Annotated in this window: 108 protein-coding genes and 1 pseudogene (1 of these 109 cut by a window edge); 56 read left to right on the top strand and 53 right to left on the bottom strand. The window is 73.1% G+C overall.

The window, feature by feature from the left end:
• Positions 1-1134: MFS transporter (locus tag ACH01S_RS21155; RefSeq protein ID WP_083980948.1), on the top strand; the 1134-nt coding region annotated here is incomplete at its 5' end.
• Between the two features lie 19 nt (positions 1135-1153).
• Here the strand turns inward: ACH01S_RS21155 and ACH01S_RS21150 are convergent.
• Positions 1154-2551, bottom strand: coding sequence for an amidase family protein (locus ACH01S_RS21150; protein WP_169809321.1), 1398 nt, complete (start codon positions 2549-2551; stop codon positions 1154-1156).
• A 174-nt stretch (positions 2552-2725) separates the two neighbouring features.
• On the opposite strand from ACH01S_RS21150, the gene ACH01S_RS21145 reads away from it, so the two are divergent.
• Positions 2726-3649, top strand: coding sequence for a LysR family transcriptional regulator (locus ACH01S_RS21145; protein WP_067893837.1), 924 nt, complete (start codon positions 2726-2728; stop codon positions 3647-3649).
• A 9-nt stretch (positions 3650-3658) separates the two neighbouring features.
• Here ACH01S_RS21145 and ACH01S_RS21140 read toward each other — a convergent pair whose 3' ends face one another.
• On the bottom strand, positions 3659-4429 hold the full coding sequence (locus ACH01S_RS21140) for a phosphotransferase (RefSeq protein WP_067893834.1): 771 nt from the start codon (positions 4427-4429) through the stop codon (positions 3659-3661).
• A 184-nt stretch (positions 4430-4613) separates the two neighbouring features.
• Here ACH01S_RS21140 and ACH01S_RS21135 point away from each other — a divergent pair, with 184 nt between their 5' ends.
• Both ACH01S_RS21135 and ACH01S_RS21130 read left to right on the top strand, forming a co-directional pair.
• Positions 4614-5255 carry a DUF4360 domain-containing protein gene (locus tag ACH01S_RS21135; RefSeq protein WP_067893832.1) on the top strand — a complete coding sequence of 214 codons (642 nt, stop codon included), beginning with the start codon at positions 4614-4616 and terminating at the stop codon, positions 5253-5255.
• A gap of 32 nt (positions 5256-5287) precedes the next feature.
• A complete protein-coding gene (locus ACH01S_RS21130; protein WP_067893831.1) occupies positions 5288-5926 on the top strand; it encodes a DUF4360 domain-containing protein in 639 nt (212 codons plus the stop codon).
• A 20-nt stretch (positions 5927-5946) separates the two neighbouring features.
• Here the strand turns inward: ACH01S_RS21130 and ACH01S_RS21125 are convergent, their stop codons facing one another.
• Positions 5947-9375, bottom strand: a complete 3429-nt coding sequence (locus tag ACH01S_RS21125; protein ID WP_067893828.1) for a serine protease — start codon at positions 9373-9375, stop codon at positions 5947-5949.
• 42 nt (positions 9376-9417) lie between these two features.
• Here ACH01S_RS21125 and ACH01S_RS44525 point away from each other — a divergent pair, with 42 nt between their 5' ends.
• The 3 genes from ACH01S_RS44525 to ligA all read left to right on the top strand — a co-directional run bounded on the left by ACH01S_RS44525 (position 9418) and on the right by ligA (position 12522).
• Positions 9418-9738 (top strand): CU044_2847 family protein, encoded by a 321-nt coding sequence (locus ACH01S_RS44525; RefSeq protein WP_067893826.1) that lies wholly within the window; start codon positions 9418-9420, stop codon positions 9736-9738.
• Between the two features lie 72 nt (positions 9739-9810).
• Positions 9811-10461, top strand: a complete 651-nt coding sequence (locus ACH01S_RS21115) for a GNAT family N-acetyltransferase (protein WP_067893824.1) — start codon at positions 9811-9813, stop codon at positions 10459-10461.
• Between the two features lie 69 nt (positions 10462-10530).
• Positions 10531-12522, top strand: coding sequence for an NAD-dependent DNA ligase LigA (gene ligA, locus ACH01S_RS21110; RefSeq protein WP_067893822.1), 1992 nt, complete (start codon positions 10531-10533; stop codon positions 12520-12522).
• Positions 12523-12531: 9 nt separating this feature from the next.
• Here ligA and ACH01S_RS21105 read toward each other — a convergent pair whose 3' ends face one another.
• Both ACH01S_RS21105 and ACH01S_RS21100 read right to left on the bottom strand, forming a co-directional pair.
• On the bottom strand, positions 12532-13626 hold the full coding sequence (locus tag ACH01S_RS21105) for a polysaccharide pyruvyl transferase family protein (RefSeq protein ID WP_255220305.1): 1095 nt from the start codon (positions 13624-13626) through the stop codon (positions 12532-12534).
• A 48-nt stretch (positions 13627-13674) separates the two neighbouring features.
• Positions 13675-14487, bottom strand: coding sequence for an NAD(P)H-binding protein (locus tag ACH01S_RS21100; RefSeq protein WP_067893819.1), 813 nt, complete (start codon positions 14485-14487; stop codon positions 13675-13677).
• An 81-nt stretch (positions 14488-14568) separates the two neighbouring features.
• Between ACH01S_RS21100 and ACH01S_RS21095 the strand changes: the two genes are divergently transcribed.
• Together ACH01S_RS21095 and ACH01S_RS21090 are read left to right on the top strand one after the other, a co-directional pair.
• Entirely contained in the window at positions 14569-15078 is a 510-nt protein-coding gene (locus tag ACH01S_RS21095) for a TetR/AcrR family transcriptional regulator (protein WP_067893817.1), read from the top strand.
• 94 nt (positions 15079-15172) lie between these two features.
• Positions 15173-15979 carry an ArsR/SmtB family transcription factor gene (locus ACH01S_RS21090; RefSeq protein WP_218010334.1) on the top strand — a complete coding sequence of 269 codons (807 nt, stop codon included), beginning with the start codon at positions 15173-15175 and terminating at the stop codon, positions 15977-15979.
• A 121-nt stretch (positions 15980-16100) separates the two neighbouring features.
• Here ACH01S_RS21090 and ACH01S_RS21085 read toward each other — a convergent pair whose 3' ends face one another.
• Positions 16101-16640, bottom strand: a complete 540-nt coding sequence (locus ACH01S_RS21085; protein WP_067893813.1) for a dihydrofolate reductase family protein — start codon at positions 16638-16640, stop codon at positions 16101-16103.
• A 231-nt stretch (positions 16641-16871) separates the two neighbouring features.
• Between ACH01S_RS21085 and ACH01S_RS21080 the strand changes: the two are divergent.
• Together ACH01S_RS21080 and ACH01S_RS21075 are read left to right on the top strand one after the other, a co-directional pair.
• A pseudogene (locus ACH01S_RS21080) lies at positions 16872-18356 on the top strand (SDR family oxidoreductase); the annotation flags it as partial.
• Positions 18357-18978: 622 nt separating this feature from the next.
• Complete coding sequence (locus ACH01S_RS21075) at positions 18979-19461, top strand: MSMEG_6728 family protein (protein WP_067893811.1); 483 nt, start codon at positions 18979-18981, stop codon at positions 19459-19461.
• Between the two features lie 13 nt (positions 19462-19474).
• On the opposite strand, the gene ACH01S_RS21070 is transcribed toward ACH01S_RS21075, so the two are convergent.
• A complete protein-coding gene (locus ACH01S_RS21070; protein WP_067893809.1) occupies positions 19475-19915 on the bottom strand; it encodes a DUF6098 family protein in 441 nt (146 codons plus the stop codon).
• Positions 19916-20137: 222 nt separating this feature from the next.
• On the opposite strand from ACH01S_RS21070, the gene ACH01S_RS21065 reads away from it, so the two are divergent.
• Positions 20138-22159 (top strand): DUF1990 family protein, encoded by a 2022-nt coding sequence (locus ACH01S_RS21065; RefSeq protein WP_067893807.1) that lies wholly within the window; start codon positions 20138-20140, stop codon positions 22157-22159.
• 34 nt (positions 22160-22193) lie between these two features.
• Here ACH01S_RS21065 and ACH01S_RS44520 read toward each other — a convergent pair whose 3' ends face one another.
• The 4 genes from ACH01S_RS44520 to ACH01S_RS21045 form a co-directional block, all read right to left on the bottom strand.
• The gene (locus ACH01S_RS44520) at positions 22194-22808 is read right to left on the bottom strand and encodes a TMEM175 family protein (RefSeq protein WP_067893872.1); all 615 of its coding nucleotides are present in this window, start codon (positions 22806-22808) and stop codon (positions 22194-22196) included.
• 77 nt (positions 22809-22885) lie between these two features.
• Positions 22886-24022: a hypothetical protein gene (locus ACH01S_RS44515; RefSeq protein WP_067893805.1), complete on the bottom strand. Its 1137-nt coding sequence runs from the start codon at positions 24020-24022 to the stop codon at positions 22886-22888.
• A complete protein-coding gene (locus ACH01S_RS21050) occupies positions 24019-24555 on the bottom strand; it encodes an RNA polymerase sigma factor (protein WP_067893803.1) in 537 nt (178 codons plus the stop codon). Before ACH01S_RS21050 ends, ACH01S_RS44515 begins: the two co-directional genes overlap by 4 nt.
• Positions 24556-24619: 64 nt before the next feature.
• Positions 24620-26122: a glycosyltransferase family 39 protein gene (locus tag ACH01S_RS21045; protein ID WP_169809320.1), complete on the bottom strand. Its 1503-nt coding sequence runs from the start codon at positions 26120-26122 to the stop codon at positions 24620-24622.
• A gap of 177 nt (positions 26123-26299) precedes the next feature.
• Here ACH01S_RS21045 and ACH01S_RS21040 point away from each other — a divergent pair, with 177 nt between their 5' ends.
• Positions 26300-26686: a hypothetical protein gene (locus tag ACH01S_RS21040; RefSeq protein ID WP_067893799.1), complete on the top strand. Its 387-nt coding sequence runs from the start codon at positions 26300-26302 to the stop codon at positions 26684-26686.
• A 6-nt stretch (positions 26687-26692) separates the two neighbouring features.
• On the opposite strand, the gene ACH01S_RS21035 is transcribed toward ACH01S_RS21040, so the two are convergent.
• On the bottom strand, positions 26693-27313 hold the full coding sequence (locus ACH01S_RS21035; protein WP_067893797.1) for a helix-turn-helix domain-containing protein: 621 nt from the start codon (positions 27311-27313) through the stop codon (positions 26693-26695).
• Positions 27314-27405: 92 nt separating this feature from the next.
• Between ACH01S_RS21035 and ACH01S_RS21030 the strand changes: the two genes are divergently transcribed.
• The 6 genes from ACH01S_RS21030 (at position 27406) to ACH01S_RS21005 (ending at position 32044) form a co-directional block, all read left to right on the top strand.
• On the top strand, positions 27406-28365 hold the full coding sequence (locus ACH01S_RS21030; protein ID WP_067893795.1) for an NAD(P)/FAD-dependent oxidoreductase: 960 nt from the start codon (positions 27406-27408) through the stop codon (positions 28363-28365).
• Positions 28362-29579: an MFS transporter gene (locus ACH01S_RS21025; protein ID WP_067893793.1), complete on the top strand. Its 1218-nt coding sequence runs from the start codon at positions 28362-28364 to the stop codon at positions 29577-29579. The genes ACH01S_RS21030 and ACH01S_RS21025 overlap by 4 nt, the downstream gene beginning before the upstream one ends.
• Before the next feature lie 134 nt (positions 29580-29713).
• Positions 29714-30307 (top strand): COG4315 family predicted lipoprotein, encoded by a 594-nt coding sequence (locus ACH01S_RS21020; RefSeq protein WP_218010333.1) that lies wholly within the window; start codon positions 29714-29716, stop codon positions 30305-30307.
• Position 30308: 1 nt separating this feature from the next.
• Positions 30309-30821 (top strand): COG4315 family predicted lipoprotein, encoded by a 513-nt coding sequence (locus ACH01S_RS21015; RefSeq protein ID WP_067893790.1) that lies wholly within the window; start codon positions 30309-30311, stop codon positions 30819-30821.
• Between the two features lie 5 nt (positions 30822-30826).
• Positions 30827-31297 (top strand): hypothetical protein, encoded by a 471-nt coding sequence (locus tag ACH01S_RS21010; protein ID WP_148344061.1) that lies wholly within the window; start codon positions 30827-30829, stop codon positions 31295-31297.
• 42 nt (positions 31298-31339) lie between these two features.
• Entirely contained in the window at positions 31340-32044 is a 705-nt protein-coding gene (locus tag ACH01S_RS21005; protein ID WP_148344062.1) for a hypothetical protein, read from the top strand.
• Positions 32045-32108: 64 nt separating this feature from the next.
• On the opposite strand, the gene ACH01S_RS21000 is transcribed toward ACH01S_RS21005, so the two are convergent.
• The 3 genes from ACH01S_RS21000 to ACH01S_RS20990 form a co-directional block, all read right to left on the bottom strand.
• A complete protein-coding gene (locus ACH01S_RS21000; RefSeq protein WP_067893784.1) occupies positions 32109-33899 on the bottom strand; it encodes an AfsR/SARP family transcriptional regulator in 1791 nt (596 codons plus the stop codon).
• A gap of 104 nt (positions 33900-34003) precedes the next feature.
• Positions 34004-34387: a rhodanese-like domain-containing protein gene (locus ACH01S_RS20995; RefSeq protein WP_067893782.1), complete on the bottom strand. Its 384-nt coding sequence runs from the start codon at positions 34385-34387 to the stop codon at positions 34004-34006.
• A 56-nt stretch (positions 34388-34443) separates the two neighbouring features.
• Positions 34444-34878, bottom strand: coding sequence for a hypothetical protein (locus tag ACH01S_RS20990; RefSeq protein WP_148344063.1), 435 nt, complete (start codon positions 34876-34878; stop codon positions 34444-34446).
• A 308-nt stretch (positions 34879-35186) separates the two neighbouring features.
• Between ACH01S_RS20990 and ACH01S_RS20985 the strand changes: the two genes are divergently transcribed.
• The gene (locus tag ACH01S_RS20985; protein WP_067893779.1) at positions 35187-36002 is read left to right on the top strand and encodes an MBL fold metallo-hydrolase; all 816 of its coding nucleotides are present in this window, start codon (positions 35187-35189) and stop codon (positions 36000-36002) included.
• A 131-nt stretch (positions 36003-36133) separates the two neighbouring features.
• Positions 36134-37414, top strand: coding sequence for a hypothetical protein (locus ACH01S_RS20980; protein WP_067893777.1), 1281 nt, complete (start codon positions 36134-36136; stop codon positions 37412-37414).
• 239 nt (positions 37415-37653) lie between these two features.
• Here the strand turns inward: ACH01S_RS20980 and ACH01S_RS20975 are convergent, their stop codons facing one another.
• Entirely contained in the window at positions 37654-38196 is a 543-nt protein-coding gene (locus tag ACH01S_RS20975; protein ID WP_067893868.1) for a cupin domain-containing protein, read from the bottom strand.
• 78 nt (positions 38197-38274) lie between these two features.
• On the opposite strand from ACH01S_RS20975, the gene ACH01S_RS20970 reads away from it, so the two are divergent.
• Both ACH01S_RS20970 and ACH01S_RS20965 read left to right on the top strand, forming a co-directional pair.
• The gene (locus ACH01S_RS20970) at positions 38275-38775 is read left to right on the top strand and encodes a MarR family winged helix-turn-helix transcriptional regulator (protein ID WP_067893775.1); all 501 of its coding nucleotides are present in this window, start codon (positions 38275-38277) and stop codon (positions 38773-38775) included.
• 102 nt (positions 38776-38877) lie between these two features.
• Positions 38878-39336, top strand: coding sequence for a VOC family protein (locus ACH01S_RS20965; protein ID WP_067893773.1), 459 nt, complete (start codon positions 38878-38880; stop codon positions 39334-39336).
• A gap of 34 nt (positions 39337-39370) precedes the next feature.
• On the opposite strand, the gene ACH01S_RS20960 is transcribed toward ACH01S_RS20965, so the two are convergent.
• The 6 genes from ACH01S_RS20960 to ACH01S_RS20935 form a co-directional block, all read right to left on the bottom strand.
• Positions 39371-40012, bottom strand: a complete 642-nt coding sequence (locus ACH01S_RS20960; protein ID WP_067893771.1) for a carbonic anhydrase — start codon at positions 40010-40012, stop codon at positions 39371-39373.
• Positions 40013-40077: 65 nt separating this feature from the next.
• Positions 40078-41208: an ABC transporter ATP-binding protein gene (locus ACH01S_RS20955; protein WP_067893770.1), complete on the bottom strand. Its 1131-nt coding sequence runs from the start codon at positions 41206-41208 to the stop codon at positions 40078-40080.
• 18 nt (positions 41209-41226) lie between these two features.
• Positions 41227-42999 (bottom strand): ABC transporter permease, encoded by a 1773-nt coding sequence (locus ACH01S_RS20950; RefSeq protein ID WP_067893768.1) that lies wholly within the window; start codon positions 42997-42999, stop codon positions 41227-41229.
• A 62-nt stretch (positions 43000-43061) separates the two neighbouring features.
• Positions 43062-44144: an ABC transporter substrate-binding protein gene (locus ACH01S_RS20945; RefSeq protein ID WP_067893765.1), complete on the bottom strand. Its 1083-nt coding sequence runs from the start codon at positions 44142-44144 to the stop codon at positions 43062-43064.
• A gap of 180 nt (positions 44145-44324) precedes the next feature.
• Positions 44325-45608 (bottom strand): M24 family metallopeptidase, encoded by a 1284-nt coding sequence (locus ACH01S_RS20940; protein WP_067893764.1) that lies wholly within the window; start codon positions 45606-45608, stop codon positions 44325-44327.
• Positions 45609-45983: 375 nt separating this feature from the next.
• Entirely contained in the window at positions 45984-46607 is a 624-nt protein-coding gene (locus ACH01S_RS20935) for a MarR family winged helix-turn-helix transcriptional regulator (RefSeq protein ID WP_083980930.1), read from the bottom strand.
• Between the two features lie 296 nt (positions 46608-46903).
• On the opposite strand from ACH01S_RS20935, the gene ACH01S_RS20930 reads away from it, so the two are divergent.
• The 20 genes from ACH01S_RS20930 (at position 46904) to ACH01S_RS20835 (ending at position 68491) form a co-directional block, all read left to right on the top strand.
• Complete coding sequence (locus ACH01S_RS20930; protein ID WP_067893761.1) at positions 46904-47836, top strand: VOC family protein; 933 nt, start codon at positions 46904-46906, stop codon at positions 47834-47836.
• Complete coding sequence (locus ACH01S_RS20925) at positions 47833-48642, top strand: aspartate dehydrogenase domain-containing protein (RefSeq protein ID WP_067893759.1); 810 nt, start codon at positions 47833-47835, stop codon at positions 48640-48642. Before ACH01S_RS20930 ends, ACH01S_RS20925 begins: the two co-directional genes overlap by 4 nt.
• On the top strand, positions 48643-49473 hold the full coding sequence (locus tag ACH01S_RS20920) for an alpha/beta fold hydrolase (RefSeq protein ID WP_067893757.1): 831 nt from the start codon (positions 48643-48645) through the stop codon (positions 49471-49473). It begins immediately after the preceding gene.
• Positions 49470-49976: a cupin domain-containing protein gene (locus ACH01S_RS20915; RefSeq protein WP_067893755.1), complete on the top strand. Its 507-nt coding sequence runs from the start codon at positions 49470-49472 to the stop codon at positions 49974-49976. The genes ACH01S_RS20920 and ACH01S_RS20915 overlap by 4 nt, the downstream gene beginning before the upstream one ends.
• An 8-nt stretch (positions 49977-49984) precedes the next feature.
• The gene (locus tag ACH01S_RS20910) at positions 49985-50773 is read left to right on the top strand and encodes an SDR family oxidoreductase (RefSeq protein ID WP_067893754.1); all 789 of its coding nucleotides are present in this window, start codon (positions 49985-49987) and stop codon (positions 50771-50773) included.
• A 36-nt stretch (positions 50774-50809) separates the two neighbouring features.
• Positions 50810-52453 (top strand): thiamine pyrophosphate-binding protein, encoded by a 1644-nt coding sequence (locus ACH01S_RS20905; protein WP_067893752.1) that lies wholly within the window; start codon positions 50810-50812, stop codon positions 52451-52453.
• A complete protein-coding gene (locus ACH01S_RS20900) occupies positions 52450-53952 on the top strand; it encodes an aldehyde dehydrogenase family protein (RefSeq protein ID WP_067893750.1) in 1503 nt (500 codons plus the stop codon). The genes ACH01S_RS20905 and ACH01S_RS20900 overlap by 4 nt, the downstream gene beginning before the upstream one ends.
• A gap of 16 nt (positions 53953-53968) precedes the next feature.
• A complete protein-coding gene (locus ACH01S_RS20895) occupies positions 53969-55099 on the top strand; it encodes an FAD-dependent monooxygenase (protein WP_067893748.1) in 1131 nt (376 codons plus the stop codon).
• 210 nt (positions 55100-55309) lie between these two features.
• A complete protein-coding gene (locus ACH01S_RS20890) occupies positions 55310-55975 on the top strand; it encodes a GntR family transcriptional regulator (protein ID WP_169809319.1) in 666 nt (221 codons plus the stop codon).
• Between the two features lie 401 nt (positions 55976-56376).
• On the top strand, positions 56377-57966 hold the full coding sequence (locus ACH01S_RS20885) for an ABC transporter substrate-binding protein (protein WP_067893745.1): 1590 nt from the start codon (positions 56377-56379) through the stop codon (positions 57964-57966).
• 4 nt (positions 57967-57970) lie between these two features.
• Entirely contained in the window at positions 57971-58927 is a 957-nt protein-coding gene (locus ACH01S_RS20880) for an ABC transporter permease (RefSeq protein ID WP_067893744.1), read from the top strand.
• On the top strand, positions 58924-59847 hold the full coding sequence (locus ACH01S_RS20875; protein WP_083980927.1) for an ABC transporter permease: 924 nt from the start codon (positions 58924-58926) through the stop codon (positions 59845-59847). The genes ACH01S_RS20880 and ACH01S_RS20875 overlap by 4 nt, the downstream gene beginning before the upstream one ends.
• Complete coding sequence (locus ACH01S_RS20870) at positions 59844-61472, top strand: ABC transporter ATP-binding protein (protein WP_067893741.1); 1629 nt, start codon at positions 59844-59846, stop codon at positions 61470-61472. The genes ACH01S_RS20875 and ACH01S_RS20870 overlap by 4 nt, the downstream gene beginning before the upstream one ends.
• Positions 61469-62293 (top strand): alpha/beta fold hydrolase, encoded by an 825-nt coding sequence (locus ACH01S_RS20865; RefSeq protein ID WP_067893738.1) that lies wholly within the window; start codon positions 61469-61471, stop codon positions 62291-62293. The genes ACH01S_RS20870 and ACH01S_RS20865 overlap by 4 nt, the downstream gene beginning before the upstream one ends.
• Positions 62290-63057: a VOC family protein gene (locus ACH01S_RS20860; protein ID WP_067893736.1), complete on the top strand. Its 768-nt coding sequence runs from the start codon at positions 62290-62292 to the stop codon at positions 63055-63057. Before ACH01S_RS20865 ends, ACH01S_RS20860 begins: the two co-directional genes overlap by 4 nt.
• A complete protein-coding gene (locus tag ACH01S_RS20855; RefSeq protein ID WP_067893734.1) occupies positions 63054-64469 on the top strand; it encodes an amidase in 1416 nt (471 codons plus the stop codon). The genes ACH01S_RS20860 and ACH01S_RS20855 overlap by 4 nt, the downstream gene beginning before the upstream one ends.
• Before the next feature lie 29 nt (positions 64470-64498).
• Complete coding sequence (locus ACH01S_RS20850) at positions 64499-65431, top strand: NAD(P)-dependent oxidoreductase (RefSeq protein ID WP_067893732.1); 933 nt, start codon at positions 64499-64501, stop codon at positions 65429-65431.
• Complete coding sequence (locus ACH01S_RS20845; protein ID WP_067893730.1) at positions 65428-66207, top strand: SDR family NAD(P)-dependent oxidoreductase; 780 nt, start codon at positions 65428-65430, stop codon at positions 66205-66207. The genes ACH01S_RS20850 and ACH01S_RS20845 overlap by 4 nt, the downstream gene beginning before the upstream one ends.
• 41 nt (positions 66208-66248) lie before the next feature.
• Positions 66249-67535 carry an amidohydrolase family protein gene (locus ACH01S_RS20840; protein ID WP_067893729.1) on the top strand — a complete coding sequence of 429 codons (1287 nt, stop codon included), beginning with the start codon at positions 66249-66251 and terminating at the stop codon, positions 67533-67535.
• Between the two features lie 32 nt (positions 67536-67567).
• On the top strand, positions 67568-68491 hold the full coding sequence (locus tag ACH01S_RS20835) for a 2-hydroxyacid dehydrogenase (protein WP_083980923.1): 924 nt from the start codon (positions 67568-67570) through the stop codon (positions 68489-68491).
• Between the two features lie 121 nt (positions 68492-68612).
• On the opposite strand, the gene ACH01S_RS20830 is transcribed toward ACH01S_RS20835, so the two are convergent.
• Positions 68613-69806, bottom strand: coding sequence for a hypothetical protein (locus ACH01S_RS20830; RefSeq protein WP_148344065.1), 1194 nt, complete (start codon positions 69804-69806; stop codon positions 68613-68615).
• 252 nt (positions 69807-70058) lie between these two features.
• On the opposite strand from ACH01S_RS20830, the gene ACH01S_RS20825 reads away from it, so the two are divergent.
• Complete coding sequence (locus tag ACH01S_RS20825; protein ID WP_067893725.1) at positions 70059-70946, top strand: ETX/MTX2 family pore-forming toxin; 888 nt, start codon at positions 70059-70061, stop codon at positions 70944-70946.
• A 70-nt stretch (positions 70947-71016) separates the two neighbouring features.
• On the opposite strand, the gene ACH01S_RS20820 is transcribed toward ACH01S_RS20825, so the two are convergent.
• The 12 genes from ACH01S_RS20820 to ACH01S_RS20765 form a co-directional block, all read right to left on the bottom strand.
• Positions 71017-72162 carry a thiolase family protein gene (locus ACH01S_RS20820; RefSeq protein ID WP_067893723.1) on the bottom strand — a complete coding sequence of 382 codons (1146 nt, stop codon included), beginning with the start codon at positions 72160-72162 and terminating at the stop codon, positions 71017-71019.
• 59 nt (positions 72163-72221) lie between these two features.
• On the bottom strand, positions 72222-73163 hold the full coding sequence (locus ACH01S_RS20815) for a cyclase family protein (RefSeq protein ID WP_067893721.1): 942 nt from the start codon (positions 73161-73163) through the stop codon (positions 72222-72224).
• Positions 73164-73243: 80 nt separating this feature from the next.
• Entirely contained in the window at positions 73244-74854 is a 1611-nt protein-coding gene (locus tag ACH01S_RS20810) for an amidase (protein ID WP_218010332.1), read from the bottom strand.
• Positions 74855-74897: 43 nt separating this feature from the next.
• On the bottom strand, positions 74898-76082 hold the full coding sequence (locus tag ACH01S_RS20805) for an acyl-CoA dehydrogenase family protein (protein WP_067893719.1): 1185 nt from the start codon (positions 76080-76082) through the stop codon (positions 74898-74900).
• Positions 76083-76103: 21 nt separating this feature from the next.
• Positions 76104-76418, bottom strand: coding sequence for a DUF7508 domain-containing protein (locus ACH01S_RS20800; RefSeq protein WP_067893717.1), 315 nt, complete (start codon positions 76416-76418; stop codon positions 76104-76106).
• Positions 76419-76426: 8 nt separating this feature from the next.
• The gene (locus ACH01S_RS20795; protein ID WP_083980921.1) at positions 76427-78214 is read right to left on the bottom strand and encodes an acyclic terpene utilization AtuA family protein; all 1788 of its coding nucleotides are present in this window, start codon (positions 78212-78214) and stop codon (positions 76427-76429) included.
• A gap of 23 nt (positions 78215-78237) precedes the next feature.
• Complete coding sequence (locus ACH01S_RS20790) at positions 78238-78705, bottom strand: hotdog family protein (protein WP_218010331.1); 468 nt, start codon at positions 78703-78705, stop codon at positions 78238-78240.
• Positions 78702-79205: an FAS1-like dehydratase domain-containing protein gene (locus ACH01S_RS20785; RefSeq protein WP_083980920.1), complete on the bottom strand. Its 504-nt coding sequence runs from the start codon at positions 79203-79205 to the stop codon at positions 78702-78704. The genes ACH01S_RS20790 and ACH01S_RS20785 overlap by 4 nt, the downstream gene beginning before the upstream one ends.
• 9 nt (positions 79206-79214) lie before the next feature.
• On the bottom strand, positions 79215-80411 hold the full coding sequence (locus ACH01S_RS20780) for a CaiB/BaiF CoA transferase family protein (RefSeq protein WP_067893713.1): 1197 nt from the start codon (positions 80409-80411) through the stop codon (positions 79215-79217).
• A 146-nt stretch (positions 80412-80557) separates the two neighbouring features.
• A complete protein-coding gene (locus tag ACH01S_RS20775) occupies positions 80558-81088 on the bottom strand; it encodes a nuclear transport factor 2 family protein (protein ID WP_067893711.1) in 531 nt (176 codons plus the stop codon).
• Complete coding sequence (locus ACH01S_RS20770; RefSeq protein WP_067893709.1) at positions 81085-81720, bottom strand: nitroreductase family protein; 636 nt, start codon at positions 81718-81720, stop codon at positions 81085-81087. Before ACH01S_RS20770 ends, ACH01S_RS20775 begins: the two co-directional genes overlap by 4 nt.
• Positions 81720-82550, bottom strand: coding sequence for an enoyl-CoA hydratase/isomerase family protein (locus tag ACH01S_RS20765; RefSeq protein WP_067893707.1), 831 nt, complete (start codon positions 82548-82550; stop codon positions 81720-81722). The genes ACH01S_RS20770 and ACH01S_RS20765 overlap by 1 nt, the downstream gene beginning before the upstream one ends.
• A 153-nt stretch (positions 82551-82703) precedes the next feature.
• On the opposite strand from ACH01S_RS20765, the gene ACH01S_RS20760 reads away from it, so the two are divergent.
• The 4 genes from ACH01S_RS20760 to ACH01S_RS20745 are packed head-to-tail and all read left to right on the top strand — an operon-like array spanning position 82704 to position 86531.
• Positions 82704-83486, top strand: a complete 783-nt coding sequence (locus ACH01S_RS20760; RefSeq protein ID WP_067893705.1) for an enoyl-CoA hydratase/isomerase family protein — start codon at positions 82704-82706, stop codon at positions 83484-83486.
• Between the two features lie 17 nt (positions 83487-83503).
• Complete coding sequence (locus ACH01S_RS20755; RefSeq protein ID WP_067893703.1) at positions 83504-84295, top strand: enoyl-CoA hydratase/isomerase family protein; 792 nt, start codon at positions 83504-83506, stop codon at positions 84293-84295.
• Positions 84296-84318: 23 nt separating this feature from the next.
• Positions 84319-85458: an acyl-CoA dehydrogenase family protein gene (locus ACH01S_RS20750; protein WP_067893701.1), complete on the top strand. Its 1140-nt coding sequence runs from the start codon at positions 84319-84321 to the stop codon at positions 85456-85458.
• Positions 85455-86531, top strand: a complete 1077-nt coding sequence (locus ACH01S_RS20745) for an acyl-CoA dehydrogenase family protein (RefSeq protein WP_148344066.1) — start codon at positions 85455-85457, stop codon at positions 86529-86531. The genes ACH01S_RS20750 and ACH01S_RS20745 overlap by 4 nt, the downstream gene beginning before the upstream one ends.
• Before the next feature lie 22 nt (positions 86532-86553).
• Here the strand turns inward: ACH01S_RS20745 and ACH01S_RS20740 are convergent, their stop codons facing one another.
• From ACH01S_RS20740 to ACH01S_RS20725, 4 genes are all read right to left on the bottom strand, one after another.
• The gene (locus tag ACH01S_RS20740) at positions 86554-87663 is read right to left on the bottom strand and encodes an ABC transporter permease (RefSeq protein WP_067893699.1); all 1110 of its coding nucleotides are present in this window, start codon (positions 87661-87663) and stop codon (positions 86554-86556) included.
• The gene (locus tag ACH01S_RS20735) at positions 87660-89201 is read right to left on the bottom strand and encodes a sugar ABC transporter ATP-binding protein (RefSeq protein WP_067893698.1); all 1542 of its coding nucleotides are present in this window, start codon (positions 89199-89201) and stop codon (positions 87660-87662) included. The genes ACH01S_RS20740 and ACH01S_RS20735 overlap by 4 nt, the downstream gene beginning before the upstream one ends.
• A complete protein-coding gene (locus ACH01S_RS20730) occupies positions 89198-90334 on the bottom strand; it encodes a sugar ABC transporter substrate-binding protein (RefSeq protein WP_067893696.1) in 1137 nt (378 codons plus the stop codon). Before ACH01S_RS20730 ends, ACH01S_RS20735 begins: the two co-directional genes overlap by 4 nt.
• 279 nt (positions 90335-90613) lie before the next feature.
• On the bottom strand, positions 90614-91492 hold the full coding sequence (locus tag ACH01S_RS20725; RefSeq protein WP_083980917.1) for an acyl-CoA thioesterase: 879 nt from the start codon (positions 91490-91492) through the stop codon (positions 90614-90616).
• Positions 91493-91643: 151 nt separating this feature from the next.
• On the opposite strand from ACH01S_RS20725, the gene ACH01S_RS20720 reads away from it, so the two are divergent.
• Positions 91644-92294, top strand: coding sequence for a TetR/AcrR family transcriptional regulator (locus tag ACH01S_RS20720; RefSeq protein ID WP_067893693.1), 651 nt, complete (start codon positions 91644-91646; stop codon positions 92292-92294).
• A gap of 45 nt (positions 92295-92339) precedes the next feature.
• Here the strand turns inward: ACH01S_RS20720 and ACH01S_RS20715 are convergent, their stop codons facing one another.
• The 14 genes from ACH01S_RS20715 to ACH01S_RS20650 all read right to left on the bottom strand — a co-directional run bounded on the left by ACH01S_RS20715 (position 92340) and on the right by ACH01S_RS20650 (position 106243).
• A complete protein-coding gene (locus ACH01S_RS20715; RefSeq protein ID WP_067893688.1) occupies positions 92340-93485 on the bottom strand; it encodes an acyl-CoA dehydrogenase family protein in 1146 nt (381 codons plus the stop codon).
• A gap of 13 nt (positions 93486-93498) precedes the next feature.
• Positions 93499-94512 (bottom strand): acyl-CoA dehydrogenase family protein, encoded by a 1014-nt coding sequence (locus ACH01S_RS20710; RefSeq protein ID WP_067893686.1) that lies wholly within the window; start codon positions 94510-94512, stop codon positions 93499-93501.
• A gap of 48 nt (positions 94513-94560) precedes the next feature.
• The gene (locus ACH01S_RS20705) at positions 94561-95358 is read right to left on the bottom strand and encodes an SDR family NAD(P)-dependent oxidoreductase (RefSeq protein WP_246236408.1); all 798 of its coding nucleotides are present in this window, start codon (positions 95356-95358) and stop codon (positions 94561-94563) included.
• Between the two features lie 24 nt (positions 95359-95382).
• Positions 95383-95859, bottom strand: a complete 477-nt coding sequence (locus ACH01S_RS20700; RefSeq protein WP_067893683.1) for a MaoC family dehydratase — start codon at positions 95857-95859, stop codon at positions 95383-95385.
• Positions 95860-95921: 62 nt separating this feature from the next.
• Positions 95922-97070 (bottom strand): acyl-CoA dehydrogenase family protein, encoded by a 1149-nt coding sequence (locus ACH01S_RS20695; protein ID WP_067893681.1) that lies wholly within the window; start codon positions 97068-97070, stop codon positions 95922-95924.
• Complete coding sequence (locus ACH01S_RS20690) at positions 97070-98296, bottom strand: acetyl-CoA C-acyltransferase (RefSeq protein ID WP_067893680.1); 1227 nt, start codon at positions 98294-98296, stop codon at positions 97070-97072. The genes ACH01S_RS20695 and ACH01S_RS20690 overlap by 1 nt, the downstream gene beginning before the upstream one ends.
• A gap of 70 nt (positions 98297-98366) precedes the next feature.
• Positions 98367-99107, bottom strand: a complete 741-nt coding sequence (locus ACH01S_RS20685; RefSeq protein ID WP_067893677.1) for an SDR family NAD(P)-dependent oxidoreductase — start codon at positions 99105-99107, stop codon at positions 98367-98369.
• Positions 99104-100270 (bottom strand): acyl-CoA dehydrogenase family protein, encoded by a 1167-nt coding sequence (locus tag ACH01S_RS20680; RefSeq protein WP_067893675.1) that lies wholly within the window; start codon positions 100268-100270, stop codon positions 99104-99106. Before ACH01S_RS20680 ends, ACH01S_RS20685 begins: the two co-directional genes overlap by 4 nt.
• The gene (locus ACH01S_RS20675) at positions 100267-101055 is read right to left on the bottom strand and encodes an enoyl-CoA hydratase family protein (protein WP_246236409.1); all 789 of its coding nucleotides are present in this window, start codon (positions 101053-101055) and stop codon (positions 100267-100269) included. The genes ACH01S_RS20680 and ACH01S_RS20675 overlap by 4 nt, the downstream gene beginning before the upstream one ends.
• Before the next feature lie 52 nt (positions 101056-101107).
• Positions 101108-102286, bottom strand: a complete 1179-nt coding sequence (locus tag ACH01S_RS20670) for an acyl-CoA dehydrogenase family protein (RefSeq protein ID WP_067893673.1) — start codon at positions 102284-102286, stop codon at positions 101108-101110.
• Positions 102287-102316: 30 nt separating this feature from the next.
• The gene (locus tag ACH01S_RS20665) at positions 102317-103102 is read right to left on the bottom strand and encodes an SDR family NAD(P)-dependent oxidoreductase (protein WP_246236410.1); all 786 of its coding nucleotides are present in this window, start codon (positions 103100-103102) and stop codon (positions 102317-102319) included.
• Positions 103080-103829, bottom strand: coding sequence for an enoyl-CoA hydratase/isomerase family protein (locus tag ACH01S_RS20660; protein ID WP_067893667.1), 750 nt, complete (start codon positions 103827-103829; stop codon positions 103080-103082). The genes ACH01S_RS20665 and ACH01S_RS20660 overlap by 23 nt, the downstream gene beginning before the upstream one ends.
• Entirely contained in the window at positions 103816-104589 is a 774-nt protein-coding gene (locus ACH01S_RS20655; protein WP_067893666.1) for an enoyl-CoA hydratase/isomerase family protein, read from the bottom strand. Before ACH01S_RS20655 ends, ACH01S_RS20660 begins: the two co-directional genes overlap by 14 nt.
• Complete coding sequence (locus ACH01S_RS20650; RefSeq protein ID WP_246236541.1) at positions 104579-106243, bottom strand: AMP-binding protein; 1665 nt, start codon at positions 106241-106243, stop codon at positions 104579-104581. The genes ACH01S_RS20655 and ACH01S_RS20650 overlap by 11 nt, the downstream gene beginning before the upstream one ends.
• A gap of 130 nt (positions 106244-106373) precedes the next feature.
• On the opposite strand from ACH01S_RS20650, the gene ACH01S_RS20645 reads away from it, so the two are divergent.
• From ACH01S_RS20645 to ACH01S_RS20615, 7 genes are all read left to right on the top strand, one after another.
• Positions 106374-107156, top strand: coding sequence for an IclR family transcriptional regulator (locus tag ACH01S_RS20645; RefSeq protein WP_083980915.1), 783 nt, complete (start codon positions 106374-106376; stop codon positions 107154-107156).
• Between the two features lie 103 nt (positions 107157-107259).
• Positions 107260-108282, top strand: a complete 1023-nt coding sequence (locus ACH01S_RS20640) for an alpha/beta hydrolase (RefSeq protein ID WP_067893664.1) — start codon at positions 107260-107262, stop codon at positions 108280-108282.
• Positions 108275-109099 (top strand): ABC transporter ATP-binding protein, encoded by an 825-nt coding sequence (locus ACH01S_RS20635; RefSeq protein WP_246236411.1) that lies wholly within the window; start codon positions 108275-108277, stop codon positions 109097-109099. The genes ACH01S_RS20640 and ACH01S_RS20635 overlap by 8 nt, the downstream gene beginning before the upstream one ends.
• Positions 109096-109959, top strand: coding sequence for an ABC transporter permease (locus tag ACH01S_RS20630; RefSeq protein ID WP_218010330.1), 864 nt, complete (start codon positions 109096-109098; stop codon positions 109957-109959). Before ACH01S_RS20635 ends, ACH01S_RS20630 begins: the two co-directional genes overlap by 4 nt.
• Before the next feature lie 61 nt (positions 109960-110020).
• Positions 110021-111058, top strand: a complete 1038-nt coding sequence (locus ACH01S_RS20625; RefSeq protein WP_067893660.1) for an ABC transporter substrate-binding protein — start codon at positions 110021-110023, stop codon at positions 111056-111058.
• On the top strand, positions 111043-111495 hold the full coding sequence (locus ACH01S_RS20620) for a RidA family protein (protein ID WP_067893657.1): 453 nt from the start codon (positions 111043-111045) through the stop codon (positions 111493-111495). The genes ACH01S_RS20625 and ACH01S_RS20620 overlap by 16 nt, the downstream gene beginning before the upstream one ends.
• A 1-nt stretch (position 111496) precedes the next feature.
• On the top strand, positions 111497-112008 hold the 5' portion of the coding sequence (locus ACH01S_RS20615; RefSeq protein ID WP_067893656.1) for a PhzF family phenazine biosynthesis protein. 304 nt of this gene lie beyond the right edge of the window; the window shows 512 of its 816 coding nt (coding positions 1-512); its start codon is at positions 111497-111499; the stop codon falls past the right edge of the window.

Here is a 112008-nt window from a genome sequence, read left to right as displayed (position 1 = left end):
CTGGTGCCGGGGAGCCTGGCGCTGATCGACGCCGGGATCCGCGAGGAGGACCGCGGCCGCGCGGTCGGCCTCTGGGCGGGCATGTCCGGGGTGACCTCGGCGCTCGGACCGTTCATCGGGGGCTGGCTGGTGGACGCCGTCTCCTGGCGCTGGGTGTTCTTCATCAACGTGCCGCTCGCGGGCGTCGCCCTCGCCATGACGCGGCACCTCGCCGAGAGCCGCGACCCGACCAGCCGCGAGCGCGGCCGGTTCGACGCCGTCGGCGCGGCCCTCGTGACGCTCGGCCTGGCCGGGGTGATCTACGCGCTGATCGAGGGGCCGAGCCGCGGCTGGCGTCCGGCGACGGTCGGCGCGGCCGTCCTCGGGATCGCGGCGCTGGTGGCGTTCCCGCTGGTCGAGGCGCGGGTGGCGGCGCCGCTGCTGCCGCCGGGGCTGTTCCGCTCCCGGCAGTTCACCGGCGCCAACCTCACCACCCTCGCGGTGTACGCGGCGATGGGCGGGGCGCTGTTCCTGCTCGCGCTGCAACTCCAGCAGAGCCTCGGCTACTCGGCGCTGGAGGCCGGGCTCGCGACCCTGCCGACCACCGTGATCATGCTGCTGGCGTCCCCGCGGATGGGCGCGCTGGCGCAGCGGACCGGCCCCCGGCTCCCGATGACGGCCGGTCCGCTGGTGGCCGGGGCGGGGCTCGCGCTGATGGCGCGCATCGTGCCCGGCGCGGGCTACCCCGCGGCGGTGCTCCCGGCGGTGGTGGTGTTCGGGATCGGGCTGTCGATCACGGTGGCGCCGCTGACCACGACGGTGCTCGCGTCCGTGGCCGAGCGGCACGTCGGGGTCGCCTCCGGCGTCAACAACGCGATCTCCCGGATGGCCGGGCTGCTCGCGGTCGCGGTCCTGCCGCTCGCCGCCGGGCTCGACGCGGGGGCGGGGCAGCCCCTCGGGCCCGGCTTCCCCCGCGCCATGTACATCGCCGCCGGGGTCGCCGTCCTCGGCGGGCTCATCGCGCTCGCCACGGTGCGGACGGCCGCGCCCGTCGAGGCCCACCCGCTGCCGGGCGTCAACCACGCGTGCCAGCACCCGTGCACGCGCACGTCCGAGCGTCCCGCCACCGCGGGCGCCGCCGACGGCTCGCGTTGAGGCGTGCGGCTCGCCCCCCTCAGAGGGGCGGACGGGGCAGCGGCGGCAGCGCCCGCTCGACGGCCTCGCCGATGGCGAGCAGCCGGGCGTCGGACGCGGCGGGCCCGACGAGCTCCAGCCCGACCGGCAGGCCGTCGCGCGACAGCCCGGACGGGACCGACAGGCAGGGAAGCCCCGCGTTGCTCGGCGGGTCCGTATTGCGGACGTAGGTGAGGAACGTATCGACTTCGGCGCCGTTCAGGTCGACGGTGCGGTCCTCCCCGGCGGGCCGGTGCGGGCGCGCGGTCAGCGGCGTCGTCGGCACGACGATCGCGCTGACGTCGTGACCCGCGAAATAGCCCGCGTAGGCCGCCTGAAGCGCCGGACGATGCACGACGAGCGCCTTCCGGTACGCGGCGGGCGGCACCAAATCCTCCAGGACGGATTCGAGCGCTTCCCGAACCTGCGGAATGGCGATCCGGCGGACCAGTTCCCGCAGCGTCACCGGCGCGTCGTGCCGATATAGATAGGCGGACAATTCACGTCCGGCCTCGTAGAGCACCACGGTGGAGCCGACCAGGTCGTTGAGCGGCGCCACGTCGGGGACGTCGCGCTCGACGAGCACGGCGCCCCGGGCGGCGAGCGCGGACAGCGCGCTCTCGGTCACGGCGGCGACGTCCGGGTCGAGGTCGTCGTAGAAGTGGCCGCGCGGGACCCCGAGCCGCAGCCCGGCCAGCTCGGCGGTGCCGGGATCGGCGCCGGTCGGCGCGCAGATCCCGTCGATGAGGCGGACGTCGGCCACCGACCGGGCGAGCGGCCCGGCCGTGTCGCGGGTGGACGAGAGCGGCACGACCCCCCGCCCGTCGTAGCGTCCGTGGGTCGGCCGGAAGCCGACGCACCCGCACAGCGCGGCCGGGACGCGGCAGGACCCGCCCGTGTCGCCGCCGAGCGCGGCCGGGACCAGCCCCGCGGCGACGCCCGCGGCGGTGCCGCCGCTGCTCCCGCCCGGGATGCGGTCCTCGGCGTAGGGGTTGCGGACGGTGCCGAACGCCGGGCTGTTCCCCGTCATCCCGAGCGACAGCTCGCCCGGCGCCTGCTTTCCCATCAGCGTGCCGCCCGCGTCGAGGAGCCGCCGCGCGACCGGCGCGTCCCGTCCCGGCCGCCATCCGCGCAGGGCCGGTGTGGCGGCCGTCGTCGGAAGGTCCGCCGTGTCGATGACGTCCTTGAGCGCGAACGGCAGGCCGTGGAGCGGCCCGGCGCGGCGCGTTTCCAGCGACCGCCGAACGAGGTCCGGATCGTGCGAGACATAGGTGTTCAGCCGCGCGAGCCGCGCGGTGCGCTCGATCAGCGCCTCGACGTACTCGGGGAGTTTCAACTCGCCCGCGCGGAGCCGCCGGACGGCTTCGACGGCGGACAGCCAGTGCGGTTCCTCCGACACCGGGCTCACCTGGCGCCGGAGCCGAATACCGCGATCTCCGTCACGACGTGTTCCTTTCCGCGTCCAACTGCAAGGACATCGTGACTCCTCTTGGGGATGGGCGGCCTGTCTCCAACGCTAGGAGTGAGTGATGATTAAGGTCAGTGCATCTTTGCTAGGGCTACTTTTACTCACGTGCACTTGGACCTGAACCTGCTGGTCGCGCTGGACGCGCTGCTGGAGGAGAACAGCGTCGCGGGCGCGGCCGAGCGGCTGAACCTGTCCGCCCCGGCCGTCAGCCGGACGCTCGGCCGGATCCGGCGCGTTACCGGCGACCAGATCCTCGTGCGGGCCGGGCGCTCGATGATCCCGACGCCGTACGCGCTGGAGGTCCGCGGGGAGGTGCACGAGCTCGTCCAGCGGGCGCGCGGGGTCCTGCGCCCCGGCCACGGCCTCGACCTGGCCGGCCTCGACCGGGCGTTCTCGGTGCGGGGCCACGAGGCGCTCACGACGGCGATCGCACCCGCGCTGCTCGCGACCGTCCGGGCCGAGGCGCCCGGCGTCGCGATCCGGCTCCTCGCCGAGGCGGGCGGCGACACCGGTGAGCTGCGGCACGGCCGCGTCGACCTGGAGATCGGCTCCACCGAGCCGGACGCGCCGGAGATCAACCACGTGACGATCGGGCACGACCGGCTCGTCGCGGCGGCCCGTCCCGGCCACCCGTGCGCCGAGGGAGGGCTGACCGCGGCGCGGCTCGCCGCGGCCGACCACGTCATCGTGTCGCGGCGCGGACGGCTCCGGGACCCGGTCGACGTGTCCCTCGACGCGCTCGGTCTGCGCCGCCGCGTCGTCGCGTCGGTGCCGACGAGCACGGCCGCGCTGTACCTGGTCGCGGAGAGCGAGCTGGTCGTCGCGGTGCCCGAGCGCATGTGCCGCCCGCTGCTCGCCAGGCTCGGGCTCCGCACCCGGCCGCTGCCGTTCGCGCTGCCGCCCGTCCCGATCATCATGGCGTGGCACCAGCGCCACGACAACGACCGGCCGCACCTGTGGCTGCGCGACCGCGTCCGCGCGGCGCTCGCCTCTCACGAGTTTCACGAGCGGAACACGGGACGGACCTGAGGCCGCCTTTCAGCCGCGCCAGAATTCGGCGGGAAGCGTGTCGATCTCGGCGGCGGCCTTGTCGAGGTCGGCGGCGAACGGCAGCAGGTTCGGCTGCCCGGCCGCGGCCATGCGGCGGATGACGGCGGCCTGGCGGCGGGCCCGCCCGGTGACGGCGCCCGCGAAGGCGGCGCGGTCGCCGTCGTAGCCGTAGGCGTCCAGCAGGAGGTGCAGGCGCCGCGACCGGTCCTCGAACTCGGTGAACCCCTGAAAGGCCGCGACGTGCCGGGCCTGCAGCGGCACCCAGGTCAGCGCCAGGTGGGCCAGGTCGAATTCGCGGGAGGACGGCCCGGCGGTGTCCCAGTCGACGAATCCGACCAGGCCGCTTTCCTCGTCCCAGACCGCGTTGTAGGGCGACGCGTCGTGGTGGCCGATGACCAGTCCGGGCCGCCACGACTGCCCGGCGAGCCAGACCGCGCCGTCCGGCGGGACGAAACCGGCCGTGGTGTCGTGCAATCGGCGCATCCATTCCGCGGCCTGCCGCAATGCCCGGTCGGAATGGGGCCACGCGGGCCAGGGATGCCGTTCCCCGATGGTGTCTCCGTGCAGGAACGTCAGGACTTCGCGCCCCCGCTCGTCGAATCCAAGCACCCGGGGCGCGCCCGCGAATCCGGCGGCCTCCAAGTAGCGCAGGACGGCGTGCACGGCGGGCGTCCAGGGATTGGCCGGACGGTGCACCGTGTCACCGATCCGCACACCGCCGACATGCCTGCCGCCCGGCAACGGCCGTTCTTCGTCCATGGGGCCTCCCGACGCGCTCACGGACCCAGTGTGACCGACCGTTCTCACCACGACAACGGAATTACGCCCCGGCTCGCGCGGCGAAGTTGAATGTTGAAAAAGAAGCTCGACCAATCGATATTGACACATTCTTAACTGCAAAATTAATGTTACGGCAAGCTCCCCGCCCGAAAGGCTCCCGCCGATGAACCACACGGCGCTCGCGGCGCTTCGCGCCGCCGCCCTCGCCCTGCCCGCCCTGCCCGCCCTCGCGTCCGCGCCCCCGGCGGCCGCGGATCCGCCGCCCGGCGGCGCCACCGTCGAGATAGCGACCGTCAACGGCTCCGGCTGCCCGCGCGGGACCGCGGCCGTCGCCGTCTTCAACGACGGCGACGACTTCCGCGTCTCGATCACGACGGAGCCCGCGCGGGCCGAGGCGGGCGGCGCCTCGGCCCCGGCGGACTCCCGGAAACCGTGCCAGGTCAACCTGAAGGTCCACGTTCCCCAGGGATACACGTACGCGGTGCGGCAGACCGACTACAGCGGCGACGCGCACCTGGAGCCCGGGGCCTCGGCCACCCTGAGTTCGAGCGCCTACCTCCAGGGGACGACGCCGCCCAAGCCGGCGACCAGGACGCTCCGCGGCCCGTACTCCGGCCCCTGGCGTTTCGAGATCAGCGAGTCCGAGCCCGTCTTCAGCCCCTGCGGCGAGCAGCGCAACCAGAATTTCGGCGCCGAGTTGCGGGTCGACATGGGCGACTCCGACCCGGCCAAGACGAATTTCATCGAGACGGACGGCAAGACCGTCTACCACTTCGCCTGGAAACGCTGCCCGACCTCAATGTGACGACGAATTCCCGGATTGGAAGGCCCGTTTCAATGAAGCACAGCAAGGCGCTCGCGGCCGCTCTCGGCGCCGCCCTCGTCCTGCCCGCCCTGACCGCGACCGCCGCCGCGGCGGCGGGTCCGGCGCCGGACGACCTCGCTTTCGAGGTGGCGACCCTCACCGGCGGCGGTTGCCCGGCCGGGACGGTGAGCGTCGCCCTCACCAGGGACGACGGCCGCGACGACTTCCTCCTCACCGTGCGGTCCAGCGCCATGCGCGCCGAGGGCGGCGGCGACTCGCCCCAGACCGCTTCCAGGAAGAACTGCCAGATCAGTCTGAAATCCCACGTGCCCGAAGGAAAGACCTTCGCCGTCAGGCAGGTGGATTACAGCGGCGCCGCACACCTGGAGCCCGGCGCCACCGGCACCATGAAGGAGACCCACTACTTCCAGGGCATGCCGGCTAACAATGTCCAGACCAAGACGTTCAACGGCCCGTACTCGGGCGCTTGGGAACACCAGTACCACCTGATCGAGCTCCTCTTCAGGCCCTGCGGCGGGGACCGCAACTTCAACATCAATCAGGAAGTGCGGCTGGAGAAGGGCGGCTCCGATCCGTCCAAGACGAACTTCATGGGCATCGAGGGCACCGGCAAGACGGTCTACCACCTCGCCGTGAAGGACTGCCTATGACGCGCGGGGAACGGTGACCGTCAGCAGACCTTTCCCTTGTGGGCTCCGGCCGGGACGAGCTTCTTGAGGGCGGTCGACTCGGGCATGTTCCCGTAGAGGCGGCACAGGCGCGCCACCTCCCGCCCGGCGTCGGCCTCGGACCCCGCGGCGACGAGGTCCTTGGTCTGCCGCGTCATCGCCGCGAGCCGCGCCGACGCGGGGTTCCCCGGCGTGGGCAGCAGCAGGCCGATCTGGTCGCCGTCGATCAGCGCGTACCCGCCGCCGCCGAGCGGGAGGAGCGTCTGCCACGCGGTCGGGACGCTGAGCGGGGCGAGCCGCCGCCCGTCGGCGAGCGACCAGCGGGTGACGGGCAGGACGCTCGTCTCCCTGAGGAACTCGTCGGTCTCCTTGAGGGACGAGCCGGTCGGCGGGATGAGCCTCCACCACGTGTCGTGCAGGACGGTCCCGGTCGGGTCGAACGCGAGCGCGCCGACCGCCTCCGCGAGGCCCACGTCCCGGAGCCGGGTGATCATGCGGCCGGTGGTCATGTCCCAGAGGTCGAACAGCGTCACCTTGCCGACCTCCACGACCGCCGCGAGCCGCCGCCCGTCCGCGCTGGTGGCCAGCTTCGCGCTGGTCAGGGCGTCTTCGAGGACGCGCGTGCGGGGCGGGTCGTCCGGCGAGAGGAGGACCAGCCTGTTCCCGAGCGCCCGCTGGTCGCCGCCGCCCGCGCCGTCCGGGAACTCCAGGAAGTTGACGGCGAGCCCGGCCGGGGTGAGGCGGAACAGCGAGACCACGTCGCGGGGCGTGACCGGCAGCGGGGCGGACGGCAGCTCCTTCTTCTCGCGGACGTTCCAGCGCCGCAGCGTCAGCCGGTCCTTGGACGTGACGGCCGCCGCGAGCGTCCGTCCCGTCTGGTCCAGGGAGAGCTGCGTGGCCTCGCCGCCCTTCGGGAGGAGGACGGCCATCTTCGTCCCGCCGCGCGCCAGATCGGTGACGACCAGGCAGAACCTCTCGGTCGTGAACGCCTCCATGTCGGCCTTGACCACGCACCGGCCCGAACCGGAGTCCTTGATCGAGGCGAGGTAGGTCGCGGCGGCGTAGCGGCCGTCCGCGCTGACCGCGACCTCGCCCGCGATGGTGCCGCCCTCGTCGGGCAGGCGCGCCGGGGTCGCGCGCCCGTTCGCGATGTGCCAGGCGACGGCCTTGTTGTCGGGGGAACGGGTGACCAGCGTCCGCCCGTCGGTGCTGACCTTTCCGGAGAGGTCTCCCCCGGTCTGGCCCTGGCCCTTGAGGTTGACCCAGCCGGTCGAGGTGTCGGGGATTATCTGGGTGAGCTGGACGGTGCCGCTGTAAAGGCGGTGAACGGCCCTGCGGGTGTCGTCGTTGGCGCGCGTCCGGTAGGCGCGGAGCGTGAGGTGCGCGGCCCCGTACGGATCGGAGCCCCGCTGCTGCCTGGCGCGTTCGAGCAGGGTCTGCGCGGCGTTGTCGGTCAGGCCCCGGCTGACCGGAATCCAGATGATGAGAGCGGCGCCGGTCACCACCGCCATCGCCCCGGCGAGCCGCCGCCGGACCGTCCGGCGCCGCCGGACGCTCGCCCTGATGTAGGCGTGCTCGTCCGGGCCGATGTCGTCGGGGTGCCGCCGCGCCTGCCGCAGCGCGTCGGTGAGGTCAGCGCGGGAGAGCAGCCGCGACGGGGGCCGCCCGTGCCGCCGCCACAGCGCGACGCGCTGGCGCAGCGCCTCCTGCCAGAGCCGGAACTCGCGCGCCCGGCCGCCGATCTCGCCGAGCCGCCGCCAGTGCGTCACCAGCGCCTCGTGGACGAGTTCCGCGCTCTGCCCGTCCGCGGGCAGGACGACCAGCCGCGACACCGCCAGCCGCTGCGCGACGCGCCACTGCGCGGGGGCGAGCTGGTCGCGCGGCGCGGTCCGCCGGGTGATCTCCTGCCGGTCGGGGTCGGGCCTGATCAGCTGGATGAGGAGGCGTTCGGCGGCCCGCTGCTCGTCCGGGGTCAGCTCCCCCCACAGGCGTTCGGCGAACCGGTCGAGCCCCTTGCTCACCCCGCCGATCACCGCGTAGGCGTCGTGGGTGAGCAGGCCCCCGGACTGGAGGTCCCACAGTTGCGCCAGGGTGAACTGGAGCAGGGGGAGGCGCCCCGGCCCCACCCCGAGGTCGCGCAGCAGGGTGTCGACGAGGCCGGGCTCGTACTCGACGAGCGGCGTCCGCCGGATCGGCTCGGTGATCGCGGCGCGCAGGCCCGCCGAGGACAGCTCGCCCACGGTGATCGTCCGGTCCCCGGCGACGAACGCGGCGAGGTGCGGGTCGTGCAGGACCGGCGCGAGGTAGTCGGCGCGCAGCGTCAGCAGCAGCGCGAGCGGCGACCCGGGCCGGTCGGCGTAGGCCAGGGCCTTGGCGAAGGCGGCGCGCTCCTCCTCGGGCGCGGTCAGCACCTCCTCGAACTGGTCGACGGCGAGGACCAGGCGCTTCGCGTCCAGGTGGGCCAGCACGGTCGGCAGGAACTCCGGCATGCCGCCGCGTTCCAGGTGGGCGGCCGTCGCGTCGACCCGGTCGAGCCGTTCGGCCGGACGGTCCCGTCCGGGCAGGAGCGCCTGCGCGAGCGCGTGCAGCGGCGTCCGGCCCTGGCCCGGCCGGAACACGACGACCGCCGTGCCGCCGTCCGCGCGCAGCTTCGGCGCGACCCCCGCCTGGACGATGGACGACTTCCCGACGCCGGACGGCCCGGTGACCGCCACCACCGGCCGCTCGGCGACGAGCCTCGTGATGCGCTCGACCTCGTCGGCCCGGCCGAAGAACGAGGCGGCGTGCTCGGCGTCGAACGGCAGCAGCCCCCGGAACGGCGACGGCGGACGGACGGCCTCGCGCAGCTCCGGCCACGCCTCCAGCAGCGTCGCGGTGGGCACGACGTACCCGCTGCGCACGCGCGACCCGGTCCAGGCGGCGACCACCATGCCCACCACGTCGCCGCGCCCGATGTGCCAGACCGGGGTGCCGGAGAACCCGCCCTCGATGGCGAACTGGCTGCCGTCCTCGACGTCGACCTGGAGCCAGCCGTCCGCCTGCGGGCCGCGCAGCACCCCGACGCTCCAGACTCCCCGGTCCTTCCCGTCGGGGAAGCCGAGCATCGCCACGCGCTCGTCGAAGGCGGCCTTGTCGACCAGCGGCGCCACCCGCGTTTCGGGCGGCGCGGGCTGGACGAGTTCCAAGACCGCGACGTCCAACCGCGGATTCCAGACGGCGACCTCCGCCCGCAGCGGATCGTGTCCGAGGAACTCGACCCCGAAACGGCCCTCGGGTCTGCTCCGCGACTCGAACGCGAGCCCGGCGGCGCCGTTCACGACATGGGCGGCGGTGATCAGGAACCGGTCATTGACCGGGAATCCGGCGCCCACCGGCGTCCCGTCCGCGTCGAGGATTCTCGCGACGGAGCGCTTCGGCACGGTCGTCTGCACACGGGCCACGATAAATGCTCCGAATGGCGTACGCTGCGCCATGTGACCCCTCTGGAGATCCCCTTGGAAGACGGCGGCCGCCTGGTCGTCGAAGTCGGCCCGGCGGAACGCGAGGAGATCAGGCAGGTCGGCCGCGCGAGCCGGGTCGTGGAGCAGGCGGGCGCGACGCTGCAGGACGCGCTCGACGGAATCACCCCGGCGGTGGAAAGCATCGCCCGCAGGCTGCGCGCCGTCGAGGACCCGCCCGGCAGAGTGGAAATCACTTTCGGCATCAAGGTGTCCGGTCAGGCCGACTTGATGATCGCCAAGACGACGTCCGAGGCGCATTTCCAGGTGACCGCCGAATGGTCCGACCCGGCCTGATGTGGTCCGCGCCCTGATCGGACCGCCGGAAAATCGGATGTGCTCCGGTCGCGGGATCGCCAGTATGGGGAGATGCTCGTCGATCACTTCCCGCTGGTCGGGCTGCGGCTGCGGACGCCCCGGCTCGAACTGCGGCTGCCGTCGCCGGAGGAGCTCGGCGCGCTGGCCGAGGTGGCGCTGGAGGGCGTCCACGATCCGGAGACGATGCCGTTCCTCGTCCCGTGGACCGACCGTCCGGCCGCCGAGGTCGCGCGGGGCGTCGTCCAGCACCACTGGGCGACGCTCGGCGCGTGGACGCCCCAGGACTGGTACCTCGACCTGGCCGTCTTCCACCAGGGCGCCGTCGTCGGAATGCAGGGCGTGCGGGCCCGCGACCTGGCGATCACCCGCCGGGTGGGCACCGGGTCCTGGCTGGGCCGCCGCCACCAGGGGCAGGGCATCGGCACCGAGATGCGGGCCGCCGTGCTGGAGCTCGCCTTCACCGGGCTGGGCGCGGACGAGGCCGAGTCCAGCGCGTTCGCGCACAACGAGGCGTCCCACGGGGTGTCGCGCAAGCTCGGCTACGAGCTCAACGGCGTCGACCGCCACGCCGTCCGGGGCGCGCTGACCATCGACCACCGCATGCTCCTGACCCGCGCCGCCTGGGAGCGCCACCGGACCGTCCCCGTCACCATCGAGGGGCTCGACCCCTGCCGGGCCATGTTCGGGCTCGACACCGAGTGACGGTGAGCGACGCCGGGTGACGGCTGAGCGGGGGCGGACACTGTCGGTGGCGTCGCGTTTAATCGAGGCGTGGACGTTGGAAAGCGCATCGCGGAGCTGACCGCCGAGGTCAAGCGGCTGAACGACCTGTACTACGGCGCGGGCGACAGCCCCCTGCCCGACGCCGACTACGACGCGTTGAAGGACGAGCTGGCGGCCCTCGTCGCGGAGCATCCGGAGCTTGAGCCGTCCGACAGCCCGCTCGGCAGGGTCAACGCGCCCGCCGAGCTGACCGGCCCGACCGTGCGGCACGCGCGCCCGATGCTGTCGCTGGGGAAGGCGACGAGCGAGGAGCAGATCCGCGCTTTCTGCGACCGGTTCGGCGGGCAGGTCTTCCGCGTCTCGGAGAAGCTCGACGGGCTGTCGCTCAGCGTCGTCTACACCGGCGGGCGGCTCGACTACGTCGCCACGCGCGGCACCGGCGCGGTCGGCGAGCTGGTGACCGAGAAGGTCCGGCACGTGATCCCCGGCCTGCCGACCGGGATCGAGGAGCCCGGACGCGTCGAGGTCCGCGGCGAGGCCGTGATGCTGCGTTCGGTGTGGGCCGCCTACAACGAGGCCCACCCGGAGCGGACGCTGACCAACCCCCGGTCGGGCGCCGCCGGGACGCTGGTGCTGAAGGACCCCGAGGCGGCCGCCGCCGCCAAGCGGGTGCTGCGGTTCTTCGCGTTCGGCGCCGACCGCGACGGCGTCGCGATCGACGTCCCGGCCGGTTTCGAGCCGGTCGCCCAGTACGTGTGCGCGACCGGCGACGCGGTGCTCGACGCCATCCACGAGATCGGCGGCCGCCGCGACGGGCTGGACTACGACATCGACGGCGCGGTCGTCCGGCTGCACGAACCGGCCGCGTTCGACGCGGCGGGCTTCAACAGCGCCGAGCCGCGCGGGGCGATCGCGTTCAAGTACCCGCCGGAGGAGAAGCTGACGACGCTGCTGTCGGTCGAGTGGCCGGTCGGCAAGATCGGCCGCGTCCCGCCGCGGGCCAAGGTCGCGCCGGTGTTCGTCGGCGGCGTGACCGTGGAGAACGTCACCCTGCACAACCCGCGCCTGATCCGCGAGCGCGACCTGCGGATCGGCGACACGGTCGCGGTCGTGCGGCGCGGCGACGTGATCCCCTTCGCCGGACGCTCGCTGCCCGAGCGGCGCGACGGGACCGAGGTCGAGATCGTCCCGCCGACCCACTGCCCGTCGTGCGGCTCCGAGCTGGAGGTCCGCGGCACCGGCGAGGAGCGCTGGTGCCTGAACCTCCAGTGCCCCGCCCAGGCGACGCGCAGGCTGATGCACTGGGCCTCGCGGCAGGCCGCCGACATGGAGGGCGTCGGCGACGTCTGGATCGAGAAGCTCGCCGAGGACGGCGTGCTCCGCCGCCGCAGCGACTTCTACGACCTGACGGCCGAGCAGTTGCTCGGCTACGAGCGGATGGGCGAGGTCAGCGCGAAGAACATGGTCGACTCGATCGCGTCGTCCAAGGGGCTCGGGCTGCGCCGGGCGCTGATCGGGCTGGCGATCCCGATGGCGTCCGAGGGCACGGCGAAGCGGCTCTGCCTGGCCGGATACGAGCGCATTGAGGACGTCGCCGCCGCGACCGCCGACGACCTGGTCGCGATCCGCGACATCGGGCCGAAGGCCGCCGTGAGCATCGTGGCCTTCTTCGCCCGCCCCGAGGTCCGGGAGGAGATCGCGGCGCTGCGCGAACGCGGCGTGAACCTCGACGTCCTCGACGAGGACCGCCCCGTCGACGCGGCCGCCGCGGGCGACTCGCCGCTCAAGGGGAGGTCGGTGGTCATCACCGGCGCGTTCACCGACCCGCGCTCGGGCGCCAAGATCAGCCGTCCGGACGTCACCCGCCTGGTCGAGCGGGCCGCGGCCACGACCGCCTCGTCGGTCTCGTCCAACACCGACTACCTGCTGACCGGCGACAACGTCGGCGCGTCGAAGACCGCCAAGGCCGAGAAGCTCGGCGTGACGGTCGTCCCCCAGGACGAACTGTGGCGCTGGCTGGCCGAAGCCGGAATCGCCTGACGCCGCCGACTAGGAGTAGACCTTCGCCGCGATCGCGGCCTTGGCCTCCCGGAGGGAGCGCAGCACCGACGCGTCGAACCCGCCCCGGCCCGGCCGCTCCGGAACCCGCGGGAAGTCGGCCGGCGTCCAGCCGCTGCCGCGATCCACCAGCGAGCGGTGCTTGGCCGAGTAGTAGTCGGCGTTGACCGATACCGCGACCCCGGCCGCGCCCGCCGCCGCCGCGAGCAGATGGAAATGGAACCGGGTGGAGATCCAGACCTGTCCCGGACCGGCCGGAAGGCCGTGCTGCCACACCCCCGCGAACGGGTAGAACCGCACGTCGGGCAGGTCCGCCTCGATCAGTTCGAAGACCGACCGGTCCACTCCCGGGATTCCCTCGACGACGCCGACCTGGCCGCCCGTCACGCCCCACGCGCGCACGGTCTCCAGCACGAAGGACGCCAACGCGGCGCGGGGCATCTCCAGCAGGTCCGACTGCAGGCAGAGCATGACCTCGCGCAACGGCTCCCCCGGCCGCCGGTACAGGTGCGAGCCGAGCCCGAAGAACATGTCGTCCCCGGTCTCGGACCTTCCCGTCCCGACCAGGCGCGCGGACGGCTCGTCCCGCACGTCCACGATCTCGAACCGAGAGGCCAGCTCCCGCACCAGGACCGCCGCGTGGTCGGCCACGGGCCACAGCCCCTGCCCGGTCATCACCGCGCGCCCGCCGGACCTCTCCACCGCGCCCACCGCCGCGGCCAGCAGCCCGTAGTGCTTCGGCCAGACCCGGTTGACGTATCCGCCGCCGATGACGTGGACCACCCGCGCCTCGGCGGCCAACTGGATCCCGGCCGCCCACCGGCAGGCCATCGACGGGTTGTGCATCGCCTGCCGCACCCACCGGACGACCTCCCACGGCTCGTCCCCCGGCGCCTCCCAGCACAACCGCCAGAAGGTGTCGGTGAACCGCACCCGAGGATGCAGCCCGCCCAGCAGAACCTGGGCCGGACCGGGGCTGGGGCAGTCCAGCCAGACGTCCTCCTCCGGAGCCCGCTCCGCCAGGTACCGCAGCCACATGGCCGCTATGAGCTCGTCCCCATAATTGGGAAACCCGGTCGTCCCCACGAGATAAAACACAGCCCACCACCCTAAAGCGCCCGCCCTCTTGTCGGCTCAGGGTGCGTAGGTCTCGTGGAGGAACTGCCGGAGCGAGCGCGGGGGGCGGCCCAGGACGTCGGCGACGGTCGTGGTGGTGCTCGCCCAGCGTCCGTCCCCGATCTGCGACATCAGTTGGGCGAGGTCGCGGGCGGCGGGGGCGGGCATGCCGCGCTTCTCCAGGTGGACGGCGGCCTCCTCGACCGGCATGTCCACGTAGCGCACGGGGCGGCCGAGCGCGCGGGTGAGCTCGGCGGCGATCTCGTCGTGCGTGGGCGCGGCCGGGCCGGTGAGCTCGTAGCTGGCGTCGTCCCCGACCGGGCGCGTGAGCAGCGCGGCCGCGACCGCCGCGATGTCGCGCGCGTCGATGTAGCCGACCCGGCCCCGGCCGTAGGAACCGAAGATCCGCCCCTCCGTGTCGACGTCGCCCGCGAGGTTCTGCATGAAGCCGACGGGCGCGAGGATCGACCACGGAACTCCCGACGCCTTGAGGTGGTCGTCCACCTGGCCGTGCATGCCGAACCCGAGCAGGCTGCTCGACGTCACGCCGCGCACGGAGACGGTCACCACCTGCGCCGCCCCGGCCGCCGCCGCGTGATCGATGACGGCCTTGTGCGCGCGGACGAACCCCGGCCACAGCGCGCTGTTGAGGAAGAGCCGGTCGCCCGGCTCGATCGGGATGTCGCCCGGACGCTCCAGGTCGCCCACCACGTAGTCGCATCCCAGTTCCTCGCCCTGTTCCGGGCGCCGCACCAGGGCCCGCGCCGCGCCGCCGAGTTCCCCGATCAGCGCGCGGCCGATCGTGCCCGTCGCGCCCGTCACCAGAATCATCGCGCCCCCTCCTAAGCGGAATGTCACCTTCCACTTCTATATACTAAGCGGAATACCGTCGTCCACTTCAAGGGGAGCCCCATGCGCGCCGACGCCCGCCGCAATCGGGACAGGATCCTGGAGGCGGCGCGCGACGCCGTGGCCGAGCGCGGCGCGGACGCCCCGATGGAGCTGATCGCCCGCCGCGCGGGCGTCGGCGTCGGGACGCTCTACCGCCGCTTCCCCGACCGCGGGGTCCTGCTCGCCGCCCTGGCCGAGCAGTACGTCCACGAGCTCACCGACGCCCTCGACGCCGCCGCGGCCGCCGAGCCGGACGCCCTCGCGGCCGTCCGCGCGTTCGTCCTCCACAGCGTGGACAAGAGCCGCGGCGCCATCGCCGCCGCCCTCGCCGACACCTCCGCGCCGGAGGCGCGGCAGGCGCTGGTGCGCCGGCTCGACGACCTGGTCCGGCGGGCGCAGGCGGACGGCGCGATGCGTCCGGACGTCGGCACCGGCGACCTCATGGACCTGCTCACCGTGTTCGCCTGCCACCCGGGCGTCGTCCCGGAGCGCTTCCTCCCGCTCATCCTCGACGGGCTCGCCGCCACGTGACGCCGGAGGCCGCCAGGCCTCCCGATTCGACCGTTCCGACCAGCGGCGATGCCCCGCTTGACATTATGCAGGTAAATACCTGCATAATGCTGGGGTGAGCCTGGAAGTCACAGCGATGGACGCCGCCTTCAAGGCGCTGGCCGACCCGACCCGCCGCCTGCTGCTCGACCGGCTGCGGGAGCGCAACGGCCAGACCCTGGGCGAGTTGTGCGAACACCTGGAGATGGCGCGCCAGTCGGTGACGCAGCACCTCGACGTCCTGGTCGGCGCCGACCTCGTGACCGTGGTCCGGCGCGGACGGCTACGACTGCACTACCTCAACCCCGCGCCGATCCACGAGATCGAACAGCGCTGGATCTCGGAGTTCGACAGGCCGCGGCTGCAAGCGCTGAGCACCATCCGGAACCAAGCCGAGGAGTACGCCATGACCGAGACGACCGTCTCCGTGCCGACCTACGTCTATGTCACCTACATCCGTGCGAGCGCCGAGCAGGTGTGGCGCGCGCTGACGGACGCCGACCTGACCGCGCGCTACTGGGGACACGCCAACGTGTCCGACTGGCAGGAGGGCTCCTCCTGGGAGCACCGGCGCACCGACGGCTCGGAGGCCGTCGACGTCGTCGGCCGGGTGCTCACCGCCGAGCGCCCGTCCCGCCTCGTCATCACCTTCGAGGACGACCTCGACGCCGTGTCGCTGCGGGAGCCGTCCGTGGTCACGTTCCTCATCGAGGAGCACCAGGACATCGTCCGCCTGACCGTCACCCACGAGAACCTCCCCAACCAGGAGATGCTCAACGGGATCTCAAGCGGCTGGCCCGCCGTCCTCGCGAACCTCAAGTCCCTGCTCGAAACCGGCGACGTCCTCCCGCAGGCGCCGTGGGACATGTCCCCGAGCGCCTGACCCGGCACACACCCGAGGGATAGGACCCCGTAACCTCCTGGCGGGTCTGGCAGAAAGCGAACCGCCCGGCCATACGCGGCAGCTCCTGTCCCTTCTCCCGGCCCGCGCGACGGCCTGACCGTCAGGAACCGTCGACGGTATAGGTGGACTGGACGAGCCCGGTGCCGAGGACGCGGGTCGTGCGGTGGGTGAGGTGGACGTCCTCGTCCAGCGCGCCGGACAGCGGCAGGCCGCCGCCGAGCAGGACCGGCAGGGTGGTGACGGTCAGCTCGTCGAGCAGGCCCGCGCGCAGGAACGTCTCGACGACCCTGCCTCCGTCGACGCAGACGCGCCGGGCGCCGCTCTCCCCGAGAGCGCTCACCAGCGCGTCCAGCTCGCGGTACACGGTGACGCGGCGATCGGCGGCCTGGGCAAGCCGTGTGCTGAGCACCGCCACGCGCTTGCCCGCGAAAGGCCACGGCCCCAGCGTGGCCACCACCTCGTAGGTGCCGCGTCCCATGACGAAGGTGTCGACGTCGGCGACGAATTCGCGGTAGCTGTCGTCCCAGGCCCGCTCCGCGTGCTCGGCGACCCACTGGACGTCGCCGTCGGCACGGGCGGTGTACCCGTCCAGACTCGCCGCGACGAAGGCCGCCGCGCTGAACGAACGGTCACCGCCCATGCACGCCTCCGTTCCACCGGACCTCATCGAAGCACCTCGCACCCGACCTGATCCGCACAATTTATCGGTGATCGCTCCTGCCGGGTCCCCGTCGCGGCCCGAGCGGCCCCCGCCAATGGCACCGCGAGCGCGCTTGCGCAGGTAGACGCGGGGTACGTAGCGACCGGGCCACAGGGGGGACGATGATCGACACACCTCACCGGCGAGGCGCGGCGACCGCCGGGAAGTCCGATGGATGACCGCGGCGACGGGCGCCTGTTCCTGGTGACGGGGGCCAGCGGCTACATCGGCGGACGGCTGGTCCCCGAGCTGCTGCGCGCGGGGCACCGCGTCCGGTGCATGGCCCGCTCGGCGCGGCGGCTGCGCGACCAGCCGTGGGCCGGGGAGGTCGAGATCGCCGAGGCCGACGCGACGGATCCGGAGTCGACCCGCCGCGCCCTGGACGGCGTCGACGTCGCCTACTACCTGATCCACGCGATCGGCGGCGGGAGCGGATTCGCCGCGACCGACCGGCGCGCCGCGCGCACGTTCGCCGCCGCCGCCCGCGACGCCGGGGTGCGGCGGCTGGTCTACCTCGGCGGGATGGATCCGGCCGAGGAGCTGTCGCCGCACCTGTCGTCCCGCGCCGAGGTCGGCCGGATCATGCTGGACGCGGGCGTGCCCGCCGTCTGGCTGCGCGCCGCGGTGATCACCGGGTCGGGGTCGGCGTCGTTCGAGATGCTCCGCTACCTGACCGAGCGGCTCCCGGTGATGGTCACCCCGCGCTGGGTGCGCACGCGGCTCCAGCCGATCGCGATCCGGGACGTCCTGCACTACCTGGTCGCGGTCGCCGACCTGCCCGCCGACGTCAGCCGGGGCTTCGACATCGGCGGCCCGGACGTGCTCACCTACGCCGACATGATGCACCGCTACGCCGCCGTCGCCGGGCTGAGGCGGCGGCTCGTCATCCCGGTCCCGCCGCTGACCCCGGGCCTGTCGAGCCTGTGGGTCGGGGCCGTCACCCCGGTGCCGGGGAGCCTCGCCCGCCCGCTGGTGGAGTCGCTGCGCAACGAGATGGTCTGCCGCGAGCACGACATCGACCGGTACGTCCCGCCGCCGCCCGGCGGCGCGACCGGCTTCGAACGCGCGGTGTCGCTGGCGCTGCGCCGCGTCCGCGACGCCGACGTGGCCACGCGCTGGTCGTCGGCGAGCCTCCCCGGCGCCCCCAGCGACCCGCTGCCGACCGACCCGGACTGGGCGGGCGGCAGCCTGTACACCGACGAGCGGACCCGCCGGGTGGACGCCCCGGCCGACCGCCTGTGGACGGTCGTCGAGGGCGTCGGCGGCGACCGGGGCTGGTACTCCTTCCCGCTCGCCTGGCGCGTACGCGGCGTCGTGGACCGCCTGGTGGGAGGCGTCGGCCTGCGCCGGGGCCGCCGCGACCCGCACCGGCTGCGCATCGGCGAGGCCGTCGACTTCTGGCGCGTGGAGGAGATCGAACCGCCGCGGCTGCTGCGCCTGCGCGCCGAGATGCGGCTGCCCGGCCTCGCCTGGCTGGAACTGCGCGTCTCGGCGCGGGACGACGGCGGTTCCGACTACACCCAGCGGGCGCTGTTCCATCCCCGGGGACTGTCGGGCCACGCCTACTGGTGGGCGTTCAAGCCCTTCCACGACCGCGTCTTCGGCGGGATGTCCCGCGGCATCGCCTGGGCGGCCGAGCACGACCAGGCGGCCGGGGCCGTTTACCCGGCCCGCTCCGGGTATCGGCGGGGCATGAACGCGACCCGCTCACGGGAGCTCCTGGGCATCTACCTCAACGATCACCTCGCGGCGGCCGCCGGCGGCGTCGCGCTGGCCCGCAGGCTCGCGCGGGGGCACCGCGACCCGGGCCGGGCCGAGCGCCTCGGACGGCTGGCCGACGACGTGGCCGCCGACCGCGGGGCCCTCCTGGAGATCCTCACCTCGCTCGGGCTGCCGACCCGCCGGTACAAGAGCCTCGCCGTGGCGGCGGCCGAGAAGGCGGGACGCCTCAAGCTCAACGGCGGCCTGGTCCGCCGCTCGCCGCTCAGCGACGTGGTGGAGCTGGAGGCCATGACCCTCGCGGTCGAGGGGAAGCGCGCCGGATGGCGCACCCTCCTCGACGTCGCCGACCAGGAGCCCGCGCTCGACACCGAGCGGCTGCGGCTGCTCCAGGCGCGGGCGGACGACCAGCTCGCCGTCCTGGAGCGCCTGCGCGCCGACGCGCTCCGCGACGCGTTCCGCGAGCCGAGCGCCGCCGACCCCGCCGTCGCGTCGCCGGCGCCGTAGCGCCCGGGGTGGCGCGGCCGGGCGCCGGGACGGACGATCGGGGGTGTGAGCCGTGCAGACCTTCCTCCCGCACGCGGACTTCGCCGCCACGGCCCGCGTCCTCGACCAGCGCAGGCTCGGCAAGCAGCGCGTCGAGGCGCTGCAGATCCTGCGCGGGCTGATGGTCCCCGGCTACGGCTGGCGGAACCACCCCGCCGTGCGGATGTGGACCGGGTACGAGGAGGCGCTCGTCCGCTACGGGCTGGAGATCTGCCGCCGGTGGTCCGGGCTCGGGCACCGCGACACGTGCGCCGCGACCCTGACCCGCGAGCTGGCCGAGGCGTCGGGCCGGGAGCGGCCGCGCGACCAGGACCGGCTGGCCGACGCCGGTGAGCTGCCGCCCTGGCTGGGCGACCCGGCGCTGCACCGCAGCCACCGCTCCGCGCTGGTCCGGAAGGATCCCGCGTTCTACGGCCCGCTGTTCCCCGGCGTCCCCGCCGACCTCCCCTACGTCTGGCCCCGGTCGGACCGCGACCGCGCGCCCGACCCCACCTGACCGGCCCCGGGTTTCAGCCGCCGGGGCGGTCCAGCGGCCCCCATTCGACGTTCGGTTCGCGTTTCAGGAGTTCTTCGGCCTCGTCCAGGACCTGCTTGTCGATGAGCGCCACCAGGCGCGGACGGGCGATGACGGGTTCGTTGTCCGGCCCGCGCCCGGCCTCGTCGCCCGCCAGCACCCAGGGCCGCGCGCCCGGGGTGCGCGCCTTTTCCAGGTGGGAGTAGTCGTGCAGCCGCCGCGCCACCCACAGGACGGTCGAGCGGTCGCCCCACCACTCCTCCACGGCGAGGGGGTTGGCCGACAGGCCGGGCAGCTCGGCGCCGGTCAGGCCGTCCATGCTGTTCGGGTTGGACTGGTCGGCCTCGGGATCGGCCGACCAGCGCACGTACAGCGGCGAGCGGGCCTCCAGCAGTTCCGCCAGCCGCTCCAGCGACGTGATCACCTCTTGCGCCATGGAAGGGCCTGTTCCCACCAGCGTCCAGACGATTCAACCGCCGCCGACCGGCCCGGAGCCGCCCGGGATGTTGACGTTTGGCCCGGCCCGGATGGGTATGGCTGAGCCGGTCGCGTCCGGACGGGCGGGCGGAGCACACACGGCGAACATCGGGGGACATCGGGGGACGCTGTGCGGACACGATGGCGGCGGCGGGCGCGCGCGGCACGCTGGCCGGCGGGCATGGGCCTCGCCAGTTGGCGGTGGCTGCGGCGCTCCCGGCGGGTCTCGCGGCGCAGGCTCAGGTCGGGGGCGCTCCCGGCGGCCGACCGGTTCCCGCAGCACGACGGAGCCCGGACGCAGGGCGCGCGCCAGGGGGTCGGCCCCACCTTCCAGCGGCGCTACATCGTCCAGATCACCGGCAGCCCGCTGACCCCGGCGGAGCTGATCACCCGGCTCGGCGACGACCTCAACGCCGCGTCGCCGGTGGAGATCGCCGTCTTCGACAAGACGTCCGGCGGCTCCCGGCGGCTGCGGGTCGGGGACGAGTACATGGTGCACATGCCGGGGCCGTGGAACTGCCCCGTCCGGGTGGTGGCGCAGACGCCGGAGTCGTTCCGGTTCGCCACCCTGCGCGGCCACATGGAGGCCGGGGAGATCGAGTTCCGGGTGGCGGAGGGCCGCGACGGCGGCCTGGTCTTCATGATCGAGTCCTGGGCGCGCAGCGGCGACCGGCTGGCCGAACTCCTCTACGCCAAGGTGGGCATCGCGAAGGAGATGCAACTGCACATGTGGTCGCATTTCTGCATGCGGGCCGCCGAACTCTCGGGAGGCCGGATGGTCGGGGAGATCGAGGTCCAGACGGAGCGGAAAGAGGTCCCCGAGAGCGAGCGGCGGAGCGGGCCGGTCGCCCGCGCCGTCGAGGCGGCGTTCGCGCGGAGTTTCGCGCTGGCGGCGCGGCGGCTGCGGCACCGGCCCCTGCATCCGAAGGGGCTCGTGGCCGATGCCGTCCTGCGCCTGCACGGCACGTCCCAGATCTGGGGAGTGCCATTGCTGGACGATCAGACCGAGCTGCGCGGAAAGGCGCGGCTCTCCCGTGCGATCGGCCTGCCTCCCGCATTCCCGGACATCCTGGGATTGGCGCTGCGATGGGCCCAGCCGAGCGACGACCAGGACACCGCCGAACTGCTGCTGGCGACGACCGGGCGCACCATTCTCGGCCGCCGCCTGCTGCGCCCCATGAACCGATGGACTCCCGCGTTCTACGGCTCTCTGCTGGCCTACCGGGTCGGCGACCGCCGCGTCCTGCTGGGCGCGGTCGCTCGGGGACCGCGCCGGGCCCCGGCCGACCTCCCGACGCTCGCGCGGGCCCTGGACGACCGGCCGCTGCTCTTCGATCTGATGGTGGCCACCGAGTACGGCCCGTGGGAGCGGTTCGGCGAACTGCGGCTCACGGGACCGGCGCGCGGCGACGAGCGCGAGCCGATGCGTTTCAATCCCGCTTTGCACCCCGTCCCCGAACTGCACCCGGTGGGGCTTTTCCAGCAGGTGCGCGGACCGACTTATGCGGCCGTCCAGCGCGTCGCGCCCCCGCACGCGAGCCGCGGCTCCGTCCGCCAGAAGACTCCCACCCAGCGAATGCGGCGGCAGTACGCCGACCTGCATCGCCACCGCCTCAATTTCGACCCGCGGCGGCACGACATGGAACGGCCCGAGAAGGGCTGGCACGTCGACGACTACCGGCAGCAGTTGCCCCCGGAGCCGCCGGGTCCGCCGGTCCCCGGCGGAAGCTGGGAGATCGCCCGCCGCCTCGTCAGGAACTACGAATACGCCGACCCGGCCATCATCCGGCGGATCCTCCGTTCGGGCCCGCCCGAGCCCGGCCGGGACATGCTCCTCGAAGCGCGGTTCTACGGCCTGCGCTTCTACCTCGGGCTCCGGGTCGGCGGCGTCGTCGACACGACCATCGAGAAGGACGGGCGCCAGGCGAGGGTGTGGGGCTGGAACTACCAGACTCTGGACGGGCACCTCGAACGCGGCCAGATGAGCCAGGAGGTGCGCAAATGGCTCGACACGGGCGAGGTCGAATTCCACATCCACGTCTTCTCGCAGGCGGCGTCCACGTCCCACCCCGTCGTGCGTCTCGGCTTCCTCCTCTTCGGCCGATTCATGCAACTGAAGTTCTACAAACGCGCATGCCGCCGCATGAAGGCCCTAACGGTATCCGCACTCGCCGAGGAAGACCGACGTCCCCTACAGCGATAAGCCCTCTGGATCGCGCTGAACGAATCTCAGCGCGTCAGATACTTCCCGGCCGATATCGACGCCATGCCTTCTCAATAACTGAGGACAGGAAGAGCAAGAGCAGCGTCCAGTAGTTCAGACTCGGAATGGTCAGCGCGAGGACCAGCGCGAGGGTCAGCAGCCCGGCGGCGGTGACCGAGCCGGTGAGGTAGTCGGACGGCGGCGGCGACGTCTTCGACGCCAACTCCGGATTCGCCCGGACGACGAGCTCCAGCCCGGTCTGGAACGCGACGGCGAGAAGGACCGTGGCGATATAGAACCCCGCCGTGAAACGGTCGTCGCCGTAAACACCGACCATCTCCGTCGGGAACGGCAGCACGACGATGGTCAGCAGCCACCCGGCATTGCACATGATCAGCGGCTTGGACAGGCCCCGCACGTGCCGGAAGAAGTCATGGTGCGAGAACCACAGCCGCGTGATCACCGCGAAACTCAGCAGGAAACCGAAGATCTCCGGCTTGTGCTCGGTGACCACCTCGGTGGCGGTCTGCCCGCTCCGCGCCGCCTGGGGCACCACGTCCACCAGCGGCAGCACGAGCAACGTGACGGCGATCGCGACCACGGCGTCGGTGAAGAACACGAGCCGATCGGGATCCCTCGAACTGGCCACCACCCCAACTCTGCCACCCCCTCCAGCGTCGAGGGGTAAAACCCCCGGCAGCGCCCCGGAAGGTTTGGTGGGTGGGGTTACCAGGCTATTAGGCCCAGGTCGCTGCGGTGTAGGTCGGGGAGGCGGTGGAAGCGGCCGTCGTCCATGCGGAAGATGGCGCGGTCGTGGCGGGAGCTGATGAGGAGGTGCCGGCCGGTCGCGTCGAGGGTGGTCCGGAAGTCCACCGGCGCCGCGGGGGCGATCTGGCGGGCCGTCACGCGGGCGAGTTCGCGGAGGGGCGGCTTCCGGGCCCCGGGCTTGGGGGACTGGGGCAGTTCGACGACCGCGACGGACGCGAACCTGCCGCGGTCGCGGGTGGCCTCGTCTATGGCCGTGATGGTGCGGCCGTCCGCCGAGGGCCTGAAGGAGGACAGGTTGGCGACGGTCTTCAGGACGACGCGGGCGTGGAAGAGGCTCGTGTCGGTCGTGCGGGTGTCGAGGCGGCGTAGATAGAAGCCGTCGTACCCCGCCTGGGGGGTCTCTGGGGCGTTGGTGACGATGAAGAGGTCGCGGCCGTCCGGCGCCCATGCCGGGTACTGGACGTAGTCCATCGAGTCGGCGGTCTGCGGCGGCAGCCGCCATCCGCGGCTCGCGCCGGACGCGGCCTCGACGACCGTCAAGTCGTCGCCGGAGCAGCCGCCGGGGTCGTAGAAGACGATCGCGACACGGCTGCCGTCCGCCGTGGCGGCCAACTCGTCCACCTGCGAGTTGAACCGGGTGGGCAGGGTCGTCCGCTTCGCGACGGTGCCGTCGCGGCGCAGGGCCACCTTGTCGACGCGGGTGCGGCAGGGGGCGGTCTCGGCGGCGAGGAAGGCGGTGCGCCGGTCGGCCGAGAGGGCGAGCGCGACGTAGTGGCCGGTGCGGGCCGGGATGTCGTCGATCATGCGTCCGGTCCAGGAGTCGAAGACCCCGACGCCGCCCTTGCGGTGGGTCGCGAGGAAGAACGGGGGGCCGTCGTGCGGGCCGAGCGTCTCCGGGCCGCGCAGGACGCCGCGCAGGACGACGGTCACCGCCACGACCGTGACCACGGTGAGGACGGCGGCGACGGGCACGGTCCACCGGCCGGACGGCCGGCGGCGGCGGGCGGCGGGCAGCCGCAGGGGCGGCAGCGACTCGCGCGTCACCGCACGCGTCTCGGCGGCGGCGGCGTCCTTCAGCAGCCGTTCGACGTTCACGGGGTCTCTCCCAGCATGCGCTCAAGGGCGGTGCGCCCACGGGACGTGTTGGACCGGACGGCGCCCCGGCTCACCCGCATGATCCGCGCGGTCTCCTCCTCGGACAGGTCGAGGACGAACCGGAGCACCAGCGTCTCCCGCTGCCGGTGCGGCAGGCGGCGCAGCGCGTCGAGGACCTCCCTGCCCCGCTCCCGGTCCAGGACCCGGCTCTCCGCCGACGCGACGGGCGGGTCCTCCTGGACGCCGTGGGGGCGGCGGCCCCGGCGGCGCAGCACCGTCCGGCAGTTGTTGAGCACCGACGACCTCAGGTAGGTCAGGGCCTTGTCGGTGTCCTTCAGCCGCCCCCACCGCCGGTACAGGCCGAGGAAGGAGTCCTGGACGACGTCCTCGGCGGTCGGCCTGTCGCCGACCATCACCAGGGCCAGCCTGACCAGGTCCAGGGCGTGCGCTTCGTACAACCGCGTCACTTCCCGCTCGGGTGAGTGCGCCGCTAGGTCCGGGGGGCCGTCCCGGCGGAAGTTGAGGAGGCTCACGGGTAAGAGACGCGGCCGGGCCGTCCCTGTTGCACGGACGCCCGATCTTTTTCCGGCGGGTTCCCTACCGCTCGAACAGCGTCAGCGTGATGCCGCGGACGCGCCAGACCCGGGCCTGCCGGAAGTGCCGCTGGAGGGCGTCGACCTTCGCGCGGTCCTGCGGGACGAGCGACGGCATGCGCCAGGGCCCCTCCAGCAGCCAGACCCGGGCCGTCGCGCCGCCGGTCAGGCGGCGGCCGATCTCGGCCGGGGCGAACTCGGCGCCGCCGAAGTTGCCCGCCTCGGCGGGGGTCCGCGACAGCGCGACGTCGCGCAGCCCGCGGAACTCGTCCGGGTACGCCTCGGCGATCGACCGGCGGTCCTTGGTGAGGAACACGATCGCGTCCCCCGGCCGGGCCTCCCGCTCGACGATCTTCGCGGCCCCGCGCAGGTCGTCCCACCAGTTCTCCGGACGGCGCTGCTCGACGTGCAGCGGCGCCAGCAGGACGGCCGTCGCGACGAGCGGCACGACCCACGTCCGGTAGGGCAGCCGGACGAGCCCCGCCGCGGCCAGCAGCGCCATGGCCGGGAGGCTGCCGATCACATACCGGTACGTGTAGAAGGGATGGAACTGGGAGACCAGGAGCAGCACCGTCGCGGGAAGCAGCAGCCACGGCACGGCGAGGGCCCGCACTCCGATCGGGCCGCGCCGCCGCCCCGTGGCCAGGCCCACCGCCATCGCCGCGCCGAGCAGGTACGCCACGGACCGGGGGCCGGTGAACGTCTCGACCAGATATTTCACGTCGAGCCATCCGGGACGGGTGAGCCAGTCCAGGGCGTTGCGCTGGGTCACGGCCAGCGCGATCAGCGGGCTCACCGCGACGACCGCTCCCCCGGCGGCGGCGGACCACGGGCGCAGCATCGTCCTGGTGCGGCGCGCCAGCAGCAGGGTCGCGAGGTGGGCGGGGAGGATGAGCAGCGCGAACAGATGGACCAGCCCCAGCAGCGCGATGCCCGCGCCGTAGGCGGCGTACCGGCGCGGGGAGCCCCGTTCGGCCAGGTCCACGAACAGCACGGTCAGCCACACGGTGAGCGCCGCGACGATGGAGTAGGACCGTGCCTCGTGCGCGTAGTGGCTGGCGAACGGAGCCGCCGCGCAGAGCAGCCCCGCGATCAGCCCGGCGGACCCGGACATGATCCTGCGGCCGAGGACGGTGGCGCCCGCCGCCGTGGCCGCGAACGCCGCGATCGACGGAAGCCGCAGCGCGAACTCGCCCGCCCCGAAGACCTGCACGACGCCGTGCATGAACAGGTAGTAGGCGGCGTGGACGGCGTCGATGTGCCAGGCGCACCACAGGATGTCGGGGACCGAACGGCGGGCGATCTCGGACGTGATCGCCTCGTCCCGCCACAGCGGCAGCCGTCCGGCGCCCCAGAGGCCCATCGCCAGCGCCAGCAGGGCGGGTACCGCGGGCAGGAGCCAGGCCCGGCGGCGCTCTCGTCCCGCCTCACCTTGCCGACCCGCGTCTTCGGCGGGCGGGCGGGGGCGCTCGGCGGTGACCGGGCGTTCGCCCGGCAGAAGATCCACTCTTGGGTTCACGCTAAGAGACGCAACGAGCCCCCCGCCCTGTTGCATCACCCCGACCCCTATTTTCGATCAGGCGCGCCGCGTCGGGGCGTTGTACGGGTTCCCCCGGATACCCCTCCCATACTTCACTTGCTGTAATTGCATGGCAACTGAAAGCAACAATGGAGGGTTTGCGCGATGACCACCTTCGACTACCGCCGCTGGTCGGGGACGCGCGCCGCGGTCCTGGCGGCGTGCGCCGTCATCGGCACCGCCGCCATGGCGACGATCAGCGCGCCCGACGCCCCGGCGGGCAAGCGCGGCCGCCACGGCTGCGCCCACGGCCACGTGTGCGTCTACGCGGGTTCCGGATGGAACGAGGCCCGGCTCGCCGTTCCCGGCTCGTCCCGCGTGGTCGGTCTCAGGGCTTATCTCGGGAAACACCGCGTCTTCAACAACACCGACCGCGCGGCGGTGCGATTCTGCACCGGCCACGACGCTCAGGGCTGCGGCGCTCCGCTGGGCCCCGGCCGCTGGACCGACAGAGAGTTCACCCCGGTCGATTCACTCGTGATCCAGGGATAGGTCCGCTCAGCCGGACGGTTCCCGCCGGGGACGCGGCCTGGCGCGCACGTGCATGCGTTCGCCCTGCCGGCCGAACAGGCTGAGTATTTCCACGGCGCCTTCGCCGGTGGTGCCGAACCAGTGCGGCAGCCGGGTGTCGAACTCGGCGACCTCGCCCGCGTCCAGGAGCAGGTCGTGGTCGGCCAGCCGCAGCCGCAGCCGCCCCGACAGGACGTATATCCATTCGTAGCCCTCGTGCGTGCAAAGGTCGGGCTCGCACCGCTCGGGCGGCAGGACCATCTTGTAAGCCTGGATCGGGGCGGGCTGGCGGGTCAGCGGAAGCACCGTGTTGCCGTTCACCCGTTTCGGCGTCAGCCGGACGCGGGGGTCGCCGACCTCGGGCGCGCCCACCAGTTCGTCGAGCGGGACGCGGTGGGCCTGCGAAATGGGCAGCAGCAGTTCCAGGCTGGGACGCCGCTGCCCCGTCTCCAGCCGGGACAGGGTGCTCTTCGAGATCCCGGTGGCCTTGGCGAGGTCGGTCAACGTCATGTCGCGCCGAGTGCGCAGCCGCTTGAGGCGCGGGCCGACCGCCGCGAGCGCGTCGGCCAGCGCGGACGAGTGCTCCGTGCCTCCGTTTCCCGGTTCCATGCCTCCATTGCACCTCGGCCGTCCCGAAAACGGCAACAAGAGTTGCCGCGCCCGCAGGCGAACGGCGATGGTCTGCGGCGGAGGTGGTCGCGATGAGCGATGTGATCGCAAATACCGGATACGACGTCGTGGTGGTCGGTGCGGGCGCCGCCGGGCTGAACGCGGCGCTGGTCCTGTCCCGGGCGCGGCGCCGGGTGGCCGTGGTGGACGCGGGCGAGCCCCGCAACGCCCCCGCCGCGCACATGCACGGATTCCTGTCGCGGGACGGGATGCCGCCCGCCGCGCTGCTGGAGGTCGGCCGGGCCGAGGCCGCCGGGTACGGGACGGCGTTCATCGACGGCCGGGTGGACCACGTCGAGCGCGCCGGCCCGGGCTTCTCCGTGCGGCTGACCGGCGGCGCGGCACTGGACGCGCGGCGGCTGGTGGTGGCCACCGGCCTGCGGGACGAGCTGCCCGACATCCCCGGCCTGGCCGAGCGGTGGGGCAGGGACGTCCTGCACTGCCCGTACTGCCACGGCTACGAGGTCCGCGACCGGCCGCTGGGCGTGCTGGGCAGCTCGCCGGGCGCGGTGCACCAGGCGCTGCTGCTGCGGCAGTGGTCCGAGGACGTGGTGCTCTTCACCCACACCCTGGACCTGACCGCCGGCGACCGCGAACGCCTCACCGCCCGCGGCGTGCGGCTCATCGGCGGCCGGATCAAGCGCGTGACCCGCGACGGGGTGAGCGGGGTCGAGTTGGCCGACGGCCGGACGGTGCCGCGCGCGGCGGTGTTCGTGTTCCCGCGCATGGTGCCCAACGACGCCCTGCTGACCGCGCTGGGCTGCCGGACCGAGGACGGCTGGGTCGCGACCGACCGCACCGGCCGGACCAGCGTCCCGGGCGTGTGGGCGGCCGGGAACGTGGCCGATCCGCGCGCGCAGGTCGTCACCGCCGCCGGCATGGGAGCCGCCGCGGCCTTCGCCGTCAACGCCGACCTCCTGGACGAGGACGTCGACCGCGCCGTCCAGCGGCACCGCGACGCCGCCGCCCTGGCGGGAGGCGAGGGCCGGTGAGCGCCGACACCACGGCGCAGCGCCGGGCGGCCGCCGCGGCCTCCGGCCGGAGGCTGCCGCTCGGCGTCCACCTGCTGGCGTTCAGCCTGTTCGCGATGGGCAGCGCGGAGTTCCTGCTGGCCGGGGTGCTGCCGGAGATCGCCGCCGACCTGGACGTCAGCCTGTCCGCCGCCGGTGCGCTGATCTCGGCGTTCGCCGTGGGGGTCGTCGTCGGCGGGCCCGCCTTCGCCGTCCTGACGCTGCGCCGGCCGAGGCGGACCACGCTGGTGGCCGCGCAGGCCGCCTTCGCCGTCTCGGTCGCCGTCGGCCTGCTGACCGACAGCTACGCGGTGCTGCTGGCCACCCGGCTGGCCTGCGGCCTCGCCTACGCGGGGTTCTGGGCGGTCGCGGCGGTCACCGCGATCGCCCTCGTCACCCCCGACCGCACCGCACGCGCCTCCGGCGTCGTCGTCAGCGGGCTGAGCCTGGCGATGATCGCCGGAGGCCCGGCCGGGGCGATGCTCAGCCACTTCACCGGATGGCGCGGCGGATTCTGGGGCGTGGTCGCCCTGACCGCCCTCGGCGCGGTGCTGACCCTGCTCGCGGTACCGGACACGAGCGCGGACGGCGCGCCCAGCGTCCGACGCGAGCTGCGCACCCTCAAGCGTCCGCGGCTGTGGGTGGTCTACGCCGCCACCGTCCTGAGCACCGCCGCCTACATGATCACCTTCAACTACCTCGCGCCGTTCCTGACCGGCGTCACCGGCGTTCCCGGCGTGTGGGTCCCGGTGGTCCTCGCGCTGTTCGGCGTCGGGGCCTTCGTGGGCCTGTCGGTCGGCGGCCGGATCGCCGACCGGCGCCCCACCCGCGCGCTGCTGGCCGGGGCGCTCGGGACGGCGGGCGGGTCGGTGCTGCTCGCGCTGCTGGCCCGGCACGCCCTGGCCGTCGTCCCCCTGGTCCTGCTCCTCGGGATCGCCGGATTCGTGCTGAACCCCGCCATCTACGGACGGGTGTTCGCCATCGCGTCCGCCGCGCCGACCCTCGCCGGGGCCGCCACCGTCTCGGCGTTCCAGCTCGGCATCAGCCTCGTCCCGGCGCTCGCCGGAGCGGCCCTGACCGCCGGCGCCGCGATCACCTCGGTCTCCTGGATCGGCGCGGCCCTGGCGGCGTGCGTCGTCCCGGCCGTCCTGCTCGACCGGCGGTTGCGGCCGTCCCCGACCGCGCCGCCGCCGTGACGGCCGCCATCGCCGGGTAAAAGCCTTTCCTGGAATCGCGGGACCTGCTATCGGGCCGGTACCGGGGGTACTCGAGGTCGAGGCAAGTGACACACCGGCGGACCCGGCTCCGCGTTTCGGGGGGAGGGCAACACATGTCTCAGACGCAGATGGCCGACCCGGCTCACCGGCCGTGGCGGCGGCGGATCGCGAAGGTGCCGACGCTCGCCGCGGCGGCCGCGGCGGGGCTCGTGGTGGGGGTCGCCGGGTGCGGCGGCGACGGAGGCGGAGACTCCTCCGCCAACGACCAGGCGGTGACCACGACGACGGCGACGCCCCAGTCCCCGGCGCAGACGGGCGCCGCCACCGGGGAGACGATCAAGACGGCGACCGTGGGCAACCTGGGCCAGATCCTGGTCGACGGCGAGGGCCGGACGGTCTACCTGTTCGCGAAGGACTCGGGCACCACCTCGTCCTGCTCGGGGTCGTGCGCGGCGGTGTGGCCGCCCGTCACCACCTCGGGCAAGCCCGCCGCGGGCACGGGGGCGGACGCCACGAAGCTCGGCACCACCAAGCGGAGCGACGGCTCGACCCAGGTCACCTACAGCGGGCATCCCCTCTACTACTACGCGCCCGACGGCACCACGCCCGGCAGCGCCAAGGGCGAGGGCCTCAACCAGTTCGGCGCCAAGTGGTACACGCTGTCGGCGTCCGGGGCCACGGTCACGCCGAAGGGCGGCGGCTACTGACATGCGCGGTCGGCGGGCGGCCCGGCTCCGGGGCGCGCCGGTCGCCGTCCCGGTCGTCGCGGTCATGGTGGCCGCCGGCTGCGCGACGGCGACGAACTCGCTGCACCCGGGCCGGGCGGAGATCGGCACCGAGCGGGTGTCCTCGCTCGGGCAGATCCTCGTGGACGGCAAGGGCCGCACCCTCTACCTGTTCGTCGCCGACCTGCCGAACCAGTCGAGCTGCGACGGGGCGTGCGCCGCGATCTGGCCCCCGGCGACCTCCGCGGGCCCGCCGACGGCGCGCGGCGCCGCCCAGCAGTCGCAGCTCACCACGATCCCCCGCCCGGAGGGGCCGCGCCAGCTCGTCTACGGGGGCCATCCGCTGTACTACTACCAGGCCGACACCGGACGCGGCGACATCCGAGGGCAGGCCCTCACCCAGTTCGGCGCCGAATGGTACGCCGTGTCCCCGCAGGGCCAGCAGGCCGAGGGCGGTACGAGCGCGGGCCACGGCGCGCGGCGCCCGGGCAGGTGACGACGGTGCGTGATCTACTCCGCTACCTGGGCGCGCTGCTGCTGTTCGGCATCGGCGCGCTCCACCTCTACGAGTACTTCGCCGAGTACTACCGGGTCGTCCCGGTCATCGGCATCCTGTTCGCGATCAACTTCGCCGGGGCGGTGCTGCTGGGGCTCGCCCTGATCGCCCCGCTGGAGTCCCTGCCCGGCCTCCGCTCGATCCCGGTCGCGGGCCGCGCGCCGCACGCGCTCGTCGCGGCCGGGGCGATCGGGTTCGCGCTGGGCACGATCATCGGGCTGCTGATCACCGAGCACGGCACGCTGTTCGGGTTCCACGAGTACGGCTACCGGACGACGATCGCGCTCGCGCTCGGCCTGGAGTCGGGCGCCGCCGTCGTCCTGGCGGGCTTCCTGGCGCTCGAATCACGGCGCCCCCGCCGCGCGGCGCCCGAATCGCGCCCGGCGGGCTCGGTTGGACGGAGGCCGTCGGGGTAGGGCGCTGAATAGGACATTCGACTCAAATGGGGAGGTATGGCTATGACTGGGAGAGCGAGCTCCCCGCGCACCCCGATGTCCGGAGTGCTGAAGGCGCCGCGCAGCCGGGGGATGATCACTGGGCTGCTGCTGATGCTGCTGGCGCTGTGGGGCGGGTTCATACTGTTCGTCGGCCCCTACTTCTCCTTCGGGTTCGGGTCGACGGCGACCTGGAACTACACCAACGACCGCCTGGTGCTGTCCATCCTTCCGGCGATCGCCGTGGGGATCGGCGGGCTGATCCTGATGATCAGTGCCGCGCGTCCGATCGCCATGGTCGGCTCGTGGCTGGCCATCGCCGGCGGCCTGTGGTTCGTCGTGGGCACCACGATCGCCCCGCTGTGGGGCAACGGCGTCGGGCGGGCGCTCGGCGGCCAGACGCGCCAGATCGCCGAGCACCTGTCGATCTACCAGGGCCTCGGCGCCATCATCGTCCTGCTGGCGGCGATGGCACTCGGACGCTTCCTGGTGGTCGGCGTGCGGGAGGCACGGCGAGCGGAGGCGGGCCGCGCGGCGGCCACCGCGGGCGGCGCCGGAGCCGCGGAGCGCGGCGGCCGCGGGACCGCGGCTCCCGAAGCGGACCGCGCCGGCCGCGGGTCCACCGCCGCACCCGAATGGGAGCGGCGACCGGCCTCCGGCCGCGAGGGCGAGCGGCCCTCGGAGACCGGCGGACGGCAGTGGCACGCGGACATGCCGCGACGCCGCTGAACCGCAGCCCGCGATAGGACGTCGATAAGGCCGGGCATCCCGGGCCTCTTCCCGGGACGCCCGGTCAGAGCAGATCGGCGAGCACGGGATTGTCGATGTCGGCGGCGAGCTGCCGGGCCGCGGTGAGCGCGCCGCCGTCGCCGAGGCGGTGGCGGTGCAGATGGGCGCGCACCACGAACTCGCGCATGTCGCACCGGGCGGCGAGCGCGGCGAACGCCGCGACGAGCGGCCCGGCGCGGTCGGCGTCGCCGTCGTCCAGCGCGGCCGTGATCATGGCGTCGAGGACGTAGCCGTGGACCCACTGGTAGCGGTCCGGGATCCGGGCGCACCGGGCGGCGGCGTCCTCGAACCAGCCGGTGGCGGCGGCGCCGTCCCCGCGCTGGACGCTGAGCAGGCCGAGCCCGCGCGCGGCCATGCTCTGCCAGCACGGGTCGCCGAGCAGGCAGGCGAGGACCCAGGACTGCTCCAGCGCCTCGGCCGCGGTGTCGGCGTCGCCGCCGGCCAGGTCGAGTTCGGCGCGCAGGATCCGCGGCCAGGGCAGGAACGCCATCCAGCGCTGCTCGTGCACCAGTTCCAGTGAGCCGGTCAGCGCGGTGGCGGCCTCGGCGCGCTCGGCGCGCAGCAGGTGCGCGCGGGCCTGGATCGACAGCGACCACGCCCGCTGCCGGTGGTCCCCGCAGCGGCGCGCCCGCTCCACCGACTCCCGCAGGTGGCGCAGGGCGGCCGGGTAGTCGCCGCGGTCGGAGGCGTTCATGCCGCGGACGCCGAGGACGGCGCTGAGCTCCTCGTCCGTCTCCGCCAGCGCCTCGGCCCGCGCCAGCCACGCGTCGGCGGTCTTGCGGCGGCCCGCCTTCACCTCCAGGAAGCCCAGTTGCCGGTGGGCGGTCACGGCGGTGGCGCGGTCCCCCGTCCGCTCGGCGAGCTGGATGGCCTCGTGCAGCAGCAGCGCCCCCTCCTCGTCGCGGCCCGGGGTGGCGTGGGCGAGCGCGCCGCCCAGCACGGCCGCGGCGCGGGCCCGCAGCGCGACGTCCCCGGAGCGCGCCGCCTCCGCCACGGCGGCGCGGAGGCACTGCAACCCGGCGTCGACCACACCGGCTGCGATGGCGGCCCGGCCCGCCTCAAGCTGGCTGGACGCCGCCGCCCGCGCGCTCGGCATCGGTACGGGCGGCCGCGCGGGCTCCGCCGCCACCGCCTCCCGGAGCGCGGGGGAGGCCGCGACGCCCAGTTCCCGGCGCAGGATGTCCTCGCACACCTCGACCTGCCGGAGCGCCGCCGTCCGGTCGCCCGCCGCCGCGAGGCCGCGGACCAGGACCTCGTGGTTGCCCTCCTCGACCGGGTTGCGGGCCACGGCGCGCGACGCGTACTGGATCGCCTCGCGCGCGTGCCCCGCCGCCAGCAGCGCGACCGCCGCCTGATGCAGCCGCGCCTCGACCGCCGCCGACACGCGGTGCCGCTCCACCAGCAGCCACGATTCGAACTCCGGGCTGGCGGCCGGGTGGACGCCTTCGAGGAGCTCGCCGCCGAGGTCCAGCAGCGGGGCGGGGTCGTCGCTCGCGCCCTTGAGCAGGTGGAGGTCGACCCACGCCCCCGGCCCGAGGTCGGTCGCCACGGGGTCGCCACCGAACAGGCCGGGGGCGCCGAGCGCGCGGCGCAGCTCGGCGAGCGTCCAGCGCAGCGCCCCCAGCGGGTCGGCGGCGTCGCCGAACAGCAGCTCGGCCAGGCGCTGCCGGCGCGGCGGGCGCTCGGCCAGCAGCAGGTAGCCGAGCAGGGCCCACGCCTTACGGCCCCTGGGCGGCTTGAGCGGCCGCCCGTCCCGCTCGACGGACGGCGGCCCGAGCAACCGGATCCTCATCATGGCCCCACCCCATTGGGCGGCGCGCTGGCGCCGTCCCGAGGTTCACCAGTGTGTCCTGGTGCGCGGCGTCCCGGCCGCCCCGCGGCCATCCGGATCCGGCCACGTCAGGGGCGTGCCTCGACCGGGCGGCCGTCCTCCTTCCACGCCGCGAGCCCGCCGCCGAGATGCGCGACGTCGGTGTACCCGATCTCCCTGAGGCTCCGCGCGGCCAGCGCCGACCGGCCCCCGGACGCGCAGTACAGGATCGTCAGCGCCGCGGGGTCGAACTCGGGCCGATGGTAGGGGCAGGCCGGATCCGCCCAGAACTCCAGCATCCCGCGGGGCGCCAGCACCGCGCCCGCGATGGCGCCGTCGCGCCGCACCTCGTCCGGCTCGCGCAGGTCGACGACGACCGCGCCGCCCTCCAGCGCCTCGGCGACCTCGGCCGCCGACATGTCGCGGACCTCTCCCCTGGCGCTCGCCACCAGATCCTTGACGGTCTTCCTCATGCTTTCACCCGTTTCCTTTTCGAGCGGAGTTCACCCGGCGTGTTTCGCCGGAGGTGCTAGAACGGCCAGAAGTCGCCGTGCACCTCATTGGATTCGACGGTGTAGATGGACCCGTTCGGACGCACGAAACGGTTCTCCGTGTAGAGCTCGTCCCCGGTGGCGCGGTCCTCGTTGAGCAGGACCGTCCGGACCGTGTACGTCTCGTTGAGGAGGACCGGACTCCGCGAGTACTGGAAGTCGTCGCCGTCCGGCCAGTCGGCGCCCCACATGATGGACTGGACCATCCGGTCGCGCGCGTCGGCGGGCGCGCAGGTGTTGGTGACCCGGTTGTACTTCACGAATCGGTATTCGAAGGACGCCGAAATGCGCAGCGTGCACCGCGCCGTCGCGGCGTCCGCGGGCGCCGCCGACAGAGCGCCGATGGACGACGCCACCAGCGCGCCCAGCGCGAAGTGACGCGCGAACCGCCCCCGCAGAGTCTTCACTTTCATGTCCGCCTTCCGCACATGCTCGTCGAGAAGGCACACGTCCCCGGACTTCCCCCATCGGTGCGGACACGCCCCGGCCATCACGGCGGTACCTGGCGCTTCGTCCCCCGGTTGGTGCACCCCCGCGGCAGTCCCGACTGCCGCTGACATGAACGATGCAGCCCCACCGTGTGACCAAGCGTGTGACGCGGATGGAAGGCGGGCCGCCAGGTGGATTTCGCCGCTGAACGGGGAGGGGATCACCAGCACGTCCTGACACACCGTGCCCGGGAACCGGCCGAGGCCGCCGACGGAGCGGAAACGGGGTCATCATGCCTGACGACGCGATCACCCTCACCTTCATAGGGAACGCGACGACGATCATCCGGTACGGCGGGCTGACCCTGCTGACCGATCCGAACTTCCTGCGCCGGGGCCAGCGGGCCCACCTCGGCTACGGCATCACCAGCAGGCGGCTGAAGGACCCCGCCATCACCGTCGACGCCCTGCCCGCGCTCGACGGCGTCGTCCTGTCGCACCTGCACGACGACCACTGGGACCCGGTCGCCGAGCGGCACCTCGACCGCGGCCTGCCGATCCTCACCACGGGCGCGGCGGCCCGCGCGCTGCGCGAACGCGGGTTCCGCGCGACCGCGGGCCTGCCCACCTGGCGGACCGAGACCGTCGCCGGGGAAGGCCACGAGATCCGGATCACCGCGCTGCCCGGCCGCCACGGCCCCGGCCCGCTGCGCCACCTGCTGCCGCCGGTGATGGGTTCGCTCCTGGAGTTCGGCCCGACCGGCGGCGGCACCCGGTTCCGGCTCTACATCAGCGGCGACACGCTCATGTACGACGAACTCGCCGAGATCCGCCGCCGCTACCCCGACATCGACGCCGGGATCGTCCACCTGGGCGGCACGCGGCTTCTGGGGCTGCTCACCGTCACCATGGACGGCCGCCAGGGCGCGCGGTGGCTGGAGACCACCGGCTGCGCCACGGCGATCCCCGTCCACTACGACGACTACACCGTGATGAAGTCACCGCTCTCCGACTTCGAACGCGAGGTGACCCGGCGCGGCATGGGCACCCGCCTGCGCCACATCGACCGCGGCGGCACCCTCACCCTGACCCGCGCCACCACCCCATAGGCCCCCGCGAGACGGCGTAGTGAGGAGGGGGACGGATGACCGCACCGGCCGAGCAGGTGTAGGAAGGTACACCCGTGCTCGGGGGCTCAGACCCATCGAGTGCGGGCGCGGGCGGACCTAGCGTCGGCGGCATGTCGAAACTCACGGCTCGTACGCGCTCCCACCGCGTCCCGCTGGGCGGTGCCGGGATCGTTCTCACCGCGGTGTGCGCGACCGCGGTCGGCCTCGCCCTCAGCCCCTCGGACGGTCACAGGGCCGCCGCCGCCAACGCGGCGACCCCCCAGCGCGGCGGCGTGGTGTCGGTGACCAGGGTCGCGCACATGTCGCCCGCGCAGACCCGTGCCTACCTCACCTCGATCGACCCAGCGCTCGGATCTCCCCGTCCGCGAAACGGGGTGGACACCTACCGGGTCGTCTACCGGACGATCTCTCCCGGCGGCGCGCCCACGACCGCGAGCGGCGTGGTCTCCCTGCCGCTCGCCGCGACGAAGAAGGCACTGCGGCCGGTCAGCTTCGCCCACGGAACCCACGTGTCCAGGTACTACGCGGGCTCGGTCGCCGAGGACGGCCAGAGCCGCGCGGCCGCGATCTACTACGCGGCCGCCGGGTACGCCGGGGTCGCCCCCGACTACCTCGGACTGGGGCTCGGGCCGGGCCCGCATCCGTACATGGACGCGGGCTCCGAGGCGTCGGCGTCCCTGGACATGCTGCGCGCCGCGCGGTCGGTCGCGGCCGCCCGTGGCGGACGGTTCGACAGGCACGTCCTGGTGACCGGCTTCTCCCAGGGCGGTACGGCCGCGATGGCGCTGGGCCGCGAGTTGCAGCGCGGCGCGGACCCCTACCTCCGGCTCGGAGCGCTCGCCCCCGTCAGCGGCCCCTACGAGCTGCGGCACGCGCAGATCCCGGAATCACTCCGCGCCGGGTCCACGCTCGCGCCGAAGGCTTCGGTGCTGTACCTCGCCTACGCGACGGTGTCGTGGAACCGCCTGTACCACCTCTACGCGTCCCCGTCCGAGGCGTTCAAGGCCCCTTACGACAAGATCGTGGAAGGTCTCTTCGACGGCACCAAGGACCAGGACACCGAGATCATGCCGCGCCTGCCGGACACCCCCGGAGACCTGCTCACCCCCCGGTACCGGCGGTGGCTGCTCCATCCCTCGGGGGCGCTGCTGCGAGCCGTGCGGTCGTCCGACGGCACCTGCGACTGGGGACCGCGCGTCCCGACCCGCCTGTCGGCCGGGTCCGGAGACGAGCAGGTCGCCTTCTCCAACACGCTGAACTGCGCGGCGGCCCTGCGCTCACACGGCGCGAAGCCGCAGCTCGTCGACTACGGCCGCGACACGCGCCACATGGATTCGCTTTCCCGGGGCCTCCCCGACACCCTCCACTGGTTCCAACACCTCGAACGCTGACGCCGCCCCGAGTCGGTAATCGCGTGGTGGACGTCAGACGGGCACCTTCTTCGTTTCGAGGACGCGGAGGGCTTCGAGGAGGTGGCCGCGGAACACCGCTCGCGCAGACCTGGGCGACGTTGGCGTGTTGGCGGACGAGGGGCAGGCGTCGGCCCACTCCTGAGCCGGCGCGGCCCGGGTCGGTGCGGTCATGACCAGGTCTCCTCCCGGCGCTGGACGCTTCGGCGATACCCGGCGCACTACCCGCCCTCCGGGTGCCAGGGCTGGGCCGTCGGGCCCTTGGTCATGTCGGTGAAGTAGCTGTCGTGGTGGAGGAAGAAGGCGATCCGTTCCTCGTCGCTCATACCGGCGAGGTGGCCGACCCCTTCGAAATAGCCTTCGCGGGCCGCGCCGGGGGTGAACAGCATCAGGAAGTCGACCGGCTCGCCGGACTGGTTCCCGAAGGAGTGCAGGCCGCCCGGCGGGACGTGGAGGAAGTCGCCCGCTGACGCGTCGAACCATCGCCGGCCGTCATAGACCCGCAGGGTGCCGGAAACGATGTAGAACGATTCGGTCATCGTCTTGTGGAAGTGGGTGCTCGTGCCGGCCGCCTCGGGGCTCATGCGGACGCGGTAGAGGCCGAACTCTCCTCCGGTCGATGCCTTGGTGGCAAGATAGTCGGTCCGCCCGCCGGTGGGTGTGACGAGGTCGGGCGGGGTGTCGGCGGAGCGGAAACGCGCGCTGACCTCGCCGTGGTCTCGGTGATAGCGAGGGGGCGGGTAGTCGCTGTCCAGCCAGGACATCGTCATCTCCTTGTGTCCGGGTCGAGCATATCTCTTCCCGGTAAGATACTACTAAGCGACTGGCAAGAGAGGTGAGAGATGGGTGACGCCGTGGACGCGGCGATGGACGCCTGGCGCCGGGAGCGTCCCGACGTGGACGTCTGGCCCGTCGGAGTGATCGGCCGCATCCAACGGCTCGCCCGGCTGCTGGAGGCGGAGATCCAGGGCTTCTTCCGCCGCCACGGCCTCGACAACAGCGAGGCCGACGTCCTGACCACGCTCCGGCGCTCGGGCGACCCCTACGAACTGACCCCCGGCCAACTCGTCAAGGCGTCCATGGTCACCTCGGGCGCCATCACCAAGCGCATCGACCGCATGGTGGCCAAGGACCTCGTCGAGCGGGTCCCGGACGCCGTCGACCGCCGCACGGTGCGGATCCGGCTCACCGCCCACGGCCGCCGGACCATCGACGACCTGTTCGCCCTGCACGTCGCCAACGAGGCGCGCCTGCTCCAGGCCCTCGACCGCGACCAGGCGGACGGCCTCGCCGACGCGCTGCGCACCCTGCTGCAGTCGCTCGGCGACACGTCCCTCACCTGAAAAGAGCGGGCCCGCGGATGTCGAGAACGCGGCGGCGGCTCCGTCCCCGATACGACAGCGCCACCACGGGGGTGCGCGCCAAAGAGCAGAGGAGAGCCCACCATGACGATCCAGCGGATGGACAACGTCGGCATCGTCGTCGGCGACCTGGACGCCGCCGTCGCCTTCTTCGCCGAACTCGGCCTGGAACTGGAGGGCAAGGCGCAGATCGAAGGCCCCTGGGCGGACGGCACCGTCGGGCTGGACGGCGTCCGCTGCGACATCGCCATGATGCGCACCCCGGACGGCCACAGCCGCCTGGAACTGGCCCAGTACAAGAACCCCGCGGCGATCGACACCGGCCAACACGACCAGCCGCACAACACGCTGGGCATGCACCGCGTCATGTTCGCCGTCGACGACATCCGGGACACCCTCGCCCGCCTGCGCCCCCACGGCGCCGAACTCGTCGGTGACGTGGCCCGGTACGAGGACGCCTACCTGCTCTGCTACGTCCGCGGCCCCGAGGGGATCTTCATCGGACTCGCCGAGCAGCTCTCGGACACGCCGAGCCCAGCATGACGCGGGGCACCGGCGAACGTGCGAACTCCTGCTGTCAGTGGCTCTGGGGTACCGGTACGTCCAGGCCGCGAGCGGCGACGACGCGCGCGGTGCCGTCGTCGAGGCGGTAGCACAGGCCCACGGCCGCGGCCTGCCCGGCGGCGATCCGCTCGGTCAGCAGGCGTGATCGATCCAGCAGCAGGTCGACGGTGTACCGGATGTGCTCGGCCAGGATCTCCTCGGTCCGCACGCGTCCGGCGGCCCGTGCGGCCAGGACGCTGGGCGTCACCCGCTCGACGACGTCGCGCACGTACCCGGCCGGGGCCACCCCGTCCTCCAGCGCCGCGCACGCGGCGCCGACAGCGCCGCACCCTTCATGACCCAGCACCACGACCAGGGGGGACCCCAGCACGTCGATGCCGAACTCGATGCTGCCGATCACCTCGGGCCCCATCACATGGCCCGCGGTTCGCACCACGAACAGGTCGCCCAGCCCCCGGTCGAAGATGATCTCAGCGGCCAGACGGGAGTCCGAGCACCCGAACAGGACGGCGAACGGACGCTGGGACGCGGCGACCTCGGCACGCCGCGTGGCGTCCTGGTTCGGGTGCTGCGGAGCACCCGCGACGAACCGCTGGTTGCCCGCCAGCAGCAACTCGAAGGCTTCCCGGGGTGAAGTGGCGTGGATCTCGGTCATGACCGAAGCCTACGATTCCGGCTCCCGCGCCGATCCGGCGGACCGGCGGCTCGGTCTCCCGCGGCCTACCGGCCCGGCTCACCGGCCGTCCGGTCGGCGGCGCGGGCCGGGATGGCGATGAGGCGCTCGGCGGGCAGCCGCAACCGGACGGCGTCGTTCCCGAGGCGGTCGGGGGCGATCCGCGATCGGACGCTCAGCAGCCCGAGCGGAGTCTCCACCTGGTGGAGGAACAGCCCGCCGAGGTAGTGATGGGCGACGGCGCGGCCGTCCACCAGGTTGGCGTCGGGCCCTTCGTGCGCGGACCCGTCGGGGTGGATGACGATGTCGTCCGGCCGGATGCCGAGCGTCAGTTCCGTGCCGACCGCGTGGTCCCCGTGCTTCACCCGCAGCGCCGCGCCGGCGGCCGTGACCTCGATGCCCGTCCCGGCGCGGCCCGTCACCGCGCAGGGGCGGATGAGGTTCATGCGGTCGAGGAAGGTGGCGACGAACTCCGAGTCCGGGGCGGAGTAGAGCTGGTCCGGCGTTCCCTCCTGGACGATTCCGCCGCCGTCCATGACCCCCACCCGGCTCGCGAGCATCATCGCCTCCTCCTGGTCGTGCGTGACCAGGAGGCAGGTGATGCCGGTGCGGGCGGCGAGGTCCTTCAGTTCCATGCGCAGGTCCATGCGCAGGCGGGCGTCGAGGTTGGACAGCGGCTCGTCCATGAGCAGCACCTTCGGGCGCAGCGCGAGCGCGCGGGCCAGCGCGACGCGCTGCTGCTGGCCGCCGGAGAGCTGGGTGACCTTCCGGTCCGCCTGCTGGGTCAGCCGGAAGAGCTCCAGCATCTCCTCGACCCGCTCGCCCACCCGGTCCTTCGGCAGCCGCCGGACGCCCCGGCGCAGCGGGAACGCGATGTTCTGCCGGATCGTCATGTGCGGCCAGAGCGCGTACGCCTGGAACACCATCGCCTGCGGACGCTCCTCCGGGCCGACCCACACGTCGCGGCCGAAGACCCGGTCGCCGTCGATCCACACGTCGCCGCTGTCGGGACGCTCCAGCCCGGCCACGATGCGCAGGGTCGTCGTCTTGCCGCAGCCCGACGCCCCGAGCAGGACGTAGAACTCCCCCTCGCCGACCGACAGGGACACCCCGCGCAGGGCGGGGACGCGGTCGCGGCCCTGGGCGAACGACTTCGAGACGCCGTCGAGCTCGATCATGATTGGACTCCCGGTGCTTCAGAGGGACTGGCGGCGGGCCGCCCGGTAGAACGCGGCCAGCAGCACCGCGATCAGGCCGAGCTGCATCACCCCGAGGGCGGCGGACAGCCCGGTCTCGCCCGCGGAGCTGTAGCCGAAGATCCGCGTCGACATCACGTCCGTCCCGTCGCCGGAGAGGATCACCGTGATGGTCAGCTCCCGGACGGTCAGCAGGGCGATCCAGAACCACGCGTACACGAGGCCGCCGCGGACGGTGGGCAGCACGACCGACAGGAACGTCCGGCCCCGGCGCACCCCGGAGGCCGCGGCCGCCTCCTCCAGCTCCCCGTGGACCTGGAGCATGGTGCCGTGGAGCGTGCGGTACGCCGTCGCGACGAACCGCGCCGCCACCGCCAGCGCGAGGAACGCGGCCGTCCCGTAGAGAGGCAGCCAGCGGTACACCGACAACCCCACGTAGAGGAACGAGACCGCGAGGACAATGGACGGGACGGCCAGGGTCATCATGACGAGCGCGTCGAGCCCGCGCCGGCCGCGCACCCGGGTGCGGGTGACCAGCCAGCTCCCGCAGGCGGCGAGCACCACGGCGAGGGTGGGCACCGCCGCGACGAGCAGGAGCGTCGTCGGCAGCACCTCGGCCAGGTCGTACATGGCGTCGCCGTACGCGTCGAACGACAGGTCGGCGGCCGCCTCCGCCGACGGCGGCCGGAGGTAGGGGGTCAGCGACGCCCACACCAGGGTCAGCACCGGCAGCGCCACGCCGAGCAGCGCGTACCCGAGGACGAACCCGTGGCCCGCCCACCGGCCGCCCCGGGTGAGCCGCATCGGCTCGCGCGCGGCGCGCCGTCCGGTGACGGTGGCCATCTGGTCCGCGCGGCGCACGGCCCGGTGGTACCCGATCATGATCAGCCCGATCGCGAGCGCCATGCCGAGCCCCACCGCCGCGGCGTTCCCGTACTCCGGGGAGCCGGTGGCGCCCTGCGAGTACTGGTAGATCAGCGTGGACAGGACCGTGATGCGCGCGGGCATGCCGAGCATCCCGGCGTAGTCGAACACCTCGACGGCCGCGATGAAGAAGAAGATGGACACCCCCGCGATGGCCGGGGCCGCGACCGGGAGAAGGAGCTGCAGGGCGGCCCGCCACCGCGGGACGCCGTGCACAGCGGCGGCCTCCTCCACGTTCACGTCGATCACCCGCAGCGTGGGGACGAGCATGAAGAACGCGGGCCCGGCGAAGTCCAGCCCCTGCAGCACGATGATCCACTTCAGGGTGTAGATGTTCGTCAGCGGGCCGCCGGTCAGGTCGCTCCACCAGGAGTTGATGATCCCGTTGCTCGGGTTGAGCATGAAGATGTAGCCGAGCGCGACGAGGAAGCCCGGGATCGCCATCTTCATCGCCGCGAGGGCCAGGATGACCGACTTGCCGCGCAGGTCCGTCCGGGCGTAGAGCCAGGCGAGCGGGACGGCGACGACCAGCGTCACCGCGACGGTGCCGAGGCCGAGCGCGAGCGTGCGCAGCAGGGTGGCGGGCAGCCCGGCGGAGCCGAGCACCGTGCGGAAGTTGTCCAGCGACAGGCTTCCGCCCCCGAACCCCTCCTGCGGGCCGAACGCCGCCCACACCAGCCCCGCCAGCGGCACGACAAGGATCGCGCACAGCAGCGCGATCAGCGCTCCGACGGCGACGAGCGGAAGGTCGACGTCGCGGCGGCGGACGCGCCCGGGGCGGGACCGGCGCCGTCCGGGCCGGTCCCGCTCGGGCGCGGCCGGACGCTCGGTGGACAGCTCAGCCGACACGGTTACCGACCTCATCTCTCATTCGGGCTCCGGTGGTTCGGGGGCTCGCCGCGCACGGCCGGCTACTTGCGCAGCAGCCCGGCGACCTGCCGGTTGGCCTTCTCGTAGTCGTTCATCCACCAGTCGGCGTCGGCGGTCATCACCCCGCCGGCCTTCTGCGCGAGCTGGTAGAGGTCGGTTCCGGGGGTGGTGTGCAGGGGCCAGTCGAGGACCTCGTACGCGAGCTTGCGGCCCTGCTCGGTGGCGCTGAGCCAGTAGAGGAGGAGTTGCGCGGCGGACGGGGCCTTCGCGCCCTTGACGATCAGCCCGGCGCGCGGGACGACCGGCACCTTCACCGGCGCGTAGTCCACCGGCGCCTTGGACTGGCGCTGGCTCTCACCGATCCGGACGCCGAATCCGACGGGGAACTCGCCGCTGGCGACCTGGGTGCGGATCGCGGTGGGCACCGAGGCGAGCGAGACGCGCCCGCGCTCCAGCAGCCGGGTGACGAACGTCATCATCCCGTCGATGCCCAGTTCGGCGGCGAGCGGGCTGAACACGTCGGGCAGCCCGGCGGTGACGATCTTGCCCCGCCACCGGTCGTCGAGCAGCTCGTCGAGCGACCGGGGCGGGGCGGCGACCGCTTTGGTGTTGTACAGGATGGTGCGGGCGATCTCCGCGATGGTGATGGCGTTGTAGGACGTCCACACGTTCTTCGCGTCCACCCCCTCCATGGACCCCCAGTCCACGGACTGGACGAGCCCGGCGCCGCTGAGCTGCTTGACCACCAGCGGCGTCGTCACGAAGACGTCGATCGAAGGGGCGACCTGCGCCTTCGACTCCTGGACGAGCTTGTTGGCGAACGCCGGATCCGGTTCCCCGCTGACGAACTTGATGTCGAGGTCCGCGCCGGTGTCGGCGCGCAGCGCGCGGGACAGCTTGCGGGCGTGCGCGGGCGTGCGGGCGTCCGTGCTGACGAACAGCCGGACGCCGCCCTCCTTGGCTGCCTTGTCGGCCAGCCCCTTGAGGGACGCGGGCAGGGCGCCGCCGCGGGCGCCGGCCGGGCCGTCGCCGCCGCCGCAGGCGGCGAGGAGGCCGCTCGCCCCGACGGCCGCCGCGCCGTACAGGAAGGTACGGCGGGTGAGTGCTGAGGAGTGGAGGGGCATGTCGAGACCACCTTGCCGAGGAGTGCCCGGACGTTCCGGAACCGTGGGGCGGGGAGGGATGGGGGCGAGCGGGAGGAGACCGGGGGCCGGGGCCCGCACGGCGTGCGGAGCGGCACGGCCCCCGGTGGGGCGCGGCCCCCGGTGGGGCGGGGCGCCCGCGGGCGGCGGGCGCGCCGCGGCTCAGCCGTCGACCGAGTTGAGGCGCGTGGAGACGGTGTTGAACTCGCGGCAGCCGGTCTCGGTCGCCGCGACGACGCCGCCGACGATCGCGCCGTGCCGGCCGAGCCGGGCGTCGGGCTGCAGCGAGAAGGTCATGCCGGGCAGGATCTCGAAGTCGAAGAACGGTCCCGCGTGCCCGTCGGCGTGCGGGTAGGCGCCGGCGAACGAGGGGACCTGCTCGCGGATGCCGAGGCCCGAGCCGCCCCCGGACAGCAGCGGGTTGAGGGACGCGAGCTGCGGCGTCAGGTGCCACATCCCCGCCTCGGTGAGGGGCTCCTCCATGGCCGCGCAGACGTCGGCGAACGTGGCGCCCGGCCGCAACGCCGCCCGGCCGGCCTCGTAGCTGGCGCGGGCCACCTCGGCGCAGCGCAGCGTCTCGGCGGGCGGGGTGCCGACCGTGAAGCTCATGTTGACGTGGGTGTTCAGCTCGGCGTAGTTCGGAAAGATCTCCGCCCACACCATGTCGGCGGACCCGAGGACGCGGGCGGGCTCGGGACGGGTCAGCCACGTCGGCTCGCCCCAGGCGTAGTTGTCCAGCCCCGTCTGGAAGAGCATCCAGGTCACGCGCATCCCGCGGCGGAGCATCGCGGCGATGCCCTCGGCGTACAGGGCGGTCTCGTCCACGCCGGGCCGTGCCGCCGCCATCATCGCCTCGATCGCCGCGTCCCCGGCGGCGGCCGCGGTGGCGAGGTGCTCCAGGTCCTCGTCGCTGCGCCGCGCCATGACCAGCCCGTAGTCGCGGGTGACGTCGACGAGCTCGGCGTCGGGCAGGCGTTCGCTGACGGCGTCCCAGACCGGCTTGGACACCCATCCGCCCGGGTAGAAGGGCGACCCGTAGCCCGCGCCGATCACGCCGAGCCGGCCCGCCGCGAGCCCCTTCTCGCGGACGATCGCGGGCAGCAGCTCGGGACCGGGGCCGACGCGGATGTCGTCGATCCAGGTCTGCAGCCCGCGCTCGCGGGTGAGCATGTGCTGCGCCGCGACCTGGGCGGCGAAGGCGACCATCGTGGGCTCGCCGTCGCGGGGGACGACGAAGTGCTGGTAGCGGCGGTCGCGGAACAGGTACTGGCCCGCGTCGTAGCGGTCGCTGCGGTCGGCACCGAAGACCAGCAGGGCGTCGAGTCCCTGTTCGTCCATGAACTCGCGGGTGCGACGCATCCGGAACTCGCGCTCGTCGTGCGCGCGTCCGGGGCCGTCCGCCGCGGTGTCCTCCGAGGCGGTCCCGGCGATGATCTGGGTCGGCACGAATGCTCCTTTCGTGGTCCTCCGCGCGGCCGGCGGCGGGCCCGGCGGGCCTTGCGGCCTGGCGGTCCGAGCCGGGCGGCGGCCGGCGTGCCCGCCGGCCGAGCCGGCGGCGAGGGCCGTGACCTGCTGGTCGACCGAACGTTGCCGTGACCTTAGACCGCGCTATCTCACCTACGCAAGACTTAGACCATTAAAGCTTTGAGCTGAGTTATTGACGTGTAGCGCATCCGCACCGGGGATCGGAGGCCGTGGCCGCGAAGTATGCCCAGCTCAGAGGGGTATTGCAGGATATGCGGCGCGGGTCGCGCGCGCGTCGCCGGGTACGCGGCCGCGCCCGACCGTGCTCGGGCGTGCTCTAGCGCGGGGAGGGCGGGGTCAGCTCAGTTCGCGGAGCCGGTGTTCGAGCTTGCGCAGGAGCCGGGCGAGTTCCCCCTGCTCCTCGGCGGTGAGGGTGTCGAGCATCTGGCGCTCACGCTCGAGATGGACGTCGATGATCCGGTCGATGAGCGCGAACCCGGCGGGCGTCAGCTCGGCGAACACGCTCCTGCGGTCGTCGGTCGACCGGACGCGGCGGATCAGCCCATCGCGCTCCATGCGGTCGAGCCGCATGGTCATGGCGCCCGAAGTCAGCAGCGACGACGCCGCCAGCTCCCGCGCGGTCCTGCGGTAGGGCGGCCCCATCCGGCGCAGCGCGGCCAGGACGTCGAACATCGACTGGTTGATCGAGTACTCGTCGTACAGCCGGTTGGACAGGTTGCGGACCAGGAGGCCGCAGCGGTTGACGCGGCCGAGCACGGCGATGCTGCCCGGGTCGAGGCCCGGCCGTTCGGCCCGCCATTCGGCGATGATCCGCTCGACCTCGTCGGGCTCGCCGGCGCCCGCCTCCGGCCCCGGCGCGTCCGGAGCCGGCTCGGCGTCGGCCGGGACGTCGCGGGTGGAGGCGCCGCCGGTCGTGCGGGACGTCTCGTCCGCGGAACGCTTGCCGGTTCGTCGGGTCACGCGCGTGCCTGTCTAGGTATTCGAGCGGGGAGGATCGGGCGCCAACGATAACAGTCCGGGCCCGCGAAACAAAGTTTAGATAGAAGCTTTACTGTCCTTAGCGTTCTCGGCCGGATCGGCCTGGCGCCCGTCCAAGGGCGCGCCGAGCGCGCGACGGCGCGGCTGAACACCGCTGGTTGCCAAGGCCAGAGCGATCCTACCGAACCATGACGATCTCCCGCGTTGGCTTCCCGGGGCGACTTGACTCAATTTGCCTTAGCACTTAATGATTAACCACTGAGGCAACCGGAGGTGTCATGGACCAGCCAGTCGTACGGCTCCACTCGCTGCGGTCGGTGCAGCTGGGGGTGCCGGACGTCGCCGCCTGCACGGACTTCTACAGCGAGGTCTGGGGGCTCTCGGTCGTCGAGCACGACACCGACGACGCGTGGCTGCGCGGCACCGGCCCCGACCACCACGTGCTCCAGCTCTCCCGGTCGGAGCGCAACGCGCTCGGCCGGATCAGCTTCGCGGTGCGCACCGCCGCCGAGGTCGACGCGGCCGGCCGCCGCCTCGCCGCGCGCGGAGTGCCGCTGCTGCGCGAGCCCGGCCCGCTCGACGGCGCGGGCGGCGGCTACGGGCTCCGGCTGGCGGACCCCGAGGGGCGCCGCGTCGAACTCAGCTGCGACGTGCACGCCGTCCCCCCGCTGAGCCGGGACCGGGCCGTGCCGGTGGGCGTCACGCACGTGGTGCTGAACACCGTCGACATCGACGCGGCCGTCGCCTTCTACACCGGGGTGCTCGGGATGCGGGTCTCCGACTGGTCGGAGCACCAGATGGCCTTCCTGCGCTGCAACAGCGACCACCACAGCATCGCCTTCAACCAGGCGGCGTGGACCTCGGTCAACCACGTCGCCTACGAGATGGCGTCGATGGACCACTTCATGCGCGGCATCGGCTCGCTCAGGCACCACGGCATCACGCCGCTGTGGGGTCCCGGGCGGCACGGGCCCGGCAACAACACCTTCTCCTACTTCGCCGACCCGGCCGGCCTGGTCTGCGAGTACACCTCCGACGTCGCGCAGGTGGTCGAGGACCAGTGGCTGTGCCGCGTCTGGCGGCGCGTGCCCGAGCTGTCCGACCTGTGGGGGACGGCGGGCCCGCCGTCGCGGGAGGTCCGCGAGCGCATGGCGGGCGTCGAGGACCGCGGTGTGCTCGCCGCGTCGCCGGAGCGGGTGACCGCGCCGTGAGCACCGTCCGGCGCGGCGGTCCCGCGCGGGTGGCGGTGATCGGCGCGGGCGCCATCGGAAGCGCCGTGCTCGCGGCGCTGCGCGAGGGACGCCTCCCCGGGGTCGAACCCGTCGCGGTGGTGGACGGGCGTCCCGTCCCCGGAGCCGGAGTCCCGCAGGTCGACCTGGCCACGGCGCTCGACCGCGCCGACGCGGTGGTCGAGTGCGCCGGGCAGGCGGTCGTGGCGCGGAGCGCGGCCGCCATCCTCGACCACGGCGTCGACCTGCTCGTCACCTCGATCGGCGCGCTGTGCGACCCGGCGGTGGCGGACGCCGTCGCCGCCGCCGGGCCCGGCCGCCTGCTGCTCACCTCCGGGGCGGCCGGCGGCCTCGACATCCTCTCCGCGGCCGCCGCCCAGGCGCCCTTGACCCGCGTCGCGGTGACCACGACGAAGCTGCCCGCCACGCTCGTCCAGCCGTGGATGGACGAGTCCGCCGCCGCCCGGCTGCGCGGCGCCGACCGGCCCGTGGAGGTGTTCACCGGCGGGGCGCGCGAGGCGGCGCGGCTGTTCCCGCGCTCGCTCAACCTCGCCGCGACGGTCGGCTGGGCCGTCGGCGACCTCGACCTGGTCGAGGTGCGGCTGACGGCCGATCCCGCGGCCGCGCTGACCCGGCACCTCATCGAGGCCGAAGGGCCCGGCGGCGTCTACCGCTTCGAGATCCGGAACCGTCCCTCCGCGGAGAACCCGCGGACGAGCGGCGTGGTGCCCCATGCCGTCCTCCGCTCCCTCGCCGCGCTCGTCGGCCGGCCCACCGGGGTGATCTGAGTGACCGTGTCCTTCCGCCGGTCCGGCCGCGGTCCGGGAGCGCTCCTGCTGCACGGGATCGGGTCGTCGGCCGCGTCGTTCGCGCCCCAGCTGGACGCGCTCGGCGACGTCCTGACCATGGTCGCCTGGGACGCGCCTGGCTACGCCGGATCACCCGACCCGGCGCGGCCCCCCGGCCTCGACGGGTACGTCGAGGAGGCCGCCGCCCTGATGCGCGCCGAGCTCGGCCCCGGCCCGGCGCACCTGGTCGGCGTGTCGTGGGGAGGCGTCATCGCCCTGCGCTTGGCGGCGACCAGGCCCGGCCTGGTCCGCAGCCTCACCGTCATCGGCGCCAGCCTCGGCTCCGGGACCGACCCCGAGCGGGCCGCGCGGATGCGGGAGCGCCCGGCCGAGCTGGCCCGCCTCGGTCCCACGGGGTTCGCGCGCGAGCGCGGCCCCCGGCTCCTGTCTCCGGGCGCCCGTCCGGAACTGGTGGAGACCGTCGTCGCCACGATGGCGGGAGCGGTGCGCCTCCCCGGCTACTCCGCCGCCGCCGAGGCGATGGCCGCCGCCGATCTGAGCGGTGACATCGCCCGGATCTCGGCGCCGACCCTCGTCCTCGCGGGCGCCGAGGACACCGTCACCGGGCCCGAGCGGGCCCGCGAGATCGCGGCCGGGATTCCCGGCGCCGCGCTGGTGACGGTCCCCGGCGCCGGTCATCTCGCCAACCAGGAGCGGCCCGCGATCGTCGGCGCCTGGCTGCGCGCCTTCACCCGGCTCGCCGCCGACCTCGCCGCCGACCTCACCACCGCAACCTCAGCCGCCGGCAACGAACGGAAGGAAGTGCCATGACCCTGCGCTACGAGGACTCCGACCTCGCCGCCTTCACCGACTCCCTCATCCTCACCAAGGCCACCCGCCACGAGGACTGGGACACCCTCGGCTTCCAGGCGAAGGCCGGCGACCAGTTCCGCCGCGCGCAGATCCGCTACGTCGGGTCCGGCGCCACCGGCGACCACGAGGGCGACCGGCGCACGATCCCGTCCCGGGGCTTCACCTTCTCCAACATGCTGCTGCCGCCGGGCGCGGAGGGCCCCGAGCACACCCACCACGACGCCGAGGAGGCCTTCTTCGTCCTGGAGGGCGAGATCGAGGTGGGCATCCACCGGGACGGCCGGGTGGAGAAGCGCACGCTCGGCTACCGCGACATGATCGTGGTCCCGCCGGGCACACCGCGCAGCCTGAAGAACAACGGCGACGCCGACGCCCTCTTCTGCGTGATCATCGGCACCCGGAAGCCGCAGGTGCCGACGTATCCCGAGACCTCCGCCATGCACGGCGTCACACGGGACTGACCCGCCCCATGGACCTGCTGTTGCGCGACCGCGCCTACCTCGTGACGGGCGGCAGTTCCGGCGTCGGGTTCGCCACCGCCGGCCTGCTCCTCGCCGAGGGCGCCCGGGTCGTCACCTGCGGACGCCGGGTCGCCGAGCTCGAATCGGCCGCGGCACGGCTGGACGCCCCCGCCGGGCGGCTCCTCGCCGTCCCGTGCGACGTCCGCGACCCCGCCGCCGTGGAGGCGATGGTGGGACGGGCCGTGGACGCCTTCGGCGGCCTGGACGGCGTGGTCAACAACGCCGGCCAGTCCCGCATGGCCGGGCTGGACGACGTCGCCCTCGACGACTTCCGCGACGAGTTCGACCTGAAGTTCGGCAGCGTCCTGAACGTCCTCGGCAGCGCGCTGCCCTGGCTGGAGAGGTCGCCGGTCGCCGCGGCCGTCAACGTCAACGCGGTGCTGGCCAAGCAGCCGGAGCCGCGGCTGGTCACCACCTCGGCGGCCCGCGCCGGCCTGCTCAACCTGACCAAGTCGATGGCGCTCGACTACGCCGCGCGCGGCATCCGGGTCAACTCGGTCTGCCTGGGCCTCGTCGACACCGGGCAGTGGCGCCGCCGCCATGCCGCGCTCGGCACCGGCGAGCCGTACGAGTCGTGGGAGCGCCGGGTCGCCGCCGACCGGGGCGTCGCGCTCGGCCGGTTCGGCGCCGCCGAGGAGGTGGCCTCGGCCATCGCCTACCTGCTGTCGCCGCGCGCGTCCTACGTCACCGGCGCCGCGCTCGACGTGTGCGGCGGCGTCGCCCGCGGCCTGTACTGACCGGCAACCGATGGCAACCCCCGACAGGAGCGACCCATGACCCCGAGGAACGGCGGCGACCTGCTGGTCGACGTGCTGCGGCGGTTCGACGTCGACACGGTCTTCGGCGTGGTCAGCGTGCACAACCTGCCGCTGGTCGACGCGGTCGACCGGGAGCTGCGGTTCGTCCCGGTGCGGCACGAGGCGACCGCGGTCAACGCCGCCGACGGGTACGCCCGCGCCCGCGCCGGGCTCGGGTGCGCGCTCACCAGCACCGGGACGGGGGCGGGCAACGCGGCCGGTTCGCTGGTCGAGTCGCTGAGCTCCGGCACCCCGGTGCTGCACGTGACCGGCCAGGTCGACACGCCCTACCTCGGCTCGGGACGCGGTTTCATCCACGAGACCAAGGACCAGCCGGGGATGCTCGCCGCCGTCTCCAAGTCCGCGGCCACGATCGGCAGCGCGGCGGCGGCGGGCGAGCTTCTCCAGCGCGCCGCGCTGACCGCGCTCACGGCGCCCGGCGGACCGGTGAGCGTGGAGTGGCCGATCGACCTCCAGTACGCCGAGCACGGCCCTCTCCCCGCGCCGCCCCGGAGCGCGGAGGCGGCGGCCGTCGATCCGGACGCGGTCGCGGAGGCCGCCCGCCTGGTGGGCGCCGCGGAGCGTCCCGCGATCTGGGCCGGGGGCGGGGCCGCGCGGGCCGGGGAGCCGCTGCGCCGCCTCGCCGAGACGCTCGGGGCGGCCCTGTTCACGAGCAACTCCGGGCGCGGCGCGGTGCCGGAGGACCACGAGCTCTGCGTCGGGAACTACGCCACCGCCCCGGCGGGCCGGGCGCTGCTGGCCGAGGCCGACCTGCTGCTGAGCGTCGGCACCCACTTCCGCTCGAACGAGACGGCCGACTACACCCTGTCCGTGCCCGAGCGGCACGTGCAGGTGGACCTCGACCCGGCGGCCATCGGCAGGGTCTTCCCCGTGACCCTCGGCGTGGCCGCCGAGGCCGCCGCCTTCCTGGACGCCCTGGCCACGCGGCTGGAGGAGGACGGAACCGGACCGCGGGCGGCCTGGGCCGAGCGGGTGCGCACGACGCGGACCGCCGTGCGCGAGAACCAGCGGGCCGGGCTCGGCGAGCACGCCGTGTTCCCCGCCGCGCTGCGCGAGGCGCTGCCGCGCGAGGCCGTGATCGCGCGCGACGTCACGATCGCGTCGAGCTCGTGGGGCAACCGGCTGCTGGAGATCCACGACCCGCGCACCAACGTCTTCCCGCGCGGCGGCGGGATCGGGCAGGGCCTCGGCATGGCGATCGGCGCCGCCGCGGCCCGCCCGGACCTCCCCACCGTCGGCATCGTCGGCGACGGCGGACTCGCCGTCCACTTCGGGGAGCTGATGACGCTGGTGCAGGAGGCGCCGTGGCTGGTCCTGCTGGTCTTCAACGACCGCGGCTACGGCGTGCTGCGCAACATGCAGGACGCGATGCGCCGCCCGCGCGCCGGCGTCGACCTCGCGACCCCCGACTTCGGCCCGGTGTGCGAAGGGCTCGGCCTGCCGTACCTCCGCGTCGCCGACCCCGGTTCCGTCGCGCCGGCGCTGGAGCGGGCCGTGGCCCGCCGAGGCCCGGTCCTGGTCGAGATCGACCTCGCGTCCTACCCGCCCATGCCGAAGCCCTTCACCCCGCCCGTACACGTCCCAGGAGCGCCGTCGTGACCGACACCGCCGTCCAACCCACCGGATCCCGGCTCGCCCCGGCGGGCCGCGTCCTCGTCGGAGGGGAATGGGTCGAAGGCCGCGGCGCCGAGCTCGTCTCCCGCGACCCCGCCGACGGGACGGTCGTCGCCCGCCTGCCCGCGGCGGCCCCCGCCGACGTCGACGCCGCCGTGCGCCGGGGTGAGGCGGCCCGATCGGCGCGGGCCTGGCGGGACATGCTCCCCCACCAGCGGGCCCGCTACCTGTCCCGCGCCGCGGACCTGATCGAGGACCGGGCCGAGCGGCTCGCGGTGCTGCAGAGCCGCGACAACGGCAAGCCGCTCGCCGAGACCCGCCTCCTCGTCGCCAGCGCGGCCGGGACGTTCCGGTACGTGGCCGCCGTCCTGGAGTGCCAGGAGGGGGCGATCCCGCCGTCCAGGGGCGACCACCTCGCCTTCTCGGTGCACGAGCCGATCGGCGTGGTCGGCGCGATCACCCCCTGGAACAGCCCGATCGCGTCGGAGGCGCAGAAGGTCGCCCCCGCCCTCGCCGCGGGCAACGCCGTCGTGGTCAAGCCCGCCGCGTGGACGCCGCTCCTCGCGCTCGAACTCGGGGCACTGCTGCTGGAGGCCGGTGTGCCGGAGGGCCTGGTGAGCGTGCTCCCCGGTCCAGGCGGGACGGTCGGCCAGGCGATCGTGGAGCACCCGGGCGTGCGGCACGTGTCGTTCACCGGCGGCACCGGCACCGGCCGCGCCCTCGCCGCGACGGCCGCCGCCCGGCTGAAGACGACCTCGCTGGAGCTCGGCGGCAAGTCGCCCACGATCGTCCTGCCGGACGCCGACCTGGACGTGGCGGTCAACGGCGTGCTGTTCGGCGTCTTCAGCTCGCAGGGGCAGTCCTGCGTCGCGGGCTCGCGGCTGTACGTCCACGACGCGGTGTACGACGAAGTGGTCGCGCGCGTCGCGGAGAAGGCCGACCGGCTGCGCGTCGGCCATCCTCGCGCCGAGGGCACGCAGCTCGGCCCGCTCATCACGGCGTCGCACCGGGAGTCCGTCGAGGGGTACATCGCCGACGGGGTCGCCGCGGGCGGTGTCGTGCGGGCGGGCGGGACGCGGCCCTCCGACCCGTCCCTCCAGGCGGGAAGCTACCTGCGCCCGACCGTCATCGAGGGGCTCGGGCCGGACGCGCGGGTCGTGCGCGAGGAGATCTTCGGGCCGGTCCTGGTCGCGCTGCGCTTCCGCGACGAGGCCGACCTGGTGGCCGCGGCCAACGGCACGGCCTACGGGCTGGCCTGCGGCATCTGGACCCGCGACTTCCCGCGGGCCTGGCGGCTGGCCCGCGCGATCGAGGCCGGGACGGTCTGGATCAACACCTACAAGCAGCTGTCCATCGCCACCCCGTTCGGCGGCGTGAAGGACAGCGGCTCGTCGCGGGAGAAGGGGCTCGGCGCCATCCGCGCCTACCAGCGGCAGAAGAGCGTCTACATGGGCATGTCCGGCCCGATCGCCTGGGCGGAATGAACCGAGGAGCGAACAGTTGAGCCAGCACATCGGCATCGTCGGAGGCGGCGTCGGCGGCCTCGCGGCCGCCATCGCCCTGCGGGACCTCGGCCACGAGGTCACGGTGTTCGAGCAGGCCCCGGAGTTCGGCCACGTGGGGGCGGACATCAACCTCACCCCCAACGCGGTCCGCGCCCTGGACGGGCTCGGCGTCGGCGCGGCCGTCCGGGAGACCGCCGCCCGGCCCACGCACCGGATCAGCCGCACCTGGGACACCGGCGAGGAGACCTCGCGGCTGGAGATGGGCGACACGGCCGAGCGGAAGTACGGCGCCCCCCAGCTGACCGTCCACCGCGCCGACCTGCTCTCCGCTCTCCTGCGGGCGCTGCCGCCGGACGTGGTCCGGCTCGGGCACCGGCTGACCGCGCTCGACCGGCGGCCGGACGCGGGCGCCCCGGTCCGGTTGGCCTTCGAGCACGGCGCGGAGGCGGGCGCCGACGCCGCGATCGGCGCGGACGGGATCCACTCCAGCGTCCGCACCGTGCTCTTCGGCAGGGAGAAGCCGGAGTTCACGGGGGTCGTGGCCTACCGCGCCGTCGTCCCCGCCGACCGGCTGGACGTGCCGAACCTCGGCGCCTTCACCAAGTGGTGGGGACCGGACCCGGCGACGCAGATCGTCACCTTCCCCCTCAACCGCGGCAAGGACACCTTCATCTTCGCGACCACGCCCCAGGAGAGCTGGACGGAGGAGTCGTGGACGGCGCCCGGCGACGTCGACGAGCTGCGCGCGATGTACGAGAAGTTCCACCCGGAGGCCCGCGCCCTGCTGGACGCCTGCGACTCGGTCCTGAAGTCCGCGCTCTACGTGCGCGATCCGCTGCCCCGCTGGTCGGACGGCCGCGCCGCCCTGCTCGGCGACGCGGCGCACCCGATGATGCCGTTCATGGCGCAGGGCGCGGCGATGGCGATCGAGGACGGCGTCGTCCTCGCGCGCGCGGTCGCCGCGCGCCCCGGAGACATCGAGGGCGCGCTCACGACCTACGAGGCCGCCCGGCTGCCCCGCACCAGCCGGGTCCAGCTCGGCTCGCGCGGCAACACCTGGCTCAAGTCCACCGCGGACGCCGACTGGGTCTACGCCTACGACGCCTGGACGGCCCCGTTGCCCTGAGCGGCACCACCTCACCCGGCAGGGCTGCCATGCAGGGTGACCTGGGTCAGTACCGCCACTGCTGGCTGGTCCCCCCGTGGCACGGCCACAGGATCACCGGCTCGCCCACGTTGTAGGTCTTGATGTCCAGACAGAAACCGTTACCCGCACGGTGGCCGCATGGTGGTGGTCGGACGCGGTGGTGCGCGTACTCGGTGTATGGTATTCCAGATGGCACTTGATCCAGTTTCCAGGACAGAGACGCTCGCGGACGTCGTGTACACCCAGTTGCACGACGCGATCGCGAACCGCACGCTGCCTCCTGGTTCGCGGTTGACCGAGGCGGGTGTCGCCCAGCAGCTCCAGGTGAGCAAGACCCCCGTGCGGGAGGCGCTGCTGCGGCTGCGGCAGGTGGGCCTGATCGAGCCCGACGGCCTCCGCGGAAACCGCGTGATCACCCGCTCCGAGCAGGTCCTGCGGGACGCCTACGAGACGCGGCAGGCGCTGGAGGCGTTCGCGGTGAGGGGCGCCGCCGAGCGCGGCACCGACGGCGCCCTCGCGCGGATCAGGGACCTCGCCGAACGCTCCCTGACCGCCGCGCAGGACGGCGACATCGACGGCTATTTCAGCCTCGACCGGGAGTTCCACGCGGCGATCGCCGAGGCGTCCGGCAACCTGCGGATCGCCGGGCTCATCCACGACGCGGCGACGCTCATGCGCGCGCTGCGGCACGTCGACGTCCCGGCGCAGGCCGGGGTGCTCGCCGCGGCGTACCAGCACGTCGCGATCGCCGAGGCGCTGGCCCGGCGGGACGAGGCGTCCGCCGCCCGCCACATGCACGACCACCTCGCCGCGGTCGAGGAGCTCTTCAACGACCGCGGCCGGCCGTCCGCCTGACCTCGCGGCGGCCACCCCTCTTCGCCGTCGGGCCATATCGGGCAGCCGATTTGATCGATCCGGCCCGGCTCCTTCTTCCGCGTCATCGCGCTCGGTGACGGTCTCCTAGCCCGGATCGCGCTCGCGCCTGCGTTGGGCAGGCGCTGGAAGCGCCTCCGCCTTCTTCCTAGATGCCCAGGTCCGCGAACGAAGGCGCTCGCGCGCCGACCGCGCGGGCGGGCCGCCGGGTCCCGGCGCCGCCTCCGTGAACGTCCGTACAGAGAGTATTGACCGGCGCATCAGATATGGAATACCGTACGCGGAACGTCAAACCGGCGGAGTGAGCCTAGGAGCCAGTCATGTCCAACGGCGGCAGTCGAAGCGCAACAGATCCCCGCGGCACTGGCACAGGCAAGGGCCCGGTGTACGGGCGCCGCGACGTCCTCGGCCTCGGCGCCCTGGGCGGGGCCGCGCTCGCGCTCGGCCCCCTCCTGTCCGCGTGCGAGAGCGGCGCGGCGTCGACGGCGCGGACGCCGGTCCGCGGCGGGCTGCTGCGCATCGCGGGAGCGGGCGTCCAGTCCGAGACGAAGAACGTCTTCAACACCAACTCGCCGCAGGAGATCACCCGCAACCGGCACCTGTTCGACTGGCTCGGCTACATGGAGGGCGGCAAGCCCGTCCCCTACATCGTCGAGGCGATCGAGCCCGCCGCGGACGTCAGCAGGTGGCGCCTGAAGATCCGCAAGGAGGCGCGTTTCGCCGACGGCTCCCCCGTCACCGCGGACGACGTGCTGTTCTCCCTGCACTCGGCCAGCGACCCGAAGATCGGCGGCGGGCTGCTGAGCGCCGCCGCGGCGTCCATCGACTTCAAGGCGTCCCGGACGGTGGGCACGGACGTCGTGGAGCTGCGCCTCACCGACCCGCTCGCCGACATGGACACGCAGCTCTACGCGGGCAAGGTCTACGTCATCAAGAAGGACTCGCGCCTCGCGGCGCCGGAGAGCTTCACGGTCGACCGGGTCGTCGGCTCCGGCCCGTACAAGCTCACCGACCTGAAGGTGGGCCAGTCGGCCAAGCTCACCCTGAACAAGGACTACTGGGGCGGCGCGCTCCTCGGCGGCGGCCCGTACCTCGGCGAGATCGAGGTGTTCAACATCCCCGACCCGACGGCGCGGCTCAACGCGCTCATCGGCGGGCAGGCCGACCTCGCGGCGAAGCTCGACTACGCCGGGACGAAGGTGAACGCCTCGAACTCCGCCTTCTCGTTCGCCAAGACCGACCGCGTCTACGCGAACGAGGGCTGCTTCATCATGAACGCGCGGCAGAAGCCGTTCGACGACCCGCGCGTCCGGCTCGCGTTCAAGCTGGCCTGCGACCGGCAGGCGCTCGTCCAGGGCGCGCTCCTCGGCTTCGGCTCCCCGGCCAACGACCTCCAGGGGGTCGGGTTCCCGGACTACTACGGCGACGAGCTGCCGCAGCGCGCGCACGATCCGGCGCAGGCCGAGGCGCTGCTGCGGCAGGCGGGCGTCACCGGCGAGACCGTCGAGATCTCGGTGTTCCCCGGCGTCGGGACGGCCGCGGCCGCGCAGATCTACGCCGAGCAGTTGGGCAAGGTGGGGATGAAAGCGCGGGTCCGCGAGATCACGCCGCCCGAGCTGTTCAAGAACTTCCCGACGTTCAGCAACATCCAGGTCCTCGCGGTGGCGGTCCCGGGGAACCAGCCGTTCGCGACGTCGGTGGCGCCGCGGTCGCTCGTGTCGAAGTCGACGTTCAACGTCTCGGGCTGGCTGAAGCCCGACTGGGACCGCCGCCTGCTGCGCGCCCGCGCCACCACCGACCAGGCCAAGCGCAAGAGCCTGATGCTCGGGCTCCAGAAGGAGTTCTGGGACGACAGCGGCTGGATCGTCTGGGGCTACCAGACGATCGTCAACGGGACGGCGTCGTCCGTGCGCGGCGTCCGGCTCGACGGCGTCGAGGACGCGCCGAGCGTGCGCCGCGCCTGGAAGGCCTAGCGGGATGGGCGTCGCGCGCTTCCTGCTCCGCCGGATCCTCGGCGGCCTGGCGATCCTGCCGCCGCTGTCGGTCCTCGTGTTCGCCGCGATCGAGGTGCTGCCCGGGGACGCCGCGGTCTACGCGCTCGCCGGTCAGAACCCGTCCCCGGAACTGCTGGCCCAGACCCGGCACCGGCTCGGTTTGGATCGTTCCGCGCCGGACCGGTACCTCGACTGGCTGGCCGGGCTCCCGCACGGGGACCTCGGCCGGTCGGCCATCAACGGGCAGTCGGTGTCGGCCGTGATCGAGGGCCGGATCGGGAACACGGTGGTCCTCGGGGTGCTGGTCGTCCTGCTGATGGTGCCCCTGGCGCTCGGGATCGGGGCGTTCGCCGGGACGCGGGAGGGCCGCGCGGGCGACCGCGTCCTGTCGCTGGTGACGCTGTGCCTCGTCGCCGTCCCCGAGTTCGTGCTGGCCGCCGCGCTGATCGTCGTGTTCGCGTTCGCGCTGGACGTGCTCCCGGCGACGTCGATCTTCCCGGTGGAGGACTCGCCGCTGGCGCACCCGACCGTCCTCGTCCTGCCGGTGACGACGCTGGCGCTCGTCGCGGCGAGCGGCGCGGCGCGGCAGGTGCGGGTGGGCGTCGCGGACGTCATGCGGTCCCGGTACGTGGAGACGGCGCGGCTGAAGGGCCTGCCGGAGCGGCGGGTCGTGCTGCGGCACGTGATCCCGAACGCGGTCGGCCCGTCGCTCCAGGTCCTGGCCGGCAGCGTCGGCGTCGTGATCGGCGGGTCGGTGATCGTCGAGACCGTGTTCTCCTACCCGGGGCTCGGCTCGGCCCTCGCCGCGGCCGTCACGACCCGGGACTTCGCCCTGGTCGAGGGCATCGTGATGCTCCTCGCGGCGGCGCTGGTCGTCGCCTACACCGCCGCCGACCTGGCGGTCACCCTGCTCACTCCGAAGTTGCGGACGGCCCTGTGAAAACGATCATCGAACCCGGCCCGGGCGACCGCCCGGCGACGCCCGTGCCAGGGCCCGGCGCGGACCTCGCGGCCGATCTCGGCGGGGTCCCGGCGCGGCGGCGGTTCGCGTCCGCCGTGCCGCGGGTCAGCGGCTGCGCCGTGCTCGCCCTCGTGGCGTTCACGCAGGTGGCGCCGTGGCTGGCGCCGCACTCGGTGCGGGAGGTGATCGGCGTGCCGTACGCCGAGCCCGGCCAGGTCGGCGTGCTCGGCACCGACTACCTCGGCCGCGACCTGCTGAGCCGCCTCCTCGCGGGCGGACGCTCGCTGGTGCTGCTCGCCGGGGCCTGCACGATCGCGGCGGGCGTCCTCGGGACGGCGCTCGGGCTGCTGCTCGGCTACGTCCGGGGCGTGGCGGCGGCCGTCCTGAACCGGGTCGTCGACCTGTTCCTCATCCTGCCGCCGCTGGTGGTGCTGCTGGTGCTCACGTCGGGTTCGTCGCGCGGGACGACGATCCTCATCCCGACGATCATGATCTCGGCGTCGCCGTACGTCGCGCGGATCGTCCGGACGGCGACGCTCGGCGTCGTGCGCAGCCCGTTCGTCGAGGCGGCCGTCCTGCGCGGGGAGCCCCGGCGGGCGATCCTCGTCCGGGAGATCCTGCCGAACATCGCCGGACCGGTGCTCGCGATCACCGGCCTGCTGCTGATCTATTCGATCTTCGTGATCGCGTCGGCGGGCTTCCTCGGCGTCGGCACCCAGCCGCCGGCGGCGGACTGGGCGCTCATGATCAAGGAGAACATGCCGGGCGTGACGCTGAACGCGTGGCCGGTGGCCTTCCCGGCGCTCGCGATCATCGTGCTCGCCGTGTCGGTGAACATCTTCTCCGACGGCCTCCACCGGCGCATCGCCGGTGGCCGAGCGGGACGGGACGGCGCGTGAACCCCCTCGCCGAAGTCGAAGCCCTCACCGTCGAGGACCACGCGGGCCGGACGGTCCTCGACGACGTCTCCCTCACCGTCGCCGCGGGCGAGGCGGTCGGCGTCGTCGGCGAGTCCGGCTCGGGGAAGACGACCACCGCGCTGACGCTCCTCGGCTGGGTGCGGCACGGGCTCCGGGTCGTCTCGGGCCGGGTGCGGGTCGCCGGCACCGACCTCGTCGGACGGCCGGAGCGGGAGATCCGCGCGGCGCGCGGGCGGCTCGTCGGGTACGTCCCGCAGAGCCCGGCGTCCGCGCTGAGCCCGCTGATGCGGGTGGGCGACCAGATCGCCGAGACCCTCACCCACCTCCCCGCGGACGAGCGCGCCGCGCGCGTCGCCGAGACGCTCGAACTCGTCGAGTTGCCGGGCGAGGAGGAGTTCCGGCGCAAGTTCCCGCACCAGCTGTCCGGCGGGCAGCAGCAGCGGCTGTGCCTGGCGGTCGCGCTCGCGAACCGTCCGCGGGTGCTCGTCCTGGACGAGCCCACCACCGGCCTGGACGTGATCACGCAGGCGGCCGTCCTCGCCCAGGTCGACCGGATCCGCCGGGACCTCGGGGTCGGCGTGCTCCTGGTGTCGCACGACCTCGCGCTCGTCGCCGCGCACACCGACCGCGTCGTCATGATGTACCGGGGGCGCGTGGTCGAGGAGGGGCCGAGCCGGAGCATGCTCGCCCGGCCGGCGCACGAGTACACCCGCGGGCTCGTCGCGGCGGTCGTCGACCACCGGGCGCGCCGCGCCGCCGCCGAGGCGCCGTCCGGCGGCGCGGCGCCGCTGCTGGCCGTCAAGGACCTCACCGCCGTCCACCGGGTGAAGGGGCGCGAGGTGGTCGCGGCGGACGGCGTCTCGTTCGAGGTCCGCGCGGGCGAGTGCCTGGCGGTCGTCGGGCAGTCCGGCTCGGGCAAGACGACGATCGCCCGCGCCGTGGCCGGCCTGCACCGCGCGGACGCCGGGACGATCCTCCTCGACGGCTCGCCCCTCCCGCCCACCGCCCACGCGCGCGGCCGCGACCAGCTCCGCCGGATCCAGCTCGTCTTCCAGGACCCCTTCGCGTCGCTGAACCCGCGCCGCACCGTCGGGGACTCGGTCGGGCGGCCGCTGCGCGTCCTGCGCGGGATGTCCCGGAGCGAGGCCCGCGCCGAGGTGGCGCGGCTGCTCGACCGGGTCCGGATCCGCGCGGACGCCGCCGCCGCGTACCCGGGCGAGCTGTCGGGCGGCGAATGCCAGCGCGTCGCGATCGCCCGCGGCCTCGCGTCCGCGCCCGACCTGCTCGTGTGCGACGAGATCACGTCCGCGCTGGACGTCTCGGTCCAGGCCGCGGTGCTCGAACTGATCAACGAGCTGCGCCGCGACCTCGGCCTCGCGCTGCTGTTCATCTCGCACGACCTCGGCGCGGTCAGCGTCGTCGCCGACACGATCATGGTTGTCGAGCGGGGCCGGTGCCGCGAGTACGGACCGGCCGCCGAGGTGCTGCACACGCCTCGGGACGCCTACACGCGCCGCCTGGTCGAGGCCGCGCCCTCCCTGTCCGACGCCCTGGTCGCGTCCGCCCCCACGGGGTCGGACGACGGATTGGAGACCGCGCCGTGAGCACCCTTCCGAACGTCCGCACCGCGCGGGTGACGCTGCCGGACGGATGCCCGCTGCACGTCGAGCGTCGCGGGTCGGGCCCGCCCGTCCTGCTGCTGCACGCCGGGGCCGAGGACGTGACCGGCTGGGGCCCGCAGGCCGACGCCCTCGCGTCGGCCGGGTACGAGGCGATCGGCTACGACCGGCGCGGCACCGGCCGCAGCGGCCGGACGGGCTGGCCGGGCGACGGCGCGCCGGGCCACGCCCGCGACGCCGTCGCGCTGCTCGCGGCGCTGGACCTGGCGGAGGTGATCGTCCTCGGGGTGAGCTCGGGCGCGATGGTCGCGCTGGAGCTGGCGCTGCGCGCGCCGGAGTCGGTCGTCCGCGCCCACGTGCACGAGCCGCCGGCGTTCCGCCACGTCGGCTCCGGGACGGCCGAGTTCGAACGCCTCGACGGCACCGTCCGGCGCGCCCTCGCCGCCGCTCCCGGCGACCACGCCGGCGCCTACGCCGCGCTGATGGAGGCGGTGAACGGCGCGGGCTTCGTCGACCGCATGGACCCGGCCCGCTGGGCGATGGAGGCGCGGAACGCGGAGGCGTTCGTCCGCGACGACCTGCCGCTCATCGCGCTGCGCCGGTTCTCGCGCGACGAGCTCGTCCGGCTCGCGCCGCTGGTCCGGTTGACGGCCGGAGCGGAGAGCCCGCCCTTCCTGCGCGACGCGGTGGACGCGTTGCGGGCGGCCGGCGGCTGGACCGCCCGGGTGCTGCCCGGCCAGGGCCACACGCCGCACCTCAGCGACCCCGAGGTCTTCGTCGGCCTCCTGACCGGGGAGGACCGATGACCGGGCCCGAGTTCGACCATCTGATGATCGCCGTCGCCGACCTGGACGCCGCGGCGGAGCGGTACCGGGGCCTCGGCTTCGAGGTCCGGCCCGGCGGCCGGCACCGCGCCCTCGGCACCGAGAACGCGATCATCCCGTTCCGCGCCGGGCGCTACATCGAGCTGATCGGCATGCGCGACGCGGACGCGGCGCGGCGGCGCCTCAACGAGGGCGACCGGTTCGCGGCGCTCGTGGACGCCCACGACGAACTCCCGATGATCTTCGTGCTGCGCGCCGGGGACCTCGCGGACGTCCGGGCGCGGCTCGCGTCGGCGGGCATCGCCACGGGCGGGCCCGACCTGCTGGCCCGCGACGAGCCGTCCGGCCGGACCGTGTCGTGCTCGATCCTCCAGCCGGGCGCCGGGCCGTGGCGGCGCGGCTTCCCCTCGTTCATCGACTGGGGGGACTCGGCCCATCCGGCGGCGGTGCCGGGCGTCCACCCGAACGGCGCGACGGACCTCACCGGGCTCGACGTGCTCGTCCCCGAGGTGGAGCCGCACGTCCGCCACTACCGCGCGCTCGGATTCGGCTCGGACGCGGACGGCGCGGTGGACCTCGACGGTTTCGACCTGCGGTTCTGCCGGCCGTCGCCGGACGCCGCCGACGCGCTGGCCGCGCACGGGGCGGGCGTCACGGCGGTGCGCCTGGCCGGGGACGGAACCCTCGCCGTCGGCCCGGCCGACGACCGCCCGTTCTCGCTCAGTGTGGACCGGACGGCCCGATGAACCAGTCCTCTGACCGGCTCGCGGTCCCGCCCGACGCGATCTGCCGGATGTCCGCCCGCGAACTGCACGCCGCGTACGCGGCGCGGGAGCTGTCGCCCGTCGAGGTGCTGGACGCGGTGCTCAGCCGGGCCGAACAGGTCGATCCCGCCCTCTCGGCGCTGTACTGGCGCTTCGACGAGTCCGCGCGCGCCGCCGCCGTCGCCGCGGAGCGCCGCTGGCTGCGCGGCGCGCCGCTCGGCCGCCTCGACGGCCTGCCCGTCACCGCCAAGGACAACATGGACGTGCCCGGCGCGCCCACCTACCTCGGCTCGCGGACGAACCTGTTCACGCGCCGTCCCACCGCGACGGACCCGCTGGTCGCCGCGTTCCTCGACCGCGGCGCCGTGCTGTTCGCCAAGTCGACCATGGTGGAGACCGGCCTGTTCTCCGGGAGCTTCAGCGCTCTGTACGGGCCGGTGCGCAACCCGTGGAACCTGGCGAAGAGCGCGGGCGGGTCGACCTCCGGCGGGGCTGCGGCGACGGCGGCGCGCATCGGGCCCGTCCACCTCGGCACCGACGGCGGCGGGTCGCTGCGGTCGCCCGCGGCGAGCTGCGGGTGCGTCGCGCTGAAGGCCACCGCGCACTCCGGGCCGTTCGGGCATCCGCCGGGCGACGTCCCCGCGTCGAGCGGCGTGCGCGGGTTCCTCACCCGGGACGCCGACGACCAGACCTTCGTGCTCGGCGAGTTCGGCGAACCGGTGACGGAACCCCGGCCCGTCGAGGACCTGCGCGTCGGGTACCTCCCGGCGCCGACCGCCGACCCGGGCGTCGGCGACGTCCATCCCATCGTGCGGGCGGCGGTGGAGGCGGCCCTCGACCGGCTGGACGGGACGGTCCGCCTGGAGGAGGTCCCGGAGCCGCTCTTCGAGGGCCCGATGTGGGAGGCGGCCGTCACCGCGGCGTTCGCGGGCGTCGCGCGGTCGCTGGACGCCGGGCCGCCGGAACTCGCCGGACGCCTGCATCCGGTCGTCGGGGAGACGGTCGCGCGGGCGCGCGCCGCCGGGTCCGCGGACCGGGCCGGGGAGGAGGTCCGCCGCCTGGCGGCGATCCACGGCCGCCGCCTCGCGTCCGCGTTCGAGCGGTACGACCTGCTGGTCCTCGCGTGCAACTACTACCCGTCCTTCGACGCCGAGCTGCCCTGGCACGACGAGTGCGCGCTGATCGAGCCGCTCGGCTACGGGTGGACGTCCGGGGCGTGCCCGCACATCGGCTGGGCGGACGGCGGCCCGCCCAGCGTCAGCGTCCCCTGCGGCCTGGATCCCGACGGCGTGCCGATCGGCCTGCTGATCGCCGGACGCCCGGGCGCGGACGCCGACGTCCTCCGGGCGGCCCGCCGATTCGAGGAAGTCCTGACATTCACCGCTCTCTTCTGACAACAGCTCCATCTGGAAAGGGATTCTCCGTGCGGAAACTGCAGCAGCGCGTCGGGCAGGTCGGCCTGGGCTCGATCGGCCGGATCTACGCGAGGCACCTCGTCGACGCCGCGGGCGACGTCCAGGTCTTCGACCTCGACCGGGCGCGCGTCGAGGCGGCCGAGCGGGACGGCGCGACCGGCGCCGCCAGCGCCCGCGAGCTGGCCGCCGCGAGCGAGGTCATCGTCGTCTCGCTGCCCAACCCGCCCGCCGTCGAGAGCGCGTTCCTCGCCCCGGACGGGATCCTCGCGGGCGCCGAGCCGGGGACGGTCGTCCTCGACCTGAGCACCGTGTCGCCGGACACCAGCCGCCGGATGCACGCGGCGGCGGCCGAGCGCGGCGTCGGCTACCTCGACGCGCCGGTCAGCGGCGGCGCGCCGATGAACGGCGGCGTCGAGGGCGCCGCCGCGCGGACGATCACCTTCATGGTCGGCGGCGACGCCGCCGCCTACGCCAAGGCCGAGCCGGTCATGGCCGCGCTCGGCACGGTGCGGTTCCACATCGGCCCGCCCGGCAGCGGCAGCGCGATCAAGCTCATCAGCAACCTGCTGTCGGGCGTCTACGCGCTCGCCACGGCGGAGGCGTTCGCGCTCGGCGCGGCCGTCGGGCTCTCGCCCGAACGGCTGGTGGAGGTGTTCCAGCAGACCGACGCCAAGTCCTACTTCATGACGGACTACCTGGTGCCGCGCCTGCTGCGCGGCGACCTCGACCCGGGCTTCAGCGTGGCGCTCCAGCTCAAGGACCACCGGCTCGCGGCCGAGCTCGGGCACGAGCACCGCGTCCCGCTGTTCCTCAACCAGCAGGCGATCCAGCTCTACGAGCTGATGGTGGCGCGGGGGCGCGCCGACCGCGACGTCACCGACGCGCTCCCGTTCTTCGCCGAGCAGGCCGGTCATCCGCTCCCCGCGGCGGCGTCGTCGTGACGGGCACGAAACGGCTGGACGGACGCCGCGCGCTCGTCACGGGCGGCGCCGGCGGGGCGGGCGCGGCGAGCGTCCGCCGGTTCGCGGCGGAGGGCGCGCGTGTCGTCTTCGCGGACGTCGACGTCCCCGCCGGCCGGGCGCTTGAGGCCGAGCTCGGGGCGGCGGGCGGGCGGGCCTGCTTCGTCGAGACCGACGTCTCCCGCGCGGACGACGTGCGGCGGTGCGTCGAGACCGCCGTCCAACGGCTCGGCGGCGGCGTCGACATCCTGTTCAACCACGCCGGGACGGTGCTGGTCGAGCGCCTGGTCGACACGTCCGAGGACGACTGGAACCGGCTCCTGGCGGTCAACGTCACGAGCATGTTCCTGATGTGCCGCGAGGTGCTGCCGCACATGATGCGGGCGCGGCGCGGCGTCGTCCTGAACACGTCGTCGATCTCGGGGCTCACCGCGTCGCCCTTCGAGAGCGCCTACTGCGCCACCAAGGGCGCCGTTCTGCAGCTCACGCGCGCCATCGCCGTCGAGTACCGCGAGTACGGGATCCGCGCGAACGCCCTCTGCCCCGGCTTCATCGGCACGCCGCACGGGCGGCGCGAGATCGCCGAGCTCACCGCCCGCGGCGCGGCGGGCGTCGAGGCCGACATCGCCGCCCGCCAGGGCCGCCTCTGCACCCCCGACGAGATCGCGGCGGCGGCCCTGGCCCTGGTCAGCGACGACACCGCCTTCGTCAACGGCGCCGCACTGGTGGCCGACAACGGCTGGACGGCCCTGACATGACCGCCCACGGCCCTCATCGCGGCCCGGAGAGGAAGACGACCATGGGTTCGATCGACGTCCTCATCAAAGACGTCAGGATCATCGCCTGCGACGCCGACGACACGGTCATCGAGCGGGGTTACCTGACCGTTCGCGAAGGGAGGATCGACGCCTTCGGGCCCATGGACGGCACGGTTCCGGCCCACGCGTCCGAGGTGCTCGACGGCACCGGCCTGAGCGTCCTTCCCGGCCTGGTGAACTCGCACATGCATTTCCACTACCGGCGCCTCGGCGGCCCGGTCGGCCCGAACATTCTCGGGCCCGTCGCCCTCGACGCCCTGAAGTCGACGCGCACCGCCTTCAACCTCCTCCGCGAGGGTGTCACCAGCGTCCGGGACGTCGGCCACAACGACGACTCCCGGCTCCACGTCCGCGACGCGATCCGCGACGGCGTCATCGTCGGCCCGCGCGCGACCGTCTCCGGCGCGGCGATCGGGATGTCGTACGGCCACGCGTACTTCGTCGCCGAGAGCGTCGCGTCCCTGGACGGCCTGGTCGAGACGATCCGCAGGCAGGCGCACGAGGGCGCCGACCTCATCAAGATCATCGCTAGCAACGAGGACCTGCCGAACCCGCCCGGCGACGAACTGACGGTGCCCTGGTTCTCGGCGAAGGCCGTCCAGGTGGCGGTGGAGACGGCGCACGAATGCGGCCTGCCGATCGCCGCCCACGCGAACGGGGCGCGCGCTTTGGAACGGTGCATCGAGGCCGGGGTCGACACGATCGAGCACGGGATCCACCTGTCCGCGGACCACGCGTCCGCCATGGCCGAGCGGGGCATCGCCCTCGTCCCGACGCTGTCGGGCTTCTTCGAGAACAGCCGCGAGTTCTGGGGACGGTCCTGGCAACCGCGCTACGCGGCGCTGTGGAACGTCCACCGGGAGACGATCGGGAACGCCGTCGACGCGGGCGTCCTGATCGGCACCGGGACGGACACCCTCGGCACCGTCGCGCAGGAGGCGTGGCTGCTGCACAAGTACGGCGGAGCGTCCCGCGCCGCCGCGCTGGCCGCCGCGACGCGCAACGGCGCGCGGATCGTCCGGCAGGGAGCCGACATCGGGACGCTCGCCCCGGGGAACCGCGCCGACCTCGTCCTGGTCGAGGGCGCCCCCGACCGCGACCTGCTCGACCTCGGCCGCACGCGCCACACCTTCCTCGCCGGCCGCCGCTTCACCCGCGAGGAACTGGCCAAGCTGATCCCCGCCCACCGCTTCTTCGTGGACGAACTCGACGGCCCGGACGCCCTGCCCCGCTCCGGCGGAGTCGCCGCGCAGGGCCCCTGCGGCTGACGTCCTCGCGGTCACCGAGCGGAGAACCCCGAATGCGAGTACTGCTGCACTACGACATGGACCACGCCGAACCGGGCCTGGACATCGTGAGCTGCTCCGAGCAGGACGACGACCGCTTCACCGCGCTCCTGCCGGACACCGAGGTGATCTGGCACGTCCTGCGTCCCCTCGGAGCGGCCGACATGGACCGGGCGCCGCGGCTGCGGCTCATCCAGAAACTGGGCACCGGCGTGAACACCATCGACCTGGACGCCGCCGCCGAGCGCGGCATCGCCGTGGCGAACATGCCGGGCCGCAACGCGCAGGCCGTCGCGGAGACGAGCCTGCTGCTGATGCTCGCCGCGCTCCGCAAGATGGTCGCGTTCGACGCGCGGACGCGGCGCGGCGAGGGCTGGCCCGCCGACCGCGCCCTGGTCGGCGGCGAGCTCCGCGGCCGGACGGTCGGCCTGCTCGGCGCCGGGGAGATCGCGGGCCTGCTGCGCGGCATGCTGGAGGCGATCGGCGCCAGGGTCGTCTACACGTCCCGCCGCCGGCGCCGCGACGACCCGTCCTGGATGCCCTTGGACGACCTGCTCCGGACGAGCGACATCGTGTCCGTGCACATCCCGCTGACCGAAGGGACCCACCATCTCCTGAACGCCGACCGGCTGGCCCTCCTCCCGCCCGGCGCGATCGTGGTGAACACCGCTCGCGGCGCGGTGATAGATGAGTCGGCGCTCGCGGCGGCCCTGAAATCCGGCCGTCTGGCAGGCGCGGGCCTGGACGTGTTCGAAACAGAACCGCTGGAGGAGGCCAATCCGCTGCTCGCCCTCGAAAACGTCGTCGTCATGCCGCACGTGGCCTGGCTGACCCGAGAGACCTGGGCCCGCTATTTCGCGGTGGCGGCGGAGAACTGCCGCCGCCTGTCCCGGGGAGAGCCCCTCCTCCACCCCCTCGTCCAGCCCTCGTCGTCCTGAGAGGCGGGCTTCAATGCGGCTGACAGTGCTCTCGCCGCGATCAGTACCACTCCGGGAGTCGTTCTCTGTGCGCGGAGCACGGCTTCCGGAGTGGCGTGATCACTTGTCGTGGTGCGGATCCTCAGCCGCGCGACGTCGTGACGACGAGGGTGCGCAGGCCGGGATTGCCCTGTTGCACGCTGTTCCAGGTCCCGACCGCAGTGACGTTGCCAGGTGCGACCGCGGCGACGCCGGCCAGGGTGGTGGAGTTCGAGCCGTTCGGGTTGCTCGGACTGGGCACGATGCTCCAGGCGCTGCCGTTCCAGTGCTCGATCAGCGACTGGTTGACGCCGTCGGTACCGCCGGTGGCCGCGCCCACCGCGTACACGTCACGCGAGGACAGCGCGGTGACGCCGCTGAGGAAATTGGCGTTGACGCTGTTGCCGACGTTCGGCACCGGCACCTTGCTCCACGCCGTACCGTTCCAGTGCAGCGCGAGATTGTGCGACTCTCCCCCGTTGTCGCCGAGTGACGTGCCCACGGCCCAGACGTCGTTGGAGGACACGGCGTGCACCGCTTCCAGAGAACTCTGCCCGATGGGCAGCGTCGGCAGGACGGACCACTGGGTGCCGTTCCAGTGCAGGATCAGTTCGTCGGTGTTGCCACTGTGTGAATCGACGTCGGAGCCGACGGCCCATACGTCGTTCGCGGACACCGCCGAGATCGCCCTGACGAAATTCACTCCGTTCGGCACGTTCGGCACCGAAACGACGCTCCACGCCGTGCCGTTCCAGTGCTCGAACAGCGGAAGGATCTGAGTGGGGGTCGAGAAATAGCCCGTCGCCCACACGTCATCGGCCGACACCGCGGCCACGCCGGTCAGCCGGTCGCCCTGCGTGCCCGGGTTCGGGCTCGGCACGATCGACCACGCGGCGCCGTTCCAGTGCTCGATCAGCGTGGCGCTCTTCTCGACGGACAGGTTGGAGTTCTGGACGCCGACCGCCCAGACGTCCTTCGACGACACGGCCGCGACGGCGGCGAACTGGCTTCCCGAGGTGCCGTCCGGAGACGGCGTCGCCGACCAGCGCGTCCCGTTCCAGTGCTCCGCCAAGGTGTGTTCGGTGGTGTCGGGCTTCGAGACGTAACCGACCGCCCACCCGTCCCGCGGCGTGATGCTCGCCGTCGAGGACAGGAGGTCGTTGGAGACCGGCGCCGTGGCGGTGTCGACGCTGGGCACCACCCGGAAGATCGAGGCGCTCGCGTCCGCTCCGGCGGTACTCGCCAGAACCAGGCCCGCGACGGCCAGTGCCAGTAAAGGAATCGTTCTTTTCCGCATGCTGTCCCCTCAAAGGATCGGCCTAGGACGATCGTGTCCACCAAGAGATACGACGAGGGGTTACACAGCGGATTCCCCACCCACATCACACCTCAGGCGCCGAGCGTCATAGCGAGACCAAGCAGCCCGCACACACCACGCCCCGCGCCACCCGAACACGCCACGCCCGCCCCCTCGCCGCCGAGCACCGTTTAAACAGCACGGATGAGAGAAGGACACCTTCACCGGCGACCACCGAGGGGCGGAAAAGAAATGGACACATATCTACTGAGAATCCTGACCGACTACCAGAAGCTGATCGATCCCACCGACATCGCCGGGCCGCCCGAGGAGGTGGCGAGGGTGGAGTACGGGATCACGCGAGCACAGATCCTCGGTGACGTCACGCTCTCCCCGCCGGTGGTCACACCATCGACCGACAAAGATCAAATCTATTCGCAGCAGTACACGAACAATACGTCGGTCGAGCAGTCTCAGACTCTCAAGTTCACCAAGACGCTCACTCGCACGGTGACGACGACCAAGACGAAGTCATTCGAAGTGGGGACGGAGATCTCCTTCGAGGCCGGTCTCGAAGGATTGGGAAAAATGTCAGGAAAGGTCACCGTCAAAGCAGGCAAGAACACCACGAACACCGAAACAAATAGTGTGAGCGAGATGTGGGGCATCGACAACCCGATCAAGGTTCCCCCGCGGTCGACCGTGGAGGCAGTGGTATATGTCCAGGAGGGCGAGATCTCTGTGGACTATGAATGCCAGGCCCGCATCTACGAAGGCAAGTGCGAGACTCCGCAAATCAAGCTCCAAGAGGACCAGGACGTGGGCTTCAGGCTCGCGAGGCTCCTGGCGAAGTACCCGGATCGCAGAGCCTACTATGGCGCCGATCTGGGAAACGCAAGCACTCCGGACAGCCCTCGCTACCGGCTGAACGGAGAACAACTGGTCGGCCGGGCCAAGGGGACGTTCACCGCGAAAGCGGGGGTATCAGTGCATACCATCGTGAACCAGCTTGACCCAAACAAGGGTCGGGTGCTTTCGTCCTCCGCTCAACTCCCCTTCGAGGTAGGGCCCTTTCCTGAAAAGACGCCTCTCGCGATGGCGCAGGCGGCACTCTCCGAGCATCGCCACAGCTCCTCGTAGCCAGGAGCCGTTACCTAGGCGCGACCGGGACCGGTCCCGTAGTGGTGGCCGGGGACGCTGGGCCCCTTGCTCACGGGAGGAGTTCGTAGATCGTCGCGTTGGCCTGGCCGCCGCCTTCGCACATCGTCTGGAGTCCGAAGCGGATGCCGTTGTCGGCCATGTGGTGGATCAGCGTCGTGGCGATGCGTGCGCCCGAGCCGCCGAGCGGGTGGCCGAGCGCGATCGCGCCGCCGACGGGGTTGAGCGCCGGTTCGGGCACGGCGTATTCGGCCTGCCAGGCGAGCGGCACCGAGGCGAACGCCTCGTTCACCTCGAATGCCCCGATGTCGTCGAGCCGCAGGCCGGATTTCGCGAGTGCCTTCGCGGTCGCCGGGATCGGTCCGGTCAGCATGATGTTCGGATCGCTGCCCACCACGACCGCCGTGTGGACACGCGCGAGCGGCGTCCATCCGTGGGCGCCCGCGATGTCCGAGGTGGTGATCAGCAGGGCGGCGGCGCCGTCACTGATCTGGGAGCTGTTGCCGGCGCTGATGACGCCGTCCGCGAGGAAGGGCGTGCGCAGCTTGGCCAGTGCTTCGATCGAGCAGTCCGGGCGCACCCCCTCGTCGGACGTCACGAGCCCCTCGGCGGTCTCGATCGCCGCGATCTGCGCGTCGAAGGCCCCGCGGGCGGCGGCGGCCGCGGCGCGGTGGTGGGAGCGCTCGGCGTAGGCGTCGAGTTCGCCCCGGCCGAACGACCACTCGCGGGCGATCCGCTCGGCGCCGAGCCCCTGGTTGGGCTGCCCGTCCCCGTAGCGCTCGGCATACAGCTCGCCTAGCGGGGACTGGTCGCCGGACGCCGAGCCCATGGGGACTCGCGACATCGACTCGACCCCGCCCGCCACGACGACGTCGTAGTGCCCGGCGACGACGCCCGCCGCGGCGAAGTGGACGGCCTGCTGCGACGAGCCGCACTGCCGGTCGACCGTCGTCCCGGGAACGGACTCCGGCCACCCGGCCGACAGCGCCGCCGTCCGCGCGATGTCGAAGGTCTGCTCGCCCGCCTGGCTCACACAGCCCCAGACCACGTCGTCCACGATCGACGGGTCCAGGGACGCGCGCTCGGCGAGCGCCGAGAGCACTCGCGCGGACAGGTCCGCGGGATGGACGCCCGACAGCGCGCCCGCCCGCTTGCCGACGGGGGATCTGACGGCCGCCACGACGACAGCGTCTCGCATGGGTTCTCCTTGAACTCGCTGGCTCACTCGGACTCGGCCCGTCACTCGGACTCGGCCCCTCACTCGCTCCGGAACGGGAAGGCCCACGGGCGCAGCGGCGACCCGGTGGCGCCGCGCAGCCGCAGGCAGGCCGCGAAGAACCCGAACTCGTACACCTCCGCCGCCGCGAGCTCTTCCAGGTCGAGCACCTCGATCAGGGGCGCGCCCGCTTCGGCGAGCAGGTAGGTGTGCACCGGCGTGTAGTTGTCGGGGTCGGACGAGGGCCCCTGCTCGACGCACACCGTGTCGGAGCCGACGATCATCGCTCCCCGCTCGACCAGGTGCACCGCGGCGGCGCGGGTCAGGCCGGGCGGGTTCTCGCCCCAGGCGGCGGCGTCGGGCCACGCCCGCATGCGGCCCGTCCGGACGAGCGCGACGTCGCCGAGCTGCAGCTCGACGCCCTGCTTGGCCAGGCACTCGTCGACGTCCTCGGGAGTGATCCCGTACTGGTCGGGGAGCATGTCGACGCCGCGCAGCGCGGCGAAGTCGAGCAGGACGCCGCGGGCCACGATCGGCGGCATCTTGTCGGCGCCCGCGACGCGCCAGTGCCGCGTCCCGAGGTGCTCCCGCTCGGTGAAGTTGTTGTAGATGCGGCCGTTGTAGCCGTAGTGGTTGAGCGTGTCGATATGGGTGCCGGTGTGGGTGTACATCATCATCGCGTCGCCGGAGTAGCCGATGTACTCGGTCATCTCCCGCGAGATGCCGGGCAGCTCGTCGACGACCGTGCCGTGCGGCGTGTGCGTCATCCAGATCTGGTAGGCCGGGTCGCCGAGCAGCTGCCAGGACGGCATCCCGATGAAGTAGTCCACGGACAGGTCGAACATCCGGGTCGCGTCGACCCGGCTGACGACGGCGGCGCGGGACTCGGGCGTCATCAGGTTGAGGCGGCCGATCTCGTCCTCGGGCCCGTACGGGCTGGTGGCCACCTCGCGGTCGGCGCCGGACGCCGGGTTGTCGGACATGGGGGTCTCCTTCTGCGGGGGTGGCGGGCGGCGGCTGTCGCCGCGCCCGCGTGGGGTGGGTTGCGGTGTGGTGGAACGGGCTAGCCCTCGGCAAGCGCCGGGGCCGCGAGGTGGACGTCGGTCATCCGCTGGTAGGCGTCCGCCACGCGCAGGACGGCGGCCTCGTCGAACGGTCTCCCGACGATCTGCATGGAGACGGGCATGCCGGCCCCGTCGAACCCGACGGGGACGGCGCACGCGGGATGCCCGGTCAGGTTCCACTGCGAGGTGAACGACGCGCTGGACCAGCGGTCCATCATCGCCGGGTCGGTCTCCCTGAGCAGCCGCGCGCCGGTCGGCATCGTCGGCGTGACCAGCACGTCGCAGTCGCGCATCGCCGCCGACGCCTCGCGGTGGAACGCGGCGGCGACCTTCTTCGCCTGGACGTAGTCCGCGGCGCCGTACAGCGCCCCCTTGGCGAGCAGGCCGCGGACGTAGCGCCCGTACTCGGCCCAGTGGGCGGCGAGGTCGTCCCGGTGGTAGGCGAACGCCTCGGTGAGCAGGACGATGTGGCTGGCGACCCGCGCCATGTCGGCGTTGGGCAGGCTCACCTCCACCACGTCGGCGCCCGCGTCGCGCAGCGCGGCGAGGGCCGCGGCCACGCTCGTCCGCACCGGGTCGGCGACGTTGCCGCTGTCGAAGAAGTAGCGCTTCGGCCAGCCGATCCGGAGGCCGCGGACGGAGCCGTCCAGCGCGTCGAGGTAGCGCGGGACGGGCCGCGCGCTCGACCCGGCGTCGTCCGGGTCGTGCCCGGCGATCACCTGGAGGAGCAGCGCGCAGTCCCACGCGGACCGGGCGACGGGCCCGACGGTGTCGAGGCTCGGCGACAGCGGCACCGTCCCGGTGGCCGGGACGCGCCCGTGCGTCGTCTTGAGGCCGGTCACGCCGTTCAGCGCGGACGGGTGCCGGATCGAGCCCGCGGTGTCGGTGCCGAGCCCGCCGAGCGCGAGGCCCGCCGCGACCGCGATGGCCGCGCCGGAGCTCGACCCGCCCGCGTAGCGGTCGGCGGCCCACGCGTTCCGCGGCATCGGGAAGCCGGTGGCCGGGTCGTTCAGGCCGAGCGCGAACTCGTTCGTCGTCGTCTTGCCGACGACGACCGCGCCCGCCTCGCGCAGCCGCGCGACGGCGGCGGCGTCCCCGTCGCACCGCCAGTGCCGGGGCCTGACCAGGCTGTTCGCCCGGGTGGGGCCCTCGGCCGCGGCGATCACGTCCTTGACGGCGAGGGGGATGCCGTGCAGCGGGCCGCGGTCCCGTCCGGCGGCGAGGTCGCGGTCGGCGCGCTCGGCCGCCTCCAGCGCGGCGTCGCCGAACACGCTCACGTACGCGCCGAGCCCCGCGTCGAGGCGGTCGATGCGCGCGAGCACGTCGCCGGTGAGCGCGACCGAGGAGGTCGTCCCGTCGCGGAGGGCGGCCGCGGCGTCCGCGATCGTCCGGCCGGTGGCCGACGGACGCTTCCGGCCGGCCGCGACCGCCTTGAACGCCGACGGCGTCGAGCCGTCGCGGGCGACGCCGTCGGCGCCGGTCCGCCGGACCTGCTCGGCCTGCTCCCGCATCGTCCGGTAGTCGCGGGCGAAGGCGGACAGCTCGTCGGCGCCCACCGTCAGCCCGGCGATGTCCAGCAGGGTGCGCACCCGCCGCTCGTCCGGCGTCATCGCGCACCGGACCGATCGCGGCGGGACGGGCGGCTTCCCGAGGTCACCGGTCGATCCAGCTCGTGTAGCGGCCCTTGAGCATGTCCCGGCTGACGATCATCTTCTGGGTCTCGGTGGAGCCCTCGCCGATCCGGCGGATCCGCAGCTCGCGGTACCAGCGCTCCAGCGGGAGGTCCTTCGTGACGCCGTACCCGCCGTGGATCTGGATGGCGCGGTCCACCACCCGGCCCGCCGTCTCGGTGGCGACGATCTTGGCGATGGCGACCTCGGTGCGGAACGGGCGGCCGCTGTCGGCGCGCTCGGCGGCGTCCAGTGTCAGGGCCGCCGCGCTCCGCAGCTCCATCTCGCTGTCGACGAGCATCCACTGGATGCCCTCGTGGTCGGCGAGCTTCGCGCCGAAGACCGAGCGGGTCCCCGCGTACTCGACGGCCATGCGGTGCGCCATCATCGCCACGCCGAGGCAGCCCGCCGCGTAGGGGATGCGGTTCTTCGTGAGCCGCTCGGTGGCCATCGCGAAGCCCTGGCCGACCTCGCCGAGCACCGCGCTCGCGGGCACCCGGACGTCCTCGAACGCCAGCTCGGTCGGGTAGTGGCCCGAGCGGAGGGTGTGGATCACGCGCCGCACGGTGAGGCCGGGGGTGTCGGCGTCCACGATGAAGCAGGTGATGCCGTCGCGTCCCGAGCCCTGGTCGCCGGTGCGCGCGAAGACCAGCCCGAAGTCGGCCGAGTCGGCGCCGCTGATGAACGTCTTGTTGCCGTTGATGATCCAGTCCGAGCCGTCCCGCTTCGCCCGGGTCTGGATCGACCGGGCCGGGTCGCTCCCGCCGGACGGCTCGGTCAGCGCGAAGAACGACCGCTTCTCACCGCGCAGGATCGGGTGGAGGTAGCGCTCCTTCTGCTCGTCGGTCGCCTCGTAGAGCTGCGCCATGTCCGGCTGGCCGAACGCGCCGTAGCACGGCGAGTACAGGCCGGCGCGGTGCTGCGACATCTCCATGGCCAGCAGCGTCCGCGTCACGGTGTCCGCGCCGACCCCGCCGAACTCCTCGGGGACGTCGAGGTTGTACAGGCCCATCTGCTTCGTCTTGGCGACGAGCCCGGCGAGGACGGGCGCGCTCAGCTCGCTCTCGTCCGGGTCGAGGTCGTACTCCAGCGGGACGATCTCGGTGCGCACGAAGCGCCGGACGTTGTCGATCAGCGTCCGCTGCGTCTCGGTGACGGCGAATCCCATGTCTGCTCTGCTCCCTCGGTCTCAGTTCGGCCGGATGCGTCCGGTCGGCGCGTCGGCGCCCGCGAGGTTCCGGGGAACCGCACCGAATTCGTTGGCGAACACCTGCACGAGCTCCCGGTAGCGGGAGAGGTAGGCGTTTGTCCGCTCGTATCGGAAGGACAATTCCTGTCCGTCGCGGAGCCATTCTTGAAGCGCTCCGCGGAGGCCGAACAGGCTGTTGCCGCCCGCGTAGTCGATGGCGATGACGCCGCCGCCGTCCGCGATCTCGAAGACGCCGACCGAGCCGGGCACAAGGGCCAGGTTCTCGGCCGTGAGCGGCGTCCAGGGCTTGGTCATGGACACGCTCATCCGGCCGCCACCGCCTCTTTCAGAAGTGCTCGCGGGATGTCCACGAATCGTGAACGCACGTATTCACCCAGTCCTTTCGCCTGCGGATCGGGACGGGTCGTCGCGGCGACGCCGTCGTCCAGCAGGCCGCGCACGACGAAGTTGACGGCCCGGAGATTGGGCAGTTCGTACCGCTCGACGTCCAGCCCTACGGCCTCGGCGAGCAGCTCGCGGAAGAGGTCGACGTCGAGGTGCTCGCGAAGCCATGCGAACGCCCCGTCGGTGCGGGCCCAGAGGCCGACGTTGGCGTCGCCGCCCTTGTCGCCGGACCGCGCGCCGATCAGCAGCCCGAGCGGCGCGCGGACGGTGTCGCCGCCCGGCGCGGGCCTCCGGCGGGGCGGCTCGGCGGGGCGCGGGACGTGGCGCTCGGTCGGCGGGTGCGGCACCGGCAGGCGCCGGCCGTCCTGGAAGACGACCTCGGGACGGAGCACGCCGACCGGCACCAGGGCGGGCCAGTAGACGCCGTAGGCGCTCGCCGCCCGGTCGGCCCGCTCCAGGTACATGCCGGGGTAGCTGGCCAGGCCGAACTCCGCGACGGCGTTGAAGAAGCGGCGCCCGACCTTGCGCTCGTCGGCGTCCTTCACCGTGATCCGGAGCCGGGCCTCGGCCTGGACGTTCTCCGGCGCGTCCGGGACGTCCGTGCGCAGCAGCCGCACGTCCGTCTCGGCGAACGCGTCCGCCCCGCCGAGGCCGCCGTCCAGCAGGAGGCGGGCGGCCTGGTCGGCCTTGGCCTCGATGTCCAGCCCGGTGAGGATGAACGTGGCGCTGTTGCGGTAGCCGCCCTGGTAGTTGAGGCAGACCTTGGCGGTGTCGGGCGCGGGACGGCCGCGCACGCCGCTGATCCGCACGCGGTCGGGGCCATCGCCGGACAGCTCGACGGTGTCGAACCGCGTGACGACGTCCGGGTTGAGGTAGTCGGGCGCGCCGATCTCGTAGAGGATCTGCGCGGTGACCGTCTCAACCGTGACCGCGCCGCCCGTCCCCGCGTGCTTGGTGATCACCGACGAGCCGTCCGCGGCGATCTCGGCGATCGGGTAGCCGGGCCGCCCGCCGTCCGGCAGCTCGGTGAAGAACGCGAAGTTGCCGCCGGTGGCCTGCGGGCCGCATTCGAGGACGTGCCCGGCGACGACCGCGCCGGCGAGCCGGTCCCAGTCGTCCGGCCGCCAGCCGAACGCCCAGGCGGCCGGGCCGACGACGAGCGAGGCGTCGGTCACCCGCGGGCACACCACGATGTCGGCGCCGGCGCCCAGCGCCTCGGCGATGCCCCAGCCGCCCAGGTAGGCGTTGGCGGTCACGGGCTCGACGGCGGCCTCGGCGAGGGTCTTCCCCGAACCGAGGTGCGCCAGGGAATGGCCGTCCCGCTGAAGCCCGGGAATGCGGTCGAGGAGGTCGTCGCCTTCGATATGGGCGATGCTCGGCCGGAGCCCGAGCCGTTCCGCGAGCCGCCCGAGTTCGGCCGCGAGACCGCCCGGGTTGAGCCCGCCCGCGTTGGTGACGACCTTGATGCCGCGGTCCAGGCAGGTGCCGAGCACCTGCTCCATCTGCGCCAGGAACGTCGTCGCGTAGCCGCCGGACGGGTCGCGCCGCCGCGCCTTCCACAGGATCAGCATGGTCAGCTCGGCGAGGTAGTCGCCGGTCAGGACGTCGAGCGGGCCTCCCTCGACCATTTCCCTGGCCGCGGCGAAACGGTCTCCGTAGTATCCCGAGCAGTTTCCGATCCGCAGGACGTCGCGTGTCGCCGGCATTCTCCCCATCTCCCGTTCCCCGTTCACAGCGGCAGCGCGATCGTGGCGGTCGCGGCGGCGCATACCGCCCCGTCGGACTCGCGGGTCTCGGTCACGTCGAGATGGACGAGCCCGTGTGTTTCGTCCGCCCGCTCCACGCCCGTGACCACGCCCCCGCAGACGAGGACGTCGCCGGGCACCGCGTAGCGCCGGACCGAGACCCCGAGCCTGGTCAGCCGCCCGGACGCGCCCATCCACTCCGTGCACAGCGTCACCAGGAAGGCGCCGTGCAGATGGGACTGGACGAGGACGTCCGGATATCCCTCCTGCGCGGCGTAGTCGGGGTCGAAATGGATGCGGTGGGTGTTCCACGTCACCGCGCTGTATCTGAAGAGCTGCAGCCTGGTCGGAACGCGGCGCATCTCCGGCAGCCGGTCGCCGACGCGGACGTCGCCGAACCGCGGTTCCCGGCCTGTGGCGGTTCCGGTGGCGGGGGTCGAACCGCTCATCATCGGACCAGCACCTTCCGTGTCGAGGTCACCAAGAGGACTCCGTCGCCGTCGACGAACTCGTGCCGGTAGCGGACGACGATGAACGGGCCCGTCCGCCCCTGCCGCAGTTCGGCGTCGAGCATCGTGGAGCGCTCCACCACGGTCGTCCCGGCCGTGATGGGCGCGTGGAACTCCATGTCCTCGCCGCCGCCCATCACCCGGACGCCGCTGGTCGGCAGGCCCTCCAGCTGCATCACGAGCGGCGTGCCGTCCTCGCGGAGGCCCTCGGCCGCGGGGCCCTCGTCCCAGCAGGTGATCGCCGTGACCAGGTTGGGCGGCGCGACGATCTCCGCGTGCCCGCGGGCGCGGGCGAATTCCGTGTCGAAATAGAGGGGGTTCGATTCGCCGATGGCGCGGGCGTAGCGCCGGATCGTCAGGGCGGTGACCGGTCCGAGCGAATGGACGGTCTCCGCGCCGACATTGGTCCGGATCGAGTCGAGCAGCGTCTCGTCAACGGGCATGAGTTTCTCCTAGACGACGTTCTCGGCGCGCAGTTCCCGGATCTCGGCGGCGTCCAGGCCGAGCCGCTCCGCGAGGACGTCCTCGGTGTGCTCGCCGAGAGCGGCCGCTCCCTCGGCGGGCGGTGGCGCCGAGTCCGCGAGGCGCAGCGGGCTGCCGAAGGCGTACGACGGGCGGCCGTCCGCGCCGCGCACCGGCCGGATCATGCGGTCGGCGCCGACGAGCGGCCCGGACATGACGTCGGCCAGGCCGCGCACGGCGGCGCACGGCACTCCGGCGCCCTGCAGCCGGTCGACCACGTCGTCGCGGGTGAGGTCCGCCGTCCACGCCGCGACGAGCTCGTCGAGCTCGTCCATCTGCGCGACGCGGGCGGGCGGCGACGCGAACGCGGGATCGTCCGCGAGGTCCGCGCGGTCCATCAGGTGGCACAGCGTCCGCCAGTGCCCGTCGGTCATGCACAGGACGGCGACCCACCCGTCCGCCGCCGGGTAGACGTTGTAGGGGCACACGGCGAGGCCGCCGTGCCGGTTGCCGGTCCGCTCCGGGAGCGTCCCGCCGCTGTCGAGGTAGCCCGCGATGCTGGACGCGAGCGACGGGACGACGGCGTCCTGCATCGCGACCTCGACGTGCTGGCCCCGGCCGGTGACCGTGCGCTGGTAGAGCGCCGCGGCGACCGCGCCCATCAGGTGGGTGCCGCCGAAGAAGTCGGCGACCGCCGGGCCCGCCTTGGTCGGCGGCTGGTCGGGCTGCCCGGTCGTCGCCATCACGCCGGTCACGGCCTGGATCGTCAGGTCCATGGCACGCTGCCCGGCCTGCGGCGTGGTGGCGGCGTAGCCGCGTCCGGACGCGAGGATGATCCGCTCGTTGGCCGCCGCGAGGACGTCGTAGCCGAGGGACAGCCGGTCCAGGGTGCCGGGGGCGAAGTTCTCCACGACGACGTCCGCCCGCGCGGCGAGGCGCAGGAACAGGTCCCGGCCGCGCGGCTCCTTCAGGTTCAGCCGCAGGCTCTTCTTCCCGCCGTTCAGCAGGTCGAACGCGGTCGTCTGCTGCTCCCCGACGACGCGCCAGCGGACGGGCTCGCCGCCGAACGGCTCGATCTTGATGACCTCCGCGCCGAGCTGCGCCAGCAGCAGGGTGCAGTACGGGCCGTTGTACACCTGGCTGAGGTCGAGCACGACGACGCCATCCAAAGCCCTCCGTTCTGTCAAGGCGGATCCTTTCTCCGGATGGACCGCGGATCGCCGATGTGGCACGGTCCGGTTACGCTGTACCGGCTCCCACCTGCGGGCTTGAGCAGAAAACATACTACTGCGTAGCTCATTTTGGAAGAGTGGAGCGGAGCCGGATCGGGGCGCTACGGGCGCCCGGCGGCGAGTTCGCGGAACGCGGCGGCGGCAGGGTCGCGGTCGTCCCGGCGGCCGTGGCCGAACGTGTCCGCGCGCGGCGCGGGCGCTCCCTCGCCCAGCCGGCGGCTCCAGTCCAGCACGCAGATCCGGTGCCGGATCCGCCAGCCGCCGTCGCGCCTCTCCAGCCGGTCGACGTACCGGCCCGCGAACAGGCCCGCGGGCGCGGCCGTCCCGGCGCCGTCGAGGTCCTCCATGTAGCAGAGGAAGTACGCCTCGCAGACGGCGGCCGCGTCCCGCACCTCGATCAGCACGTTCCCGATCAGGTGGTGCCGGACGCCCGGCCCGGACGGCCCCCGGCGCATCCGCGCCGTGAACTCCTCGACCGTCCCGCTGGCGAATCCGTGGTCGTCGTAGGCGCCCGGGTGGTAGCAGGACTCGACCATGTCGACGTCGCCGCGGTCGACGCCGTGCGCGTACCGCAGGACGAGCCGGGTGATCTCCCGCTCGTCCAGCAGGAGCCGCAGATCGCGTGCCGTCATCGCCGGTCCGTCCACCGGTTCCAGCGGGTGATGGTCTCGACGGGCGGACGGTCGGCGGGCTTGAACTCGTCGCCGATCGTGTAGGCGACGGGCAGCAGGGCGATGGGCGTCATCGTGTCGGGCAGGCCCAGCGCCCCGGTGTAGAGGCGCTCGTCCTCGTCCACGAACGGCGTCGTCAGGACCGAGCCCATCCGGCGGGACCGCAGTGCGAGCTGCAGGCTCCAGATCGCCGGGAAGATCGAGCCGTAGAACGCGGTGGGATGCGCCGCGCCCGGCGCGTCGGGACGTCCCTCGACGCACGGCACGATCAGCACCGGGACCCGCGCCAGCACCGTCGCGAGGTACCGGGCGCCGTCGTAGACGCGCCTGGTCTGCGCGTCCTCGATGTGCGGGTACCGCCGGTCGACGATCGCGAGGGTGCGGCGCGCGTAGACCTCGGCGACGGCCGCGCGCACCTCAGGGTCGTCCACGACGAGCCAGCGCCACGCCTGCTTGTTGCCGCCCGTGGGGGCCTGCACCGCGAGGCGGAGGCAGTCGAGGATCACCTCGCGCTCCACCGGCCGTTCGAGGTCGAGCCGGCGGCGGACGGCGCGGGTCGTGGACAGCAGCAGGTCCGTGACCGCGGTGTCCATCAGCTTCCGGACCCGTCGGACTTCGCGGCCCCTGCCTTGTCCTTGCCCTTGCCCTTGTCCTTGGCGAGGAACTCCGCGACGCGCGTCTTGATGTCCTCCGTGCCGAACGACTCGAACTCGGCGGCAAGGGCGAAGTTCAGGACGCTGTTCGCCGAGTCGAGCAGGTGCATGTTGAGGGCGCGCTTGGTGTCGCGCACCGACTGGGCCGGAAGCGCGGCGAACCGGAGCGCGAACTCCTTCGCGGTCCGGAGCACCTCGCCCGCGGGCACCACACGGTTGCACAGCCCGGCCCGCAGGGCGTCGGCGGCCGGGATCCGGTCGCCGAGCAGCAGGAACTCCTTGGCGGTGAGCATGCTGGTCAGCCACGGCCAGGTGACCGCGCCGCCGTCGCCCGCGACGAGCCCGATGGCGACGTGCGGGTCGCTCATGAAGGCGCCCTCCGCCATGACCACGAAGTCGGACATGGTGGCGAGGCTGCAGCCGAGCCCGACCGCCGGGCCGTTCACCGCCGCGACCACCGGCAGCTCGCACGCCAGCATCGCGCGGGCGAGCCGCTCGCCCTCCCGGATGTCGCGCCGCCGCGCCGCCTGGTCGTGGTGGTTGCGGACGAAGTTCGGCACGTGCCCGCCCGCGCTGAAGACCCGGCCCGCGCCGGTGAGCACGACGGCGCGGGCGTCCTCGTCGTCGACCAGCAGGTCCCACACCCGGCGCATGCCGACGTGCAGGGCGTCGTCGAACGAGTTGAGCTCGTCCGGACGGTTCATCGTGACGATCCGCAGCGGCCCCTCGGCCTCCACCAGCAGGCCGGGCGCCAGCCCCGAGTAGTCCATCCGCGACCTCCTCCGTGCGCGACGTCCGCCGCACGGCGCGGCGGGATCGTCCAGGCGAAAATAACCTACGTGGTAGTATGTATTCAACGCGGGCCCCCGCCGAACCGCCCGCCCGGCCGCCGCCGCGGCCCAGCGCCTGAGGAGGCCCGACTGATGGCAGACCTGGAGTACACGGTGCGGGACGGGATCGGCACGATCCTGCTGAACCGCCCGCGCCTGAAGAACGCGTTCACGCTCGGGATGATCGACCGGTGGGCCGAGGCGCTCCGCTCCGCGCGGACGGACCCGGACGTGCGGGTCGTCGTCGTCACCGGCGCCGGGGACGCGTTCTGCTCCGGCATCGACCTCGCCACGTTCGACGCGGAGGCGACCGGGCCCCTCGCCGTCAAGTCGCTGCTCACCGACCGTATCCACCGGGTCGCGCACGCGGTCGAGGAGCTGGACAAGCCGCTGATCGCCGCCGTGAACGGGATCGCCGTCGGCGCCGGGATGGACATGGCGCTGATGTGCGACGTCCGGCTGCTCGCGCGGTCGGCGCGGCTGTCGGAGGGCTACATCCGGATCGGGCTCGTGCCCGGCGACGGCGGCTGCTACTACCTGCCGCGGCTGGTCGGGATGGCGAAGGCGCTCGAACTCCTCTGGACCGGCGACTTCGTGGACGCCGACGAGGCCCGCCGCATCGGCATCGCCGACCACGTCCACCCCGACGAGGAGTTCCCGGACGCGTGGCGCCGGTACGCCCGCAGGCTCGCGGAGCAGCCGCCGGTCAACGTGCGGATGATCAAGAGGGCGGCGCACCAGTCGGCGCGGGCCGACGTCCGGACCGCGCTCGACCTGATCTCCTCGCACATGGCCGTCGTGCACGCCACCCATGACTCGGCGGAGGCGATGGCGGCGTTCCGCGAGCGCCGCGCGCCCGTGTTCGAGGGACGCTGACCAGAGGAGAACACGACATGACCCCATCCGAATCGGTGTTCGTCGCCCGGGACGGCGCGACGGCCACGCTCACGCTGAACAGGCCGTCCCGCAAGAACGCCCTCGACGACCGCGGCTGGCGGCTGCTGCGCGGCGCGCTGGACGACCTCGCCGCCGACGACGCCGTCCGGGCCGTCGTCGTGACCGGGGCGGGCGGCGACTTCTGCGCGGGCGCCGACCTCGGCGGCGGGCCCCGCGAGGAGCATCCGGTCGCGCGGATGCGCCGGATCGGCGCGATCGCCGCCGTCCTCGCCGAACTGCCGAAGCCGGTGATCGCCAAGGTCGAGGGCGTCGCCGCGGGCGCGGGCTGGAACCTCGCGCTGGCCTGCGACCTCGTCGTCGCGGCGGAGTCCGCACGGTTCTCCCAGATCTTCGCCAGGCGCGGGCTGTCGCTCGACTTCGGCGGGTCCTGGTTCCTGCCCCGGCTCGTCGGCCTCCAGCAGGCGAAGCGGCTGGCGCTGCTCGCCGAGCCGATCGGCGCCGCGGAGGCCCACGACCTCGGGCTCGTGACCTGGGTCAAGCCGCCGGACGAGCTGGCGGGCTTCGTCACCGAGCTGGCGCAGCGCCTCGCGGCGCTCCCGCCGGTCGCGCTCGCCCAGACCAAGGCCCTGCTCCACCAGGGCGCGGACGGGACGCTGCGCGAGGCCATCGGCAACGAGGCGAACGCGCAGGCGGTGAACCTCGCCACCGAGGACGCGCCCGCCGCGTTCCGCGCCTTCCTCGACAAGACGGCTCCCCCGGCCTACACCGGCCGGTGGGCGCTCCGCTGATCACCGGCCGAGGAGAGCGGCACATGGATTTCCTGGACCTCGAACCCGTCGTGCTCCCGGCCGAGCTCGACGGCCTGCGGGCGGACGTGCGCGCGTTCCTGCGCGACGAGCTGTCCGCGGGACGGATCGAGTCGCGCTGCGACCAGTGGCTCGGCGGCTGGGACGCCGGGTTCAGCGCGCGGCTCGGCGAGCGCGGCTGGCTCGGCATGGCCTTCCCCGAGCGGTACGGCGGGACGGCCGCGGGCGCGCTGGCCCGGTTCGTCGTCACCGAGGAGCTGCTCGCGGCCGGTGCGCCGGTCGCCGCGCACTGGATCGCCGACCGGCAGTCCGGGCCGAGCCTGCTCAGGTTCGGGACGGAGGAGCAGAAGCACGCCTTCCTCCCCCGGATCGCCCGGGGCGAGTGCTTCTTCGCGGCGGGGATGAGCGAGCCCGACACCGGCTCCGACCTCGCGTCCGTGCGCGCCCGCGGCACGCGGGTCGACGGCGGCTGGCGGCTCGCCGGGACGAAGGTCTGGACGAGCGGCGCGCACCGCGCGCACGCCATGATCGTCCTCGTCCGGACCGGGCCGCGGACCGCCGACCGGCACGCCGGGCTGTCCCAGTTCATCGTCGAGCTGCCCGATCCGGACGTGCACGTCCGGCCGATCCGGCTGCTCACCGGGGAGCACCACTTCAACGAGGTGGTGCTGGACGACGTGTTCGTCCCGGACGCCCGGGTGCTCGGCGAGCCCGGATCGGGCTGGCGCCAGGTCACCAGCGAACTGGCGATGGAGCGCAGCGGCCCGGAGCGCTTCCTGTCGACGTTCCCGCTGCTCTCCCTCGCCGTGGAGCGGCTAAGGGACCACGACGCGTCGCGCGTGGGCGCGGTGGTCGCGCGGATGTGGGCGCTGCGGCAGGCGTCCCTCGCGGTCGCCGGACGGCTGGCGGCGGGCGCCGCGCCCGCCGTGCAGGCGGCGGCGGTCAAGGACCTCGGCACCCGGTTCGAGAGCGTGGTCACCGACACCGTCCGGTCGCTGACCCGGGCCGTCCCCGACCTCGGCTCCGACCAGGCGCTGCCCCGGCTGCTGGCCGAGGCGATCCTGGACGGCCCGGGCTTCACCCTCCGCGGCGGCACCAACGAGATATTGCGCGGCGTCATCGCCAAGGAGTTGGGGGCTCGATGAACGAGATGACCGCGGCGCTTGTCGCCACCGTGCGGGAGGCGTGCTCGGAGCTGAGCGACGCCGGCGCCGTGGCGGCCTGTGCGGACGGCGGCTGGAACGCCGGGCTGTGGACGGCCCTGGAGCAGATCGGCGTCACCGCCGTGGCGGTGCCGGAGGCGCGCGGCGGCTCGGGCGGCGACGTCGCCCACGCCGTGGCCGTGCTGGAGGTGCTGGGCGAGTACTCGGCGGGCGTCCCGCTCGCGGAGACCGCGCTGCTCGCGGGGTGGCTCATCGCGGGCGGCGGCGGCACGGTGCCGTCCGGTCCGCTGGCGGCGGCGGTCGCGGGGCCGGGGCTGCGGACGCGCCCGGAGGGCGGCGGGCTCACCGTCCAGGGGACGCTCGCCCGCGTGCCCTGGGCGCGGCACGCCCACCGGATCGCCGTCCTCGACGGGACCCGCGTGATCGTGCTGGACCGCGCCGACGTCCGCCCGGTCCACGGGACGAACCTGGCGGGCGAGCCGCGCGACGACCTGCGCGTCGACGCCGCCGTCCCGGCGTCCCGGGTCCACGCCGCGGGCGCGGCGGTCACGGCGGAGGCGTTCCACGCGCGGGCGGCGCTCGGCCGCGCGGCGCTGATCGCCGGCGCCGCCCGCCGGGCGCTGGCGCTGGCCGTCGCCTACGCGGGCGAGCGCGAGCAGTTCGGCAGGCCGATCGCGCGGTTCCAGGCCGTCCAGCAGCATCTGGCCGCGATGGCAGGCGAGGTGCTGCTCGCGAAGACGGCCGTCGAGGCGGCGGCGCTCGCCTTTGACACAGGCGGCGACACGGGCGGCGACACCGGGCTCGCGGTCGCGGCGGCCAAGGTCGTCGCCGGGGAGGCGGCCGGCGTGGTCGCCTCGCTGGCGCACCAGGTGCACGGCGCGATCGGGTTCACCGAGGAGCACGCGCTGCGGCACAGCACGACCCGGATGTGGGCCTGGCGGGACGAGTCCGGCAACGAGGACGCGTGGTCCGAGGCGATCGGGCGGCGGGTCGCGGCGGCGGGCGCGGGCGGGCTGTGGCCGCTGCTCACCGGCCCGGCCCGGACCGGCGGATGACCGGTCCGGGCCGGGCGGCCGGTCAGCGCGCCGTCGCCCGCCCGGCCCGGGCCGCCCGCCGCCGCTGCCGCTGCCGCTGCCGCTGCCGCTGCCCGAGCTTCGGCCGGATCCTGCCGCTGAGCAGCGCGGCGCTCACCGCGGCGAGCAGCGCGACGCCGTTGAACAGGTCCGTCACCCAGAGCTGGCTGCCGTTGAGCTGGAGGCCCTTGACGCCGACGGCGAGCAGCAGCAGCGCGATGACGGTGCCGCCGACGTTGAACCGTCCCGGCTTGAGCTGGGTGGTGCCGAGGAAGCACGCGGCGAAGCTCGGCAGCAGGTAGGCCGGGCCGAGCGTGGGCGCCACGTTGCCGATCTTCGCGGTGACGAGCACCCCGGCGGTCGCGGCGAACAGCGAGGTCACCACGAACGAGCCCGCGACGTACCGGGCGGTCCGGACGCCCGCCAGCCGGGACGCGTCCGGGTTCGCCCCGACCGCGAACGCGCGGCGCCCGACGGGCGTGTGCTCCAGGACGTACCACGCGGCGACGCTCAGCACGACCGCGTACAGCGCGACGCTCGGAACCCCGAGGACCTCGTGGTTCGCGACGTCCTGGAACCCGGCGGGCACCGGGCCGACGAACTGGTAGTCCGACACCTGCCCGGTGACCGCGAGCAGCACCGAGCTCATGCCGAGCGTGGCGATCAGGCTGTCGATGCCGACCACCGCCACGAAGACCGCGTTGACCAGGCCGACGAGGAGCCCGATCAGCAGCGTCACCAGCACGGCGACGGCGGGGCTCACCTGGTGGTGGACCATCAGGACGCCGCAGACCATGGCGCTCATGCCGAGGTTCTGCGCCGCCGACAGGTCGAACTGGCCGACCGCCAGGGTCACCAGCAGGCCCAGCGCGAGGATCAGCGTGACCGACTGGTCGCCCGCGATGCCGGTGAACGTCGCGCGGGTCGGGAACGTCTCCGGCGACTGGAGGGTGAAGAAGACGGCCAGCGCCGCGCACAGCAGCAGCCCGCTGTACCGGGCCGCCCGCATCCGCGCGGCGGCCCGCCGGAGGAGGCGGATCCCGCGCGGCGCACCGGCGCCGCCGTCCGGCGCCGGTCCGGGCTCGGTGGCGACGGTCTGGGATGGGACGGTCATGAGTGCTCCTCGGTGTCGTCGGCGGAGTCGCGGATCGTCTCGCTCACGACGCGCGCGACCGACAGCTCGCCCTTCGCCAGCTCGGCGCGCACCGCGCCGTGCCGCATGACGAGCACCCGGTCGCACACGGCGCACAGCTCCTCGGCGTCGGAGGACGACAGCACCACCGCGCGTCCCCGCGCGGCGACGCCGGCCAGCACGTCGTAGATGGACGCCTTCGCGCCCGCGTCGACGCCGCTGGTGGGCTCGTCCAGGAGCAGCACCCGGGCGTCGAGGCGGAGCCAGCGCGCCAGCACCAGCTTCTGCTGGTTGCCGCCGCTGAGCAGCGCCAGCGGACGGTCGGGATCGGCGGGCACCACGTCCAGGCGCTCGATCCACGGCCGGACCTCGCGCCGTTCGAGCCGGTCGCCGAGCCAGCGCGCGGGCCCGGCGGTCGGCAGCCGCGGCAGGGTGACGTTCTCCCGCGCGGTCCACGCGGGGATGGTGGAGAGCCGCTTCCGGTCGGCCGAGGCGTAGGCCAGCCCGGCGGCGATCGCCCGGTCGGGCCGGTCCGCCGGGACGGCGCGGCCGCCGATCCGCACCTCGCCGGCGGCGCGGCGGCGGGCGCCGAACGCCAGCCCGAGCGCCTGGTCGTACCCGGAGCCGATCAGCCCGGTGACGCCGACGATCTCACCGGCCCTGACGTCCAGCGAGAAGTCGGCCACCTGCTCGCCGGCCACCCCGGACGCGCTGAGCAGCACCTCCGAGTCCGGCGCGGGGAGCGGCGGCGCGAACTCCGCCGGCTCCCGGCCGATGATCAGCCGGACGAGCTCGTCCGCGCCGCCGACGGAGCCGACCGGCCGGGTGGTGACGCGGCGCCCGTCCCGCAGGACGGTGACCCGGTCGCCGACCTGGAACACCTCGCGGAGGCGGTGCGTCACGTAGAGGATCGCGGCGCCGCGGTCGCGGAGCCTGCGCAGCAGGTCGAACAGCTGCTCCACCTGGTGCTGCGGCAGGGCCGCGGTGGGCTCGTCCAGGACGAGCAGGGCGGGCGCCCCGCCGGTCGCCGCGACCGCCCGCACGATGGCGACCATCGTCCGCTGCCCCGGCGTGGCCGCGGCCAGCGGGCGGCCGGGGTCGAGGTCCACCTCGAATTCCGCCAGCAGCCGGGCCGCCGCGCGGCGCTCGCGGCGGCCGGACAGCCACCACCGCCCGGCGTACCGGTTGCCGAGCGCCAGGTTGTCCACGGCGTCCAGCTCGGCGACGAGCCCGAGGTCCTGGTGGATGAAGGCCACCGACCGCTCCCGCGCGGCGGCCCTGCCGAGCGCCAGCGGAGCGCCGTTCAGGACGGCCGTCGCGCCGGGGTCCGGCGCGTGGTAGCCCGCGAGGATCTTGATCAGCGTCGACTTGCCCGAGCCGTTCTGGCCGAGCAGGCAGTGCACCTCGCCCGCCCGCAGCTCCAGGTCGACGTCGTCGAGCGCCTTCTGGGCCGGGAACGTCTTGGACAGCGAGCCGAGGCTCAGGACGACGCGCGCCGCCCCGGAGCCGCCCGCGCTCATCCCGCCCGCCAGGCCGTGAGGTAGGTCCGCGCGTAGTCCGGCGGCTCCGGCTTGTCGCTGGTCTGGGTGACGTTGCCCTTGACGTAGATCTGCTGCCATCCGGCGGCGTCGGCCCGGTCGCCGAGCGGCACGCCCGTCATCAGCCGGATGAGCTGGTCGATGGCGCGGTAGCCGGCGGCGCCGAGCTCCAGCCCGATGGAGGCCCACTGCGTCCCGGCCTGGATCGCCTTGAGGGACGCCGCGTCGGCGGCCCGGCTGAGGATCTTGACCTTGCCGGCCAGCCCGGCCGCGCGCAGCGCGGCGTCGAGCCCGGCGTTGTAGTCGACGACCGCGAGCGCGACGTACCTGGTGCCGGGGTGGGCCTGGAGGTAGCTGACGATCTGGCTCGGGACGGTCTTGCCGATGTTGGCGTTCGAGACCTCAAGGACGCCCGCCGGGCGCCCGGCGCCCTTCAGCACCTTCTGGTAGGCGTCCTTGATCGGGCCCCAGGAGCCGGTGAAGGACGGGTCCCAGACGAACACCGACTTCACGGGGCCGTCGGCGTCCGCCACCACCGCCTGGCCCATCAGCGTCCCGGTCAGCGCGGCGTCGTTCTGCCCGAACACGACGGCTTGGACCGGGCCGTTCGGCGTCAGCGCGGCGGTCTGCGGCGAGATCTCGGTGATCTTCGTCCCGGCCGCCTGGAGCTTCGCGAGCTGCGGGCGGATCGAGGAGTCCGGCACGGCCGGGATGTAGGCGAGGGCGTCCGGCGGGTTCGCGGCCACCTGGTCCATCACCGAGACGAAGCCCTGCGGCGTGCTGTTGGACTGGAGGGTCGTGACCGTCCAGCCCAGCTTGCGGGCGGCCTCCTCGGCGCCGTCCGACAGGGTGACGCAGACCGGCAGCGCGCACGTGACGACCGCGAGCCGCTTGCCGCGCGGCGCGGGCGCGGGCAGCGCCGGGACCGGGGCCGCGGGCTGCGGCCGGGTGTACTTCGCGAACGCCGCCTCGGCGTCGGCGATCACCGCCTTCGCGGCGGCGGAGGTGCCGCCGCCGTCCGCCTCGGCGCCGCCGTCGCCGCCGCAGGCGGCCAGCGCCAGGCAGAGCGCGCCGGCGGCGAGCGCCGCGACAGGGGTACTGAGCCTTGTCTGCATGTCTTCTCTCTTCGGCTCGTCGAGCGGTGTCCGCCCGGGACGTGCGATGGGGGTGGGGGTGGGGACGTTCCGCTCGGGCGGCTGGTCCGGACGGGGACGCGGGCCCTGACCTCGGCGCGACTCTGCACTTCGGCGGCGTGGTGTGCGTCACCCTGTCGAAAAAACATGCTACTCAGTAGGTTGTAGAGCGTCAACGGCCGATCCCGGCCGGACGCCTCGAAGCGACGCAGGTCGGGACGGGTCCGCGCCCCTTCGGCCGGGCCCGCGCGGCCGGTCCGCTCAGCCGGGGTCGGCGACGCGGAGGACGGCCTCCTGGGTCGTGCTGCCGCACAGCCGTCCGGCCCGGTCGAACAGGCGGCCCCGCGTCAGGCAGCGCCCGGCGCCCGCCCAGTCGCTCTCGATCTCGTACAGCAGCCAGTCGTCGGCGCGGGCCGGCGCGTGCAGGACGACGGAGTGGGCGATCGTGGCGAACCAGACCGTCCCGTCGGTGATCCGGTGCGGGTGCGGCTGGACGCTCGCCGCGAGCATGAGCAGGTCGGAGAGATAGACGACGCCAGCGGCCTGGGCCTCGGGCGCGTCCGGGAGCGGGTGCCGGGTCCGCGTCCAGAACCGCAGCGCGGCGATGTGCCCGCTCCCGCTCGGCACGTGCAGGGACGCGTCCGGGAACCGGACCTCGACCGGGAGCCAGGCGGTCACCTCGGAGATCCAGTCGAGGGTCCGCGGATCGCCCGCGAAGGCCCGCTCCACCGGGGGCAGCTCCTCGGGCGGCCGCACCCGGGCGGGACGCACCTGATGGCTCAGCCCGCGCTCCGGACGCTGGAACGAGGCGGTCGCCAGCAGGATCGCGCCGCCCGGCTGGCGCGCCTCGACCGTCCTGGTGCTGAAGGCGCCGCCGTCGCGCACCGTCCCGACCGTGTAGACGACGGGCACGGTGGAGTCGCCCGGGAGGAGGAAGTACGCGCCGAGCGAGTTGGGCGGGCGGCCCGGCGGCGCCGTCCGGGCGGCGGCCATCATGGCCTGGGCCGCGACCTCGCCGCCGTACAGCCTGACCCGCTCGCCCTCGTGGGCTCCGCCGCGGAAGGCCAGCGGTCCGAGCCGGTCGAGTTCGAGCAGCGCGCCGACCCCGCCCTCCCGGTCGATCCGCCCGGCCGCGCTCACGTACCGCTCACCTTGGCCACGATTCACATACTACCACGTAGGTTTTTTCTGGTCCCGTGGCGGACCCGAGCGGCTCCCCGCCACGGGTGGAAGATGGAGGCCCCGTCCCGGATCCGGACGGGCGATACATCCGGCCGAGTAGTATGTCGGCATGCGACAAGCCTTCGCCAACGGACGTACGGAGAAGCTGACCTCCAAGCGGCAGGCGAGCGCGCGGGAGATCCTCGACGCGGCGGCGACGGCGTTCTCCGAGCGAGGGTACGCGGCCACCTCCATCGACGACGTCGCCGACGTGCTCGGCTGCACCAAGGGCCGGATCTACCACTACTTCCGGACCAAGGGCGACCTGTTCATCGGGATCCACCAGCAGGCCCTGGAGTGGGCGCTGGAGGCCGTCGGGCCGACCGCCGAGCGCGACGACCTCGGCCCGGAGGAGAAGCTGCGCGAGATGGTGCACCACCACGCGATGCACCTCATGAACAGGGCCAACTACATGGGCCCCGCGCAGTACCAGATCGAGATGAACCTCGCCGGCGAGGGCCGCAACAAGGAAGAGCAGATGGCCCGCATCATGAAGATGCGCCGCCAGTTCGAGGCGTACTTCACGGCCGTCGTCAAGGAGGGGATCGAGGCCGGCGTCTTCCGCGACACCGACGTGAACACCCTCGTCAAGGCCGTGCTCGGCACCGTGAACTGGATGCACGCCTGGTTCCGCCCGGGCGGGCCGCGCGACTCGGCGGCCGAGCGCGAGCGGACCGCGGCGAGGCTCGCCGAGTACGCCGTCCGCGGCGTACTCGCCTGACCCCCGCCCCGGCCGCCCGCCCGCCGGGCCGCCCGTCCGGCCGCGCTATCCGGCGGCGCGCGGCAGCCCCAGCAGCCGCTCGGCGAGGATGTTGCGCTGGATCTGCGCCGACCCCCCGTAGATGCTCCCGGCCCGCCCGTAGAGGTACCGGTCGAACCACTCGGCCCGGCCGGGCCCGGCGGAGTCGACGGCCGTGTCGGTCAGCAGGCTGAGGCTGAGGGCCGTCAGCTTCTGCTCCACCGCGGTCATGAGCAGCTTGTCGATCGAGCTCTCCGGACCGGGCGGCGCGCCCGAGACGCGATCGCTCAACGTGCGCAGGCAGTGCATCCGCAGCACCTCAAGCGCGGCCGCCGCGTCGCCGAGCGCGCGGAGCGTCGCCCGGTCCGGCGCGGCCGGCCGCGCCTTGACGAACGCGGCGATCTCCGAAAGGTAGCGCTCGAACTTCGGCAGGTACCCGGTCTCGACGGCGCCCCGCTCGTAGTTGACGACGTCCATGGCGATCCGCCAGCCCTCGTTCGGCCGGCCGAGGATGTTCGCCGCCGGGATCCGCACGTCGTCCAGGAAGATCTCGGCGAACTCCTCGTCCCCGTTGGCCAGCACGATCGGCCGGACGGTCACCCCCGGCGCGTCCAGCGGGACGATGAACGCCGAGATCCCGCGGTGCCGGACGGCGTCCGGGTCGGTGCGGGCGAGGAGCAGGCAGAAGTCGGCGAACGCGCCGTAGCTCGTCCAGGTCTTGTGGCCGTTGAGCACCCACGCGTCGCCCTCGCGGACGGCGCGCGTGCGCAGCGCGGCGAGGTCGGAGCCCGCCTGCGGCTCCGAGAACCCCTGGCACCAGATCTCCTCGGACGCGAGCAGCGGCGGCAGGTAGCGGCGCCGCTGCTCGTCGGTGCCGTGGCTGAGCAGCGGCCGGCCGAGATGGCCGAGCGGAAGCAGGCTCGGAGCCCCGGCCCGGCCGAGCTCCTCGCTGAGGATCGCCTCCTCCATCGGCCCGAGGCCCTGCCCGCCCACCTGCTCCGGATACGACAGGGCGACCCAGCCGCCGCGGTACAGGTGCCGCTGGAACGCGCGCATGTACGGCCAGCGCTCGGCGAGCACGGCCGGCTCCGGATCGGCCGGCACGTTCTCCCTGAGCCAGGCGCACAGCCGCCCCCGGAAACCGGCTTCCTCCGGGGAATCGCGAAGGTCCATGTGTGTCCGCCCCTCAGACCTTTTCGAGGACGCGCCCGGCGAGGAACACCAGCGGCGCGTCCGGACCGCCGAACGCCGCGTGGTGCAGGTGCGCACCGCGCAGGCGGAGGTGGGCGTCGTGCTCCTGCGTCACGCCGATCCCACCGAGAACCTGGATCGCGGTCTCGCAGACCCTGATCGCCGCCGCCCCGGCGTGGGCCTTCGCGCCCGCCGCCACCCGTTCCGCCTCGTCGATCGGGGCGTGCTCCGCCGCCCAGGAGGCGCCGTAGGCGACGGAGCGGGACGTCTCGACATCGACGAGCATGTCCGCGCAGAGGTGCTGCACGGCCTGGAACGACCCGATCGGACGGTCGTACTGCTCGCGCCGGCGCGCGTAATCGACGGCCTGGCGCAGCGCCCCGTCGGCGAGCCCGGTGAGCAGCGCCGCGGCTCCGGTCCACGCGACCGCCCGCGCCCTGCGCGCCCCCTCGCCGGAGGCCGCGCCGGACGGGACGGGCCGCACCCGGCACAGCCGGTGCAGCGGATCGACGTCCGCGATCGGGTCGGCGTCGGCGAGGTCGTGCACCGTGGCGCGCCCGTCCGGGGAGAGCACGACGCCGCGGGCGCCGTCGACCCAGTCGAACGCGACCGTCGCGGTGCCGACCGGATGGTCGAGCCGTCCGTCGAGCAGGACCGAATAGGGGTCGCCGCCGCAGAGCCGGGCGAGCGGCTCCGCCGGGCCGTCCGCGAAGCGGAGCAGGGCCGCGGCCGCGATGGCGGTCCCGACGTACGGCACCGGCGCGATGTGGCGGCCGAGCGCCTCGGCCACGACGCAGGCGTCGGTCAGCGACCCGCCCGCGCCGCCCTGCCGCTCGGGGACCAGCAGCCCGACGAGGTCGAGCTCGACCAGCGTCGACCACAGCCGGGCGCGCAGCGCGCCGCCGTCCGTCCGCGCGCCGGTCACCGGCGACTCCGCGAAGAGTTCCGCGCAGACCTCGTCGGTCGTCCGCTGGAGGACGCGCTGGTCCTCAGAAAGAGCGAAGTGCATTCCGGCCTCCCCGGACCGCTTCGTGGACAGGACGCGACCGGAGGCGGCTCACAGCCGCGCCCCGCCGTCGACGTACAGCGTCTGCCCGGTGATGTAGGACGCCTCGTCGCTGCACAGGAACGCCGCCGCCGCGGCGACGTCCGCCGGTGACCCGACCCGCCTGACCGGTGTCACCTCGGCCCTGGCCCGGCGGAACTCCTCGACGTCGCGGCCGAGGCGGCGCGCGGCGCCGTCGGTCATCTCGGTGGCGACGAAACCCGGCGCGATCGCGTTGACGTTCACGCCGAACGGCCCGAGCTCGATGCCGAGCGTGCGGGTGAGGCCCTGGACGCCCATCTTCGCGGTGGAGTAGTTGGCCTGGCCGCGGCTGCCGAGCGCGGCGGTGCTCGACAGGGTCAGGATCTTGCCGTACCGCTGCGCGACGAAATGCCGCTGGGCCGCCCTGGCCATCAGGAACGCCCCTTTGAGATGGACGCCCATGACCAGGTCCCAGTCGTCCTCGGACATCTTGTGCAGCAGGTTGTCGCGGGTGATCCCGGCGTTGTTCACCAGCACGTGGACGCCGCCGAGCTCGTCGACGACCCGGTCGACCGCCCGCTCGACCGCGTCGGCCGCGCTGATGTCCGCGGCGATCCCGGCGGCCTTCGCGCCGTCCCGCACGGGCAGCCTGCCCGCCGCCTCGGCGACCGCGGCCTCGTCGAGGTCGACCACGGCGACCGACGCGCCCTCCTCGGCGAGGCGCGCCGCGATCCCGAACCCGATACCGCGCCCGCCTCCGGTGATGACGGCGACCCGCCCGTCGTAGCGACCCAATGGGACCTCCTGCTCGTTGTCTGCGCTGTTCACGGCACGTTGTTCACGGGGCGCTGCTCACGGCACCAAGAGCCGGACGGTCTCGGCGACGCAGGCGGGCCTGTCCTGGCCCTCGATCTCGATCGTGTGGCGGACGACGGCCCGGACGCCCGAGTCGGCGTCGTCGGCGCTGACCAGGGTCGCGCGGGACCGGATCCGGCTGCCGACCGTCACCGCCCGCGGGAAGCGGACCTTGTCGAGCCCGTAGTTGACCGACATCCGGACGCCGCCGACGGTGTAGATCCCGCGGCCCAGCACGGGGATCAGCGACAGCGTCAGGTAGCCGTGCGCGATCGTCGCGCCGTAGGGGCCCGACGCCGCGCGCGCGGGATCGACGTGGATCCACTGCCGGTCCTCGGTGATCTCCGCGAACGCGTCGATGCGGTCCTGGTCTATCTCGAACCAGTCGCCGACGCCGATCTCCTCCCCGGCGCAGGCGCGGAATTCGTCGATGCTGCCGAAATGGCGGGGGCCGCCTTTCTCGGACACGGTCATGCCAAAGCCCTTCGATCGAAGCCGGTGCCGCCCGTCCTGTGCCCGGGGCCCTTTCCGCCGGGTCAGAGGGAGCGGGCGATCAGTTCCTTCTGGATCTCGTCGGCGCCGCCGTAGATGCGCTGCGCGCGGGCGTCGGCGTACAGCCGGGCGATCGTGTACTCGGTCATGTAGCCGTATCCGCCGTGCAGTTGCAGGCATTTGTCGATCACCTGGCACTGGACGTTCGTGAGCCACCACTTGCACATGGCCGACGTGGCCAGGTCCAGTCCGGTCGACAGGTGGGTGGCCATGCACTCGTTGAGGAAAGTGCGGGCGACCTTCGCGAGCGTGGCGCATTCGGCCAGTTCGAAGCGGACGTGCTGCTTCTCCATCAGCGGGCCGCCGAAGGCTTCGCGCCGCTTCACATGGTCGGTGGTGACCGAGAGCGCCAGTTCGGTCGCGGCGACCGCCGTGATGCCGATGATCAGACGCTCCTGCGGCAGGTTGCGCATCATCATCGCGAAGCCGTCGCCCTCCTCGCCGAGGAGGTTCTCCGCCGGGACGAGGACGTCGTCGAAGAAGAGCTCGTTCGTGTCCGCGCCGTGCTGGCCGAGCTTGTCGAGGGGCCGCCCGCGGCTGAAGCCCGCGGCGTCCGCGGTCTCGACGGCGATCAGCGAGATGCCCTTGGCCCCCTTCGCCGGGTCGGTGGAGCACGCGACGACGACGAGGTCGGCGCTGCCGCCGTTGGTGATGAAGATCTTGGACCCGTTGATGACCCACCCGCGGTCCGTGCGCACCGCCCGGGTGCGGATCGCCTTGAGGTCGGAACCGGCGGACGGCTCGGTCATGGCCAGCGCCCCGATGAGCTCGCCGGTGGCCATCTTCGGCAGCCAGCGGCGCCGCCGCTCCTCCGTCGCGTACCGGTGGACGTAGTCGGCGACGACTCCGCTGTGCATCGAGTTGCCCCAGGACCGGTCGCCGTGCCGCGCGTAGGCCTCCTGGATCGCCGCCTGGTGGAGGAAGGTGCCGCCGCCACCGCCGTACTCGGCGGGGATGCTCGCGCAGAGCAGCCCGAGTTCGCCGCACCTGAGCCAGAAGTCGCGGTCGACGCGGCGTTGCGCCTCCCACCGCTCCCTGCGCGCCGGGACCTCGCGGTCGAAGAAGTCCGTCGCCATCGCGAACAGGTCGGCGGCGTCGCCCGTCATCCAGGGCCGAGACGTCGTGTCGGCCATCAGCGCTCAGCTCCGTCGAGGACGTCCCGCGGATGGTCCTCGGAAAGCCGTTCGAGGACGGTCCCGGTACCGAGCCCGCCGCCGCAGCACATCGTGATCAGCGCGTAGCGGCCCCCGGCGCGCTCCAGTTCGTGGACCGCCTTGGTGATCAGTATGGTCCCGGTCGCGCCGAGCGGATGGCCGAGGGCGATGGCGCCGCCGTTGACGTTCACCCGGTCGAGGTCCGCGCCGTGCTCCTTCGCCCAGGCGCAGACGACCGAGGCGAACGCCTCGTTGATCTCGACGACGTCGATGTCGGACAGCGCCAGACCGGTCCGCGCCAGGATCCTCGCGGTCGCCGGGATCGGCCCGGTCAGCATGAGGACGGGATCGGACCCGACCAGGACGGAGTCGACGACGCGCGCCCGCGGCCGCAGCCCGAGCAGGTCGGCCTTCTCCCTGCTCATCAGGAGCACCGCGCTGGCCCCGTCGGAGATCTGGGAGGAGTTCCCCGCGGTATGGAGGCTCGGCGGCACCCGGTCGGGCTGGTTGAGCCGCAGCCCGGCGAGACCGTCCAGCGTCGTCGGCCGGAGCCCCTCGTCGCGCGTGATCGTCTTCGTACCGACGATCTCGCCGTCCGCGCCGACGACCGGGGCGTCGACGGGGACGATCTGCCCGCCGAAGCGGTCCCGCTCCCACGCCAGCGCGGCGCGGTCCTGGGAGGTCTTCGCGAACGCGTCGAGCGCCTCGCGGCCCAGCCGCCAGCGCTCGGCGATCCGGTCGGCCGCCTCGAACTGGATCGTGGGCTCGTGGACCTCGGCGTACCTGCCGCCGCGAGGGTCGCCGTACGGCCCGCCCGGAGGCATGTTGCTGCCGAGCGGGACCCGGCTCATCACCTCGACCCCGCAGGCGATCGCGACGTCGGCGAGACCGCCCGCGATCATCGCCTGCGCGATCAGATGGGCCTCCTGCGACGAGCCGCACTGCGCGTTCACCGTCACCGCCGGCACCTCGGGCGGGAGGCCGGCGGTGAGCCAGGCGTTGCGGGTGACGTTCGCCGCCTGCATGCCGAGCTGCACCACGCATCCGCCGACGACGTGATCCACCTCGGCGCCGGTGAGGCCGGACCGCGCGAGCAGCCCGGCGAGGACGCCGCCGAGCAGCTCGTTGGAGTGCATGGACGCCAACCCGCCGTTGCGCTTGCCGACCGGCGACCGGACAGCGTCGACGATGACGACTTCACGCATATGAGCTCTTTTCTCCGGGAAGTAGAAACATACTACCACGTAGGTTTTTCTACGGGGAAGCGCGCGGTGGTCAGGACTGGACCGAGCCGCCGTCCAGGACGATGGACTGCCCGTTCAGCGCCGCGTTGCCGATGCAGAACCGGACGGCGTCGGCGACCTCGTCGGGACGAACCAGCCGCCTGATGGGGTGCCTGCGGGCCAGCCGGAGCAGCGCCCGGTCCTCGGACTCGTCCAGGCGCCGGGCGATCTCCTTCACCGTTCGGCGGGTCAGGGCCGTGTCGACGTACCCGGGGCACACGGCGTTGACGGTGACCCCGTCCTTCGCCACCTCGGCCGCCACCGAGCGCACGAGGCCGAGCAGGCCGTGCTTGCCGGCCGTATAGGCGCCGAGGCGCGGCTCGCCGCGGAGCGACGCCACCGAGCCGATCGCGACGATCCGGCCCCAGCCCGCCGCCGTCATCGCCGGCAGCGTCCGGCGCATCAGGCGAAACGGAACGCTCAGGTTGAGGTCGAGGAGGCCCTGCCACGTCTGGTCGGTCTCGTCCACGATGGGGGACTCCGCCGCCGCCCCGGCGTTCGCGACAAGGACTTCGACCGGGCCCCACCGGTCCTCCACCTCCTGGATCGCGCTCTCCAGTTGAGCGTCGTCGGTCAGGTCGGCGCGGACCGACATGGAACGTTCCGACGCTCCGGCGCCCGTCCTGGAGACGCGGGCGACGCGGTGCCCTTCGAGTTCCAGGCGCGTCGCGACCGCGGCGCCGATTCCCCGGCTCCCACCGGTCACCAGGCACGTCCGGACGGTCCCGGTCATCGGAAGGACCGGATGCCCGTGAGCTCCCCCGCGATGCTGAGGGCGTGGATCTCCTCGGTGCCCTCGTACGTCGCGACCGTCTCCATGTTGACGAGGTGCCGCATCGTGGCGTGGTCGAGGGTGATGCCCGCCGCCCCGAGCAGGCCGCGGGCGATCCGCGCGACCTCGGCGGCGGCGCGGACGTTGTGCAGCTTCCCGTAGGAGACCTGGGCCGAGCTCAGGCGGGTCGCGTCCTTGGTGCGGCCGAGGTGGTAGGCGACCAGCGACGCGTTGTTGACGAGGATCGCCATCTCCGCGATCTTGCGCTGGGAGAGCTGGAAGGCCGCCAGCGGCCTGCCGAACTGCCGCCGGACGAGCGAGTAGTCGAGGGCCTCCGCGAAGCACGTCCTGGCGGCGCCCACGACTCCCCACAGGATGCCGAACCGGGCCTCGTTCAGGCAGCTCAGCGGGCCGGAGAGGCCCTGCGCCGCGGGCAGGAGCGCCGCTGCGGGAAGGCGGACGTCGTCCAGGTTCAGGATGGCGGTGGCCGACGCGTTCAACGACAGCTTCCGCTGGATCACCGTGGCCGAGAACCCGGGGGTGTCGGTCGGGACGACGAACCCCCGGACGAGACCGTCGTGATCACGGGCCCACACGATGGCGATGTCGGCGATCGTGCCGTTCGTGATCCACATCTTCGTGCCGTTCAGGATCCAGTCCCCGGACGGGTCCAGCCGAGCGCTGGTCCGCATCGACCCGGGATCGCTGCCGGAGTCCGGTTCGGTGAGCCCGAAGCACCCGATGACGTCGCCGGCCGCCATCCGAGGCAGGTAGGACGCGCGCTGCGTCTCCGAGCCCCATCGGTGGATGGCGTACATCGCCAGCGAGCCTTGCACCGAGACGAAGCTCCGGATGCCCGAGTCGACCGCTTCGAGCTCGCGGCACGCCAGGCCGTAGGCCACGGCGCTCATGTCGGGGCAGCCGGGACCGTCGAGGTGCATGCCGAGGACGCCGAGCTGCCCGAACCGCTGGGCGAGCTCGCGGGGGACGCGGCCGGCGTCGTGCCACTCGTTGATGTGCGGCGCCAGTTCGCTGCTCGCGAACCGGGCGACCGTGTCGCGGATGTCGGCCTCCTCCGGCGTGAGGCCCGCCTCGATCATGAGGAAGTCGGTCGCCGTGCTCATCGGCCGGTCCAGTTCGCGGGACGCTTGGCGTTGAAGGAGGCGTGGAACTCGGCGTGGTCCGCGGTGGTCATGAGCAGTGCCTGCGTCATCGCGTCCAGTTCCATCGCCGCGCCGATCGGCATGTCGAGTTCGCGTGTGATGAGCGACTTGGTCTGCGCGTAGGCGAGGGTCGGCCCGCTTGAGATGCGGGCGGCGAGGGCTGCGACGGCGTCGTCGAGCCGGTCGTCCTCGACCAGTTCGGACACGAGCCCGTACCGGTCGGCGGTCTCGGCGTCGATCGTGTCTCCGAGCATGAGCAGAGAGGTCGCCCGTCCGGCGCCCACGATCCTCGGCAGGAGGTAGGCGGCGCCCATGTCGCCGCCGGAGAGCGCGACCTTGGTGAAGAGGAAGGCGAACTTGCCGGAGCGGGCCACCACCCGGAAGTCGGAGGCGAGCGCGAGCACCGAGCCGGCCCCGGCGGCGATGCCCTGGATCCCGGCGATGATGGGGATCGGGCACTCGCGCATGAGCCGGATGACGTCACCGGTCATCTTCGTGAAGCCCATCAGGTCCTTCGCGTCCATCGTGATTAGTTCGCCGATGATCTCGTTGACGTCGCCTCCGCCGCAGAATCCGCGGCCCTCGCCGCGGAGCACGATCACCCGGACGTCCGTGCGGTGCGGCAATTCCGTGAACAGGTCACGCAGGTCGGCGTAGGACTCGAAGGTGAGCGGGTTCAGCCGCTCGGGGCGGTTGAGCGTGATGGTGGCGACCCGGATTCGATCGAGAACCGGAAGTGCTTCCATTCGTCGGTGAACGGCGCGGACGCACGGTAGGTCCTCGGGCGGCTTTCGGTGGTCATCGGTCGTACTCCTTGACGTTGTGGGCCGGTTTTCCGGCCCGGATCAGCTCGCGGGCGATGATGGTCAACTGGACCTCTGACGCCCCTTCATAAATCCGCGGGGCACGGACCTCCCGGTAAAGGCGCTCAAGGAGGTGGCCGCGTTCCAGGGCGCGGGCGCCGTGGAGCTGCACCGCTTTGTCGACGACCCATTGCGCCTGCTCGGTGGCGAACCACTTGGACATCGCCGCCGTGAGCGTGACCGGCGAACGCCCCCTGCCCGCGTCGTACGCCTCGGCGGCGTCGTGGACGGTGAGACGGGCGGCGTGCACCCGCGTCGCCATCTCGGCCAAGAGGTGCGCCGCGCCCTGCTGGTCGGCGAGGACGCCGCCGAACATCCGCCGCGTTCTGGACCAGTCGACGGCGGCGTCCAGGGCCGCCTGGGCCATGCCGACCGCGAAGGCGCCGACCGAGGGCCTGAAGAGGTCCAGCGTCCGCATCGCCACCCGGAACCCCTGCCCGACGCCGCCCAGCACGTCGTCCGCGGAGACGCGCACGCCCTCGAACCGCAGCGTTCCGAGCGCGTGCGGCGACAGCATGCGCAGCGGTTCCCCGCTCAGCCCGGCCTCGTCCCCCGCGACCAGGAACGCCGTGACTCCGCGAGCGCCGGCGTCCGGGGCCGTCCTGGCGAAGACCACGTAGACGTCGGCTTCGGGCGCGTTGCTGATCCACTTCTTCTCCCCGTCCAGGCGCCATCCGCCCGGCACCGGGGTGGCGGCGAGTTCGAGGGCCGCGGCGTCCGACCCGGCTCCCGGCTCGGTGAGCGCGAACGCCGGCGCCACGCGGCCGCTCACGACACCCGGGATCCAGCGCTCGCGTTGGACGGCCGAGCCCGATTGGAGGATCGGGTAGCCGCCGAGCCCCTGGAGCGCGAGCGCGGTCTCGGCATGGGTGTCGACCGTGGCGAGGGCCTCGCGCAGCAGGCACAGCTGGAGCGCCGCCGCGTCCCGCGGTTCGCCGCCGGGATTTCCGAACAAGTCCCGCAGGAGCCCCAGCTCGCCCAGCCTGGCGAGCAGCCGCCGGTCGATGGAGGGGTCGTCGGCGCCGTCCCCGGGCCGCAGCTCGGTGCGGGCGACGGTGACGACCTCGTCGAGATAGCGCCGGCGGTCGGTGTCCGACCTCGATTCGAGAGGCATGTGTCGTTCCTCGCTCGTCGTGGCGGCCGCTCAGCCGACCATGGTGAGGCCGCCGCTGACGCTCAGCACCTGTCCGGTCACATAGCCCGAGCCGGGACCGGCGAAGAACGCCACCGCGTTGGCGATGTCGCCGGGCTGGGCCGGCCTCCGCATCGGAATGGCCCGGATGAGCGCGCCCTGGATCTTCTCCGGCTGAGCGCGGAACAGGTCGGTGTCGGTCGGGCCGGGGCATACGCAGTTGACGGTGATCTGATGACGCGCCATCTCGCGTGCCAGCGACTTGGTGAAGGCGATCACCCCGCCCTTCGCGGCCGCGTACACGGTTTCGCCGAGGCTGCCCACCCGGCCGGCGTCGCTCGAGATGTTCACGACCCGGCCCGGCAGCCCCTCGGCGACGAGCGGCTCAAGGAACGCCTGGCATAGGTAGATGGGCCCCATCAGGTTCAGCCGGTTCACCTTGTCCATGAACTCGGGCTCGTTCTCCAGGAAGGGCCTTCCGATGTTCCACCCGGCGCAGTTCACGATGATGTCGGTCAGCCCCATGTCGGCGGCCACCCGGCGTTGGAGCGCTCGCACGCTGTCCTCGGCGGCCACGTCGACCTCGAAGGCGGCGGCCGTCCCTCCGCTGGCGCGGAGCTCCGCCGCCACCTGCTGTGCGGCCTCGACGTTGACGTCGGCGATCGCGACGGCCGCACCGTTGCCCGCCAGCGTCGCCGCGATGGCGCGACCGATCCCGGCGCCGGCGCCGGTGACGACCGCCAGACGCCCGTCCAGCTCCTTCTTCATCTGTTCTCTACTTTCTTCTCGTGAAGGCACGCAGACGCGCGATCGTGCCGTCCGTCCTGTGCAGCAGCGCCTGACTCGCGCGTTCCTGGGCGAGACCGTCCGCGACCGTCGTCGCTCCGACGCACTTCTTGATCTCGCGTTGCGCGTCGCCCGAGGCCCGGCGGAGCGCGCCGACCACCTGGGCGACGCGCGCGTCGATGTGCCGCCGGTCTTCGACCCACTGGACGAGGCCCATGCTCAGCGCCGCGTCCGCGTCGACGAGCTCGGCGAGCATCATCAGCCGCAGGGCGTGGCCCTCGCCGACGAGCCGCGTCAGCCGCTGGGTGCCTCCACCGGCCGGGACGAGCCCGATCCCGGCCTCCGGCAGGCCCAGCAGGGCCCCGCGCGCGGCGATTCTGAGGTCGCAGGCGAGCGCCAGCTCAAGGCCCCCGCCCGTAGCGGCTCCCTCCAGCACGGCGATCGTCGGGCAGGGGATCTTCGCGAACCGCTCGAACGCGGACTGGATCTCGGTCGAGAACCGGTCCAGCGCGGGCGCCGGATCCGGCCGTCGAAGCACCTCGACCATTTCGCGGACGTCCCCGCCGGCCGAGAAGAGCCGGCCGCGGGCCCGGACGACGACGGCCCGGGTCTCGGGCGAGCCGATGATCCGGTCGACCGCTGCCCCGAGTTCCGCGACGCCGTCGCGCGTCCAGGCATTGGCGGGCGGACGGTCGAGGGTGAGTTCGACGACGTCCCCGCGGGACTCAGTCTCGATCATGGTCGGGCCCTCCCGGCCGGTCGGCCGACGGCTCCGGGTACCGGCGCCGCCCGTACGACCAGAGCTGCCGGACGCGTTCCACGTCGGCGGCCGCACGGGGCGGCAGGTCCCGGGTCAGGCGCAGTGCCGCGGTGGTGTGGCGCGCGAGTTCGGGGTCGCGTCCGGCGCGTTCGGCGAGCCTCTTCGCCTCGGTGAGCACGGCCGCGTCGTCCGCCATGAGGACGGCGCCGCTCGCCGACGCGAAGTCGGCGCCGCTCATGTCGACGTTGAACAGCCCGACGGCGGCGGCGCGGTATGCCCCGATCGACGCCGAGAGCGAGTTGAGGTGCCCGCCTCCGGGATGCAGGCCGTGGGCCGCGAAACCCGATCTGAGAAGCGCGTCGGGCGTCACCACGCACAGGTCGGCGGCCAAGGCCAGGTTCAGACCGGCGCCGATCGCGACGCCGGAGAGCGCGCAGATGGTCGGAACCGGTGCGGAGCGGAGGGTCTCGAAGACCTCGTAGACGTGCGTGATCGCATCGAAGGACCGCGGCTGGAGCGGCTCCTCCAGCACGCTGCCGAGCCAGCCGGTGTCCATCCCGCTGCAGAAGCCGCGCGGTCCGCCATGCAGGACGAGCGCGCCGACGTCCGGCCTCGCCCCGACGTCGCGCAAGGTCTCCGAGAGCGCCGCCACGAGTTCCGGCGACAGGGCGTTGCGCGTGGCCGGCTCGTTCAGGGTCACCACGGCGACGCCGCCGGCGACCGCGGTCTCAACGCTCATCGGCGCGCTCCCCGATGTCGCCGCGGATCCGCGCGCGCACCTCGGCCTTGGCGACCTTGCCCGACGCGGTGGTGGGGAAGGCGCCGTCCCACAGGACCAGCGACTCCGGCCAGTACGGCTTGGCCATCCCGAGAGCGCGCAGATGGTCGCGCGCGACGTCGAGCGAGGTCGGCGGGTGACCGGGGGCGGGCACGATCACCGCGCATGCGCGCTCACCGAGGCGGTCGTCGGGGACGCCGACCACGACGACGTCCGAGACTCCGGGAATCGAGCGGAGAGCGGACTCGACCTCCAGCACCGGGATGTTCTCGCCCCCGCGGATGATCAGATCCTTGCGCCGGCCGAGGAGCTTGATCGATCCGTCTCGGTTCATCCGGGCGATGTCCCCCGTGGCGAACCAGCCGTCCCGGTCGATCAGGGACGGGTACAGCTCGACCCCCGGGAAGTAGCCGACACACTGGGACGCGCTGCGAACGAGGAGGTGCCCGGACCGTCCCTGCCGCACCGGGCTCCCGTCGTCGTCGACGACCTTGACCTCGGCCCAGGCGACCGGGCGACCGTCCGTCAGCTCCGCCCCGCGCGCCCCCGGCGGAGTGATCGTGCATACGCCGTTCTCGGTCATCCCCCACGAAACGACCACGTCCGCACCGAGCAGCCGGGTCACGCGCTCCGCGACGGAGGCCGGGACGGCGGAGCCGCCGTTCTTGAAGTAGCGCAGCGTCGACGGCCGCAGCGCACGGGCTTCGGCGGCGGCGCACGCGTCGACCATCATCGCCGTCGCCCCGGCGGTGTAGGTGACGTGCTCGGAGGTGACGATGTCGAGGAACACGCCTGGATCCCAGGTGTCCTGGTACACCACCGACATCCCCTCGGCGAGGGGCATCCAGCAGCCGTTGAGGAAGCCGACCTGGTGGGCCATCGGCGTCATGGTCAGGACGACGTCGTCGCCGGTCAGGCCGAGGGTGGAGGAGACCGCCCGGTATCCGGTCCGGATGCCGTTGTAGGTGTGGACGACGCCCTTGGGCTGACCGGTCGTGCCAGAAGTGAACTGGATCTCGGCGACGTCCCCGCCCTGGACCGGTCCGGTCGGCGACGCGGGCGGCTGGGTGAGAAGCGAGGAGAAGGAGGTCGCCGGAGCCTCCGAGTCCACGTAGTAGGCACCGCGCAAGTAAGGGAGGTCCGGGCGGATGGCTTCCAGTGATTCCTCGAAGTCGTGCCCTCGCCACCGCGATGGAGCGATGTAGACGGTCGAGCGAAGGCTGCTCAGCACCATGGCGAGTTCCCGCGTGCGGAAGAACGGGAGGATGGGGTTGGCGATGGCGCCCATGCGCGCGCACGCGACCGCGACGACGGGGAACTGCCACCAGTTGGGGAGCTGGAAGGAGACGACGTCGCCCGATCGCACTCCCCGAGAGGCCAGGCCACCGGCCAGGCGGGCGCTGAGGTCGGCGATGTCGCCGAAGCTCAGGCGGACGCTTGGGGCGGCTCCGCTCCCCCACTGGGTGACGGCGATCTTGTCCGGCCGCTGGGCGGCGTTGGCGAGGAAGTCGTCAAGGACGGTGGAGGACGTCCACCACCCGGCCCGCAGATACCTGTCCGCGAGCGGATGCGGCTGCCCGTTCAGGTGAGACGCGATTTCGTCCCCCAGGGACACATGCAAGGCGAATCCCATTCTGTGTGATCAGGTTCTCAGAGGGTCCGGCTACCCTGATGGAAGTCGAGGCTCTTGATTCTCAGACCTTGAGAGTAGCTTCGCGCAGAATGAGAACACAAGGGAAGGGTCCATGGTGTCGGATACGTCACGCCGGAAGCCGACCAAGGCGGCCGGGGCCGAGAGCGCGCGCAAAGTCCTCGCGATCCTGCTGGAGTTCTCGGCGGAGCGGCCGCGCCTCACGATCCAGGAGATCGCGGCCGGGGTCGGGATGCCCGTGAGCAGCACATACCGGTACGTCTCACTGTTGCGCCAGATGGACCTGCTGGAGGAGGCTGGCTCCAACGCTTACCAGGTCACGCCCCTGATCGGGCCGGTCGCCCGGGCGGCCCAGGCCGTGAACGATCTTGGAGAGTTGAGCCGTGAGACGATGAGGTCGCTAGCCGACGAGCTGGGAGAGTCCGTACTCCTCACCAGGCGGATCGGCGACTCGGCGGTGGTCGTGGCCGCCGCCGAGTCCAGGCATGTCGTGCGCATGGCGCTGGAGCCGGGCATCCCGCGCCCCCTGCACCGCGGCGCGTCCGGAAAGGTGCTGCTGGCTCACGCCGGCGAGGGCGAGTCGGCCGCCTACCTGGACGCCCAGTGCGCCTCCGATCCGGCGCTGGCCACGCGGCGCCCGGCCCTGGAGTCCGAGCTGGCGGCCATCCGCGCCCAAGGATGGGCGGAGTCGATCGGCGAACTCGACCCGGGCGTCTGGGCGGTCGCCTCCCCCGTCAGGTACAGCACGGGAGCCGCGGCGCTCGCGGTCGCGGGCCCCGCCTACCGCATCGACGGCGAGAAGAGGAACGAGATCCACCAGCGCGTGGTCCAGACGGCCCGCGACCTCTCGGAGCGGATGCTGCAGCTGGCGTACTAGCCGATCTCGCTAGTCGATCTCGCCGAACCCTTGACAACGATCGGAGCCCCCTCTTACCGTCCACTGATATCGAATCCTCAAGTAGTGATAATGAGTGGGGACCATGTCGCAGATCTTCACGGGCGCACCGGCGGTACCCGTCGCGTCGGGCCTGCCGGACGACGGCCCGGAGCTGGCGGAGCTCGTCGCGCGGACCGACGAGTTCAACACCGGCCTGCGGGAGCGCATCTACCAGTTTCCGCTGGTCCCGTCGTTGACTCCGGCTCAGGTGCGCGCCGAGCGGGCCGCCGGCCGCACCGGATGGCCGCAGAGCGGCCGGCTCGACGTCGCCGAAGATGTGCTGGTCCCCGGGCGGCGCGGTCCGATCAAGGTTCGCGTTCTCGTTCCGCCGCGTGTGGAGGGCGTCTACCTCCACATCCCGGGTGGAGGGTTCGTGCTCGGTTCCGCGGACCGGAAGGACAAGGCCCATTGGGAGCTCGCGGTCGCGGCGAACGTGGCCGTCGTGAGCGTCGACTACGCCAAGGCGCCCGAGTCCGCCTACCCGGCGGCCCCCGACGACTGCGAGGACGTCGCCCGCTGGCTCATCGCCGAGTCGGCGGACAGATTCGGGACCGACCGGCTCGTCATCGGGGGCGAGTCGGCGGGCGGGAACCTCTCCGCCGTGACGCTGCTGAGGCTGCGCGAGCAAGGGCTGGCGGGGCGTTTCCGCGGCGCGAACCTCGTCTACGGGGTCTTCGATTGCGCGATGACACCCTCGCAGCGGCTTTGGGGAGAACTCGACCTGCTGCTTTCCACGCCGATGCTCGAATGGTTCTATGGCCACTACCTTCCGGGCGGCGTGGACCGGCGCTCGCCCGACGTCTCACCGATCTGGGCGGACCTGACGGGTATGCCCCCCGCGCGGATCTCGGTGGGAACGCTCGACCCGCTGCTCGACGACTCGCTGTTCATGGCGGCCCGATGGGCGGCCGCCGGAAACCCGGTCGCCCTACACGTGTATCCCCACGGCACTCATGGTTTCACGGCTTTCGCCGATCGACTGGAAATGGCGCGTGTCGCGAACGCCGCGGGCGCGGAATTCGTTTGCTGGGCCCTGGAGGACGAGAATGCAGCAGCCGGTGAATGAGTCCGCGGCCGCGGCGCCGGGCGACCGGTTCCTGGATCCGGCCGTGAAGATCCAGATCGACCACGTGTCGAAGGCGTTTCCCCTCCGCTCCGGCGAGGTCGTGGCCCTCGACGACATCAACCTCACCATCCGGCGGGGCGAGTTCCTGGCCATCGTCGGCCCGTCGGGGTGCGGGAAGACCAGCCTCCTGCGAATCCTGGGCGGTCTTGAGAAACACGACCAGGGCGAGATCCGCGTCCGCCGGTATGACCGGTCGAGGCCGGAGAACACGATCGTCTTCCAGCAGGAGAGCATCTTTCCCTGGATGACGATCCGGCAGAACGTCGGCTACGGGCTGAAGATCCGCAAGGCGTCGAAGGACGTCGTGCGCGCGCAGACCGACAAGTACCTGGAAATGACCGGGCTCCAGCAGTTCGCCGCGGCCTACCCGCACCAGCTCAGCGGTGGGATGAAGCAGCGGGTCGCCGTCGCCCGCGCGTTCGCGAACGACCCCGAAGTCCTGCTGATGGACGAGCCGTTCGCGGCTCTGGACGAGCAGACCAAGGCGATGCTGCAGCAGGAACTGCTCAGAATCTGGGACACCACGAAGAAGACCGTCCTGTTCATCACGCACAGCGTCGACGAGGCGGTCGTGCTCGCCGACCGCATCATCGTGATGAGCGCACGCCCCGGCCGGATCAAGAAGGACATTCCCGTACCGTTCGCGCGACCTCGCGACGTGCTCGGCCTGCGCTACCTCCCCGAGTACGGCGAACTCGTCGGCGAGATCTGGGACTCGTTGAAGGACGAGCTGCCGAACGAACAGCGAGGTCGATGATGACGACGAAGCACGCCCTGACGAGATCCAACGGCGTCGATCCCGGCGATGACATCACCGTCAAGATCGGCTCCCGAGATCGCCGGCAGCCGCGGCTGGGCCGGGGGAGCCGGGATCGCCTGCTCGCCGCGGGCTCCGTCGCCGGGACGCTCGTCCTGTGGGAGATCGCCGCGAGAGCCGGCGCCATCGACCCCGACTTCTTCCCGCCGCCGAGCGGCATCGCGCGCAGCTTCTGGTCCGTCGCCGCCGATGGCGCGCTCCTGGAGAACCTGCTCATCACGATGCGCCGATTGGCGATCGGCTTCACGATGGGCGTGATCCCCGCCCTCGCGCTCGGCCTCACCATGGGCTTCGTGCGGCCGCTCCGTATAGCGGTCACGCCCCTGGTGTCCGCCGTCTATCCGATTCCGAAGAGCGCGATCATGCCGCTGATGCTCCTCATCTTCGGGTTCGGCGAGCCCTCGAAATGGGTTCTCGTGGCACTCGGCGCGTTCTTCCCGGTGCTGATAAACGCCGCCGGCGGCGTGCTCCAGATCTCCAAGGTCTACCAGGACGTGGCGGCCAATTCCGGGGCGACGCGGCGCCAGTACTTCCGCACGATCGCCTTTCCGGGCGCGCTGCCGAGCGTGATGACCGGCCTGCAACTCGCCCTCGGCCAGGCGCTCATCCTGCTCACGCTCGCGGAGATCGTGGGCGCGCAGAGCGGGATCGGCTACATGATCTGGAATTCGTGGCAGGTCTTCAATGTCGAACTGATGTACGTCGGGCTCGCGACGATCGCGATCGTCGGCGGAATACTGGCCGCTCTTCTCCGGATCGCCGAGAGAAGACTGATCGCCTGGAACCCTCACACGCGGTAGGGGGCTCGAACCCGGGACCGCGCCGAGCGGCCGCCCCGGCGAGCCGAAGAAAGGTAACACCATGAGACACAAGCCCTTTGTTTGTGCTGCCCTGGCGCTGGGATTCGCCCTCGGCGCCGCGGCGTGCGGCTCGGGGGAATCCACGGTCGGGACGGTCAAGAGCAAGGTCAAGATCGGCTGGATCGGGCAGATGTCCGACGCCGGATTGATCATGGCACGGGCGTCCGGCTACTTCAAGGGCCAGGGGCTCGACGTTCAGTTCGTCCAGTTCAAGTCAGGCGCCGACATGGTGGCGCCCCTCGCCACGGGAGAACTCGACTTCGGCGCGGGCGCGTACAGCGCCGGCTTCGCCAATGCGGTGAACAGGGGCCGCCCCATGGTCATGATCGCCGACAAGAACTCGTCCCAGCCGAAGCACTCGACAGAGATCATCGAGGTGCGCAAGGACCTCGCCGGGAAGATCAAGAATGTGGCCGGCTTCGCGGGGCACAGGATCGGGTTCGCATCGTCCGAGGGCACCTCGGCATGGGTTTACCAATCGCAACTCCTTGAGCGCAACGGGCTGGCGCTCAAGGATCTGAAGATCACCTACTACTCCCCCAGCGACCTTTACCTCGCGCTGAAGCAGGGGGCCGTCGACGTGGGGCTGATGAGCGAGCCGACGGCGACACAGGCCGAGAAGGACGGCGTCGCGGTCCCCCTGATGACCGGCGACGACTACGCGCCGCTCGCCCAGATCGCGGTGCTGTTCACCAGCTCGAAGCTGGCGTCGTCCAGCAAGCCGACCGTCCAGAAGTTCGTCAACGCCTACGCGTGCGGGGTCCGGCAGTACACCGCCGCCATGGACGGCGGGACCGGCAAGGAAGGCGTGACCAAGACCATCGCGGACGCGACGGGCATTCCCGCCGACATCGTGGCGGCCGCGCGCCCCGCCGGATTCTCGAAGGACCTGACGGTCAACGCGCGAAGCATCGCGTTCATCAGTGACCAACTGGCCGCGAAGGGCCTGATCAAGAAGGCGCCGGAGGTCTCGAAACTGATCGACAATGGTTTCGTCCAGAAGGCGACGGGTGAAAAGCTCGCATGTCCGACCGCATAGGCTCCGCCGGCGGGGCCGCGTATTACATTCGCCGCCCCGCCGGTCTTCCGGAACCCGGCGCCTACTCCCACTTGAGCGTGACGGCGGGAAAGAACGCGATCGTGCATCTCGCCGGCCAGGTGGGAGTGACGGAGTCAGGTGAGATCTCCGGCGACGGGTCGATTCGCGCCCAGACGGCACGCGCGTACCGCAACCTGGAACTCGCCCTCGCCGGCGTCGGCGCCGGCCCCGGAGACATTCTCAGGTCCACCACCTACCTCGTCTCCCGGGAAAGCCTCGCTCCGTTCCTCGCGGCGAGAAAGGAGGTGTACGAGCGGATGTTCCCCGACGGCCGTTTCCCGCCCAACACCTTGATCATCGTCGCGGGCCTGGCGAACGAGAACCTTCATGTGGAGATCGAGGCGACCGCGGCGATCGAGGAAGGGAGGAGCGGCTGAGATGACGACCCATCACGGTTGGCTGGGACGGGTCTTCGGCTCGGGCGATGCCGGCGGGAACCATACGGCGATCGTCGGCCAAGGATTCGACATGGCGCGGGCTCCCGCGCTCGCGAAACGCCTCGGTGTCCCCGACACCGGGTTCCTGACAGAACTGTCCGATCGTCGCGTCACGCTCAGGACCTTCTCCCCGTACGAAGAACTGGAGCAGTGTTTTCAGACATCGCTTGCGGTTCTTTCGGCGCTGAACGTGCCCGAAGGCGAGACGTGGGAGGTGAGTCACGCCGAAGGGGATCGGCTCGAAGTCGTCCGCGAGCCGGAAATGACGTGGGCCGTGCCTTCCCTGGCGGGTCGTCCGCGGTTGGAACCGGTGCCGGTACCGGCGAACATCAAGGGGAAGGGCCGGGCGGCCGTGTTGCGGCAGGCGCGCAGCCGGCTCCATGTCCGGCTGGAGGATCTGGCTCACGTCAACGCGGTCGATTTGACGCCAGGCCAGGTGCTGGACCTGTGCGC

The organism is Actinomadura chibensis NBRC 106107, assembly GCF_001552135.1.
Lineage (GTDB): Bacteria > Actinomycetota > Actinomycetes > Streptosporangiales > Streptosporangiaceae > Spirillospora > Spirillospora chibensis.
This window is presented reverse-complemented; position numbering and strand designations above follow the sequence as displayed.

What these genes read in the sequence shown, in the direction of transcription:
- ACH01S_RS21140 (WP_067893834.1), bottom strand. Translation starts at nt 4,429, where the DNA reads ATGGACGAAGAACGGCCGTTGCCGGGCGGCAGGCATGTCGGCGGTGTG.
- ACH01S_RS21135 (WP_067893832.1), top strand. Translation starts at nt 4,614, where the DNA reads ATGAACCACACGGCGCTCGCGGCGCTTCGCGCCGCCGCCCTCGCCCTG.
- ACH01S_RS21130 (WP_067893831.1), top strand. Translation starts at nt 5,288, where the DNA reads ATGAAGCACAGCAAGGCGCTCGCGGCCGCTCTCGGCGCCGCCCTCGTC.
- ACH01S_RS21115 (WP_067893824.1), top strand. Translation starts at nt 9,811, where the DNA reads ATGCTCGTCGATCACTTCCCGCTGGTCGGGCTGCGGCTGCGGACGCCC.
- ACH01S_RS21100 (WP_067893819.1), bottom strand. Translation starts at nt 14,487, where the DNA reads ATGATTCTGGTGACGGGCGCGACGGGCACGATCGGCCGCGCGCTGATC.
- ACH01S_RS21095 (WP_067893817.1), top strand. Translation starts at nt 14,569, where the DNA reads ATGCGCGCCGACGCCCGCCGCAATCGGGACAGGATCCTGGAGGCGGCG.
- ACH01S_RS21085 (WP_067893813.1), bottom strand. Translation starts at nt 16,640, where the DNA reads ATGGGCGGTGACCGTTCGTTCAGCGCGGCGGCCTTCGTCGCGGCGAGT.
- ACH01S_RS21070 (WP_067893809.1), bottom strand. Translation starts at nt 19,915, where the DNA reads ATGGCGCAAGAGGTGATCACGTCGCTGGAGCGGCTGGCGGAACTGCTG.
- ACH01S_RS21065 (WP_067893807.1), top strand. Translation starts at nt 20,138, where the DNA reads ATGGGCCTCGCCAGTTGGCGGTGGCTGCGGCGCTCCCGGCGGGTCTCG.
- ACH01S_RS21040 (WP_067893799.1), top strand. Translation starts at nt 26,300, where the DNA reads ATGACCACCTTCGACTACCGCCGCTGGTCGGGGACGCGCGCCGCGGTC.
- ACH01S_RS21035 (WP_067893797.1), bottom strand. Translation starts at nt 27,313, where the DNA reads ATGGAACCGGGAAACGGAGGCACGGAGCACTCGTCCGCGCTGGCCGAC.
- ACH01S_RS21030 (WP_067893795.1), top strand. Translation starts at nt 27,406, where the DNA reads ATGAGCGATGTGATCGCAAATACCGGATACGACGTCGTGGTGGTCGGT.
- ACH01S_RS21020 (WP_218010333.1), top strand. Translation starts at nt 29,714, where the DNA reads ATGTCTCAGACGCAGATGGCCGACCCGGCTCACCGGCCGTGGCGGCGG.
- ACH01S_RS21015 (WP_067893790.1), top strand. Translation starts at nt 30,309, where the DNA reads ATGCGCGGTCGGCGGGCGGCCCGGCTCCGGGGCGCGCCGGTCGCCGTC.
- ACH01S_RS21005 (WP_148344062.1), top strand. Translation starts at nt 31,340, where the DNA reads ATGACTGGGAGAGCGAGCTCCCCGCGCACCCCGATGTCCGGAGTGCTG.
- ACH01S_RS21000 (WP_067893784.1), bottom strand. Translation starts at nt 33,899, where the DNA reads ATGATGAGGATCCGGTTGCTCGGGCCGCCGTCCGTCGAGCGGGACGGG.
- ACH01S_RS20995 (WP_067893782.1), bottom strand. Translation starts at nt 34,387, where the DNA reads ATGAGGAAGACCGTCAAGGATCTGGTGGCGAGCGCCAGGGGAGAGGTC.
- ACH01S_RS20990 (WP_148344063.1), bottom strand. Translation starts at nt 34,878, where the DNA reads ATGAAAGTGAAGACTCTGCGGGGGCGGTTCGCGCGTCACTTCGCGCTG.
- ACH01S_RS20985 (WP_067893779.1), top strand. Translation starts at nt 35,187, where the DNA reads ATGCCTGACGACGCGATCACCCTCACCTTCATAGGGAACGCGACGACG.
- ACH01S_RS20980 (WP_067893777.1), top strand. Translation starts at nt 36,134, where the DNA reads ATGTCGAAACTCACGGCTCGTACGCGCTCCCACCGCGTCCCGCTGGGC.
- ACH01S_RS20975 (WP_067893868.1), bottom strand. Translation starts at nt 38,196, where the DNA reads ATGTCCTGGCTGGACAGCGACTACCCGCCCCCTCGCTATCACCGAGAC.
- ACH01S_RS20970 (WP_067893775.1), top strand. Translation starts at nt 38,275, where the DNA reads ATGGGTGACGCCGTGGACGCGGCGATGGACGCCTGGCGCCGGGAGCGT.
- ACH01S_RS20965 (WP_067893773.1), top strand. Translation starts at nt 38,878, where the DNA reads ATGACGATCCAGCGGATGGACAACGTCGGCATCGTCGTCGGCGACCTG.
- ACH01S_RS20960 (WP_067893771.1), bottom strand. Translation starts at nt 40,012, where the DNA reads ATGACCGAGATCCACGCCACTTCACCCCGGGAAGCCTTCGAGTTGCTG.
- ACH01S_RS20955 (WP_067893770.1), bottom strand. Translation starts at nt 41,208, where the DNA reads ATGATCGAGCTCGACGGCGTCTCGAAGTCGTTCGCCCAGGGCCGCGAC.
- ACH01S_RS20945 (WP_067893765.1), bottom strand. Translation starts at nt 44,144, where the DNA reads ATGCCCCTCCACTCCTCAGCACTCACCCGCCGTACCTTCCTGTACGGC.
- ACH01S_RS20930 (WP_067893761.1), top strand. Translation starts at nt 46,904, where the DNA reads ATGGACCAGCCAGTCGTACGGCTCCACTCGCTGCGGTCGGTGCAGCTG.
- ACH01S_RS20915 (WP_067893755.1), top strand. Translation starts at nt 49,470, where the DNA reads ATGACCCTGCGCTACGAGGACTCCGACCTCGCCGCCTTCACCGACTCC.
- ACH01S_RS20910 (WP_067893754.1), top strand. Translation starts at nt 49,985, where the DNA reads ATGGACCTGCTGTTGCGCGACCGCGCCTACCTCGTGACGGGCGGCAGT.
- ACH01S_RS20905 (WP_067893752.1), top strand. Translation starts at nt 50,810, where the DNA reads ATGACCCCGAGGAACGGCGGCGACCTGCTGGTCGACGTGCTGCGGCGG.
- ACH01S_RS20890 (WP_169809319.1), top strand. Translation starts at nt 55,310, where the DNA reads ATGGCACTTGATCCAGTTTCCAGGACAGAGACGCTCGCGGACGTCGTG.
- ACH01S_RS20880 (WP_067893744.1), top strand. Translation starts at nt 57,971, where the DNA reads ATGGGCGTCGCGCGCTTCCTGCTCCGCCGGATCCTCGGCGGCCTGGCG.
- ACH01S_RS20860 (WP_067893736.1), top strand. Translation starts at nt 62,290, where the DNA reads ATGACCGGGCCCGAGTTCGACCATCTGATGATCGCCGTCGCCGACCTG.
- ACH01S_RS20855 (WP_067893734.1), top strand. Translation starts at nt 63,054, where the DNA reads ATGAACCAGTCCTCTGACCGGCTCGCGGTCCCGCCCGACGCGATCTGC.
- ACH01S_RS20840 (WP_067893729.1), top strand. Translation starts at nt 66,249, where the DNA reads ATGGGTTCGATCGACGTCCTCATCAAAGACGTCAGGATCATCGCCTGC.
- ACH01S_RS20835 (WP_083980923.1), top strand. Translation starts at nt 67,568, where the DNA reads ATGCGAGTACTGCTGCACTACGACATGGACCACGCCGAACCGGGCCTG.
- ACH01S_RS20830 (WP_148344065.1), bottom strand. Translation starts at nt 69,806, where the DNA reads ATGCGGAAAAGAACGATTCCTTTACTGGCACTGGCCGTCGCGGGCCTG.
- ACH01S_RS20825 (WP_067893725.1), top strand. Translation starts at nt 70,059, where the DNA reads ATGGACACATATCTACTGAGAATCCTGACCGACTACCAGAAGCTGATC.
- ACH01S_RS20820 (WP_067893723.1), bottom strand. Translation starts at nt 72,162, where the DNA reads ATGCGAGACGCTGTCGTCGTGGCGGCCGTCAGATCCCCCGTCGGCAAG.
- ACH01S_RS20815 (WP_067893721.1), bottom strand. Translation starts at nt 73,163, where the DNA reads ATGTCCGACAACCCGGCGTCCGGCGCCGACCGCGAGGTGGCCACCAGC.
- ACH01S_RS20810 (WP_218010332.1), bottom strand. Translation starts at nt 74,854, where the DNA reads ATGACGCCGGACGAGCGGCGGGTGCGCACCCTGCTGGACATCGCCGGG.
- ACH01S_RS20805 (WP_067893719.1), bottom strand. Translation starts at nt 76,082, where the DNA reads ATGGGATTCGCCGTCACCGAGACGCAGCGGACGCTGATCGACAACGTC.
- ACH01S_RS20800 (WP_067893717.1), bottom strand. Translation starts at nt 76,418, where the DNA reads ATGACCAAGCCCTGGACGCCGCTCACGGCCGAGAACCTGGCCCTTGTG.
- ACH01S_RS20795 (WP_083980921.1), bottom strand. Translation starts at nt 78,214, where the DNA reads ATGCCGGCGACACGCGACGTCCTGCGGATCGGAAACTGCTCGGGATAC.
- ACH01S_RS20790 (WP_218010331.1), bottom strand. Translation starts at nt 78,705, where the DNA reads ATGATGAGCGGTTCGACCCCCGCCACCGGAACCGCCACAGGCCGGGAA.
- ACH01S_RS20785 (WP_083980920.1), bottom strand. Translation starts at nt 79,205, where the DNA reads ATGCCCGTTGACGAGACGCTGCTCGACTCGATCCGGACCAATGTCGGC.
- ACH01S_RS20775 (WP_067893711.1), bottom strand. Translation starts at nt 81,088, where the DNA reads ATGACGGCACGCGATCTGCGGCTCCTGCTGGACGAGCGGGAGATCACC.
- ACH01S_RS20770 (WP_067893709.1), bottom strand. Translation starts at nt 81,720, where the DNA reads ATGGACACCGCGGTCACGGACCTGCTGCTGTCCACGACCCGCGCCGTC.
- ACH01S_RS20765 (WP_067893707.1), bottom strand. Translation starts at nt 82,550, where the DNA reads ATGGACTACTCGGGGCTGGCGCCCGGCCTGCTGGTGGAGGCCGAGGGG.
- ACH01S_RS20760 (WP_067893705.1), top strand. Translation starts at nt 82,704, where the DNA reads ATGGCAGACCTGGAGTACACGGTGCGGGACGGGATCGGCACGATCCTG.
- ACH01S_RS20755 (WP_067893703.1), top strand. Translation starts at nt 83,504, where the DNA reads ATGACCCCATCCGAATCGGTGTTCGTCGCCCGGGACGGCGCGACGGCC.
- ACH01S_RS20750 (WP_067893701.1), top strand. Translation starts at nt 84,319, where the DNA reads ATGGATTTCCTGGACCTCGAACCCGTCGTGCTCCCGGCCGAGCTCGAC.
- ACH01S_RS20745 (WP_148344066.1), top strand. Translation starts at nt 85,455, where the DNA reads ATGAACGAGATGACCGCGGCGCTTGTCGCCACCGTGCGGGAGGCGTGC.
- ACH01S_RS20740 (WP_067893699.1), bottom strand. Translation starts at nt 87,663, where the DNA reads ATGACCGTCCCATCCCAGACCGTCGCCACCGAGCCCGGACCGGCGCCG.
- ACH01S_RS20735 (WP_067893698.1), bottom strand. Translation starts at nt 89,201, where the DNA reads ATGAGCGCGGGCGGCTCCGGGGCGGCGCGCGTCGTCCTGAGCCTCGGC.
- ACH01S_RS20730 (WP_067893696.1), bottom strand. Translation starts at nt 90,334, where the DNA reads ATGCAGACAAGGCTCAGTACCCCTGTCGCGGCGCTCGCCGCCGGCGCG.
- ACH01S_RS20720 (WP_067893693.1), top strand. Translation starts at nt 91,644, where the DNA reads ATGCGACAAGCCTTCGCCAACGGACGTACGGAGAAGCTGACCTCCAAG.
- ACH01S_RS20715 (WP_067893688.1), bottom strand. Translation starts at nt 93,485, where the DNA reads ATGGACCTTCGCGATTCCCCGGAGGAAGCCGGTTTCCGGGGGCGGCTG.
- ACH01S_RS20710 (WP_067893686.1), bottom strand. Translation starts at nt 94,512, where the DNA reads ATGCACTTCGCTCTTTCTGAGGACCAGCGCGTCCTCCAGCGGACGACC.
- ACH01S_RS20700 (WP_067893683.1), bottom strand. Translation starts at nt 95,859, where the DNA reads ATGACCGTGTCCGAGAAAGGCGGCCCCCGCCATTTCGGCAGCATCGAC.
- ACH01S_RS20695 (WP_067893681.1), bottom strand. Translation starts at nt 97,070, where the DNA reads ATGGCCGACACGACGTCTCGGCCCTGGATGACGGGCGACGCCGCCGAC.
- ACH01S_RS20690 (WP_067893680.1), bottom strand. Translation starts at nt 98,296, where the DNA reads ATGCGTGAAGTCGTCATCGTCGACGCTGTCCGGTCGCCGGTCGGCAAG.
- ACH01S_RS20685 (WP_067893677.1), bottom strand. Translation starts at nt 99,107, where the DNA reads ATGACCGGGACCGTCCGGACGTGCCTGGTGACCGGTGGGAGCCGGGGA.
- ACH01S_RS20680 (WP_067893675.1), bottom strand. Translation starts at nt 100,270, where the DNA reads ATGAGCACGGCGACCGACTTCCTCATGATCGAGGCGGGCCTCACGCCG.
- ACH01S_RS20675 (WP_246236409.1), bottom strand. Translation starts at nt 101,055, where the DNA reads ATGGAAGCACTTCCGGTTCTCGATCGAATCCGGGTCGCCACCATCACG.
- ACH01S_RS20670 (WP_067893673.1), bottom strand. Translation starts at nt 102,286, where the DNA reads ATGCCTCTCGAATCGAGGTCGGACACCGACCGCCGGCGCTATCTCGAC.
- ACH01S_RS20660 (WP_067893667.1), bottom strand. Translation starts at nt 103,829, where the DNA reads ATGATCGAGACTGAGTCCCGCGGGGACGTCGTCGAACTCACCCTCGAC.
- ACH01S_RS20655 (WP_067893666.1), bottom strand. Translation starts at nt 104,589, where the DNA reads ATGAGCGTTGAGACCGCGGTCGCCGGCGGCGTCGCCGTGGTGACCCTG.
- ACH01S_RS20645 (WP_083980915.1), top strand. Translation starts at nt 106,374, where the DNA reads ATGGTGTCGGATACGTCACGCCGGAAGCCGACCAAGGCGGCCGGGGCC.
- ACH01S_RS20640 (WP_067893664.1), top strand. Translation starts at nt 107,260, where the DNA reads ATGTCGCAGATCTTCACGGGCGCACCGGCGGTACCCGTCGCGTCGGGC.
- ACH01S_RS20630 (WP_218010330.1), top strand. Translation starts at nt 109,096, where the DNA reads ATGATGACGACGAAGCACGCCCTGACGAGATCCAACGGCGTCGATCCC.
- ACH01S_RS20625 (WP_067893660.1), top strand. Translation starts at nt 110,021, where the DNA reads ATGAGACACAAGCCCTTTGTTTGTGCTGCCCTGGCGCTGGGATTCGCC.
- ACH01S_RS20620 (WP_067893657.1), top strand. Translation starts at nt 111,043, where the DNA reads ATGTCCGACCGCATAGGCTCCGCCGGCGGGGCCGCGTATTACATTCGC.